The sequence below is a fragment of the Kribbella sp. NPDC026596 genome, from assembly GCF_040638415.1.
GTDB lineage: Bacteria > Actinomycetota > Actinomycetes > Propionibacteriales > Kribbellaceae > Kribbella.
In genome coordinates this window covers 57672-168869 of record NZ_JBEZYF010000010.1, presented here as the reverse complement: position 1 = coordinate 168869, position 111198 = coordinate 57672, and the positions used below count along the sequence as shown (strand labels likewise).

Here is a 111198-nt window from a genome sequence, read left to right as displayed (position 1 = left end):
ACGAAACGCTGGACTGTGCTGGTTGCCGTCGGTCTGCTGGCGGCAGCCGGATGTGCGGACCCACAGACGAATGCCTCATCTACTAGCGGTGATGCCTCTGTGGTCGCGTTCGATACTTCGGCGAAGCAGGAGCATGTCACGTCGCCGAAGGTGGACAGCATCGCGGCTGAGCTGCCGGCCGACGTACGGGATTCCGGGAAGCTGATCGTCGGCAACGGATCGGCGGGAGGCGGTTTGCCGCCGTTGGGGTTCACCGCCGATGACAACAAGACGCCGATCGGGGTGGAGGTCGACATCGCCTACCTGGTCGCGAGTGTGCTCGGGCTGAAGGCGGAGATCGACACCACCAGCTGGGAGAACCTGTTCCTCGGGCTGGACTCCGGGAAGTACCAGGTCGGGATCTCCAACATCGGGGTGTCCGAGCTGCGCAAGGAGAAGTACGACTTCGCGACGTACCGGCTCGGGTTGCATGCGTTCGAGGCGAAGAAGGGGTCGGGCCTGAAGATCACCGGCCCGGCAGACATCTCCGGCAAGACGATCGCGGTCAGCTCCGGCACGCTCCAGGAGGCGATCCTGGTCGACTGGAACAAGCAGAACGTCGCGGCCGGCCGCAAGCCTGCGAGCCTCAAGTACTACCAGCAGGCCTCGGACACCTACCTCGCGCTGGAGTCCGGCCGGATCGACCTCTACCTCGGCCCGAACCCGAACGCCTCGTACCACGTCGCGACGCAGGACAAGACCGAGATCGTCGGCACGGTGTCGTCCAGCTACCCGGTCCAGGGCCTGGTCGGCATCACCACGAAGAAGGACAACGGCCTGGTCAAGCCGCTCGCCGACGCGCTCAACGCCGCGATCGCGGACGGCAGTTACGCGAAGGTCCTGAAGAAGTGGGGTCTGGAGGCCGAGGCCGTGCCGAAGTCGCTCGTCAACCCGCCCGGTCTCCCCAAGGACAAACAGAAGTAGGAGGCGACATGGCAACGATCGCAACCATTTCGAGCAGTCCGTCCAGCCCGTCCCGTACGGACGCGGTGCTGGACTATGTCACCAAGCGCCTGATCAGCCACGGCCACGAGGTCACCCCGATCGTGTTGCGGGACCTTCCGGCCGAACCGTTGGTGCGCGGTCGCGCCGACGACCCCGAGATCGCCGCCGCGGCCGACGTGCTCGCGGCCGCTGACGCTGTCGTGGTCACGACGCCGGTCTACAAAGCGGCGTACTCCGGGCTGCTCAAGGTGTTCCTCGACCTGCTGCCGCAGTACGCGCTGAAGGGCAAGACGGTGTTGCCGTTGGCAACAGGCGGTACGCCGGCGCACGTGCTGGTGATCGACTACGCGCTGCGGCCGGTCTTGACCAGCCTCGGTGCGGGCGCGATCGGCCAGGGCTGGTTCGTACTGTCGTCGCACATCCGGCTGTACGACGGGGGCGGGCTGCTACTGGACCCCGTGGCGTCGGTGCCGCTCTATCAGGTGACAGAGGCCTTCCTTGCCACGGTCGAGGGCAGCCGGCCGGTGGAGGGTCCGCCGGTGCAGGCCGCCGCGGTCGAGGCGGTGCGCGCCCGCCCGGAGGACCCGGAGTCGGCGCCGCTGCTGGCGGATCTCGTGGTCGAGTACAGCACCCGCTACGGCCGGACGAACGAGAACACCCAGCTCACCGAGGTCCCGCCGTCCGACTTCCACGCTGAGCGTGGTGGCGCGTTCGTACTGCTGAGGTACGGCGGTCAGACCGTTGCCGGGGGCGCCATTCGTCGGTACGACGACGAGACCGCGGAGGTGAAGCGGATGTGGACGTCACATCTGCATCGGCGACAGGGGTTGGGGCGCCGGGTCCTGGCGGAGCTGGAGGCGGCTGCTCTTGATCTTGGCTACCGGCGGCTCTATCTGACCACCGGCCCGCGTCAACCGGAGGCGGCTGGGTTGTATCTGGCCGTTGGGTTCCAGCCGCAGTTCGACACCGAGGTGGATCCGGAGTCGATCGGGCCGCTGCCGTTCACGAAGGATCTCCAGGTCGCGCTGAAGGTCGCGTCATGAGCCGGCGATTGATCACGGCGATCGAGATCGATGGAGCCGGTGGGCATCCGGGTGCTTGGCGTGGAGCCGAGGTGGATCCGGCGGCGATCCTGACCGGTGAGCTGGCGCTGCAGGCGGTTCAGCGGGCCGAGGCGGCTGGGGTCGACCTGGCCACTTTCACGGATACGCTCGAGGCGCCGGCCGACATACCCGATCGGGTCAGTGTGTGGCTTGACGCGCTCGGCCTGGCTGCGCGGATCGCGCCTGCGACGGATCGCATCGGTCTGCTGCCGACCATCACGGTCACGCATACTGAGCCGTTCCACGTGCAGGCGGCTGTTGCCACGCTCGACTTCGTCTCGTCCGGCCGTGGCGGGTGGGTCGCCGACGTCTCGACCTCAGCGGAAGCCGCCGCGGTGATCGGCCGCCGCGACCCCGCCCCGGTCGCCGACACCTGGCGAGAGGCCCGGTACGTCGTCGACGTCAGCCGTCACCTGTGGGACTCGTGGGAAGACGACGCCATCATCCGGGACGCCTCCACGGGCCGCTTCATCGACCGAGACCGCATCCACTACGTCGACTACGAAAGCCCGACCTTCAGCATCAAGGGCCCATCAATCGTCCCCCGCCCACCCCAAGGCCACCCGATCACGGCGGTCAGGGTGAACACCCCAGAGGCACTGGAAGCAGCCGCCGAAGCCGACGTCGTCTTACTGCGAGGAACCACTGAGTTGGCTGAGCGGGTGGCCGCCGTACGTTCAGTTGGTTCCGCACGGGTGCTGGTTTCGGTGAGCGTGTTGCTGGACGAGGATCCGGCGGCTGCAGCCGTCAGGGCTGATGGGGCTAGCCACCTTGACCACATTGGTGGGGTTGAGCGGTTGGCTGACCTGATTGGGGACTGGAAGGTGGCCGGGGTGGATGGGGTGCATCTGCGGCCCGCCTCGCTCGAGGTCGACGTACCGGCGATTGCCGAGCGGCTACTGCCGTTGCTTCGGGCAAAGAAATTGGCTGGGCCGGCAGCCGACCGGGCGACGACTGTGCGGAATCGGCTCGGGTTGCGCCGGCCGGAGAACAGATACACGGGGAGTACGCGATGACCAAGCAGATTCATCTGGCGGCGCACTTTCCAGGGGTGAACAACACCACGGTGTGGTCGGACCCGGAGTCAGGCTCACAGATCGACTTCGCGTCGTTCAAGCATCTGGCGGCGACGGCCGAGCGCGGGACGTTCGACTTCTTCTTCCTGGCCGAAGGGCTACGGCTGCGCGAGGTCAAGGGAAAGATCCACGACCTGGACGTCGTCGGCCGGCCGGAGTCGTTGACGGTCTTGAGCGCGCTGGCCGCGGTCACCACGCACCTCGGCCTGGCGGCGACGGTGAACTCGACGTTCAACGAGCCGTACGAACTGGCTAAGCGACTCGCCACCCTCGACCACCTGTCGGGCGGCCGCGCAGCCTGGAACGTCGTCACCTCCTGGGACGCCTTCACCGGCGAGAACTTCCGGCGCGGCGGGTACCTGGACAAGGCCGACCGCTACGTCCGCGCGCAGGAGTCGCTGCGCATCGTGCGGAAACTCTGGGACTCCTGGAGCGAGGACGACCTGGTCCTCGCCCAGGCCGCGGGTGTTTTCGCCCGCGCAGGCGCTGGGGCCTTCGCGGACGAAGGCGCCCACTTCGACATCGGCGGCCGGTTCGGCCTGCCGCCGTCGCCGCAGGGCCGGCCGGTGGTCATCCAGGCCGGTGACAGCGACCAGGGCCGGGAGTTCGCGGCCGCGAGTGCGGACGTGATCTTCAGCCGGCACGGGACGTTCGAGGCCGGGCAGACCTTCTACAAGGATGTGAAGGCGCGGCTGGCCCGGTACGACCGGACCGAGGAGTCGCTGAAGATCATGCCCGCGGTGACGGTCGTGGTCGCCGACACCGATGCAGAGGCGATCGAGAAGGCCGCGCACATCCGCGAGCAACAGGTCTCCGGTCCGACGGCGCTCGTACTCGCGGAACTCCTCTGGGGTCGCGACCTCTCGTCGTACGAGCCGGACGGCCCGCTGCCCGCCGAAGATCCGGTGGTCGGATCAACCGTCACCCAAGGCCGCGTGGGCTACAACGATCCCGCTCCGATCGTCGCCGAGTGGCGAGCTCAAGCGGAGGCGAACGGGTGGTCGCTGCGCGAGACCGTCATCAACCAGCAGAACCGTCAAACCTTCATCGGCTCCCCGGCCACCGTCGCCGAAGCGCTCAACCACCACGTCCAGGAGGACGCCGCCGACGGCTTCGTCCTCGTCCCGCACCTCACGCCCGGCGGCCTGGACGACTTCGTCGACCGCGTAGTCCCGCTCCTCCGCGAGCGGGGCGTCTTCCGCCCCGAATACACCGGTACGACGCTCCGCGGCCACCTAGGACTGGACAGATGACTGTGCTTTTGGCCGGGCCTTCGGCGCCGGCAGGGTCATGGGGCCTTGACTCCCGGCCTTCCCTCGTCGCTCCAGTCGCTGCGCTCCCTCCGCTCCTCAGTCCAGGCCGGGAGGCCCCATGACCGTGTCCGAGATGCATCCCAGGAAGGAACCGCCCGCGTCGGTCGTGTTTGTCGGCGGCGGTCCTCGGACTGTCGGACTGTTGGAGCGGTTTGCGGCCAGTGCGGAGGAGTTGCTGGGTACGCGCGCGGTGGACATTCATGTGGTGGATCCGTACCCGGCGGGTGGTGGGCGGATCTGGCGGCGGGAGCAGTCGCGGTTGTTGTGGATGAACTCGATGACGTCGGACATCACCATCTTCACCGACGAGTCGGTGGAGTGTGAGGGCCCGATCGTGGCCGGGCCGGATCTGGCGACCTGGGTCGCGGGTGAAGGCGCGGTGATCCTGGAGAGGGCAGGCCTCGAGATTCCAGGCCCGATGGACTTTCCACCGCGGCTGGTCCAGGCGGAGTACCTGGCCTGGGTGTGGGAGCGGGTCGTACGAGACCTGCCCGCGACCGTCACCACGCACCTTGAGCGAGCCGTCGAGCTGACCGCGGACCACCGGGTGATCCTTGCCTCGGGCCAAGAGATCCGGGCCGACGTCGCGGTGTTTGCCCTCGGCTACCTGGATCGGTTGCCGACGGCATCGGAGGCGGCCTGGGCCGCCCAGGCGACAGACGCCGGCCTGACCTACCTCCCGCCCGGGTACACCGCCGACGTGGACCTCGACGAACTGTGGCCGGCCGAGAACGTCATCGTCCGCGGCTTCGGCCAGGCCTTCATCGACCTGATGGTGCTCCTCACTGAGGGCCGCGGCGGCTGGTACGACGAGTGCGACGGCGTACTCGCCTACCGCCCGTCCGGCGACGAGCCCACCTTGTACGTCGGCTCCCGCCGAGGCGTCCCGTATCACGCCAAACTCGGCTACACCGTCGCCGGAACGAAGCCGGTGCCGACCCGCTATCTGACGAAGGCAGCCCTCGACGAACTCGGCGACGGCGTACTCGATTTCGAGAGCCAGCTCGCCCCGCTGATCGACAAGGAACTGGCCTTCGCGCACTACCAGCAACTGTTCACCGCCCACCCGGAACGGACCCGGTGGTCGTGGGAGCACTTCGCCGACGCGCTCGACGAGTGGCCGGCGGGAGGAGCAGGCGCCGGCGCTGCCTTCGACGAAGCGGTGGCGGACGCTGTTCCCGATCCGGCCGACCGGTTCGTGCGGTCCGAGGTCGATCGCCCGCTCGCCGGCCGGCTGTTCCCGGACCGGGAGCGGTTCGAGCGGTTTCTGACCGAGTTGATCGAGACGGATCTGCTGCGCCGGGCGGATCCGTCGTACTCGGCCGATCTCGCGGTTTTCAACGCGTTGCTGAGCATCTACAGCGTGCTGTCGGTGGCGATCACCGAGGGACGGTTGTCCGACGAGGACCGCGTCCGCCGGGTCGAGACGGAGTGGCACGGCTTCTTCTCCTTCGTGGCCAGCGGCCCGCCGCCGCGCCGGCTGGAGGAACTGCTCGCGTTGCACCGCGCCGGGATCGTCCGGTTCGCCGGTCCCGACCTCGAAGTTGCTATCGACAACGACCGCTTCGTTGCCCGCAGCCCTGGTGTCGCGGGGGAGATCCACGCCCGGGCGTTCGTCGAGGCCCGCTTGCCGCGTCCCGACGTACTCGCCAGCACGGATCCGCTGCTGCAAGGACTGTTGGTGTCCGGCGTACTCGCGGCCGACGAACTGTTCGCCGCGGACGGGACCAGCCTCGGCGGCGGTCAGCTCAAGGCGGACTCGCACTGCCGGGCGATCCAGGCCGACGGCACCGTCCACCCGGCGCTGTTCCTGCTCGGGCCGTCGGTCTCCGGCTCGGCCGGGTCGTCCGGGTTCTCCCGCCCGCACTTCAACGGTCCCGGCTTCCGGCAGAACGACGCGGTCGCCCGGCACCTGCTCAGCCTGCTCGCACCCACCGTACGGAAGGAAGAACGTCATGCCAGTTGAGTTCCTGGGCATCGCCGGAACCAATCCGGCCAGCGAGGTGACGCCGCGAACCGGTGGCCCGCTGGACCTGGAGTACACGACGAAGCTCGCCCGCGCCCACGAGGACAACGGGTGGGACCGGATCCTGTTCGCCTACCACTCGGGTTCGCCCGACCCGGCCCAGGTCGCGGCGTACGTCGCCGGCCGGACCGAGCGGATCAACCTGGTGGTCGCGCACCGGCCGAACGTCGCCTACCCGACGCTGACCGCGAAGACCTTCGCGACCCTCGACCACATCAGCGGCGGCCGGTTCGAGGTGCACGTGATCACCGGCGGATCGACCGCCGACCAGGCCGCCGAGGGTGATTTCCTGGCCAAGGACGACCGGTACGGGCGCACCCGCGAGTTCATCCAGATCCTCAAACGGGCCTGGACGTCCGACGAGCGGTTCGACTTCGACGGCGAGCACTACAAGTTCGAGCAGTTCGTGGCCGACATCAAGCCGCTGCAGCAGCCACGGCCGCGGATCTCGTTCGGTGGCTCGTCGGCCGCGGCGTACGCGGTCGGAGCGGCGGAGGCGGACATCTTCGCGCTGTGGGGCGAGCCGCTGGCCGGAACCCGCGAGCAATTGTCAACAATCGACAGCGCAGCTGCCGCAGCTGGTCGGGCGGACCGGCCGACGATCCAGATCGCGTTCCGGCCGATCCTCGCGCCGACCGAAGAGCTGGCCTGGGAGAAGGCGGAGCGCATTCTCGGCCGGATCAAGGACGTGAAGGCGGGCGGCGTACCGCTGAACACGAGGCTCCGCTCGAAGACGCCCGAGAACGCGGGCTCCCAGCGGCTGCTCAAGGCGGTCGCGGAAGGCGAGCGGCACGACCGCGCGCTCTGGACCGCGCCGACCGGCCTGACCGGAGGCGGCGGGAACTCGACCGCCCTCGTCGGTACGCCGGACACCGTCGCGGCAGCGCTGCTCGACTACTACGACCTCGGCATCCGGATCTTCTCCGCCCGCGGCTACGACATCTACGACGACGCGATCGACTTCGGCCGGTACGTGATCCCGCTGGTCCGATCCGAAGTCGCCCACCGCGAGGAGCGAAAGGACTTGGCCTCATGAACGAGCGAAGCGAGTTCATCAGCAAACACAGCCCGCCTCGTGTCTCATCGGCGCCCGGAGCGAAGCGAGGACGTCGATGAGCATCGTCACCGATCTCGATCAGGACTGGGCAACCTGGCACGCCGCCCGCGAACGCGACCTGGACACCGACTACGGCTGGCTCTCCATCGTCGCCTTCGACTGGTTGCCTGCGGCCCCTACTGTCCTGCACGGACTGCCCGGCAAGTGGGAGGCCGACGAGGAACGCGCGTACGTCACGGCCGCCGGCGAGCTGACCCTCGGCGGCGAGCCGGTGTACGGCACCGTGTCGGCCAGCGTGCCGGAGGCCGGTTCCCTGAGCTGGCTGCTGTACGGCGATCGGTTGGCGGAGCTCGTGCTGCGCGGCGGACGGTACGCCGTACGCCAGCGCGATCCGCGGGCGACGACCCGGCGCGAGTTCAGCGGTGTCCCGGCGTACCCGTTGGACGACGAGTGGGTGGTCAAGGCGTACTACACGCCGTACGTGAAGCCGGAGCAGGTGGAGGTCTCGACCGCACGGGACGACTTACGTCAGCACGTGACTGCGGTCGGCACAGTCCACGTGGCGCTCGGCGGAGCGGCGTACGAGCTGGTGGCCACGGCTGCTGGTGGCGGGAGGCTGAATCTGTCGTTCCATGACAAGACGAACGGTGAAGAGACGGCTCCCTGGCGCACGGTGACGACCGGGGTGGTCGGGCGGGACGGGTCGGTGGCGATCGACTTCAACCGGACGGTCAACCTGCCGTTCGCGTTCACGGCGTACGGGACCTGCCCTGCGCCGGTCGCGGGGAATCGGCTCGGCCTGCCGGTGACGGCGGGCGAGAAGAAGGTCAGATGAAGTTCTGTACGTACACGCTGATCGACAACTCACCCGATCCGATCAGCGGGGTGCAGGTCACGCCGTACGAGCGCTTCCAGCACGTCGTACGCCAGGCGCAGTGGGCGGAGGAGCTGGGGTTCGACGCGTACGGCGTGGGGGAGCGGCACGCGCAGCGCTTGATCTCCTCATCCCCACCGGTGGTGGACGGGCAGTGGGACCGGAACCGGGAGAAGTACGAGCTGCTCCGGCGGTTGCTGCGGGAGACAGGAGTCTCACCCGGCGCCCGGCACAACCAGCTGCCGTTCCGGACGCTGGAGGAGTTCCTCGAGGGCGGTTCGGTGCTGGTGGGGTCGCCAGAGCAGGGTGATCGACAAGTTCGGCCGGTACCAGGAGGCGTTCGGGCACGAGCTGTCCGGCATCTCCCTGGAGGTCGCCGGGCTCTCGGAGGATGAGAACCGTGCCTCGGTGGAGACCTTCGTCACAGAGGGGATGCCGGCACTGCGCTCGACGTACCCGAGTCGAGTGTGGGCCTAGCCGTACGTCGGGTGTTGCGGCCAGCCCGCGGGGGAGTCCTCCCAGGCTTCCTGGCGTCCGTACGGCGCCAGGTCGAGGAGGTTGTTGACGAACAGGATGCGGTCGACGCCGCGCTGGCCGGTGGAGTAGGTGCGGTAGACCTCGTCGCCGTCCCGGATGAACAGGTTGAGGAGGAAGCCACCGCCCGCGCCGCAGTCCGCGGAGAACGTCGTACCTGCCGAGGACGCGAACGGCACCGTCCACTCCTTCTGCTTCCAGTAGCCGGCCATCTGGTCGAGCGGCATGTCCGACACGGTCGCCCAGGCGACGCCGCCCTGGGCCAGGCCGTCGAGGTCGGCCACCTGCTCGGTGAAGTACGTGCAGCCGGGGCAGAAGTGGTCCGGGCCGCTGTGCATGAACTGGTAGAGCGCGAGCTGCTGCTGCTCGCCGAACAGCTCCCGCAGCGTCACCGGCCCGTCGGTCGACGCGAACGTGTACTCCGCGAACCGCACCATCGGCAGCCGCCGCCGCTGCGCCGCGATCCGGTCCTGGGCCCGCGTGGCCTCCTTCTCGGCGGTCAGCAACTCGGCTCGCGCCTTCTCCCACTCCTCGGCCGACACGACCGGAGGCAGTGCTGTGTTGTCCGTCATTGGGTGTCCTCTCGTCTGGTCCTGAACGTACGACGAAGCCGATCACCCGTTCTCTACATCGAGGCGGAAAATTGGTCAGAAGCACTCCCGGGAACCGGTATGCTTTCCGGGACGGACTGAGGGGCCTGCAAGGTCTGCCCGGCTCGATTTCACATCGGGGCGGCGGACCGTGTAATCTCTCTCCTCGGCCCGCCCCTTTAGCTCAGTCGGCAGAGCGTCTCCATGGTAAGGAGAAGGTCTACGGTTCGATTCCGTAAAGGGGCTCTGAGCACGACATCTCATCCGGTCCGCCGGATGGGATGACGGACTCTCCCGGCGGGGTAGCTCAGGTGGTTAGAGCACACGGCTCATAATCGTGGTGTCGCGGGTTCGACTCCCGCCCCCGCTACCTAGCAAGGCAGTATTTCAGAGTGCGATCACCCAAGTTGCGCACTCCTGACAAGAAGAGGCAGCAGTGGCCAAGTCAACCGACATCCGCCCGAAGATCACGCTGGCGTGCACGGTCTGCAAGGAGCGCAACTACATCACCAAGAAGAACCGGCGTAACGACCCGGATCGTCTTGAGCTGAAGAAGTACTGCTTCCGCTGCAACGACCACACGGACCACCGCGAGACCCGCTGACCTTCAGCTTTCTTTCGCGAGGGCCGCTTCGGACACCCGGAGCGGCCCTTTCGCTATGCCGCTACACGGTCAGGATCGGCCGTCCGCCTTCGTAGGCGGTGAGACGCTCGTTACGCGGAGTGAGGCAGCACGAGCCGCAGAGCGTGGCGGTGCCGGCCTCGCTCGTGTAGTAGAGGCAGCACGTGTTGCGGAGGTAGACGAGCTTGCCGGCGGCGGTCTCGACGTCGCCGAGCCGGGCCAGGCCGCCGGGCGCCTCGGCGACGAACGTCTGCCAGCGCCCCAGCAGGTACGCCGGATCCACGGTGGTCTCCTCGCGGGTCGCCGCGCAGAACCCCATCGCACACCCGGCCGCTACCCCGCCGTACACCTGCCGGAGCCCGGCTCGCGTCCGCCGGTGCAGCTCCTCTGCCAGCGGGAGCAGGTGCTGTCGCAGCACCACGTCGTGCAGCGTCTGCAGCCCGCCGGGGAGGAAGACGGCAGAGCGTACGGCGACCGCCGCGACGCCGTGCCCCTCGTGCGGCCGGACCCACAGGTTCTCCGGCCGGATGTCGAGGACCCGGCCCTCCAGCGCCCAGAGCAGCAGCGCGGCGGCCGGTGCGCGCCCGGCGTAGAACGACATCATGCTGAGCGCGTTCGCGTGGGCCGTCCGGTGACAGCTCGCCTCGTCATCGCGCTTGAGCAGCTCGGTCAGCTCGGGACTCCCCGGCTCCAGGATCCGATCCACCCGCAACCACTCGGAGCCTTCCGGCTCCCCGATCTCCAGCGCGTACCTCGGTGCATATTTGGCCAGCTCAGCCACTGCCGTCACGTTCAACCTTCCCCAGTCGGATCATGGGTGGCGGCGTCCCGGGGTCCAGTCTGCCAGTAGGGTTAGCGGATATGACGATCGACGCCACGATGGTCGGCCGGAGCTACACGGCCGCCGAGTCCTACCAGGTCGGCCGGGAGAAGATCCGTGAGTTCGCCGACGCGATCGGTGACGGCAACCCGGCGTACCGGGGTGATGACGCGATCGCGCCGCCCACCTTCGCCTTCATGCTCGGCAGCCGCGCGCTCGAGCAGCTCCTGAACGACGAGGAGCTCGGCCTCCGGCTGGACCGGATCGTGCACGGCGCGCAGAAGTTCACCTACACCCGCCCGATCAAGGCCGGCGACGACATCGCCGCGACCGCGACCATCACCACCGTGCGCAAGGCCGGTGACGTCGAGGTGATCATGTACGAGACCGCCCTGACCACCGTCGACGGCGACCCGATCGCCACCTCGACCTCCACCATCTCGCACAACCGGGCGGACGCATGAAAACGGCGGCTCCGGGTTTTGAGCTACCCCCGCTGACTGTCACCTTCCGGCGCGAGGACCTCGTCCGGTACGCCGGTGCGAGCGGTGACTTCAACCCGATCCACTGGAGCGACCGGATGGCCGCCGCGCTCGGGCTGCCCGGCGTGATCGCGCACGGAATGCTCACGATGGCCTCCGCGGTCCGCGTGGTCACGGACTGGCTGGACGACCCGGCCGAGCTGGTGGAGTACGGCGTACGGTTCACCAAGCCGGTCGTCGTACCGGATGACGACAAGGGTGTGAGCGTGACGTTCTCGGCCAAGGTCGACAAGGTCGCGGACGGGCTGGCCGAGATCGACATCACCGCGATCGCCGGCGAGGAGAAGGTGCTCGGCCGGTCCAGGGCGGTCGTGCGCGTCCAGTGAGAACCCACGTACCCCTGGCCGACTTCACCACCCTGCGGATCGGCGGACTGGCCGACAAGCTCGTCGAGGTCAGTACTGAAGACGACCTGATCACCGCGGTCCGCGACGCCGACGCCGCCGGGGAGCCGGTGCTGCTGCTGTCCGGCGGCAGCAACGTCGTCATTGGCGACGACGGCTTCCGCGGCACCGTGATCAAGGTCGCGACCACCGGGATCCGGGTCGACGCGGACCTGTGCTCCGGGGCAATGGTCCACATTCAGGCCGGCGAGGACTGGGATGCCGTGGTCCAGCGCGCGATCGCCGAGGAGTGGAGTGGTTTCGAGTCGATGTCCGGCATTCCCGGGCTGACCGGATCCACGCCGGTCCAGAACGTCGGCGCCTACGGACACGAGGTCGCCGAGACGATCGCGTCCGTCCGGGTCTGGGACCGCGTCGACAACCAGGTCCGCACGATCTTCGCCGCCGACTGCGGGTTCAGCTACCGGAACTCCCGCTTCAAGGCCGACCCGTCCCGCTACGTCGTACTGGAGGTCGTCTTCCAGTTGAGCCTCGGCGACCTGTCCGCCCCGGTCGGGTACGCCGAACTCGCCCGCGTCCTCGACGTCGAACCAGGCTCGCGCGCCCCGATGACCGACGTCCGCGAAGCCGTCCTAGGCCTGCGCCGCAGCAAAGGCATGGTCCTGGACCCCGCCGACCACGACACCTGGAGCGCCGGCTCCTTCTTCACCAACCCCATCCTCGACACCCCCGCCGAGGTCCCTGCCGGCGCCCCCCAATGGCCCCAGCCCGACGGCCGCGTCAAAACCAGCGCCGCCTGGCTGATCGAACACGCCGGCATCTCCAAGGGCTTCACCATCGGCTCGGCAGCCGTCTCCACCAAACACACCCTCGCCCTCACCAACCGAGGCACCGCCACCGCCAAAGAACTCCTCTCCCTGGCAGCCCACGTCCGAACGCAAGTCCACCAGGCCTTCGGAATCACCCTCATCAACGAACCAGTCCTGGTGAACTGCACCCTCTGAGGCGTACCGAAGGACGGGTAGTGGTCCCGTTCCGGCCGGATGACAAGCGTCGGCTGGGCGTGCGCTGGGCGGTCAATCGTCACCACTACCCGTCCGTCGGTACCTGTGGATAACTTCGGCGGGGACTCGGCGCGGGCGGCCAGAATAATCGGGTGGCGTCCGTCGTGGAGGTGCTGGCCCGGCTGGGAGGCTGGGCCACGTCCGCCGAGCTTGTCACGGTGACTTCCCGACGGTCGCTGGCGGCGGCAGTTCGGTGCGGCGATGTCGAGCGGCTCACCCGCGGGATCTACGGGCTCCCAGGTCTCGCGACCGACCTGGCCACGGCCATCGCGCACGACGGCGTGCTGTCGCACACGAGTGCAGCCGCGGTCTGGCGATTGCCGCTGCTCACGACACCCGCGAAGCCCCACATCACTCTGCCGACGAACAGAAATGCCAAGCCCGGTCCGCCTGCAGTGTTGCACTGGGCGACCCTGCCGACTGCGGACCTGCGTGCGCGCCGGACCTCGCTGGTGCGGACGGTCCTCGACTGTGCCCGGATTCTTCCGTTCGGCGAGGCGTTGGCCGTGGCCGACGCGGCCCTCGCGACCGGCTGGCTGACCCACGACGAGTTGGTTGCAACCACGGCAGCGATGTCTGGGCTGGGTCGGCCGAATGCGATGCGGGTCGCGGCAGCTGCCACCGGGCGATCCGAGAGCTTCCTCGAGTCGATGCTGAGGAGTCTGCTGGTGACCGCCGGCATCGAGGGGTTCGAACCACAGGTGGTGGTGGAGACCGGGGAGTCGCGTGTGCGAGTGGACCTCGGGCATCGGCCCGCCCGCGTCGCTCTGGAGGCCGAGGGGTACGAGTTCCACGGCACGGCCGGAAAGTTCGCCGCCGACTGTCGTCGCTACGACGAACTGGTCGCGGCTGGCTGGCTCGTGCTCCGGTTCACCTATCAGCAGGTCATCGGGGATCCCCGATGGGTGGTCGCGACTGTCGAGAGCGCAGTTGCGCAGCGGATCGGTGTACCGAAGAACGGGTAGTGGTGGTGGTCGATCGCCCGGGCATGCGTGGACCGGAGCAGCAATGTCGGCGTTCGGGGTACCACTACCCGTCCGTCGGTACGCTGAAAAAGATTTGCAGTGGGGGTAGGCAAGAGAGATTGGAGTCGCTAATCTTTTGCGCAATCTGGTGGGAGGTGGGTAGTGAGGCGCAAAAGATTTTCGCGGCGGGATGTGCTCGCCGGGATCGGCGCGGCGGCTGCGGCGGCGGTGGTGCCGGGGTGTTCCGGTGGTGGGGGTGCGCGGTCGAGCGTGCTGCAGGTGTGGGGTGGGGTGCCGGCGGCGTCGGGGCCGGCGGATGTGGTGAAGGCGTTCCAGCAGAAGTATCCGCAGTACAAGGTGAACTACACCCGGTTCGTGAACGACGCCCGCGGCAACCTCAAGCTGGACACGGCGCTGCAGGGCGGGCTCGACATCGACGTGTACTTCACGTACTCGCAGGCATCGATGGCGTTGCGGGCCGGGTCCGGACTGGCGGCGGACTTGACCGATCGCGTCAGCGGGGACCCCGAGCTCAAGCCGTTCCTCGACTCCGTCGAACCTCGCGCGTACGCCGAGAACGGCAAGATCAAGGCCCTGGCCACGGCCCGCGAGCCGAACTTCGTCCTGTTCAACGAGAAACTCCGGCAGCAGGCCGGCGTCGACCTGCCACGGCAGTGGACGATCGACGACTTCCGTGCAACCGCCCGCAAGCTGACGACCGCGGACACCATCGGTGCGTACGCCGTCCCGGACGTCGCCCGGATCGCGCTCGGTCCGAACTACTGGTACGACGGCGATCATTCGAACTTCGGTGATCCGCACTTCGAGCAGGGCCTCCGGCTCGGCCGGGACATGATCGCGGAAGGGTCCGCGTTCCCGCAGACCGAGATCCTCGCCCGGCACCTGGACGCGTATCAACAGAACTCGTTCCTCGGTGAGGAGTTCCATCTCTGGTCGACCGCGCCCTTCAACCTGCGGTACCTCTACGACCCGAAGAAGTACCCGCACGACTTCAAGGTCTCGTTCGCCCCGCCGCCGACCGTCGACGGCAAGGACTGGAACGGCGGCAGTTACAGCAACTTCGTGATGGTCAACCCGAAGTCGCCGAAGCTCGAGGCGGCCTGGGCGTTCGTGAAGTTCTGGCTGACCGAGGGTTCCACGCCGATGCTCAAGGCCGGCAAGCTGCCCACCCTCGGCAACGTCACCGACGAGCAGGTGGTCACCGGCATGCTCGGCAAGGAGCCGGACAAGTACTTCGACGTCGAGTCGTTCCACCGCGTCGTCCTGGACGCGGAGCCCAAGCTCGCCACCGACACCCGGCTGACCGGATTCCCCGAGATCAGCCTCGCCGTGAAACAGCAGCGCGACCTGTGCCTGCTCGGCGAGAAGGACGCGAAAGCGGCGATCCGTGAGGTACGCCGGGTCGCCGACGCCGCGATCGCCCGCAACCAGAGGAGGCCCTGATGGCAACCGCAACCGTCGCCGCGGCCACGGCGGTCCGGACCGAGAAGGCCCCGGGAATCAAGCCACGGGGCTGGATCGGCTTCCTGTTCATCGCCCCCAACCTGCTCGGCGTGATCGCGTTCACCCTGATCCCGCTGATCAGCGTCATCGTGCTCGCCTTCACCGACTGGAACCTGGTGTCCGGCCTCGGCGGCATCACGTTCAACGGCCTGGACAACTTCGTCGCGATCGCCCGTGACCCCGGGTTCTGGCGGGCGGTCGGCCTGACCCTGGTGTACGTCGGGGTGTCCGTGCCGCTGACCGTCGTACTCGGACTCGCTCTCGGCATCGCGCTCAACCGGCCGCTCCCGGGGCGCGCCGTACTCCGGGCGATCTTCTTCCTGCCGTACATCGTCAACGTGGTCGCGATCGGCATGACCTGGTTGATGCTGATGAACCCGAAGGCCGGTCTGGTCAACCAGGTCCTGGACGCCTTCGGGATCCAGCCGGCCTGGTTCGCGTCCTCGCACTGGGCGCTGCCGGCGCTGATCGTGATGGCGGTGTGGGGCGGCGTCGGCTACTGCTCGCTGATCTACCTGTCCGCGCTGCAGGATGCGCCACGACAGTTGTATGAGGCCGCCGACATCGACGGTGCCTCGGCGTGGGCGAAGTTCCGCGTGATCACCTGGCCTTCGTTGCTGCCGACAACGATCTTCCTGCTGGTCACGCTGATCATCGGTGCGTCGCAGGGCTTCGGGTTGATCGCGTTGATCACCGCCGGCGGTCCGGGGGACGCGACCACGACGATCTCCTACTACATGTACCAGACGGGCTTCCAGTTCTACCGGTTCGGCTACGCGTCGGCGATCGGCCTGGTGACCTTCATCGGCGTACTCGCGCTGACCCTGGTGACCTGGCGGGCGCAACGAGGAAGGGCCCTCCATGACTAAGCGCAGCAAGTGGTACTGGGGGATCCCGTTGTGGATCCTCGCGATCGCCTTCCTCGCGCCGTTCGCGTGGATGATCTCGACCGCGCTGAAGCCGGACGTGGACGCCTACAAGATCCCGATGCAGTGGATCCCCGATCCGTTCCAGTGGGACAACTTCACCACCGTGCTGAGCGGCGCCACCTCGGTGCTGCCGGCGTTCGGGCGGTCCGTCCTCGTCGCCGTACTGCGGGTGGCCGGGGAACTGATCACCGCGACGATGGCCGGCTACGCGTTCGCGCGGATGTCGTTCAAGGGCCGGGACAAGTTGTTCCTACTGTATCTGGCGACCGCGATCATCCCGGCGCAGCTCTTGCTGGTGCCGCGGTTCATCTACTTCCAGAAGCTCGGGCTCTACGACACGCTGTGGGCGCTGATCCTGCCCGGCATGTTCACCGTGCTCGGGACCTTCCTGATGCGGCAGTTCTTCGTCAGCCAGCCGGCCGAGTTCGCCGAGGCGGCGCGGATGGACGGCGCGAACGAGTGGCGGGTGTTCACCCGAATCTACTTGCCGTTGGCAACACCGGTGATGAGCGCGCTCGGCATCCTGGCGTTCGTCTGGTCCTGGAACGACTACGAGACGCCGCTGGTGCTGATCAGCAACCCGGACCGCTACACGCTGCCGCTCAGCCTGACCAACTTCGTCGACGAGCAAGGGCAGATCGCTCCCGGCCTGACGATGGCCGCCTCGGTGATCTCGATCGTGCCCGTGCTGATCGTCTTCGTCGTCCTGCAACGCCGGTTCATCGCAGCCATGACCCACACAGGAATCAAATGATGCAGAACGTCTCAGGTATCTTCCCGCATCTCGCCCAGGTCGGTGACTTCGGTCCGCCGCGCAGCGAGCTCGGCGTCGGTTCGCTGATGCCGTGGAACGGGAAGCTCTACGTCCAGAACTACAACTCCCACAAGGCTCCGTCCGGTGCCGGCGTCAGCCTTCGCCGGATCGACGCCGATCTGTCGATGGAGATCGTCGCCGAAACGCTGGGTGTGGACGGCACCTACACCAACCGGTTCGTACATTTCCCGACCTCGCAGCTGGTCCTCGGGCCGCACGTCATCTCCGCCGACCACAAGATCGTCACGATCCCGGAGCTCCAGCCGCTCCGCGTCTGCGGTACGTCGCGACACCTGACCAAGCCGGACACGCATGTGTACGTGCTCGCGATGGAAGGTGAGCTGCTCGAGCTCGACCTCACGACGTACGAATGCACGCAGCTCTTCGACCTCAACGACGAGCTCGGCACCGACGGCGAGATGAAGGTCCACTACAAGGACTGCTACACGTCCTTCGGCCGGCTCGTGGTGTGTTCCAACGAGTACGCCGAACCCGAGTGGGCCGGCGTCCGATCGCGGGGCCGGTTGGCGGAGTACGACGGCAAGTCGTGGAAGGTACTGCGGGAGGATCCGTTCACCGCGATCGGTGGACGGCACGAGTTCGGCGGGACCATCTTCGCGACCGGGTGGGACCGGGCGTCGGCGATCCTCGAGGTGTTCACCGAGGCGGACCAGCAGTGGACGCGGTACCGGCTGCCGAAGGCGTCGCACTGCTTCGACCACAAGTGGCAGACCGAGTGGCCGCGGATCCGCGAGGTCGAGCACGAGCGGTTGCTGCTCGACCATCACGGCATGTTCTACGAGCTGTCGCCGTGGGCGTACGGGGGCAGGATCTGGGGCGTGCGGCCGATCTCGACGCACCTGTGGGTGCTCGGAGACTTCTGCTCGTGGCGCGGGATGCTCGTCGCCGGCGCGGACAACGCGTCGCCGAGTCACGGGCTGAATCCGACCACCGCGGAACCGCAGTCCGGGTTGTGGTTTGGCAAGACCGACGACCTGTGGAGCTTCGGCAAGCCCGCCGGCTGGGGTGGTCCGTGGTGGGAGACGTCAGTGGAGGCCGGCGTGCCGTCGGATCCGTACCTGATGACGGGCTTCGACGGGAAGTGCTTGCATCTGGAGAACTTCAGCGAGGACACCATGGTTGTGACGGTCGAGATCGACTTCCACGGGCACGGGCGGTTCGGGGCGGTCGAGCGGTTGACGGTGGAGCCGGGGCAGATCCGGACCCACGTGTTCCCGCCCGGGTTCAGCGCGCACTGGGTGCGAGTGGTGAGCGACACCGACGGTGTGGCGAGTGCCCAGTTCGTCTATACGTGACGATGACGGGATGGCAGACATGGAGAGAGCGGACAGTCCGAGCCCGCTGCAGCTGGTCAAGCGCGCGCAGCCGGAGCTGAACGGCGCGATGCAGCGGGTCGCTGAGCACATCCTGGCGAACCCGGACGAGGTCGCGCGCGGGTCGATTACCAAGCTGGCCGAGGCCGCGCAGACCTCGGCCGCGACGGTGACCCGGCTGTCCACGCACCTCGGGTTCGCCGGGTACCCCGCCTTGCGCGCGGCGCTGGCGATGGAGATCGGCCGCGGCATGGAGGCGGGCTGGGCGAGTGACATCGGCCTGGCGATCGGCCCGGCGGATCCGCCCGAGCAAGTGCTGAACGTACTGGCGTCCACCCAGGCGAACGCTCTGCGCAATGCCCTGGCCGCGATCGACCTGGCCGCGGCCACCCGCGTCGCCGATGCCGTCGCGGGCGCACGGCGTACGCATATCTATGGCGAGTGGGGAGACGCGATCCCGGCGCGCGAGCTCTACATCCGGTTGCTGCGGATCGGGATCCCCGTGTGGTTCTTCGACGGACCGCAGTCGTCGCAGATCGGCGCCGGGCTGCTCGGGGCCGGCGATGTTGCGTTGACGGTCACGCGGTCCGGAAACGACCCGACCTCGCTCGAGTTCATCCAGCGTTCGGCCGGCGAGGGCGCGCTGACGGTCGCGATCACCGGGGTCGTGGACTCGCCGATCGGGCGGGCCGCGGAGGTGGTGTTCGACACCGGTACGCCGAATGGGACGACGTGGACCGAGTTCTTCGCGGGCCGGGCCAGCGACGTACTCACGGCCGGACTGCTGTTCGTACTGGTCGCCCAGCGCGTGCCGGACCACCTCACCGCCAACCATCCGAACGGCCCGGGGCAGCCCGTCGTCCATCCGGACGCCGACCTCCGGCCGCCGACCGTCGTTCATCCAGACACCTGAGGGGTTCGTCTTCTATGCAGCAGTTCGACGTCGAGACCGATCTGACCGTCGTCGGCGGAGGCCTCGCCGGCATCTGCGCGGCGATCGGCGCCGCGCGGCAGGGGAGCACGGTGGCGCTGGTGCAGAACCGGCCGATGCTCGGCGGCAACTCCTCCAGTGAGGTGCGGGTGTGGGTGTGCGGGGCGACCGCGCACGGCGTTCAGCACTTCGCCCGGGAGACCGGGATCATGGGCGAGCTGTTCGTCGAGAACCAGTACCGGAACCCGCTCGGGAACCCGTACTACTGGGATCTCGTGCTGCTGGAAGCGGTACGCGCGGAGCCCCGGATCTCCCTGTACCTGAACACCGACGTGCGGACCGTGGATGCGTCCGAGGGTGTGATCCGGTCGGTGACCGGGTGGCAGATGGGGGCGGAGAAGGAGATCCGATTCGTCAGCCCGGTCTACGCCGACTGCTCGGGCGACGGGTTGGTCGGTCTGCTCGCGGGCGCGGAGTACCGGACCGGACGCGAGCCGCGGTCGGAGTACGACGAATCGTGGGCGCCCGAGGTCCCGGACGGGAACACGCTCGGGAGCACGATCCTGTTCTACTCCAAGGACGCCGGGGAGCCGGTGCGGTTCGAGCCGCCGTCGTTCGCCCGCGACATCACCGAAACGGCCATCCCCGATCGGCGGATCATCCGGACCGAGCTGAACGGGTGCGCCTATTGGTGGATCGAGTGGGGCGGTGAGCTGGACGTCGTCGACGACAACGAACGGATCCGGGACGAACTGCAGGCCGTGGTCTACGGGATCTGGGATTACATCAAGAACTCTGGACAGTTCGACGCGGAGAACCTGACCTTGGAGTGGGTCGGTTCGGTGCCGGGGAAGCGCGAGTACCGGCGTTTCCTCGGTGATCACGTGCTGACGCAGCACGACGTACTCGGGCAGGTCGAGTTCGAGGATCGGGTGGCCTTCGGCGGATGGTCGATCGACCTGCACCCGCCCGGTGGTGTCTACGCCGCCGAGCGCGGATCGAAGCACTGGCATCCGGATGGGAACTACCACATTCCGCTGCGGTCCCTGTACTCGCGGAACGTCGAGAACCTGTGGATGGCCGGGCGCAACATCAGCGCGAGTCACGTAGCCTTCGGTACGACGCGGGTGATGGCGACCTGCGCCGTCCTGGGGGAGGCCGTCGGGATCGGCGCTTCCGTTGCCCTGCGCAACGGTCTGACGCCGCGGGAGCTGGCCCGGGATCGCTTCGGCCTGATGCGTCGCGCGCTGCTGCGTGCCGACGCTTCAGTCCTGGGGGTCGTCGATGACGACCCGGCGAACCTGGCTCTGGCCGCGTCCGTCACCGCCTCGTCGACGCTGTCCCGGCCTGCCGTCGAGGTCTCCTCCGGAACGTTGCCGCTGACAACCGACATCGCCATGGTCGCCCCTTCGCTGGACGGCTTCGAACTGCTCGTCGACTCCACTGGCGGTTCGCTGACCGTCGAGCTACACGATCCGGGGAAGCCACAGAACTACCTCCCGGCGGCGCTCGTCGACTCGTGCACTGTGGAGGTCCCGCCCGGCGAGAAGCGCTGGGTCCACGTTCCGCTGAGCTGGCAGTCCGCGAACGGGATCGTCGTACTGCGGAAGACTCCGGCGATCTCGGTTCACACCACTGATGCCGCGCTCCCCGGCATGATGTTCCTGGCGCACCGCGAGCCGGCGCCGGACGAGCAGTGGACCGAGCAGTTCCGTCCGTGGAAACACATCCTCCCCCGCTCCGGTCTCTGCCTCCGCCTCGGTGAGACTGCGGCGTACGCGCCAACCAACGTTGTCGGCGGCTACGCCCGCCCGTACGGCGGCCCGAACCTCTGGTCCTCGGAAGACCTCGCTTGGGATCCGGCTCCCTGGATCGAGCTCACCTGGCCGACCCCGGTGGAGATCTCCGAGGTCGTCGTCGTCCTCGACGATGACGTCAACGAGGACCTGATCAACCTCCACCACCACCGCACCCCCTTCGAGACCCTCCCGACCCTTCTCGCCGACTACACCCTCGACGCCCGCAACGGCGCCTCCGACTGGCATCCCGTAGCCACCATCACCGCCAACCACCACCGCACGAACCGCCACTCTCTACCCACCCCCGTCCAGGCAACCCACCTCCGCCTGACAGCCCACGCCACCAACGGCGCGCCCCGAGCCCACGTGGTCTCGCTCCGCGCCTACTCGTGAACGCGCGGTCGACTGACGTCGTTCGCTGTACTGCGGCCGTCGGGGCCGGGTCAGTAGCGCCATTGGAGTTCGTGGGATTGCATCCAGGTCAGGAGGGGGTCGGCGGTGGTGGGGGATGGTGCCGCGCCGGTGAGGAGGTCGGTGAGGACCTGGGTGGGGGCTGCGAGGCGGAGACCGGTCGGTGTCTTGCGCGGGCGGGTGTAGACCACGTCGGTTGAGGGAGTCGCAAGTACGACGTCACCGGTGCTGGTGGGGATGAGGTTCCACGCATCGGCTGCCGCGTGTGGGTCGGGCGTGTAGATCGTCAGCGTGGTGGCTGGGGTCACCGGTGCCCAGAGGCGTGCCGCGAAGGTGCCGGTGACGGCGTACGGCAAGGTTGTCGGCGGGATGCGGTCGACCAGCGCGTCGAGTCCGCCGACCGCCTGCCACTGCGTAATGGTGCTTTCGCGGGTGAAGCGGAAGTCCTGGGCCCAGCGGTGCAGCAGAGCGATCCAATCGTGTACGGCGACGACCGCGCCGGCGGTCCGCGTGACGAGTTCCTCCCGCTCGAGGCAGCCGACGACGCGATGGATCGTCGGTGCGGGAACCCGGCTGAGGGCGACGAGGTCGTGGGTGGTCCAGACGCTGCGGAAGTCGAGCAGCGCCCGGATCACGCCGGCGGCCGAGCTGTCGGCCAGGGCCGGTGAAGCCTTCTCTGTCACGGACGTGTCTCCTGGTCAGATGTGACGTGGGACGCCCAGGCGCACGGTGGCATAGGTCGTCCACTCGTAGCAGTGGTGGTCCCGGTTGAGGTTGATCAGGCTGGCGTGGGTGATCTCGGTCTTCGCGACTCCGCCTCCCAGTGCGGCCAGGCGTTTCTTCAGCGGTGCGGCGTCAGCGGCCTGGTTCCAGTAGCCGAGGGAGATGTGTGGATCGAGCTCCGGCAGCGCGGGGACGGAGTCACGGCCCCAGACGTCGGTGATCGCGGCGCGGAGTTGGGCGCGGAGACGGCGCAGACGATCGACGGGCTGGGCCGGCAGTTGGAGACTTTCGGGGTCGACGACGGCGGGACCGATCCGGATCTCGAAGGGATGAACGGGCTCGAGTCGGCGCTGGGCGGCTTCGACGATCGGGTCCAGGTCCTCCTGGGTGAGCTTGTCCGCGAAACCGACGCCCTGCATGGTCAGATGCAGCCACTGCGCCGGAACCGGAGTCAGACCTGCTAGCGACCGGACCACCGGCTGGTACGCCGCATGCAGGTCGCTGAGCACGGCGTCGTTCTGGAAGGTGATGTGCCAGGTGTAGAACGAGCGGCCGGCACTCCAGCCGGGCCGCCAGTACCAGTGGTCGCGGACTTGATCGACCATGCAACTGCTCCTCTCAGTAGCGCGGCACCACATCAGCCCGCAGACCGAACCGCTTCAGGCCCGCGGACGTCGGGGCCGTTGGACTCGGGTCGGTGGGCATCGGGTCGCTGGGTATCGGGTCCGGGGGACTCGGCGCCGTGCGGGTCCGCGCGGGCGGGGACTTTGCGTTGGGTGTCGGGGCGGTGAGTTGTCGGCTGTCCGGGGTCGAGGTGTTCGGTGCCGGGCGAGGGATCGAGGGCCGGCGGGGGCGGTTCATCGGGCTGCTGCCGTTTCGGCTTGCGGCGGCGGGTGGAAGTTGGGCGGGCGGGGAGATCGGGATGCTGAGTGAAGTCGCGGATCCGCTCGCGGATCTGGCGGCCTTGCGGGCTGCGCGCGTACGGCGCTGTGAGGGCAGCGACCTCGCCGATCCGGTGGATCAACGGGCGAACCCGGTACTCCAGTGGTGTGCTGAGCACTGGCTCGAGCGTCTCGGCAGCACCGTCGAGCTGGCCGAGCACCAGCCGCGCCTTGGCCTGCTGCAGGCGGACCATCCGCTCGGAGCCGAAATTCCTGAGCAGGTGCGGCGCACCCTCGAACATCGCGACGGCGCGATCCGCGTGCCCGAGCGTGTGCCGGGCTTCTCCCAGCGCGAGGTACGCGTCCGACCAGATGCCTTCGGCGCGTTCCGGCGTACAGAGGAAGGGTCCGCCTGGTTCGGACTCCGCCGGAGTGACGGCCAAGCGTCGGGCCCTGCCGAGCGCGTCGCGGGCGTCGTCCAGACGTCCGGACCGGGCGAGATCGACCGCGGCGGCGCTGGCGAGGAACAGGGCCGACGTGCCGGCGGCGTACCGCAGGCCGTCCTGCGCGTAGGCGGCTGCGGCGTCGAAGTCGTCCTGCCAGAAGGCGGCGGTGTGCTGGGTGGCGCGGATCCAACCCCGCAGTACGTCGTGATCGGCGGCCTCGGCGCACGCCCAAGCCGTCCGGGTGTGCCGCTCGGCGACGTCCGGCCGGCCGAGGTCGACCGACATCCAAGCCAGCAGGGTGATCGACCAACCGGCTGCCGCGTAGATGTCGCGAGACTGCTTGGGCGACTGCCGGCCGGCCAGGAGCCGGAACGCGCGGTCGCGGATGGAGCGGCTGCGGACGAACAGCGGTCTGGTCGGCGTGCGGAGGTAGCTCTGGGCGATGCGCAGGATGTCGGCGTGCAGTTGCTCGACGGTGAGGTCGCCGACGTTGGACTCCTCGGCGAACGTGAGCAGCGCGATCGACTCGTCGCCGGCGTCCATCACGTCGTCGTCGAGCCCGACGGTCGACGGCAGCGTCAGGTCCGGCTCGGTCGCCACCACGCCGGGTGGCGGGCTGAAACCGAGATCGTTGTCTGAAGCAACATTCAGGACGTAGCGCAGACCGGATCGGTACGCGGCGCCCGGCCAGCGGACGGCGCCTCGTTCCAGCTTCGCGATGTAGTGGCCGTCCAGCTCGTACCTGACCTCGGTGGTGTCCCACAACCACGCACAGACCGCCTCGGCGAGCTCCGCCCGGGACAGGTGTTCACCCGGTGCGCGGCGCGACGGCGTGCGCTCCCGCGCGGCGCGCAACAACTCGTTGGCCTCTGACATGGCGGTAACTGTAGGTGTCCAACCACCCTCCGCGACCACGAAAATCGCCCCTGTGGACGAGCTGCCCCACGATGCCCCTAACTGCCCCGGGTTGCCCCCGATTTCCAACGCTGAAAGGGTTTTCAGGGGTCGGTCGACGGCTGTCGACGGGGTGTTGCGGCTCGATGGGCCGCGAGGGCTTCCTAGCTGAGCGTGATCGGTCGGGGCAAGGTGGGGCAGATGGGGGCAGGTCGGGGCAGGGCCGGGCAGATGAGGACCTGACCGGGGCGGACTAGGGTGTCCGCGTGCCCGAGGAAGCCATCACGACGCTGCGAGCCGAGCTGGATCGCTTCGAGCGAGCCGAAGAGGGATTCGCGTTGCTGGAGGTGTTTCTCGAGGTGGCGCGACCTCAGCTGGGCGCCGTCCTACTGGATCCGGTGGGTCTGCGGTTGCCGGAAGGCATGACGGATGACCGGGCCCTCGTGCAGGAGTTGCTCGAAGAGATCGAGCGGGAGCCCCGAGGCAGCGGACGTGTGGTCGAGCGGGCGTTCGACATGGACGACGAGCAGGCACGGTGGGACTACGTGCGACTCGCCTACAGCTCCAACCAGGCGACGGTGTGGAGCGCCCGGCACCGTACGACGTACTTCGAAGCGGCTGGACCGCACAAGGCGACGTACTGGTTGCCGGACAGTCTCAAGGCGGAGTAGTTCGGGGCGCTGACCGCTAGGGGATGGGCCGTTCCGCAGGACTGGCTCGAGGCCGTGGCGAAACGGCCCAAGCCGTGGTGGAAGCGCGGCGGGCGTTAGGCCGTATCGCCCCCTAGCTGAGCACCGGTAGGCGAGAGAGGGCCTGGGCCACGGCCGATTGGATGTCGGCGTCGTCCCAGGAGCGGTCGGTCATGTTGCCGGTGAGGTAGGCGTCGTAGGCGGCCAGGTCCAGGTGGCCATGGCCGCAGAGGGCGGTGAGGATGACCTTCTCCTCGCCGGATTCCTTGCAGCGCTGGGCTTCCTCGATCGCGGCGGCGAGGGCGTGGGTCGGCTCGGGCGCGGGCACGATGCCCTCGGTGCGGGCGAACTGGAGGCCGGCCGCGAAGCACTCGGACTGGGCCTTGGCGACCGCCTCGATCTCGCCGGTCTCGTAGAGGTGGCTGATCAAAGGGCTCATGCCGTGGTACCGCAGGCCGCCGGCGTGGATCGGGTCGGGAACGAAATCGTGGCCGAGGGTGTGCATCTTCATCAGCGGCGTCATCCCGATCGTGTCGCCGAAGTCGTACGCGTACGTCCCCTGGGTCAGCGACGGGCACGCGGCCGGCTCGACCGCCCGGACGACCGGAGCCATCCGCCCGGCCCAGCGCTCGCGCAGGAACGGGAACGCGAGGCCGCCGAAGTTCGATCCGCCGCCGGTGCAGCCGACCAGGAGGTCGGGCGTCTCGCCGGCCATGGCGAGCTGGATCAACGCTTCCTCGCCGATGATCGTCTGGTGCAGCAGCACGTGGTTGAGCACCGAGCCGAGCGCGTAGTGAATGTCGGGATCCTGGATGGCGGCCTCGACCGCCTCGCTGATCGCGATGCCGAGTGAGCCGGGGGAGTCCGGATCCCCGGCGAGGATCTTCCGCCCGGCCTCGGTCAGCTCCGACGGGCTCGGGTGCACGGTCGCGCCGAAGACCTCCATCATCGTCCGGCGGTACGGCTTCTGGTCGTACGACGCCCGCACCTGCCAAACCTCGCAGTCCAGGCCGAACTGCGCGCAGGCGAACGCGAGCGCCGTACCCCACTGGCCGGCGCCGGTCTCGGTGGTGAGCTTCCGGACGCCGGACTTCGCGTTGTAGTAGGCCTGCGGCACAGCAGTATTCGGTTTGTGCGAGCCCGCGGGCGAGACGCCTTCGTACTTGTAATAGATCCGCGCCGGAGTATCGAGCGCCTTCTCCAGCCGGTGCGCCCGGTAGAGCGGGCTCGGCCGCCACAACCGGTACACGTCGAGCACTTCGCCCGGGATATCGACGTACTGATCCTGCGAAACCTCTTGCATGATCAAGTCCATCGGGAACAACGGCGCGAGGTCGTCAGGCCCGATCGGCTGCCCGGTCCCAGGGTGCAGCACCGGCGGGGGCGGCGTCGGTAGATCGTGCAGCACGTTGTACCAACGGGTCGGCAGCTCGTCCTCTGGCAGCAGGATCTTCGTCGGCGTCATGCCTGAAAACTACGGCGCGCCCAGGTGCCCGGACAATGCCCTGCCCCGGAACCGAGCCGGCACTTATTCTGCCGCCGTCAGCCGATCGATCTCGCCACCGGAGCCGACTCGATAGACCACATCGGACGGTTGCCCGAGGTGTAGCGCATCCGCTACGCCCAGTTGCTTCAGCAGCATCCGGCCGATCATCTCGTGCGATACCAGCAAAGGCCGTCGCGCGCCCCGCCGAGCGATCTCCGCCAGCGCCCGCCCGGCTCGCACGTCGGCATCCGCGTAACTCTCGCCGCCAGGAAAGCGGAAGGCGTACTTGTCCTGCTCGCGCGCCGCCCGCATCCCCGGCCAGATACCGTCGATCTCCGCCGACGTGAGCCCGGACCACGCGCCGTGCGCGATCTCGGCCAAGTCGTTGAGCACCTCCACGGGCAAGGCTGGCGCCAAGATCTCCGCGGTTCGGCGGGATCGGGGGAGGGGACTGGTGAAGACGGCGTCGATCTGATGGTTGCCGAGGAGGTCGGCGTTGCGCTGGGCCTGCAGCAGGCCGTGGGGTGTCAGCGGTGAGTCCAGCCGGCCCTGGCGGCGGCCTTCGACGTTCCACTCCGTCTGGCCGTGGCGGGCCAGGTAGACGGTCTCGAAGGCCATTAGTACGCCGGGACTGGGGCGGGGGTGGAGGCGCCGAGCCAGTTGTTGATTTCTGCCAGGAGGGCCTTTTGGGTTTCGGGTGGGGCGGTGGAGGCCAGGACTGAGCCGCGGGCCAGGTCGGCGAGCTCTTCGTCGGAGAAGCCGTGGACCGTGCGGGCGGTTTCGTACTGCTCGGCCAGGCGGGACCCGAAGAGCAGGGGGTCGTCGGCGCCGAGGGCGATGCGCGCACCGGCCTCATAGAGCTGTCGGAGCGGCACGTCCTCCGGGCGGCGGTAGACGCCGAGGGAGACATTGGACGCTGGGCAGACCTCCAGTGCGACCTGTGCGTCGACCACTCGCTTCAACAGGTCCGGGTCCTCGACAGAGCGCACGCCATGGCCGATGCGACCGGCTTCCAGCTCGTCAAGGCAGGTCCGGACGGTCGCCGGGCCACACAGCTCACCACCGTGCGGTGTGGAGAGCAGTCCGGCGTGCCGTGCGATCCGGAAGGCCGGTGCGAACTCGGACGTCGTACCGCGGCGCTCGTCGTTCGACAGACCGAACCCGACCACACCACGACCGACGTACTGCGCTGCCAGCCGGGCCAGCGTCCGCGCGTCGAGGGGATGCCGAGTGCGGTTGGCCGCGATGATCACCTGGACGTCGATCCCGGTGCTGGCCGACGCGTCCCGGGCCGCATCCAGGACCAGATCGGTGAACTGGGTGATCCCGTGGAAGCGGTTCGCGTACCCGGACGGGTCGACCTGGATCTCCAGCCAGCGGGAGCCGTCGGCCCGGTCGTCCTCGGCCGCCTCGCGGACCAGCCGCCGTACGTCGTCCTCCGTGCGCAGCACCGACCGCGCGATGTCGTACAGCCGCTGGAACCGGAACCAGCCGCGCTCGTCGGCCGCCGACAACTCCGGCGGCCAGTCGGTGCGCAGCGCGTCAGGCAGCCGGACGCCGTGCTTGTCCGCCAGCTCGACCAAGGTCAGGTGCCGCATCGACCCGGAGAAGTGCAGATGCAGGTGTGTCTTCGGCAGCACCCGCAGATCCCGCTGCGTCATTACCGAAGGTTACCGACCACCCACCCGTCGGGAGAAATCAGCTCAGCAACTTGGCGATCCGGCCGACGCCTTCGGCCAGGTCGGCGTCGCCGAGCGCGTAGGACAGACGCAGGTAGCCGGGGGCGCCGAAAGCCTCGCCCGGCACCACTGCCACCTCGGCCTCGTCCAGGATGATCTCGGCCAGCTCCGCCGAGGTCGACGGCGTACGCCCACCGATCTCCCTGCCGAGCACGCCCTTGACCGACGGGTACGCGTAGAACGCGCCGGTCGGCTCGGGGCACTCGATGCCGGGGATCTCGTTCAACAGCCGGACCATGGTCTGCCGGCGCCGGTCGAACGCCAGCTTCATCTCGTCGACCGCGGACAGGTCGCCGGTCAGCGCGGCGATCGCGGCCCGCTGGGCGACGTTGCAGACGTTCGAGGTCTGGTGCGACTGCAGATTGGTCGCGGCCTTGATCACGTCCTTCGGACCGATCATCCAGCCGACCCGCCAGCCGGTCATCGCGTACGTCTTGGCGACGCCGTTGAGTACGACGGTCTTGTCGGCCAGCTCCGGCACCACCACCGGGATCGAGGTCGACGTCGCGTCGCCGTACGTCAGGTGCTCGTAGATCTCGTCGGTGATCACCCAGAGGTCGTGCTCGAGCGCCCAGCGGCCGATCTCCGCGATCGCCTCCGGGCTGTCCACCGCACCGGTCGGGTTGGACGGCGAGCAGAACAGCAGAGCCTTGGTCTTGTCGGTCCGGGCCGCCTCGAGCTGCTCGACGGTGACGCAGTAGTTCTGCGACTCGTCGGCGAGCACCTCGACCGGCACACCGCCGGCCAGCCGGATGGTCTCCGGGTACGTCGTCCAGTACGGCGCCGGCAGCAGCACCTCGTCACCCGGGTCGAGGAGGGTCGCGAACGTGTTGTAGACAGCGTGCTTGCCGCCGTTCGTGACCAGGACCTGGGCGGCCTCGATCTCGTAGCCGGAGTCGCGCCTGGTCTTGTCGACGATCGCTTGCTTGAGCTCCGGCAGACCGCCGGCCGGGCTGTAGCGGTGGTTCTTCGGGTCCCGGGCGGCCGCGACGGCCGCCTCGACGATGTAGTCGGGCGTCGGGAAGTCCGGTTCGCCGGCGCCGAACCCGATCACGGGGCGCCCGGCCGCCTTGAGCGCCTTGGCCTTGCTGTCCACCGCCAGCGTCGCCGATTCACTGATGGCGCCGATCCGCGCCGAGATCCTGGAACCCATGCGCCCATCCTGGCACCAGCCCGCCGCGCCCCGCAGCGCGGTATCACCAGGCGTACGCCGTACCGCCTCCGAAGATCCCGTGATCCCGGGAACACGCTGGGGGCGTGGTCCGTTGGGACCGGGTGAAGGCTGTATGGTTCTGGTCGCGGTACGGCGCCCGGTGAGGGGTCGTTCGGGTGGAGCCTCAGTTCGACCAGGTGGCTCGGACCCCGTACACTCTTCTAGTCCGGGCGTTGATGGCCCTGATCCGGCATGCCCGAGATCAGGTCCTGTGCGGCGTCCGGAGGATTGCAGAGGGCACTAGCTCAACTGGCAGAGCATCGGTCTCCAAAACCGAAGGTTGGGGGTTCAAGTCCCTCGTGCCCTGCAAATCCTGACCGGCGCAGGGCCGGTCAGGCCGCCGCTAGCGAAAGAGGTAGGTCGTGACGGAGACGCGCACCCCGGCACCGTCCGGCGCCGGCAAACCTGCGGAAGGCAAGCAGGGCAGGGGCCTGCTGCGCTTCTACCGCCAGGTGGTTGCCGAGCTCCGCAAGGTCGTCTGGCCGACTCGCAAGCAGCTGTCCACCTACTTCGTGGTCGTCCTGACCTTCGTGGTGTTCGTCATCGCGATCGTCTCGGTGCTCGACCTCGCCTTCGGCTGGGCGATGTTCAAGATCTTCGGCTGAGGTTCGCAGCCGCCCGCTGAACAGCCTTGCCGCAGGTCCCTGACCCGAAGCCAGAACAACACCCGATGCAGAGATGACGGAGTACAACGTGTCCGAGCGCGACGACGAGGTCCTCGAACTGGAGGACGAGTTCGACGTATCCGCTGACGCCGACGACGACGTCGACTTCGACGAGAACGCCACCGACGACGACCTGTTCGGTGACGACGACGATGACGACGACGACCCGTTCGCGGGCCTCGACGACGAGGCCGACGAGGTCGCTGCCGACGACGAGGACGAGGACGACGAGGAGTACTCCGCCGACGACGAGGCCGAAGAGCCGCCGGCCGACGAGGACGACTCCGACGACGAGCCGGTCGTGGTGGTCGCCGCCGCCGACGAGGCCGAGGCCCCCGAGGTGGTGACCGAGGCCGACGTCGAGGACGCGGCCGAGGAGCTGGCCGAAGAGACCGCCGAGACCGCGCCGGAGAGCACCGAGGAGGTGCCGGCCGTCGACGAACTGGTCTTCTCCAGCGACGACGACGGTACGACGCCGGATGCCGAGGACGAGGCCGACGACGACGACGCCGATGTGGACGCGCTCGCCGCGGCCTCCGCGGCGACCGAGGACGACGAGGCTGTCGTCGAGGAGGACGCCGAGCCGGAGGAGCCGGGCGACCCGCTCGAGGAGCTGCGCAGCCGGCTGCGTTCGCAGATCGGTGACTGGTACGTGGTGCACACGTACTCAGGGATGGAGAACCGGGTCAAGGGCAACCTTGAGAACCGGATCAACTCCCTGAACATGGAGGACTACATCTTCGAGATCATCGTGCCGACCGAAGAGGTCGCCGAGATCAAGAACGGGCAGCGCCGGATGGTCAAGCGCACCGTTCTCCCCGGCTACGTGCTGGTCCGGATGGATCTGACCGACGAGTCCTGGTCGACCGTGCGGCACACGCCGTCGGTGACCGGCTTCGTCGGGAACAGCCAGAAGCCGGTCCCGCTCAGCCTCGAAGAGGTGGAGAAGATGCTCGCTCCGGCCGTCGTGGCGGCGGCCGAGCAGGCGGCTGCCGAAGCCGGCGCCGCACCCGCCAAGACCGCGGCCAAGAAGAAGGTCGAGGTCGCCGACTTCGGTGTGGGCGACTCGGTCATGGTGGTCGACGGGCCGTTCGCGACCCTGCACGCCACAGTCACGGAGATCAATGCCGAGGCCCAGCGGATCAAGGCCCTGGTGGAGATCTTCGGCCGGGAGACCCCGGTGGAACTCAGCTTCAACCAGATCCAGAAAGTCTAAGGACCCGACAGAATGCCTCCCAAGAAGAAGATCGCTGCCCTGGTCAAGGTGCAGCTCCAGGCCGGTGCCGCGACGCCGGCACCGCCGGTCGGTACCGCGCTCGGTCCGCACGGCGTCAACATCATGGAGTTCTGCAAGGCGTACAACGCCCAGACAGAGTCCATGCGCGGCAACGTGATTCCGGTCGAGATCACCATTTACGAAGACCGTTCCTTCACCTTCGTCACCAAGACGCCGCCGGCGCCGGAGATGATCAAGAAGGCCGCCGGTCTGCAGAAGGGCTCGCCGGTCCCGCACAAGGAGAAGGTCGGCAAGATCACCAAGGACCAGGTCCGGGAGATCGCCACCACCAAGATGCCGGACCTGAACGCCCGCGACATCGACGCCGCGATGAAGATCATCGAGGGCACCGCGCGCTCGATGGGTGTCACCGTCGACGGCTGAGCCCGCTCATCGGTACGACGTGAGTCCGGCGGGCAGACCGCCGTACGAACGAGCAGTAGACGCACGCAGTTGTGGCAGGGCGAAGCGCCGCCCGGAGACCACACCCCAGAGAGGACATGCAATGGCACAGCGCAGTAAGGCTTACCGCGCGATCGCGGACAAGATCGACTTCGACCACTTGTACACGCCGCTCGAGGCGATCCGGTTGGCCAAGGAGGCCGCCGGCAGCAAGAAGTTCAACTCGACGATCGACGTCGCGATGCGCCTCGGGGTCGACCCCCGCAAGGCCGACCAGATGGTGCGCGGCACCGTCAACCTTCCGAACGGCACTGGCAAGACGGCACGGGTCCTCGTCTTCGCCACCGGTGAGAAGGCCGAGGCCGCGAAGGCCGCCGGCGCCGACTTCGTCGGCGACGACGACATGATCAAGAAGGTGACCGACGGCTGGCTCGACTTCGACGCCGTCGTCGCGACCCCTGACCTGATGGGCAAGGTCGGCCGGCTCGGCCGCGTCCTCGGCCCGCGTGGTCTGATGCCGAACCCGAAGACCGGCACGGTGACCCCGGACGTGGTCAAGGCCGTGACGGAGATCAAGGGCGGCAAGATCGAGTTCCGGGTCGACCGGCACGCGAACCTGCACTTCATCATCGGCAAGGCGTCGTTCGACGAGGCCCAGCTGGTGGAGAACTACAGCGCCGCGCTCGAGGAGATCCTCCGGCTGAAGCCGGCCAGCTCCAAGGGCCGCTACATCAAGAAGACGGTCGTCTCGACCACGATGGGACCGGGCGTCCAGGTTGACCCCAACCTGACGCGCAACCTGCTCGAGGAGCAGAGCGCGGACGCCTGAGCCACCTCAGCACCAGAAGGACCCCGGGATCTCCCGGGGTCCTTCTGTTTTGCGGGGGGTCAGCGGGTCAGTCGGAGGGGCAGGTCGCCGGTCTGCACGGTCCAACCGTCCTCGTGTTCCTCGAGGATCGTGCCCGCGGCCGCGCTGGACGGTGCTGGTACGACGTCCGTTCTGGTGATGACGTGGGTCGTGCCGGCGAGCTGGACCTTGGCTTGGGGTGAGGTCACGTTGAGGGCGGCGGACTTCCGTCGTACGACGTGAGACGATTCGGTCAGGTCGAGGAGCATCTCCTCCTCGGTGAAGAACGGCGCTTCACTGGCCGCGGCGGGATCTTGCCGCTCGCCCGGATCGCCGGCCACGAGCCGCGGAACCGCCTCGTCCAGACACCGGCCGAGCAGGTCGCCCCAGACCTGCATGATCCCGGTGCCGTTCAGGTCCTCGGGGAGCGGTGCGATGCGCTGGGCGAGGATCGCGCCGGTGTCGAACTCGGCGGCGGTCCGGTGCACCGTCGCGCCGATCCGCTCGTCGCCTTCGTAGATCAGCCGCTGTGGCGTCGGACCGCGCCCGGCCGGCAGCGGTGACGGGTGGCAGTTGATCGCGCCGTACTTCGGAATCTCCAGGATCTCCGCCGGAATCAGCCGGGGGAACGCAGCCGAGATGACTACATCCGGCCGCAGCGCGTCGATCACCGGCGCAGCCACGGTCCGCAGCTTGCGCGTGATCAGTACGTTCGTCTGATCCGGCAACTCCGTCACCATCGGCCGGCTCTCGCCGTACCGCCCGCTCTCCGGCAGCGTCACCACCAGCACGAGCTCATGCCCGCTCCGCTCCGCGAACTCGCGCACCAACCGGAACCCCGGCAGAAACGCATTCAACCCAACGATCCGCAGACTCACACCCTCTTGTACGTCCATCACACCCCCCACGGTTCCACGCCTCAGGTTCTTCCGCGCGAGCAAAACAAGCCATCGGCTGGCGTCATTTCTCTCTACGGTCGCCTCATGAGTGTTGTTACGCGCGAACAGGCCGTGTCCTACCGGCTTCGGGTGAACCGGCTGGTCGAGCGGCTTTCGGCCGGGTCATACGAAGAGGCGGCGTTCGTCGGTTTGCAGGACACGGCTCCGCGGGACGCGCTCCTGGGTCTGCACGCTCGAGTCACAGACTGCGAGCCTTCGGGGTGGGAGCACCCGAGTCTGATCCAGACCTACAGTCCACGCGATGCGGTGTATGTCCTGCCCCGGAAGGACTTCGGCGTCTTCACCCTCGGCAGACTTCCGCTGGCCGCGGAGGCTGTCCGTCGCATTGTCGAGGTTGCGGACAACGTGTGCCGGCTACTGGACGGGCGCGAGTTGCGCGGTGGGCTTCCGGGGCTGCGGGCTGCCTGTCCGAGCGGCCGGATCGCATTGCGCTGGACCACCAGTTCCTTGTGGGTGCGCGAAGTCCCGAGACCGGATGTCGATGTCGACGCGGCACGTGAGGAGTTGTGTCGCCGTCATGTTCACCGGTTCGGGCCAACCACTCCGAAAGCGTTTGCTTGGTGGGCGGGTTTGTCTCCTGCGGATGCTCGGCAGATCTGGGACGGGGTGTCGAGCGAACTGCTCGAGGTCGACTTCGACGGCACACCGGCCTGGATCCTGCGGACTGACGAGGCGGGCCTGCTGGAGGCGACGCGGCCGCGCGGCGTCCGGCTGCTCGTCGCTCCGGATCTGCGGCTGCTCGGGCGGGACCGCGATGGCCGCTTCATTGCCCCGGGTCTGCGGGCCCTGACCTCGGCGGCGGACTCGTTTCATCCCAACGGAGTTCTCGTCGACGGCAGGATCGTGGGTGCCTGGGGGCGGAAGGCCGGCAAGGTCGACGTCGTCCTGACCGAGCACCTCGAACCCCACCAGTACGACGAACTCGCCGCAGAGGTCTCGGCGTTCCCGATCCCCGGCGCTCACCTGGCTACGTGGTGATGAGGTCGGGGGTTAGGGCGGCGGGGGTGGTGTGGCCGGAGAGGCGGAGGGAGTGATCCAGCTCGGTGGCCAGGTCGGTCAGGAGGCGGGTGACGCCGGCGGAGGAGTCGACGGTGAGGGCCCAGAGGGCAGGGCGGCCGACGAAGACGGCGCGGGCGCCGAGGGCGAGGGCGGCGAGGATGTGTTCACCGCGGCGGATGCCGCCGTCGACGTACACCTCGGTGCCCGTACCGGCCAAGGCTTCGGCCACCTCGGGGAGTGCCTGGGCGGTCGGGATCGAGCCGTCGAGCTGGCGGCCGCCGTGGTTCGACACGATGACGCCGGCGGCGCCCGCGTCCGCACACCGCTTGGCGTCGTCGCCGCGGAGGACACCCTTCACCACCACTGGCAAACCGGAGCGCTCGGCCAGCCAGCCGATGACATCGGGGGTCAGGTCGTCTGCCTTGTCCAGATCGTCGTCGGTCCACTCACCCTCGGGAAGGTTCGCCAGCCACTGACCCGGCTGCACGAGATCCCAGATGGTCGGTCCGTCGTCCTCCTTCCGGCCGACGACAGGCGTGTCGACGGTCAGCACGACCGCTCGGGCGCCGCCCTCGACCGCGGCGTCGAGCATCCGCATGGTGATCTCGCGATTCCGCAGGACGTAGAGCTGCAGCCACCACGGCACTCCGGTCGCTCCGAAGTCGGCGAACGTCGTCCCGGCGTTGGTGGAGACGCCAAGCACCGAGTTTGCCGCGCCCACGCCACGCGCCATCGCGATCTCGCCGTCGGGGTCGACCATCCGCTGCAGGGTCGACGGTGCGACCAGGATCGGTGCGTCGACAGGCGTGCCGAGGACCGTCGTACTGAGGTCGATCGTCGAGACGTCGTTCAGCACGTGCGGACGGAAGCGGTACCCCGACCAGGCCGCGACGGCCTCACCGACGCTGATCCCGCCGGCTGAGCCCTGCCGGAAGTACCGATGTGCGGCTTCGGGCAGTTTCTCGGCGGCCGCGGCTTCAAGAGTGTCGATCCATCGCATGCGCTCCATCGTTGCACCGGTTTCGCCAGCACGGGGATAAACCGGGGGCGGTGGTTGAGGGTGGTCGGTAAAGTAGAGGTATGACGCGGTATGGGCGGCGATTTCCACGCCCCGGCCGGCACGACGGTGCCGACGGGGTGAGCTGCTGCTGCGCTCTCTCCTGAGGTGACCGCGGCCGACCGGGGTGGATCGATCCCCCGTCGAGACCGTCATTTGGAGAGAAAGCCATGTCCGTCCTCACTTCGGCAGAACTGCACGCTGCCCTCGCCCTGCGCGACCTCACTGATCCCGCCCAGGGGCCCCACGCCATTCAACTGATCGTCGACTCGTTGCGTACGGCGCTCAGCACATCCTGGCCGTACACGGAGGTCTGGATCCGCCACGACCATCCCGTGGTCCCACTGGCCGACAACTACGACAACCTCGGGTACGCCGGTGACGCGGTGACCAGGGACGCCCGCTACACGCGTTACGCCTCAGAGACCGAGGTACTGCGAAGTCACACCTCGGCGATGATCCCCCCGGCCCTGCGTGAGCTCGCGGCGTCCGATTCGTCCGACGTACTGATGATCTGTGCGGGCATCTGCTACCGCCGCGACTCGGTCGACTGGCAGCACACGGGTACGCCGCATCAGCTCGACCTGTGGCGGATCAGCCGCAACGTGACGCTCGGAGAACCCGAACTGGAAGACATGATCGCCCGTCTGGTCGACACCATCCTGCCGGGGCAGACGTACCGGACCGTTCCGGCGGTGCACCCGTACACGATCCATGGTCGGCAGATCGACGTCCTGCTGGGCGATGAGTGGATCGAGATCGGTGAATGCGGTGTCGCCGCACCCGATGTCCTCCGTCGGGCCGGTCTGGACGACAGCTGGACCGGACTGGCGTTGGGATCGGGACTCGACCGGCTTCTGATGCTCCGCAAGGGCATTCGCGACATCCGGTTGCTCAGGTCAACGGATCCGCGGGTGGCGGGTCAGCTGCTGGACCTCTCGCCGTACAAGTCCGTCTCGTCGATGCCGCCCGTACGCCGTGACCTCTCGGTCGTCGTCGGCGCGTCAACCGACGTGTCGGCGGAGGTGCTCGGTGACAAGGTCCGCGACGCGCTCGGAGCGGACGCCGATGCCGCGGAGTCACTGGAGGTGCTGGGCGAGACGTCGTACGACGATCTGCCGACGGGTGCCCGTGAGCGCCTCCAACTGACCCCAGGTCAGCGGAACCTCCTGGTCCGACTGGTCCTCAGACCGGTGGATCGCACGCTCACCGACACCGAGGCCAATCTCCTGCGGGACAAGGTCTACCAGGCACTGCACGAGGGTTCGGTCCTGGAACTGATCGGAGGCTAGCGTCTTCGCAGCTCCCGCGTGGCGACGACGAACGCGCATAAGGCGAGCGGTAGCTCCAGGAGGAGCGCCTCGGCCAGTGAAAGGCTGCGGTCGACCCCGGCCGCCGCGGTGCTGACGTCGAACCATGCGTCGGCGATCAGCAGCGTCCCGGCCGCCATCGCGGTCAAGGCGGCGTGCCTGTTGCGGGCATGCAGCAGGTACGCCGTCAGCCCGGCGGCGATCGCGGTCCCGCAGTCGAGGCCGATCCACGCGACCTTCCAATGGTCGGCCTGATAGGTGCTCGGCAGGGTGACCGCGAGGATCAGGCACCAGGGCAGCAGCACGGCCGCGACCCCCGCGGCAACCACGGTGGCCAAGCCGCCGGAGGAGCGGCGCGGGCGGATCCTGCCGTCCAGCCGTCCCTCGGCGATGTAGTCGTCCAGCGCGTCGGCCACGCGGTCGTCGATCGCGTCGCCGAAGGTGCCGTCTATGGTTGTGGCCGGCCTGCCGTCGAATGTCGTCGTCATACCGTCGAGCATTCCGGCGCCGGCCGTTCGGCACAGTCCGGCCAGCCCACGAACCGGGGTGGGGTTAACCCCCGGTGAGAACCGTGGGATATCCCGATGTCGGGCCCGGCAACGGCGACGTAGGTTGTGTCGTGCGACCGGAGCCGAGACGGGGAGGTGGTTCGGGTGACGGATATCGCGAGTCCGGTTCCCCGGACGCCGTGGCGGCTGTGGCGCTCGCCGTACTTGTGGTTGGCAACGATCCACCTGCTCGGCGACGCGATCGTCGTGCTCACGTCCGGCGTGCTGGTGCTGGCCTCGGTGATCGTCGCCATCCTGGCCTGGCCGCTCGCGTACGTCGGCATCCCGCTGACCGTCGGCGCGAACCGGCTCGTCTACGCGGTGGCCGGGTGGGAGCGGGCGCGGGCGCGGATCACCCGGGGGCAAGACGTTCCGCCACTGATACCACCACCGCCGGCCGGTTCGCGCGTGGCCGATGCCCGGGCGGCGCTGGCGGACCTGGGTCTATGGCGGCAGTTCCTCTACTACGTGCTGCTGTTGCCGATGGCAATGGTGTGGATCGGGGCGATCTTCTTCGCCTGGTCGGTGCCACCGGTGCTGATCGGGTTGCCGCTGTACTACACGCGGTTCGCCGCGTCGCAGGCACAGCTCGGGCCGTTCGTGATCGACACGATGACGAAGGCCTCGGTGGCGGCGGTGACCGGTGGAGTCTTCCTGCTCGTCGCGTCGCCGATGGTGATGCGGACGGCGTCCGCCCTGGACGGCCGGTTGGCGCGGGAGTTACTCGGCCGGTCCGAGACCGGTGCGCTGGCGGAGCGCGTAACCAAGCTGGTGGAGAGCCGGCAGCAGGTGGTCGACTCGGTCGAGGCCGAGCGGCGGCGGATGGAACGCGACCTGCACGACGGCGCTCAGCAGCGGCTGGTGTCGCTCGCGATGACGCTGGGGCGCGCGAAGAACCGGATGGGGGAAGGCGATCCGATCGTCCGTGGCCTGATCGAGGAGGCACACTCCGAGGCGATGCAGGCGATCGCCGAGATCCGCGATCTGACCCGAGGGCTGCATCCACCGGTGCTGACGGACCGTGGTCTCGACGCGGCGATCTCGGCGGTCGCTGCTCGGTCGCCGGTGCCGGTGCAGGTCCGGGTCGCCGTGGATCCGCGGCCGTCGCTGACCGTCGAGTCGATCGCGTACTTCGTCGTGACGGAAGCACTGACGAACGTCGCCAAGCACGCCGAGGCCGCGCAGGCCTGGGTCACGGTCGAACGCATCGCCGACTACCTCCGCATCGAGGTGCGCGACGACGGGAAGGGTGGTGCGAATGCGGAGACCGGCGGCGGGATCCGTGGACTGGGCGACCGGGTCGGGGGTGTCGATGGACTGATCACCCTCGTCAGCCCACGGGGTCGCGGGACCGTACTGATCGCCGAGGTGCCGTGTGGCTGAGGAGGCAGGAGGAATGCGGGTGGTGATCGCCGAGGACTCGGTGCTCCTGCGGGAGGGCATCGTGCGGTTGCTCGAGGAGGAGAACTGCACGGTGGTCGCGGCCGTCGGTGACGCGGACGCGTTGCTCAAAGCGGTGGACGAGCACCAGCCGGAGGTCTGCGTGGTCGACGTCCGGATGCCGCCGACGTTCACCGACGAGGGCTTGCGTGCGGCGCTCGTGATCCGCGAGCAGTTCCCGCAGATCGGCGTACTGGTCCTCTCGCAGTACGTCGAGGAGCGGTATGCCAGCGAACTGATCGGGGGCAACCCCGGCGGAGTCGGGTACCTGCTCAAGGACCGGGTCGCGGATGTGGATCAGTTCATCGACGGGCTGCGCCGGGTCGCCGGCGGTGGGGCCGCGCTCGACCCCGAGGTGATCTCACAACTGCTGGTGCGATCGCGGCACGTGGACCCGCTGGCCGTGCTGAGCCGGCGGGAACAGGACGTTCTCCGGGCGATGGCGGAGGGCAAGTCGAACGGCGGGATCGCGCAGGCCTTGGTGGTCGGCGAAGGGGCAGTGGAGAAGCACATCAGCAACATCTTCCTGAAGCTCGGACTCGCGCCGACGGACGGTGAGCATCGGCGGGTGCTCGCCGTACTCAAGTTCCTGGAGTCGTGATGACGACCGCGCAGCGCAGGATGCTGATCATCGGCCTCGTGCCGTTGTTGGTGCTTGTCGTCACCGGGGCGGCGGTGACGGTGTCGTTGATTCGCGGGAAGTTGCCCTACAGCTACTCGGCCTCGTTCGCTCCCGGGGCGCAGGGGGTGCGGGTCGTGTCGGAGGTGCCGGCGCAACTGCTGGCCAGTGTGGACGGGCAAGTGCATGTGACCGTTGACGGTTCGTATGCGGTGGCCAAGCCGGCGATCGACATCTCGACGGCCGGAGGTGTGCTGACCATCGACACCAGTTGCCCGGATGCCCATTGCCGGGTGGATCTGACCGTGGAGGTTCCGGCGGCGTCCGCGGTGCAGGCCAAGGTCGAGCAGGTCTCGCTCGATGTCGTCGGGGTCGCTTCACCGCTGACAGTGGATGCGAGCGACGGTTCGGTCGACATGACTCGGCTCCGGAGTACGCAGGTTTCAGTGGATGCGCGGCGCGGCTCGATCAGCCTGATGTTCGACGTCCCGCCTGATCAGGTGGGAGCCACCGCCAGCGAGGGGTCTCTCACTGTCCAGTTGCCGTCGACAGCGACGTACGCGGTCGATGCTGTCAGTGCCCAGGGCTCCAACCAACTCGACATCCCCAACGACCCGGCCTCGAGCCACCACCTCTATCTCCGGACGAGCTATGGCAGCATCACCGTGCAGTAGTCATAGGCGGGAGATCTGCGTTGGGCCGAGTCCCTCGTGAAGGCGGACTCCGTGGCCCGGGGTCGTGGGAAGGACGATCTCGTCGGCGGTCAACGATGGGTAGCCCTCGGCGAGGTCGGCGTACCAGGTGCGGATGAAGGAGCGGGCGGTCTCCTGCATCAGCCCGTTCGGCTGGCTGCAGACGAGGTGGGTGGCGACCGCCAGCGAGACCGGTCCGGTGCAATCGTGCGGCGCGATGGGGACGGAGTAAGTGTCGGCCAGCGAGGCGATCTTGACGGCCTCGGTGAGGCCGCCGGTCCAGCCGATGTCGAGGGTGGCGACGTCGGCCGCGCCGGCCTGGAAGAGCGGAAGGAAGCCGCGCCGGCCGACGCAGGTCTCGCCGGTCGCGATCGGTACGTCGATCTCCGCCCGCAACGCACCCAAGGCACTGACGGCATCCGGCCGCAGCGGGTCCTCGATCCAGTACGGACCGAACTCGGCCAGCGCCCGCGCGATCTTCGCGGCCGCGGTCCGGGTCCACAGGCCGTGCAACTCGATCATCAGATTCATCTCGAGGCCGACCTCCGACCGGATCGCCGCGACGATCTCGAGACCGGCGGCCAACTCCCGCGGCGTGATGTCCGTGCCGTTGCTCGCCTCGGCCGCCTCGTCGAACGGCCAGATCTTCATCCCGCGAATGCCTTCGTCCCACAGCTCACGGGCGAGCCGTGCCGGGTGATGCAGGAACGCGTAGAGGTCCTCGTACTGGCCATCCTCAGCCAGCCCCCAGTTCGACGAGTTCTGCCGGGTCGTCGTACTGACGTAGCGCACGCCGGCGCACGTGTTGTACGTCCCGATCCGGTCCCGGACAGGCCCGCCGAGCAGCCGCGCCAACGGCAACCCGGTGGCCTGACCCATCAGATCCCACAAGGCGACGTCGACCGCGCCCTTCCCCCGCAACTCGGCCCCGCCGCCCTGATAGCCGACGTACGGCGTGAGCAGGTTGGCCACGTGCTGCGGGGACGGATCGTCCATCCCGAGCAAGGCGGGAGCGACCGTCTCGTGGATGTGGGCCTCGACGGTGCGAGCGCCGAAGAACGACTCGCCCAGGCCGGTCAGTCCGGTGTCGGTGTGCACGCGGACGAAACACAGGTTGGACTGGACCTGTGGGCGGATGGTCTCAACCGCAGTCACCTTCACGGCGTCAGTCCAAGGCAGCGCAGAAGGTCTGGGCCTTGGTGGTGATCGTGTCCCAGTTGGCGGCGGCGACGTCAGCGGGGGAGACGACGTCGGTACCGGCGCTGACGGCGAGGGCGCCGGCCGCGAGGTAGTCGCGGGCGTTGCCGGCGTTGATACCGCCGGAGGGGATGAGGGGTACGCCGGGGAACGGGCCGTTGAGATCCTTGAAGTACTTCGGACCCAGTTGGTGGGCGGGGAAGATCTTCACGGCGTCGGAGCCGAGGGCCAGCGCCGTCATCACCTCGGACGGGGTGAAGGCGCCGAGGACGACGGGTATGCCGGCGGAACGTGCGGTCTCGGCGATGGCGGCGGCCTCCGGGCCCTGGCCGGGAGTGACGAGGAACTGCGCGCCCGCCTCGATCGCCTGCTTCGCCTGCGCGCCGGTCTGGACGGTGCCCGCACCGACGACCGCGCCGGTCTCGGCGGCTGTGGAAGCGGCGCGCTCGAGGTGCCGGGGGAGGTCGGGCGTGGTGTAGGTCAACTCCACGACATGGATGCCGCCGGCAACCAAGGCCGCGCACAGGTCGCGGGCGTCGGAGATCTCCGGCGCCCGGACGACGGTCAGCACGCGATCCGCGCGCAGCAGATCCAGGGTGGTGCTCATGCAACTTCCTCTCGGACAGGAGTACGGCGGACCGCGCGGCCAGGCAGCGCGTCGGTGCGATGGCCGTCGTCGATGACGGGGACGCCGTTGACGAGGACGTACGGGATGCCGGTGGCTTGCCGGCGGGGAGTGTCGAAGGTGGCGGTGTCCTGGACGGTCTCCGGGTCGAACAGGACCAGGTCGGCCTGATAGCCGACCCGGACGAGCCCGCGATCCGTGAGCCGGAGCCGTCGGGCCGGGCGGCCGGTGAGGTGATGGATGCAGTCGGCCAACTCCAATACGCCGAGTTCGCGGACGTACCGGGCCAGATAGCGTGGGAACGTCCCCCACGACCGCGGATGCGGTTTCCCGCCGACCAGGATCGCATCCGACCCGCCGGTGTGGCTCGGGTGCCGCATGATCGTCCGCACGTTTTCCTCGTGGCCGACGTGCTGCAGGATCGAGGTCGCCAAGTCATCGGCGATCAGCAGGTCGAAGAACACATCCGCCGGCGGCCGGCCGGCCGAGGTGGCGAGCGCGGCGATGGTGTGGCCGACGGCGTCGTTCATCGCCGGGTTCCGAACGCCGCCGATCTCGATGGAGTCCCACTCGATCACGCAACCGTGGCAGCCGTCCGAGCCGACCTGCTCCATCTCGTAAGCGATCCGGTCCCGGGCGGCCGGGTCCCGGAGCCGGGCCAGCAGGGCGTCCGGGCCACCCTCGGCGGTCCAGCTGGGCAGCGTCGCCGCCAGAGTGGTTGCCCCAGGCAAATAAGGGTAGGTGTCGGTGGTGACGTCGACGCCCGCGGCGAGGGCCTTGTCGATCATCGCGACCAGCTCGGCGCCGCGGCCCCGGTTCGGTGCGAAGTTCATCACCGCGTGTGTCAGGTGCAGCGGGCACCCGGAACGCCGGGCGATCTCGACCATCTCGCCGTACGCGTCCAGTGCGCCCTCGCCGTACGAGCGCTGGTGCGGGCCGTAGTACCCGCCGTACTGCGCGACGATCTCGCAGAGCTCGACCAGTTCGTCGGTGGTCGCGAACATGCCGGGGATGTAGGTGAGGCCGCTGCTCATCCCGACCGCGCCCTGCTGCAGCCCTTCGGCGAGCAGTCGCTTCATCTCGTCCAGCTCGGCGCGCGAGGCCGTGCGGTTCGAGGTGCCGACGACCATCATCCGCAGCGTGCCCTGCGGGACCAGGTACGCCGCGTTGCAAGCGATGCCCTGGTCGAGCCGGTCGAGGTATCCGCCGACCGTGGACCAGCTGAAGTCGAAGTCGTCGGGCTCGCCGTTCCAGCCGGCGATCTGGCGGCGTACCGCGGTCCGGGTCGGGTCGTCGATCGGCGCGAACGACAGGCCGTCCTGGCCGAGCACCTCCAGCGTGACGCCCTGGCTGACCTTCGCGGTGTGGTCCGGGTTCGCCAGGATCTGCAGGTCGGAGTGTGCGTGCATGTCGATGAACCCGGGCGCCAGCACCAGCCCGTCCGCGTCGATCGTCCGCCGCGCCGCCGGCAGGTCGTTGCCAATAGCCACAATCCGGCCGTCGTCGATCGCCGCGTCGGCCCGTACGCCGGGAGCGCCGGAACCGTCCAGCACCAACGCACCGGTGATCAGCAGCTCGGCCATGTCAGAAGAACGTCCGGACCAGGTCGACGACGACCGGGTCGGCCGCGTCCGGGTCGTCCACGACCGGGATCAGTCCCCACTTGTCGAACGCCGTACAGGGATGGGACAGGCCGACCCGGAGCTCGTCGCCGATCACCACCGGGACGTCGCCGAAAAGCAGGAAGCCGTGCTGGTCGTTGAGGTTGCTGACCGTCATCCCGGTGGCCGCGAGGACCGGCGAACCCTCGTCCCGCGGCCGGATCAGCTGCGGCTCGGGCAGGTCCTGGTCGAACGGCAGGTCGCGTCGGCCCGCGTCGAAGATTGCGAGTCCGGGCTCGGGCTGGGAGGTGATCCGGACCCACGCGTGCATCGCCGGGACCAGTTGGTCGCCGTCCGTACGGGGCGTCTCGCCGAGCGGCGACATCCGGCGGTACATCCCGTCGTCGTGGGCGATGTACGCTCCCGACCGCAGCACCACCCGGGCGCCTTCGCCGGCGAGCGACGCGAGCACCTTCGCCACCTGCTCGAAGTACTGGCTTCCGCCCGCACTGACGATCGGTACGACGTCCTCGCCGTACCGGTCCCGCAGTCGATGGTGGACCTCTGCCAGGTCGCGCAGGTACGCACGGACTTCCTCGAGGTCGGCCTCGTCCACGCCGTGCCCGATCGCGCCCTCGTACCCGGCGACGCCGGCCAGCCGCAGCGTGCTCGCGTCCGCAATCGCCGCGCCGACAGCCACCGCGGTCTCGGCGTCCCGCGCGCCGGTCCGGCCGCCGATGCCGCCGACCTCGACCAGTACGTCGAGCGGTCGCGCATCCGGACCGACGTGCGCCGATCGCGCCGCCTCCATGATCTCGACGGTCCGGACCGAGTCGGCCCAGACCAGCACCTCGAACTCCGGATCGGCCGCGAGCTCGTCGGCGATCCAGCGCAGCTGGAGCGGGGAGATCACCGCGTTCGCGATCAGCACCCGGCGGACGCCGTACGCGCGGGCGACGCCGAGCTGGAAGACGTTGGCCAGGGTGATCGCCCAGGAACCGGCGTCGAGCTGCATGGCCCAGAGCGCCGGCGCCATCGTCGTCTTGCCGTGCGGCGCGAGCTCGACGCCGTGGCGGGTGCACCAGCGCGCGAGAGTGTCCACGTTGTGCCGCAGGCCGGGGGCGGACAGCGTCATCAGCGGAGTGGGCAGCTGGGAGAGCTTGGGCTTGTCGGCCAGCACCTCCGCGACGGTTCGGCCCCAGAACGCGGGCGGGAGCGCTTTGTCCTGCCAGCTCACCTGCTGGTCGGCGAGAGCGGCGACGGCGTCGGCATCGTAAGCAGGCATCTGTTCCCCTGGTAGCTGGAATTGCAGCATGTGCAACGCACGTTGCGCACACTGACTCCACGGTTGTAGCATCGCGCCCAAAGTTGCGTCAATGACGGGTGTTTCACACCTATCCCATCACCTCGCACCCGTGGAGTGCCGATGCGCGAACCGCTCCCTGAGACGCCCGCCGCGATCTGCATCGGCGAGGCGATGGTCATGCTCGCCGGGGAGACCGGGGTGCCGCTGGCGGACGTGGAGACGTTCAGGCGGTCGGTCGGTGGCGCCGAGTGCAACGCGGCGGGTGGACTGGCCGCGCTGGGGATCGCGACCGGCTGGATCTCGCGGCTCGGTGACGACGGGTTCGGTGAGCACGTACTGCGTGATCTGCGGACGCGAGGTGTCGAGGTCGGTGGTGTTGAGCTGGACGCCACCCGGCCGACCGCGCTGTACGTGAAGGAGACCCAGGACGGGCGCTCCCGGATGCACTACTACCGGTCTGGTTCGGCTGCCTCGGCGATGGATCCCGAGTTCCTGGATCGGCCGGCGGTGCGCGATCGGCTGGCGCGTGCCGAGCTCGTGCACACCACCGGCATCACTGCGGCGATCTCGAGCACTGCGGCGGAGATGCTGGACCGGTTGGCCCAAGAGCCCCGCAGCTTCATCTTGAGCGTCGACCTGAACTGGCGGCCCGCACTCTGGCGGGACAAGGACCCGGAACCACTCTGGCGGGTGCTCCGCGCGGCTGACGTCGTACTGATCGGTGCCGACGAGGCTCTGGTGTTCGCGGGGACCAGTGACCCCGCTGAGCTGCACGAACGCCTCGGCCGGCGGTGCACGCTGGTGGTGAAGAACGATGCGCACACTGCGCTGGTCCTGGAGCCGGATGGGCGTCGGACCGAGGTTCCGGCACTCACGGTCGCGGTGGTCGAGCCGGTGGGTGCGGGAGACGCGTTCGCGGCCGGTTTCCTGGCTGGGACATTGCAGGGGTTGCCGATGAAGCAGCGGCTGCGGCTCGGACACCTGAACGCGGCCGCGGTGCTTGTCGCGCCCGAGGACCACGCAGTGCCGTTGGAGCTCGCCGTCCGGGAGCGGCTGTTGACCTGCTCCGACGAAGAGTGGGCCACGACGAAGATCGGCGCGGCATGAGCCAGAGTCTTGGGAGAGCACTGCAGATCCTCGTGAGCCTCGGGGAGGGCGAGCGATCGCTGGATCAGCTGGCGACCGAGCTGGGTGTCCACAAGACCACAGTGCTCCGGCTGCTGCGCACCATGGAGGCGGAGCGGTTCGTACGACGTGACGAGGCGCATCGCTACCGGTTGGGCTCACGGCTGTTCGCCTTGGCCGATGTGGCTCGGGAGCAACACGTCGTACGGGACGTCGCGGCCCCGCATCTGAGGCAGCTGAACCAGAAGACCGGACAGACAGTGCATCTGGCTGCCTGGGAGAACGGTGAGGTCGTCTACATCGACAAGCTCGACAGCGTGCGGTCGGTGCGGATGTACTCCCAGGTCGGCGTACCGGCGGCGCTGCACTGCACCGCGGTCGGGAAGGTGCTGCTGGCCGCGCAGCCCAAGCGGCAGCGGGAGGCGTTGCTGGCGTCGATGGACTACCGCGCGTACACGCCGAACACGATCACCGATGCAGACCACCTGCGGGACGAGCTGGCAATCACATCGGAGCGCGGCTGGGCGCAGGACAAGGCCGAGCACGAGTCGTTCATCAACTGCATCGGCGCCCCGGTGAAGGACCACGACGGGCGGATCGTCGGGGCCGTGTCGGTGTCGGTGCCCGACGTACTGCTGAACTATGACCAGGTGCTCGAGCTGCTGCCTGACCTGCTCGCCACCACCAAGGCGATCACCGCCGACTACAACTGAGAGGTGTCAGACCTGATGTCCGACAAGACCGTCATCTCCACCAGCGACGCGCCCGCCCCGATGCCGGTGTTCTCGCAGGGAGTGCGCAAGGGCAACATCCTGCAGGTGTCCGGCCAGGGATCGGTCGATCCGGCCAGCGGTGAGTTCGTCTTCACCGGCGACGTGAAGAGCCAGACCACCCGCGTCCTGCAGAACATCGAGGCGATCCTCAAGGCCGGCGGCGCGAGCATCGACGACGTGCTGATGCTGCGCGTCTACCTGACCACCCGCGACGACTTCGCCGCCATGAACGAGGCGTACGCCGAGTTCATGTCCACCCGCACCCCGAGCGGCGTCCTGCCGTCCCGCACCACCGTCTTCACCGGCCTCCCCCTCCCCGACATGCTGGTCGAGATCGACGCACTCGCCGTCCTCAGCTGACCCCTCGGAAACACGAGGTCTGTTCCCGCATTGTGGGATACGATGCCGCAATGCAGGAACAGGCCGAGCGGCGTGGGTCGGTGCAGTCGATCGACCGGGCGGTAGCGATCCTGCGGTGCTTCGACGTCCGTACGTCCGATCTGGGGATCAGTGACCTGGCTCGAGCGACCGGTCTGTCCACAAGCACCGTGCATCGGCTGCTGCTGGCGATGCAGGAGAACGGATTGGTTCGCCAGACCGCCCACCGCAGGTATGCGATCGGGCCGCTGGTCGTTCAGCTGGCCCACAGCGGTGGGATCCCGGCCGGCCTGCGGGACGCCGCGATGCCCGTGCTGCGGGTACTCCGTGACGACACCGGAGAAACCGCGGCCGTGCACGAGTTGCTGCCGTCCGGGCAGCGCGTCGTCCTCGACCAAGTCGAGAGCCATCACCAGTTGCGCCGTACCTACACGGAGTTCGGCATCCCGGTCGCCTTGCCGCTCGGAGCGCCCGGGAAGGCACTGCTCGCCTTCTTGCCGCTGGAGCGGCAGCAAGAGGTCCTCGCCGGTCGCCTGGAGCAGGTGCTGCCGCGGACCATCACCGATCCGGTCATTCTGGCTGCCCAGTTCGCAGAGATCCGTGCACGGGGCTTCTCCATGTCCGTGGAGGAACGCACTCCGGGGATCCGCAGTGTGGCGGCGCCGGTCTTCGGCTACTCCGGTCAGGTGGCCGGCTGTCTGAGTGTTTCCGGTCCCGAGATGCGGATGCCGGTGGAGCGGATGGAGGAGTTCGGGATGAGGATCGTCGGCGCCGCGTGGTCGGTGTCCGAGCTGCTCGGTGCCACGCCGGTTGCTCGGGATCGCAGTACGGCGCTGGCCGGCGGCCGGTGATGTCCCAGGCCAAAGATCTGTGGAAGATCGCACCCGCGGTCTATCTGCCCGCATTGCTCTACGGCATCGGGCAGGGCGCGATCGCACCGGTCGTCGCACTGTCGGCCACGCATCTCGGTGCCTCGGTAGCCGTGGCTGGACTGGTGGTCGCGGCCGCCGGACTCGGTCAGGTGATCGGTGACATCCCCGCCGGTGCTCTGACCAACCGCATCGGTGAACGACGGGCGATGCTGGGCGCAACAGTCCTGGTCGCACTAGCGTTAGCCGCCTGTCTGGTGGTGCCGACAGCCTGGGGCCTGGCGATCGCGATCGGCTGCACCGGACTGGCCGGTGCGGTCTGGGGCCTGGCCCGCCAGGCCTACCTGAGCGAAGCGGTCCCGATCGAGCTACGGGCGCGCGCACTGTCCACTCTTGGTGGCGTCCAGCGCATCGGCTCGTTCATCGGCCCGTTCCTCGGTGCCGGCGCGATGAAGTTCCTTGGCACCGACGGCGCCTACTGGGTGCACCTCATCGCCGCGCTTCTCGCCTGCGTGGTCCTGCTGAGCCTGCCCGACGTCGAGTCAGTACGTCGTACGCGCGGAAGCCGGCCGGTCGCCGCCCAGTCGACCTGGGTCGTGATCCGCGACCACCTGCCCGTGTTGCGGACCCTTGGCGTCGGTGCGCTGCTGGTCGGCGCGGTCCGGGCGTCGCGACAGGTGGTGATCCCGCTGTGGGCGCTGCACATCGGACTGGATGCGCAGACCACCAGCATCATCTTCGGCCTGTCCGGAGCGGTGGACATGCTGCTGTTCTATCCAGCCGGTTCGGTGATGGACCGCCTCGGTCGCAAGTGGGTCGCCGTACCGTCGATGTTCGTGCTGGGGTTCGCGCATCTGTTGCTGCCACTGACGCACTCCACCGTGACGCTGACCGCGGTCGCGTTGCTGATGGGTGTTGGCAACGGGCTCGGCGCCGGCGTGATCATGACGCTGGGCGCCGACGCATCTCCACCGGTCGGCAGAGCCCAGTTCCTGGGGGCGTTCAGGTTGTTCGCGGACACCGGGAACGGCGCCGGCCCACTGTTGCTCGCGGGTGCCACCGCCCTGCTCGGGCTAGGCCCCGCGATCGTGATCATGGCCGGGACCGGCTGGGCCGCCGCCACCGCGATGCATCGGTGGATCCCACCGCATCCGGTGAGCGAGCAACCAGGCTGACTGGAACCGATTTGGTTCCAGACTGTGGGTCAGGCACAATGAATGTTGCCGAAGACCGCTGGTTGTCACTTTCGAGTGACTGAAGGTCCCACTCAGGTGGGCGGCCCGCGTAGGTGACTTGGATAGTGTGACAGCTCGTATGTTCACGCCCTTGCGCCTGCGCAGGGGCGTTTCTCCTTTTCAGGGGTCCGAGGCGTGGAAGCCAAGAGAAGGAGACCCCATGGCGAGGCCGGACAAGGCAGCCGCTGTCGCAGAGCTCACGGACGAGTTCCGTAGCTCGAACGGCGCCGTGCTGACCGAGTACCGCGGACTCACCGTGGCGCAACTGCGGGAACTGCGCACTGCGCTCGGTGACAACGTGAACTACGCCGTGGTGAAGAACACGCTGACCAAGATCGCGGCCAAGGACGCGGGTGTCGAGTCGTTCGACTCGCTGCTCGAGGGTCCGTCGGCCATCGCCTTCATCAAGGGCGACCCGGTGGTTGCGGCCAAGAGCCTGCGTGACTTCGCCAAGGCGCATCCCCTGCTCGTCATCAAGGCTGGAGTGCTGGAAGGCAAGGCACTCGGTACTGACGAGATCAACAAACTCGCTGACCTGGAGTCGCGTGAGGTTCTCCTCGCGAAGCTCGCAGGTGCGATGAAGGCGGCTCCGCAGCAAGCGGTGTCGCTGTTCGCTGCTCCGCTGTCGCAGGCCGCGCGCCTGTTCGCGGCGCTGCAGGACAAGCTGCCGGCCGCGGACGCCACAGCCGTGGCGGACGAGGCACCGGCTGTGCAGGACACAGTCGAGGCACCTGCCGAGGCGAGCACCGAGGAGACCGCGCCGGCCGAGAGCTGACGCTTCCCCCTCACGCAACACCCCCATCAGTGATCACCCAGCAACACGTTTACGGAAGGACCGCCACCATGGCGAAGCTCAGCACCGAAGAGCTCCTCGGCCAGTTCAAGGAACTGACCCTGCTGGAGCTGTCGGAGTTCGTTAAGGCGTTCGAGGAGGAGTTCGGCGTCACCGCCGCCGCCCCGGTCGCCGTGGCCGCCGCCCCGGGCGCCCCGGCCGCCGCTGCCGAAGAGGCCGCGGAGCAGGACGAGTTCGACGTCGTTCTCGAGAGCGCCGGCGACAAGAAGATCCAGGTCATCAAGGAGGTGCGCGGTCTCACCAGCCTTGGTCTGAAGGAGGCCAAGGACCTGGTCGAGTCGGCCCCGAAGGCCATCCTGGAGAAGGTCGACAAGGCTGCCGCGGAGAAGGCCAAGGAGGCCCTCGAGGGCGCCGGCGCCACCGTCACCCTGAAGTGACCCGTGCGGCGCGAGCCGCACATCCAGCAGTACGCCGAAGGGCGGTCCTACCCAGGGCCGCCCTTCGTCATGTTGTGCACGAAGCCGATCCAGGCGAAGGCCCACAGCCAACCGGCCACCAAGTCGGACGGGTAGTGCAGTCCGAGCACCAGCTGGGACAGCCCGACGATGACGAGTACCACGGCGCCGACGGCCAGCCAGATCACCTGCCGACGCCGGACGCGCAGAAGCAGCACCACGATGGCGACCACGGCCGCGGTGTCGGCGGCATGACCGGCCGGGAAGCCGTACTGCGAGACCGTCTCCGGCAATGGCCACAGGTCGGGTCGCGACCGGCCGACGATCTCCTTCAGCAGCGGGTTGACCGCCCAGACGACACCGACTCCCACCACGAAGACCGCGGCATCCACCCACCGGCGCAGGGCGAGCACGACAGTAAGCAACACGCCCGTGAGCGCTGCGAGCGGAGCCAGATCGGTGATGTCGTTCGTGAGCTGGGCGAGCCGTTCGACCGTCGTGCCGCCGGCGTCGTGGAACCAGATCAGCACCCGCTGCTCGCCGGGTACCGGTCCCACTTCGGCAATCCAGACCGCGAGCACCGCGACGATGCCGGCCGACAACGTCGCGAGGCTCAATCCGGACGATCTGCGCACCCCTGCGCCGAGACGGTCAGACGCCGATCCGGTGCCAGGGACCCCAGATCGCGAACGTCATGCCGCGACTCGCCTGGATGTTGACGAACAGCGTGTGCCCGTCCGGGCTGAAGGTGGAGCCGGCGAACTCGTCGCCGAACCGCGGGGCTCCGTTGCTGCCGACGAGCCGGTTCAGAGCGATGTCCCACAGCTGACCACCGCGGGACAGGCCGCGCAGGTAGTTGTCCTCGGTGTTGTCCTCGCAGAGCACCAGGGTTCCCCGCGGGCTGCTGGTGACGTTGTCCGGGAAGTCGAGCGTCGCCCGGTTCGGCGACTGATAGATCAGCTGCAGCTTCTGCGCCCGGGTGTGATATGCCCAAATCTGGCCGAAACCGTTGCCGTAGCCACCGACCGGATCCGGGCCGGTCTCGGCCACGCCACCACCCTGTGTCGAGCAGAAGTACACGACGTTGTCGTCGTACACCTGTCCTTCGAGCCGGGAGAAGTACGCCGCACCTTGCGCACGACCCTGGTCACCGACGTACACGAGTGCCTGGTCGTTCGTGGTCGGCGCGGTCTGACCCGGTGTGTACGGGAACGTCGGTGCCGGGTCGTCGATGTCGACCCACTGCACGTCGTACGTCGCCCGCCGCGGCTGCTCGGCGGCCAGGTTCAGGTTCGGGCGGCCCTTGACGGCCAGCATCTGCAACCGGCCACCGTCCTCCAGCCGCCCATGGGTCACCGGATTCCGGCGCGGGAGATAGCGGTAGAAGCCGGACGGGAACGCGAAGTTGTCCTCGGTCAGGTAGAGAATCCCCGTCCTGGGGTCGAACGAGACGGCCTCGTGCGCGAACCGGCCGGCGTGGGTGATCGGCTGCCGGTCCGCCTGCCCGCCGGCCGGGACCTCGAAGACGAAGCCGTGCGGCTTGGTCAGCGGCACGTTCGACGCCCCGGTGAAGTCCGGTCCGACGTCCGGCCCGTTCACCGTCTCCTCGCAGGTGATCCAGCTGCCCCACGGCATGATCCCGCCGCTGCAGTTCATCATCGTGCCGTTCAGGCTGGTGTAGGCGTCGACCACGACACCGAAGCGCGTCACCTCGACGGTCGTCGTACCACCCTGCGCCATGGCGTCGTACGGCGTACCCGGTCCGAACGGTGCGCCCGGATTGTTCAGCTCGTGGTTGCGGACGAGCAGCACGTTGCCGTTGCGGCGCTGGAACGCACCCATGCCGTCGTGCCGTCCGGGCAGGTTCGTGCCGTCACCCAGCACGACCGGGAACTCGGTGTCGTGGAACGACCGGTAGGCGAATCCTTCCGGCAGATGGAGCCGGACAGCGCCGTCGCGCTGGTCCGGGATCGCACGCAGCGTCCGGAACGACGGGTTGTCCGTCTCGTCGGCGACTGCCTCCCGGGCCACGAATCCCTGGAACGGCCCGCCCGCGAGCACACCGCCCGCAAGGGCCGCGCTTCCCCTCAGGAATGTTCGTCGTTCGATGCTCATCCGTGGATCCCCTCCTCGGTCGTGCCAAACCCTTGCGTCGAAGCTATCTTTCGGCCGGAATCCCGGACAGATCTCGCACCCGTGATCGCGTTGTATGTCGACCCGATTGCGCTGCGATACCAGTTTCACCGGTGGTCCCGGAGGGGTCCGGCGTACCGGGACCTCGGCAGTCGCTAGGATCACCCGCAGCCGCGTGTCACGTGCTATGAGCACAGCGTGATCGACGTGACCAGAGCGTGACGCCTTGTCAATCGCTTGACATGCGGGGGTTACGCAAAACCGTACTCGCGCGTAACCTAGGCGACCGTGCCTCGTTGGACCGGGCAGAAACTCGTCGGTTCGGGGCCAGACAGACTTTCCCGTGAGGAGGACCGGTGGGCGTAGAAGTCCGCGTCGAAGGTCTCACCAAGTCCTTCGGAAGCCAGCTGATCTGGGGCGACGTGTCCCTGACTCTGCCGGCCGGTGAGATCTGCGTGATGCTCGGCCCGTCCGGCACCGGCAAGTCTGTCTTCCTCAAGACGCTGATCGGTCTGCTCAAGCCCGACAAGGGCCACGTGTTCATCGAGGGCACCGACATCGCCACCTGCTCCGAGCGCGAGCTCTACGAGATCAGGCGGCTGTTCGGCGTGCTGTTCCAGGACGGCGCGATGTTCGGCTCGATGAACCTCTACGACAACGTCGCCTTCCCGCTCCGCGAGCACACCAAGAAGTCCGAGTCCGACATCTTCTCCATCGTGATGGAGAAGATGGAGATGGTCGGACTGGTCGGCGCGGAGAAGAAGCTGCCGGGCGAAATCTCCGGCGGGATGCGCAAGCGGGCCGGGCTGGCCCGGGCGCTCGTGCTCGACCCCGAGATCCTGCTCGTCGACGAACCCGACTCCGGTCTGGACCCCGTGCGTACGTCGTTCCTGAACCAGGTGATGATCGACCTCAACGAGGCGTTCGGCCCGACCTTCCTGATCGTCACCCACGACGTGAACACCGCGCGGACGGTGCCGGACAACATCGGCATGCTGTACCACAAGCACCTGGCGATGTTCGGCCCGCGCGAGATGCTGCTGTCCAGCGAGGAGCCGGTGGTCCGGCAGTTCCTCAATGCGCAGATGATCGGCCCGATCGGCATGTCCGAGGAGAAGGACGCCGACGAGCTCGCCGCCGAGGCCGGCCAGGAACTGCCCCCGCTGCCGCCGATCCCGATCCAGCAGCTGCCCAGCAGCGGCATGCTCCGGCCGACCCAGCGCCCGCCGGGCGAGTGGTGCCGCGAGAACGGCGTCACCCCGCCGCCAGGATCCTTCGCGGACACGACGGTGGGAGTCACGTGACCGTTTCTGCCACCGCCCCGCTGAAGCATGCCGGCAATCTGTTCGCTTTCGCTCTCGACACCGCCCGGGCCTCGGTCCGGCGTCCGTTCCAGCTGCGGGAGTTCCTGCAGCAGGCCTGGTTCGTCGCCAGCGTGACGATCATCCCGACCGCGCTGGTCGCCATCCCGTTCGGCGCGGTGATCGCGCTGCAGGTCGGCGGCCTGATCAAGCAGTTCGGCGCGCAGGCGTTCACCGGTTCAGCCGCGGTCCTGGCTGTCGTCAGGGAGGCCTCGCCGATCGCGACCGCACTGCTGATCGCCGGCGCCGGCGGCTCCGCGATCTGCGCCGACCTGGGCTCGCGCAAGATCCGCGAGGAGCTCGACGCGATGATGGTGCTCGGCATCGACCCGATCCAGCGGCTGGTGGTGCCGCGGGTGCTGGCGACGATGCTGGTCGCCTTCTTCCTGAACGGTTTCGTCAGCGTGGTCGGCGTGATGGGCGGCTACGTCTTCAACGTCGTCCTGCAGGACGGCACTCCCGGTAGCTACATCGCCTCGTTCACCGCGCTCGCGCACCTGCCCGACCTGTGGCAGGGCCAGGCGAAGGCCCTGGTGTTCGGATTCATCGCGGCGGTGGTCGCGTCGTACAAGGGTGTCAACGCGGGCGGCGGCCCGAAGGGTGTCGGCGACGCGGTGAACCAGTCCGTCGTCATCACCTTCATGCTGCTGTTCGTCGCGAACTTCTCGATGACGGCGATCTACTTCCAGCTCGTCCCGCCGAAGGGGGCCTGACATGTCGGCCTTGGTGGACACGCTGGTAAAGAAGCCGCTCAACTCACTCGACCGGCTGGGCGAGCAGTTGGCCTTCTACATCAAGGCTCTGGCCTGGTCCGGCAAGTCGATCACCCGGTATCGCAAGGAGATCTTCCGGCTGCTGGCCGAGGTCACGCTGGGCACCGGAGCGCTCGCGGTGATCGGCGGCACGGTCGGCGTGATCACCTTCCTGGCCTTCTTCACCGGCACCGAGGTCGGCCTGCAGGGCTACTCGGCGCTGAACCAGATCGGTACGTCGGCCTTCGCCGGCTTCGTCAGCGCCTACATCAACACCCGCGAGATCGGCCCGCTGATCGCCGGGATCGCGCTGGCCGCGACGGTCGGCTGCGGGTTCACCGCGCAGCTCGGCGCGATGCGGATCAGCGAGGAGATCGACGCCCTCGAGGTGATGGCGATCCCGTCACTGCCGTTCCTGGTCACCACCCGGATCATCGCCGGCCTGATCGCGGTCATCCCGCTGTACGTCGTCGGCCTGCTGTCGTCGTACTTCGCCACCAGACTCACCGTGACCACGTTCTACGGGCAGAGCACCGGCACGTACGACCATTACTTCCATCTGTTCCTGCCACCCGGTGACGTGCTCTGGTCGTTCGGGAAGGTGCTCGTCTTCTCCGTGCTGGTGATCCTGGTGCACTGCTACCACGGCTACCACGCGACCGGCGGTCCGGCCGGAGTGGGCGTCGCCGTCGGCCGCGCCGTACGGACGTCCATCGTCGTCATCAACGTCGTCGACCTGCTGCTGTCGATGGCGATCTGGGGTACGACGACCACTGTCAGGCTGGCCGGGTGACGCCATGACTGTATTGATGCCACGCCTCCGGCGTGGGTGGTCACGGGGCTCTGCCTCCCGTCCTTCCCTCCTCGCTCCGGTCGCTTCGCTCCTCAGTCCACGACGGGAGGCCCCGTGACCAAACTGATCTCGCACAAGATCCTGGGCGTCGCCTTCATCGGCGTGGTCTGCTTCCTGCTCTGGCTGACCTACGCCTTCTACGCCAAGGTCTTCACCAAGACCGTCGACGTGGAACTGAAGACCAGCCACATCGGCCTGCAACTCAACGAGCACGCCGATGTGAAGCTGCGCGGCATCATCGTCGGCGAGGTCCGCGGGGTCTCCACCGACGGCGACGAGGCGACCGTGCAGTTGGCGCTCAAGCCTGATCAGGTGAGCGAGATCTCCAGCGCGGTCAGCGCCCGGATCCTGCCCAAGACGCTGTTCGGCGAGAAGTACGTCGCCCTGGTCCCGCCGAGCGGACCGGAAGGCCAGCACATCAAGGCCGGCGACGTGATCTCCCGGGACAAGACCGCGGTCGGCATCGAGATCGAGAAGGTGCTGAACGACGCGCTCCCGCTGCTGCAGGCGGTCGACCCGGCGGACCTGAACGCCACCCTGAACACGCTGGCCACCGCACTGGAAGGCCGCGGCGCCGAGATCGCGGGCACGCTGACCCAGCTCGATGCGTACCTGAAGAAGCTGAACCCGAACGTCCCGAAGCTGATGGACGCCTTGACCAAGCTCACCCAGGTCGCCCAGTTGTACGGCGACGCGACACCGGACCTCGTCCGCGCGCTGCGCAACCTGACCATCACCGGCAACACCGTGGTGGAGAAGCAGGTGCAGTTGCAGAAGTTCTTCGTCGACGTGCAGACGCTGTCCACGACCGGCAACACGTTCCTGAAGGCGAACGAGGACCGGGTGATCCGGCTCGGCGAGGTCAGCCGGCCGGTGCTGGACCTGCTGGAGAAGTACTCACCCGAGGTGCCGTGCTTCCTCAAGGTGATGACCGACACGGCCCCGATCCTGAACGACACGTTCCGGAACGGCCGGCTGAACATCAACCTCGAGCTGATCACCAACCAGCCGACGCCGTACGAGCCGAACGAGCTTCCGGCGTACAAGGACCACCGTGGGCCGACCTGCGTCGGGAGGAACTACAGCCACCCCGGCTCGAAGCCCGGCCCGTACACGCAGGAGAACCCGGCGCCGTACATCACCGGTGACGACGGCGTGATCGGCGACCACAACAAGAACCAGCGCTTCCCGCTGAACCTGCAGCTCAATCGTGCGATGCCGGGCTTCGACATGGACACCCAAGGCGTCGGTACGCCGGCCGAGCAGAAGGTGATCGACTCGGTCGTGGCCCCGGAGATGGGCATCCCGGCGACCGACGTACCCGATCTGACCACCCTGATGGTCGGGCCCCTCCTCCGCGGAGGGCAGGTGAATCTGAAGTGAAGATCCTCGACAAGAAGACCTCGCTCGACACCGTCAGGCTGGCGATCTTCGTGGTTGTCACCACGGTCGCGACCGCGCTGCTGGCGGTGACGATCGGGAACATCAGCTTCAATCCGACGACGAAGTACCGGGCCGTGTTCACGGACGCGGTCGGGCTGAACAAGGGTGACGACATCCGGATCGCCGGCGTGAAGGTCGGCCAGGTCGACAAGATCGCGCTCTATCAGGACACCTTGGCGATGGTGACGTTCAGCGTCGACTCCGACCAGGTCCTCGACGCCTCCACGCACGCCACGCTGCGGTACCGGAACCTGGTCGGCAACCGGTACGTCGCGCTGACCGACGGCGTCGGCGGTGGTGATCGGCTGAAGAAGAACGCCGTCATCCCGAAGGAACGTACGTCGCCGGCGCTCGACCTGTCGGTGTTGTTCAACGGGTTCAAGCCGCTGTTCACCGCGCTCACCCCGGCGGACGTGAACCAGTTCGCCTTCGAGGTGATCAAGGTGCTGCAGGGTGAGGGCGGCACGATCGAGTCGCTGCTGGCCAAGACCGCGTCGTTGACCACCACGCTGGCCGACGCGGACCAGGTGATCGGCGACCTGATCACGAATCTGACCGCCACCCTGCAGATCGTCTCCCAGCGACAGCAGAACTTCTCCCAGTTGCTGGTGAACCTCCAGCAGTTCATCACCGGGCTCAGCCAGGACATCAACCCCATCCTGAACAGCCTCGGTTCGATCAACTCGCTGAACACCAAGACGGCCGGCCTGCTGCAGCAGACCCGGGTGCCGATCAAGGCGGACCTGGACCGGCTCCGCACCGTCGCGACCACCCTGGACGACACCCAGGGGATCTGGGTGAAGACGCTGCAGAACATGCCGGAGAAGCTGAACACGATGACCCGGACCGCGTCGTACGGCTCCTGGTTCAACTTCTACCTGTGCAACTTCGACGGCAACGTCACGCTGCCCATCGGCACCCGCATCCCGGTCGCCTACGACAACAACTCGGCGAGGTGCAAGAAGCCGTGAAACCCTTCCGGGAACAGAACCAGGTGACCATCGGCGTCGTCGGCCTGACGGTGATCGGCTTGATCATGCTGGCCGCGTTCAAGGCTCAGGACCTGCCGTTGATCGGTGGCGGGACGAAGTACTCGGCGCAGTTCTCCGAGGCCGGCGGGCTGAAGCCGAACGACGAGATCCGGGTGGCTGGCGTACGGGTCGGGCAGGTCCGCAAGGTCGAGCTCGAAGGTACGCACGTCCGGGTCGACTTCGTGGTCGACAAGGGCGTGAAGCTCGGCGACCAGACCGGCGCCGAGATGAAGATCAAGACGCTGCTCGGCCAGAAGTACCTGAAGCTGAACCCGGCCGGCGGCGGTTCGCTCAAGCCCGGGTCGGAGATCCCGCTGGCCCGGACGGTCTCGGCGTACGACGTGGTGGACGCCTTCTCGGATCTCGCCAACACAACCGAGCGGATCGACTCCGCGCAGCTGGCCAAGGCGCTGGACACGCTGTCGGCGACCTTCAAGAACACCCCGGAAGAGGTGCAGGCGTCGCTGACCGGCCTGTCCCGGCTGTCCCGGAACGTGGCCAAGCGTGACGAGCAGCTCAAGCTGCTGCTGCAGCACTCGAACGTGGTCACCAAGGTGCTTGCCGACCGCAACCAGCAGCTGATCAAGCTGATGAAGGACGGCAACACCGTCTTCCAGGCGGTCCAGGCCCGCCGGGCGCTGATCCACCAGTTGCTGGTGTCGACGCAGAAGCTGTCCGCGCAGATCACCGCGCTGGTCCGGGAGAACCGCAAGGATCTCGGCCCGACGCTGACGAAGGTGAACGCCGTACTCGCGGTCCTGCTGAAGAACCAGAACGACCTGGACGCGAGCATCCGCGGGCTGGCGCCGTTCGTCCGGCTCTTCACCAACACCCTCGGCACCGGCCCGTGGTTCGACACCTACGTGCAGAACCTGGTCCCGGTCCCGGAGATCCCGGCGCCGAGCATCCCGATTCCCGGCCTGCCCCCGGTCCTGGGAGGTGGTGGCTGATGCGGATCGCTTCCCTGTCCCGGTTGATCGCGATCGCGGTGGTCCTGGTGATCCTCGCGGTCAGCGTGGTGACGCTGTGGCCGCATCCCGATCGCGTCACGGCGACGGCGTACTTCCCGCGCGCGGTCTCGGTCTACCCGGGCTCCGACGTCCGGATCCTCGGGATCAAGGTCGGCGAGGTGGAGAGCGTCACCCCGGCCGGGCGGACCGTCCGGGTGAAGTTCTGGTGGGAGGCCAAGCACAAGGTGCCGGCCACCGCCAAGGCAGTCATCGCGGCGCCGTCCATCGTGGCCGACCGGTACGTCCAGCTGACGCCGGCGTACTCCAAGGGCGACGTGATGGCCGACGGTGCCGAGATCCCGCTCGCGCGGACCGCCGTACCGCTGGAGCTGGACCAGATCTACCAGAGCCTGAACGACCTGTCCGTCGCCCTCGGCCCGAAGGGCGCGAACGACCAGGGCGCGCTGTCGCGGCTGCTGGACGTCTCGGCGAAGAACCTGAACGGTCAGGGCGCCAAGCTGAACCAGACCATCACCGACGTGTCCAAGCTGACCGGCACGCTCGCGGGCAACTCGCAGAGCCTGTTCAGCACGATCCGGCAGTTGCAGATGTTCGTGTCCGCGTTGGCCGCGAACGACCAGCTGGTCCGGCAGTTCAACAACAACTTCGCCGCCACCTCGACCACGCTGGCCGGGGAACGCAAGGACCTCTCGGCCGCGCTGTCGCTGCTGGCGACCGCGCTCGGCGAGGTCGCGACGTTCGTCAAGGACAACCGGACGCTGGTGAAGACCACGGTCTCCAGCGCCGCCGATCTGTCGGCGATCCTGGTCAAGGAGAAGGCCGCGATCGCCGAGGTGCTCGACACGGCGCCGCTCGGCCTGGGCAACCTGGCCCGCATCTACAACCCGCAGTACGGGACGCTGGACCAGCGGATCAACCTGGCTCAGCTGGATGATCCGGCGAACTTCATCTGCTTCCTGCTCCGGCAGGCGAACCAGCCACTGTCGACCTGCTCGGCGCTGAAGCCGGTCCTTGACGCCCTGCCGAAGCTGCCGCTGCTGAGCCAGCTGACCGGCAGCGCTCCCGCCAGCGGCGGCCCCGCCGGTACGCCGTGGGCCCCGCTGCCCAAGGCGCCGTTGAACAGCCCGGACCCGGTCGACCCGACGCTCGGGGGGCTGGTCAAGTGAAACCCAGAATCCAACGCCGTACGTCGATAGTCGCCGGAGTGCTCGGGTTGGTGCTGTTGCTGACCGGATGTGATTTCAGTGTGTACTCGCTGCCGCTGCCCGGTGGCGCGAAGATCAAAGGACCGTCGTACACGGTCACGGTCGAGTTCGCCGACGTCCTGGACCTCGTGCCGAAGTCGTCGGTGAAGGTCGACGACGTCACCGTCGGCACGGTCCAGAAGGTCTGGCTGGACGGGTACGTCGCCAAGGTCCGGATCAAGCTGCCGAAGAGCCTCGACCTGCCGGACAACACGCACGCGACGATCCGCCAGACCAGCCTGCTGGGCGAGAAGTTCGTGTCGCTCGCGCGGCCGACCGGGACGGAGCAGCCGCGCGGCAAGCTCGACAACGGCGAGGTCATCCCGCTGTCCCGGACCACCAGCAACGTCGAGGTCGAGGAAGTCCTGTCGGCGCTCTCGCTGCTGCTGAACGGCGGCGGCGTGGCCCAGCTGCAGATCATCACCCAGGAGCTGAACAAGGCGCTGACCGGCAACGAGCCGGCCATCCGCAGCGTGCTGACCCAGCTGAACACGTTCGTCGGCACCCTGGACCAGAACAAGCAGCGGATCGTCACCGCGATCACCGCGGTCGACGCGCTGGCCAAGAAGCTGAACGCGCAGAAGGCGACGCTGGCGACCGCGATCGACTCGCTGCCGAAGTCGATCGCCACCCTGGACAAGCAGCGCGCGGCTCTGGTCAACACGCTGCAGGCGCTGGCGACGCTGGGCAACACCGCGACCCGGGTGATCACGTCGGCCCAGAAGGACCTGGTCGCGAACCTGCAGTCGCTCTACCCGATCCTGACCAAACTGGCCGAGGCGGGGGAGAACCTGCCGAAGTCGCTGGAGCTGCTGCTCACCTACCCGTTCCCGGACCAGGCCGCGAAGGCGGTCGGCGGTGACTTCACCAACCTGGGCATCACGCTCGACGTGAACACCCAGAAGGCCCTGCAGGGCATCCTCGGGCTCAAGCTGCCCACGGCCGGCCCGTCGTCCATCCCGGTTCCGCGGCTGAGCATCCCGCTGCACAATCCGACGAGCGGCGGCCTGCCGTCGCTGCCGGTGCCGACGAGTACGGCGACGACCTGCATCACCCTGCTCGGGCTGCCGGTCTGTACGCAGAAGCTCAACCGGTCCGGGTTCGATCCCGACCTGGCCCGGGCCCTGATGCCGGGGGTGGCCAAGTGATCACCAGAACGGTCCGGATCCAGCTGATGGTGTTCCTGCTGATCACCGTCGTCGGCGTGGCCTTCGTGGGCGCGAAGTACGCCCAGGTTGACAAGCTGTTCTTCGACGAGGACTACACGGTCAGCGCCAGCTTCGCCGAGTCCGGCGGCATCTTCACCGGTGCCGAGGTCACGTACCGCGGCCAGCCGGTCGGCCGGGTCGGCCAGCTCAAGCTGCTGCCCGACGGCGTCGAGGTGAACCTCGACATCGACAAGAAGACGAAGATCCCGAACGACCTGCTCGCGGTGGTCGCGAACCGGTCCGCGATCGGCGAGCAGTACGTCGACCTGCAGCCCCGCCGGGACGACGGTCCGTACCTGCAGAACAACTCCAAGATCGCCCGCGACGACACCGCGATCCCGATCGACACCACCGAGCTGCTGCTGAACCTCGACCAGCTGGTCAACTCCGTCGACAAACAGAGTCTGCAGACCACGGTGCGCGAGCTCGGCGCCGCGCTGAAGGGCCGGGGCACCGACCTGCAGCGGATCATCGACAGTTCCGGCACGCTGATCGACGACGCCGACGCGAACGTCCTGCAGACGATCAAGCTGATCAACGACGGCGACACCGTGCTCGCCACTCAGGTGGCCAGCGGCGACGCGATCAAGACCTGGGCGAAGAACCTCGCGCTGCTGTCGGACACCCTGGTCAGCTCGGACGCGAACCTGCGCCAGGTGATCGACCAGGGCTCGGCCGCCTCGGAGCAGGTGACCGGCCTGATCACGGACAACCGTGCGGACATCGCGGTGCTGCTGGGTAACCTGCTGACGGTGAACGAGATCACCGCGGTCCGGCTGGACGCCGTCGAGCAGCTGTTCGTGGTGTATCCGGCGGTCGCGATGGGCGGGTACGTCGTCCCCGCGAAGAACGCCGACGGGCACTACGACGCGCACTTCGGCCTGGTGCTCGGCTTCACCCCGCCCGCCTGCCGGCCCGGGTACGGCGGGACCGACAAGCGGATCCCGCAGGACCTGTCGAACACGGCGGCCAACAACAAGGCGAGCTGTACCGCGAGCCCGACCACAGGCGTGAACGTCCGCGGCGCGCAGAACAAGCCGAGCCCGTCGTCGCGCGACCTGAACCGCACCGGATACGGCCTCGGCTACGACCCGGCCACCGGTGACGCCGGCGGATCCGCGGGCACGCCGGACATGGTCCTCGGCTCGACCGGCGGCCAGGCCGATCTGCTCGGCAGCGACTCCTGGAAAGCCCTCATCCTCGGACCGGTGACCAGCAAGTGACCTCCAAGCGTGGCCCTCTGATTCTGGCGTGGGCGCTCAGCGTCCTGCTCGTCATCGCACTGGCCGGAGCGACGATCGCTGTCGTCGCCCTGCGCAAGCAGAGTGCGCAGGACTCCCAGCGTGAGGGCGCGATGAAGGCAGGGCGGCAGCTGGCGCTCGACTTCACGACGTACGACTACAACACCTGGGACGCTGACTCGAAGCGGGTGATCGACGATTCCACCGGGCAGTTCAAGCAGGAGTTCCAGGCCGGCATCGACTCGGTGAAGGCCGACGTACTCGCGAACAAGGCGACCTCCAAGGGCGACGTGAAGGAGGCCGCGGTGGTCTCGAACGACAAGGACTCCGCCGAGGTGCTGGTGATCGTGAACGCGGTGGTGACGAACACGGCCTCGGCCGACGGGGTCGAGCGCCGCTACCGGATCAAGCTGGACATGGTCCGGGAGAAGGACCGCTGGCTGACCGCCGACCTCCAGGTGGTGGGCTGATGCCTGATCGCTCCCGCAACCGTCCCCGGATCGCCGGCCAGCGCCGTACGGCGGTCGATGTGACAACGAATGACATCGAAACGGCACCGGAGGTATCCGAAGAGATTCCGGAGACCCCTGCGGAGGATGTGACCCCAGCCACACCGGAGGCTCCTGAGGCTCCCGGCGAGGAGGTTTCGGAGGCGCCGGCGATTACGCACGGTGACGCGAAACCCGGTCTGGGGCGGCTGCTGACCGCTGCGCTCGGGGTCGCCGTGGTGCTGGTGCTGACCGTCGCGGTGGTGCTCGGGGTCAAGGCGTGGCAGGGCAAGCAGGCCGAGGACGCCCGCGACCAGGCCGCGGCGGCCGGACGGAAGGCGGCCGAGACCGCGCTCAGCTACGACTACCGGACCCTCGACAAGAGCTTCGCCGCGGCGCGGGCGACGATGACCCCGGAGTTCGCCGGCAAGTTCGACGAGACCGCGAAGGTGGCCGGCGAGCTGGCCACGAAGACCAAGGCGACGGTCAAGGCCGACGTCCGCGAGGTCGGGGTCCGCGACGGCGACGCCGACCGGGTCACGCTGATCATCTTCGTGAACCAGACCACCACCAGCACGATCACGCAGGGTAAACCCCGCGTGGATCTCAACCGGACCCGGTTCACGATGGTCCGAAAGGACGGCCAATGGCTGGTCCAGGAGATCGCCGGACTGTAGTCTCTTTGTGACTCCGCACCAGGAGGGCGCCGGGAGGCTCGCGGGTGATCTACTCGCTGGAGACACCGGGTCGGTCCTTGACGGAGAGGGTGGTCCGAAGGCAAACTATCGGACCCCATTGGACAGGCTTGCCTGTATCGGGTAGCCTATTGCTTTGCGCTGCCTTTACTCCCACCTCGGCTTGAGTCTCGACTTGACTGGGGTGGCTTGGCCTGCGCTCCCAGCACCGAAGTGATTCTTTGCGAGCCCGTGGAAGGACGCCCCTTGGTCGCCTCGCGCAACCCCCAGTCCGACAGCATTTCCGACGTTTCCGGCTCCCGCCGCATCTCCTTCGCCAAGATTTCCGAGCCTCTCGAGGTTCCGGATCTGCTTGCGCTGCAGGTGGACAGTTTCGACTGGCTGGTCGGCAACGAAACGTGGCAGGCCCGTGTGGCCGCCGCCGAGGCCGAGGGGCGGACCGAACTGTCCGGCCCGTCCGGCCTGGAAGAGATTTTCGAGGAGATCTCCCCGATCGAGGACTTCAGCGGCACCATGTCGCTGTCGTTCCGCGACCACCGCTTCGAGCCTCCGAAGAACACGGTCGACGAGTGCAAGGAGCGGGACGTCACCTACTCCGCGCCGCTGTTCGTCACGGCCGAGTTCATGAACAACGAGACCGGCGAGATCAAGAGCCAGACCGTCTTCATGGGTGACTTCCCGTTGATGACGCGCAAGGGCACCTTCGTCATCAACGGCACCGAGCGCGTCGTGGTGTCCCAGCTCGTCCGCTCGCCCGGTGTGTACTTCGAGCGCACCCCGGACAAGACGTCGGACAAGGACATCTTCACCGCCAAGATCATCCCGTCGCGCGGCGCGTGGCTGGAGTTCGAGGTGGACAAGCGCGACATGGTCGGCGTCCGCCTCGACCGCAAGCGCAAGCAGAACGTCACCGTGCTGCTGAAGGCGCTCGGCTGGACCGACGCGCAGATCCTGGAGGAGTTCGGCGACTACGAGTCGATCCGGCTGACCCTGGAGAAGGACCACACCTCCGGGCAGGACGACGCGCTGCTGGACATCTACCGCAAGCTGCGCCCGGGCGAACCGCCGACGCGCGAGGCCGCGCAGGCGCTGCTGGACAACTACTACTTCAACGGCAAGCGCTACGACCTGGCCAAGGTCGGCCGCTACAAGATCAACAAGAAGCTCGGCCGCGACGAGGCGCACGACACCGCGGTGCTGACGATCGACGACATCGTCGCCACGATCAAGTACCTGGTGGCCCTGCACGAAGGCAAGACCGAGCTGCCCGCACCGACCGGTGAGGTCGTGGTCGAGGAAGACGACATCGACCACTTCGGCAACCGCCGGCTGCGGACCGTCGGCGAGCTGATCCAGAACCAGCTGCGCACCGGCCTGGCCCGGATGGAGCGTGTGGTCCGGGAGCGGATGACGACCCAGGACGTCGAGGCGATCACGCCGCAGACCCTGATCAACATCCGTCCGGTGGTGGCGGCGCTGAAGGAGTTCTTCGGCACCTCCCAGCTGTCGCAGTTCATGGACCAGACCAACCCGATCGCGGGTCTGACCCACAAGCGCCGCCTGTCGGCTCTTGGCCCGGGTGGTCTGTCCCGGGAGCGGGCCGGCTTCGAGGTCCGCGACGTGCACCCGTCCCACTACGGCCGGATGTGCCCGATCGAGACCCCGGAAGGCCCGAACATCGGCCTGATCGGCTCGCTCGCGACGTACGGCCGGGTGAACCCGTTCGGCTTCGTCGAGACGCCGTACCGCAAGGTCGTCGACGGCCAGGTCACCGACCAGGTGGACTACCTGACCGCGGACGAGGAGGACCGGTTCGTCATCGCGCAGGCCAACGCGGCGCTGACCGACGACGACAAGTTCGCCGAGGACCGGGTGCTGGTTCGCCGGCGCCACGGTGAGGTCGAGCTCGTGCTGGTCGACGACGTGGACTACATGGACGTCTCGCCGCGCCAGATGGTGTCGGTCGCGACGGCGATGATCCCGTTCCTCGAGCACGACGACGCCAACCGCGCCCTGATGGGCTCCAACATGCAGCGCCAGGCCGTTCCGCTGATCACCGCGGACGCCCCCCTGGTCGGTACCGGCATGGAGTTCCGCGGTGCGGTCGACGCCGGTGACGTGGTGGTGGCCGACAAGGCCGGCGTCATCAAGGAGGTGTCGGCCGACCTGATCGAGGTCGCCGCCGACGACGGCACGTACCAGACCTACCGGCTGGCGAAGTTCCGCCGCTCGAACCAGGGCACCTGCATCAACCAGCGTCCGCTGGTCGACGCCGGTCAGCGGGTCGAGATCGGATCGCCGCTCGCCGACGGTCCGTGCACCGACGAGGGCGAGATGGCGCTCGGCCGCAACATGCTGGTCGCCTTCATGCCGTGGGAAGGCCACAACTACGAGGACGCGATCATCCTCTCCCAGCGCGTCGTGCAGCAGGACCTGCTGACCTCGATCCACATCGAAGAGCACGAGGTCGACGCTCGCGACACCAAGCTGGGTCCGGAGGAGATCACCCGGGACATCCCGAACGTCTCCGACGAGATGCTGGCCGACCTCGACGAGCGGGGCATCATCCGGATCGGCGCCGAGGTCACCACCGGTGACATCCTGGTCGGCAAGGTCACTCCCAAGGGCGAGACCGAGCTGACCCCGGAGGAGCGGCTGCTGCGCGCGATCTTCGGTGAGAAGGCCCGTGAGGTCCGCGACACCTCGCTGAAGGTCCCGCACGGCGAGGAGGGCACCGTCATCGGTGTCCGCGTCTTCGACCGCGACAACGGCGACGAACTGCCGCCGGGCGTGAACCAGCTGGTCCGCGTGTACGTCGCCCAGAAGCGCAAGATCTCGGTCGGCGACAAGCTGGCCGGGCGCCACGGCAACAAGGGCGTCATCTCGAAGATCCTGCCGGTCGAGGACATGCCGTTCCTCGAGGACGGCACCCAGGTCGACATCATCCTGAACCCGCTGGGCGTGCCCGGCCGGATGAACGTCGGCCAGGTGCTGGAGACGCACCTCGGGTGGATCGCCAGCCGCGGCTGGAAGGTCGACCCGGACAACACCGAAGAGTGGGCCCAGCGACTCATCAAGATCGGCGCCGGCGAGGCCGAGCCGTTCACGAACGTCGCCACCCCGGTCTTCGACGGCGCCAAGGAGGAGGAGGTCACCGGCCTGCTCTCCTCGACGCTGCCGAACCGTGACGGTGTCCGGATGGTCGACGGCTCGGGCAAGGCCCGGCTGTTCGACGGCCGTTCGGGTGAGCCGTTCCCGGAGCCGGTCGGTGTCGGCTACATGTACATGCTGAAGCTGCACCACCTGGTCGACGACAAGATCCACGCACGCTCGACCGGTCCGTACTCGATGATCACGCAGCAGCCGCTGGGCGGTAAGGCCCAGTTCGGCGGCCAGCGGTTCGGAGAGATGGAGGTGTGGGCCCTCGAGGCCTACGGTGCCGCCTTCGCGTTGCAGGAGCTGCTGACCATCAAGTCCGACGATGTCGTCGGGCGGGTCAAGGTGTACGAGGCGATCGTCAAGGGCGAGAACATTCCGGAGCCGGGTATCCCGGAGTCCTTCAAGGTTCTGGTCAAGGAAATGCAGTCCCTGTGTCTGAACGTGGAAGTGCTCTCGTCCGACGGAAGCCGGGTCGAGATGCGCGACAGCGAGGAGGACGTCTTCCGTGCAGCGGAGGAACTGGGCATCGATCTGTCCCGGCGTGAGCCGAACAGCGTCGAGGAGGTCTGAGCGGGTTGCCGCTTGAGATCAACAACCAACTCACTCAGACCATTTTTAGCAACGGGAGATAACACATCGTGCTCGACGTGAACTTCTTCGACGAGCTTCGGATCGGCCTGGCGACCGCGGATGAGATCCGCCAGTGGTCGCACGGCGAGGTCAAGAAGCCCGAGACGATCAACTACCGGACGCTCAAGCCCGAGCGTGACGGTCTCTTCTGCGAGAAGATCTTCGGTCCCACCCGGGACTGGGAGTGCTACTGCGGTAAGTACAAGCGCGTTCGCTTCAAGGGCATCATCTGCGAGCGGTGTGGCGTCGAGGTCACCCGTTCCAAGGTCCGCCGCGAGCGGATGGGCCACATCGAGCTGGCCGCGCCGGTCACCCACATCTGGTACTTCAAGGGTGTCCCGTCGCGACTCGGCTACCTGCTCGACCTCGCCCCGAAGGACCTGGAGAAGGTCATCTACTTCGCGGCGTACATGATCACCGACGTCGACGACGAGGCGCGGCACCGCGACCTCTCGTCGTTGGAGGGCCGGACCGACGTCGAGCGCAAGCAGCTCGAGAACCGGCGCGACAACGACATCGAGACCCGGATGAAGAAGCTCGAGGAGGACCTGGCGCAGCTCGAGGCCGAGGGCGCCAAGGCCGACGTTCGCCGCAAGGTGAAGGAAGGCGCCGAGCGTGAGGTCAAGCAGCTGCGCGACCGTGCGCAGCGCGAGATCGACCGCCTCGACGAGGTCTGGACCCGGTTCAAGAACCTGAAGGTCCAGGACCTCGAGGGCGACGAGATCCTCTACCGCGCCATGAAGGAGCGGTTCGGCAAGTACTTCGAGGGCGCCATGGGTGCCGCCGCGATCCAGCGCCGGCTGGAGACCTTCGACCTGAAGGCCGAGGCGGACAACCTGCGCGAGACGATCAAGACCGGTAAGGGCCAGCGCAAGACCCGCGCCCTGAAGCGGCTCAAGGTCGTCACCGCGTTCCTGGCGACCAACAACAGCCCGATGGGCATGGTGCTCGACTGCGTCCCGGTGATCCCGCCGGACCTGCGGCCGATGGTTCAGCTCGACGGTGGCCGGTTCGCCACCTCGGACCTGAACGACCTGTACCGCCGGGTGATCAACCGGAACAACCGGCTCAAGCGACTGCTCGACCTGGGCGCGCCGGAGATCATCGTCAACAACGAGAAGCGGATGCTGCAGGAGGCCGTCGACGCGCTGTTCGACAACGGCCGTCGTGGCCGTCCGGTCACCGGCCCGGGCAACCGGCCGCTGAAGTCGCTGTCCGACATGCTCAAGGGCAAGCAGGGCCGGTTCCGTCAGAACCTGCTCGGCAAGCGCGTCGACTACTCCGGTCGTTCGGTGATCGTGGTCGGCCCGCAGCTGAAGCTGCACCAGTGCGGTCTGCCGAAGGCGATGGCGCTGGAGCTGTTCAAGCCGTTCGTGATGAAGCGGCTGGTCGACCTCAACCACGCGCAGAACATCAAGTCCGCCAAGCGGATGGTCGAGCGTCAGCGCGCCCAGGTCTGGGACGTGCTGGAAGAGGTCATCACCGAGCACCCGGTCCTGCTCAACCGTGCACCAACCCTGCACCGGCTGGGCATCCAGGCGTTCGAGCCGCAGCTGATCGAGGGCAAGGCGATCCAGATCCACCCGCTCGTCTGCTCCGCGTTCAACGCGGACTTCGACGGTGACCAGATGGCGGTGCACCTGCCGCTGTCGGCCGAGGCGCAGGCCGAGGCCCGGATCCTGATGCTGTCGACGAACAACATCCTGAAGCCGGCCGACGGCCGTCCGGTCACGATGCCGACGCAGGACATGATCATCGGCATCTACTTCCTGACCATGCTGAAGGAAGGCGTGCTGGGCGAGGGCCGGGCCTTCAGCTCGGTGGCCGAGGCGCTGATGGCCTTCGACCGCAAGGAACTGTCGCTGCAGGCCAAGGTCACGCTGCGTCTGGACGAGTCCGGCGTACCGGCTGGTGCCACCGAGCTGCCCGGTGGCGGGTTCTCGCTGGAGACCACGCTGGGCCGGGCGCTGTTCAACGAGGCGCTGCCGACGGACTACCCGTTCGTCGACGTCGAGGTCGGCAAGAAGCAGCTGGGCGGGATCGTCAACGACCTGGCCGAGCGGTACTCCAAGGTCGAGGTCGCCAACGCCCTCGACGCGCTGAAGGACCTCGGTTTCCGCTGGGCCACCCGGTCCGGTGTGACCGTGTCGATCGACGACTTCAGCACGCCGCCGTCCAAGCCGGAGATCATGGCCCGGTACGAGTCGCAGGCCGAGAAGGTCCAGAAGCAGTTCGAGCGAGGTCTGATCACCTCGTCCGAGCGGCGCCAGGAGCTGATCGAGATCTGGACCGGCGCCAACGCCGAGGTCGGCAAGGCGATGGAGGAGAACTTCGAGAAGGCCAACCCGATCTGGATGATGGTCCACTCGGGTGCCCGAGGCAACATGATGCAGATCCGGCAGATCGCCGGTATGCGTGGGCTGGTGGCCAACCCGAAGGGTGAGATCATCGCCCGGCCGATCAAGTCCAACTTCCGTGAGGGTCTGTCGGTGGTCGAGTACTTCATCGCCACCCACGGTGCCCGGAAGGGTCTGGCCGACACCGCGCTGCGGACCGCCGACTCGGGGTACCTGACCCGTCGTCTGGTGGACGTCTCGCAGGACGTGATCATCCGCGAGGAGGACTGCGGTACCGAGCGGGGCCTGCCGAAGAAGATCGGCGAGCCCGGTCCGGACGGCAAGGTCGTGCACGCCGAGAACGTCGAGACCAGCGCGTACGCACGGACGCTGGCCACCGACGTGGCCGGTGCCGACGGCACCGTCGTCCTGACGGCCGGCAGCGACCTGGGCGACGTCTCGATCGCGAAGCTGGTCGAGGCCGGGGTCGAGGAGGTCAAGGTCCGCTCCGTGCTGACCTGCGACGCCAAGACCGGGACCTGCGCGAAGTGCTACGGGCGTTCGCTGGCGACCGGCAAGCCGGTCGACATCGGCGAGGCGGTCGGCATCATCGCGGCCCAGTCCATCGGTGAGCCGGGAACGCAGCTGACGATGCGGACCTTCCACACCGGTGGTGTCGCGGGTGATGACATCACCCACGGTCTGCCGCGTGTGGTCGAGCTCTTCGAGGCCCGCCAGCCCAAGGGCAAGGCGCCGATCTCGGAGGCCGCGGGCCGGATCTCGATCGAGGACACGGACAAGACCCGGAAGCTGGTGCTCACCCCGGACGACGGTTCCGAGGAGGTCGCCTACCCGGTGTCCAAGCGTGGCCGCCTGCTGATCGAAGAGGGTCAGCACGTCGAGGTCGGTCAGCAGCTGACGCAGGGTACGCCGGACCCGCAGGAGGTACTGCGGATCCTCGGCGTACGCAAGGCGCAGGAGCACCTGGTGGACGAGGTCCAGGAGGTGTACCGGTCGCAGGGTGTGGCCATCCACGACAAGCACATCGAGATCATCGTCCGGCAGATGCTGCGCCGGGTCACGGTGATCGAGTCGGGCGACGCCCAGTTGCTGCCCGGTGAGCTCGCGGACCGGATCATGTTCGAGGCGGAGAACCGTCGCGTCGTGGCCGAGAGCGGTACGCCGGCCTCGGGTCGTCCGGTGCTGATGGGCATCACCAAGGCCTCGCTGGCCACCGAGTCGTGGCTGTCGGCCGCCTCCTTCCAGGAGACGACCCGCGTCCTCACCGAGGCCGCGATCCACGGCAAGTCCGACTCGCTGGTCGGTCTGAAGGAGAACGTCATCATCGGCAAGCTGATCCCGGCCGGTACGGGCATGGACCGGTACCGCAACATCCGGGTGGAGCCCACCGAGGAGGCGAAGGCCGCGATGTACTCGATGGTCGGCTACGAGTCGTACGACTACGACTTCGGCCCGTCCACCGGTCAGTCGGTCCCGCTCGACGACTTCGACCTCGGTTCCTACCAGAACTGAGCCGAGTCACCCCCCTGACCGGGGCGGTGGGGCGGGGAAAGAAGCACTACCGAGGGCGGCACTCCCCATCAAAGGGGGGTGCCGCCCTCGCGGTATTTGCGGGTGGCTCAAACGCTTGGCAGAGATGGAAATCCGGCGTTTCGGATCCGTTCCGGACGCCGTCCGGGCACGACACTCGGGGTGGCGGCTGAAAGTGTCCGGCTGATGCGCCAAGATTGGCCCATGACGGATCTCCCGGCCTACCTGCGGCCTTTCGTCCTGGGCGTTCTGGACGGACCTGACGTGCGGGTGGACCGGCTCGGGGAGATCGACTTCTACCGCCCGGCCGGGACTGCCCGGACCGGTGCGGTTCTGTTCGTGCACGGGGGTCCAGGGCCGGCCGGCCTCGAGGTGATGCCTCGGGAGTGGCCGGTGTACCGGGGCTACGCGACGGCTGCCGCCAGGCGGGGCCTGGTGGCCGCTGTCGTCGACCACAGCCTGATCCACGGCTTCGACCACCTGGTCACCGCCGCGGACGAGGTGGAGGCCGCTGTCGGCGTACTGCGGTCCGATCCGCGCGTCGACCCCGATCGGGTCGGCCTGTGGTTCTTCTCCGGCGCAGGCCTGCTGGCGGGGGAGTGGCTGGACAGCCGCCCCGACTGGCTGCGCTGGGTCGCTCTGACCTACCCCCTGCTCGCCACCCCGCCCGGTGTCGACGATTTGGTCAACGCTGCCGAAGTGATCGGCAAACACAAGGACCTGCCGGTGCTGCTGACCCGGGCCGGGCTCGAGCACGAGGAGCTCGCCGGCCCGGTTGCGGAGTTCGTCTCCGCCGGTGGCGCCGCGCTGGACATCATCGACGTACCGAAAGGGCACCACGGGTTCGACATGCTCGACCACACCGAAGAATCACGCGCCGCCGTCACCAAGGCCCTGGACTGGGCGATCGCCCACCTGGGCGAGGACCCGGACGGCCAGGAACAACTCCTCGTCCCCCCACCCAAAGCCAAGACCACCAGGCGTACGCCGGCCGCCGCGAAGCCGGCTGTAGCCGTCAGGCAGCCCAAGGCACCCGCTGAACCCGCCAGCCTGCCGGCGCCCGCCACCCCGGCCCCGACTCCCACGCTGCCGACTCCCACCCTGCCGACCCCCGCCCCTGCCGTGACGCCGGCGCCGCTGGCCGACCTGGGAGCCGCCACGGTGGCCGCGGACACCCCGGCCGCGCGCGTGATCGGCCGGGAGCACGCCGCCTACGCCGCGCACGACCTGGAGGCGTTCCTGGCGATGTACTCGCCGACCGCGCGGATCCTGCTCGCGGATGGCACCGAAGGGAAGGGCCGCCGGTTCCTGCGGGAGTACTACCGGCCGCGGTTCGACGCCGGGCGCTGCAAGACCGAGGTGGTGCAGAAGCTGATGCTCGGCGAGTGGGTGGTCGAGCACATGCTCGCCTACGACACCGGTGAGCCGGCTGCGCAGCTCGCGCTGTACCGGGCCGCCGACGGGCTGATCACCGAGGTCGAGTTCCGGGCCTGATCGGCCGGGTTCGAGCGCACGGCCGCGGCCAAGTGGTCTTACCGTCGTACCTGCACAGGGTGACTCCAGCGACCCTGTAGACTGGATCAGCGGAGAGACCTCAGCCGCGGTCGGTTACTCATTTTGACCGTGCCTGAGCCAGCCGCTAGTCTTAACGATCGTGCCCGGGTCATCCTGGGCCGTCATGCGTGCCCCTCGTCATTCCGGGTCTGCGCGCGTGGCATGGGACTCCTGCCGACAGTCTGGAAGATTACGGCTCCGGTACTCCCGTGCGCACGCGACACACCCGACCGCGGGGGTCAGGCAAGCAACAGCAGAGAGATAGCCGGACGACAGAAAGAGACCTACGCGGTGCCCACCATTCAGCAGCTGGTCCGCAAGGGCCGCCAGGACAAGGTGTCCAAGAACAAGACGCCCGCCCTGAAGGGTTCCCCTCAGCGTCGCGGTGTGTGCACGCGCGTTTACACGACCACGCCGAAGAAGCCGAACTCGGCCCTTCGCAAGGTCGCGCGTGTCCGCCTGACCAGCGGCATCGAGGTCACCGCGTACATTCCCGGCGTCGGCCACAACCTGCAGGAGCACTCGATCGTGCTCGTGCGTGGCGGTCGTGTGAAGGACCTCCCGGGTGTCCGGTACAAGATCATCCGCGGTTCGCTCGACACCCAGGGTGTGAAGAACCGTAAGCAGGCCCGCAGCCACTACGGCGCGAAGAAGGAGAAGAGCTAATGCCGCGCAAGGGCCCGGCCCCGAAGCGCCCGGTCATCATCGACCCGGTCTACAGTTCGCCGCTCGTCACCCAGTTGATCTCCAAGATCCTGGTCGACGGCAAGAAGCAGATCGCGCAGAGCATCGTCTACAACGCGCTCGAGGGCACTCGCACCAAGACCGGCACCGACCCGGTGATCACGCTGAAGCGTGCGCTGGACAACGTGAAGCCGAGCATCGAGGTGAAGAGCCGCCGCGTCGGTGGTGCCACCTACCAGGTGCCGATCGAGGTCAAGCCCGGTCGCTCGACCACGCTGGCCCTGCGCTGGCTGACGTCGTACTCCCGTGCGCGTCGCGAGAAGACCATGTCCGAGCGCCTGATGAACGAGATCCTGGACGCGTCCAACGGTCTCGGTGCGTCGGTGAAGCGCCGCGAGGACACGCACAAGATGGCCGAAGCCAACAAGGCTTTCGCCCACTACCGCTGGTGATCCGGGGTCCGATCCGGACCCCAGCACTCACCCCTTTGACGCAGTACAGAATCGAGAGGTAGACCACCGAGGTGGCCGTACAAATCACCACCGACCTGGCGATGGTCCGCAACATCGGGATCATGGCCCACATCGACGCCGGTAAGACGACGACGACCGAGCGGATCCTCTTCTACACCGGTATCACGTACAAGATCGGTGAGGTCCACGACGGCGCCGCCACGATGGACTGGATGGAGCAGGAGCAGGAGCGCGGCATCACCATCACGTCCGCCGCGACGACCTGCACCTGGAAAGACCACACCATCAACATCATCGACACCCCGGGCCACGTCGACTTCACCGTCGAGGTGGAGCGCTCGCTGCGCGTCCTCGACGGTGCCGTCGCGGTGTTCGACGGTGTCGCCGGCGTGGAGCCGCAGTCGGAGACCGTATGGCGCCAGGCGGACCGGTACGGCGTACCGCGGATCTGCTTCGTGAACAAGCTGGACCGGACCGGCGCGGAGTTCATGCGCTGCGTCGACATGATCGTCGACCGGCTGGCCGCGGTGCCGCTGGTGCTGCAGCTGCCGATCGGCTCCGAGTCCGACTTCATCGGCGTCGTCGACCTGGTCGGGATGCGTGCGCTGACGTGGCGCGGCGAGACCACGATGGGTGAGGACTACACCGTCGAGGAGATCCCGGCCACCCACACCGAGATCGCCGCCGAGTGGCGCGACAAGCTGATCGAGACGCTGGCCGAGGCCGACGACGAGATCATGGAGATGTACCTGGAGGGCGACGAGCCCACCCAGGAGCAGATCGTCGCGGCCATCCGCCGGGCGACCATCGCCAGCAAGCTCACCCCGGTGCTGACCGGTACGGCGTTCAAGAACAAGGGCGTCCAGCCGCTGCTCGACGCGATCAACGCCTTCCTGCCGAGCCCGCTCGACGTGCCCGACATCGAGGGCCACGACGTCAAGGACAGCGACAAGGTCGTCCTGCGCAAGCCGGACGACAGCGAGCCGTTCTCGGCGCTGGCGTTCAAGATCGCGGCTGACCCGCACCTGGGCAAGCTGACCTTCATCCGGGTGTACTCCGGCAAGCTGGAGACCGGCACCCAGGTCCTGAACCCCACCAAGGGGCGCAAGGAGCGGATCGGCAAGATCTACCGGATGCACGCGAACAAGCGTGAGGAGATCGCGTCGATCGGCGCCGGCCACATCGTCGCCGTGATGGGTCTGAAGGACACCACCACCGGCGAGACCCTGTCCGACCCGTCGAACCCGGTCGTGCTGGAGTCGATGCAGTTCCCGGCCCCGGTCATCTCGGTCGCCATCGAGCCCAAGTCGAAGGGCGACCAGGAGAAGCTGGGCGTCGCGATCCAGCGGCTGGCCGAAGAGGACCCGACCTTCCAGGTCCGGACCGACGAGGACACCGGCCAGACGATCATCGCCGGCATGGGCGAGCTGCACCTCGAGGTGCTGGTCGACCGGATGAAGCGCGAGTTCCGCGTCGAGGCGAACGTCGGCAAGCCGCAGGTCGCCTACCGCGAGACCATCAAGAAGAAGGTCGAGAAGGTCGACTACACGCACAAGAAGCAGACCGGCGGTTCGGGTCAGTTCGCGCGTGTGATCATCAACATCGAGCCGACTTCGGTCGAGGCCGGTGGCGAGGGCGGCTACGAGTTCGTCAACGCCGTCACCGGTGGCCGCATCCCCCGGGAGTACATCCCGTCGGTGGACGAGGGCGCCCAGGAGGCGATGGAGTTCGGCGTACTGGCCGGCTACCCGATGGTCGACGTCAAGGTGACGCTGACCGACGGTGCCTACCACGATGTCGACTCCTCCGAGCTCGCCTTCAAGATCGCCGGTTCGATGGCCTTCAAGGACGCCGCCCGCCGGGCGACCCCGGTCATCCTGGAGCCGATGTTCGCGGTCGAGGTCATCACGCCCGAGGACTACATGGGTGAAGTGATCGGCGACCTCAACTCACGCCGCGGCCAGATCCAGTCGATGGACGAGGGCCCTGGTGGCAGCCGGGCGATCAAGGCCCTGGTGCCGTTGTCCGAGATGTTCGGGTATGTCGGTGACCTGCGTTCCAAGACGCAGGGCCGCGCGTCCTACTCGATGCAGTTCGATTCCTACGCCGAGGTTCCGAAGAACGTGGCGGAAGAGATCATCAAGAAGGCCCGGGGCGAGTAGTTTCTCGTTCTGGACCAACCAACCCACAGCGCGTCGGCGTACGGCGTAGTCAACATTTACTAGGAGGGCCCCAGTGGCGAAGGCGAAGTTCGAGCGGACTAAGCCGCACGTCAACATCGGCACCATCGGTCACATCGACCACGGTAAGACCACTCTTACCGCGGCGATCACCAAGGTGCTGCACGACAAGTACCCGACGCTCAACGAGGCATCGGCCTTCGATCAGATCGACAAGGCGCCGGAAGAGCGTCAGCGCGGTATCACCATCTCCATCGCGCACGTCGAGTACCAGACCGAGGCCCGGCACTACGCCCACGTCGACTGCCCGGGTCACGCGGACTACATCAAGAACATGATCACCGGTGCGGCCCAGATGGACGGTGCGATCCTGGTCGTCGCCGCCACCGACGGCCCGATGCCGCAGACGCGTGAGCACGTGCTGCTCGCCCGCCAGGTCGGCGTGCCTGCCATGGTGGTCGCGCTGAACAAGTGCGACATGGTCGACGACGAGGAGATCCTGGAGCTCGTCGAGCTCGAGGTCCGCGAGCTGCTCTCCGAGCAGGAGTTCGACGGCGACAACGCCCCGGTCATCAAGGTCGCGGCGCACCCGGCTCTCCAGGGTGACGCCAAGTGGAGCGAGTCGATCATCGAGCTGATGGACGCGGTCGACGCCTACATCCCGCAGCCGGTCCGCGAGATCGACAAGCCGTTCCTGATGCCGGTGGAGGATGTCTTCACCATCACGGGTCGCGGCACGGTCATCACCGGCCGGATCGAGCGCGGTGTCGTCAAGATCAACGAGACCGTCGACATCGTCGGCATCCGTCCGGAGAAGCAGACCACCACGGTTACCGGTATCGAGATGTTCCGCAAGCTGCTCGACGAGGGCCAGGCCGGTGAGAACGTCGGTCTGCTGCTGCGTGGCACCAAGCGCGAGGACGTCGAGCGCGGCATGGTCGTCATCAAGCCGGGCACCACGACCCCGCACACCAACTTCGACGCTTCGGTCTACATCCTGTCGAAGGAGGAGGGCGGCCGGCACACGCCGTTCTTCCAGAACTACCGACCCCAGTTCTACTTCCGCACCACGGACGTCACCGGCGTCGTCACGCTGCCCGAGGGCACCGAGATGGTCATGCCGGGCGACAACACCGACATGTCGGTCGAGCTGATCCAGCCGATCGCCATGGAAGAGGGCCTGAAGTTCGCGATCCGTGAAGGTGGCCGCACCGTCGGCGCCGGCCGGGTCACCAAGATCCTCAAGTGATCTCACGAGGTCCGCGAGGGCTCGACATCTGAGCCCCGCGGACCTCTGCTTTGTTGCCCGATCCGGGGCCAGGTGGTCCGGATCGGGCGTGAAGCCACCCGATTGGCGTTTCGGCGCCGATCTCTGGCACAATATTCAGGTTGCTCAGGCGAGGCCGCCGGGGCGCGCCCCAGACCATTTTTCGGTCTGGCTGGTGCGCCGGACCGGAGACCATGCCGAGGTTCCGGTCCGAGACCGGGCCCCGATCGCCAATCCAGGTCGATGAAGCGGTGAGTCACGCGCGTTTCCAAGTGCGCGACACACCCGACCTCGGGGGTCGGAGCAACGAACGCGAAGACGATAGAGAAGGACGAAGCGAAGCGATGGCGGGACAAAAGATCCGCATCCGGCTGAAGGCCTACGACCACGAGGTCATCGACAGCTCGGCGCGCAAGATTGTCGACACGGTGACGCGTACTGGTGCGAAGGTTGCTGGCCCGGTGCCGTTGCCGACGGAAAAGAACGTGTTCTGCGTCATCCGCTCGCCGCACAAGTACAAGGACAGCCGCGAGCACTTCGAGATGCGCACCCACAAGCGGCTCATCGACATCATCGACCCCACGCCGAAGACCGTCGACTCGCTGATGCGGCTCGACCTGCCGGCCGGTGTCGACATCGAGATCAAGCTCTGAGGGACGCGAACAACCAATGAGCCCCGTAATGAAGACTTCCAAGAACACGCGCGGTCTGCTGGGCACCAAGCTCGGCATGACCCAGACCTGGGACGAGAACAATCGCGTCGTCCCCGTCACCGTGATCCAGGCCGGCCCGTGCGTCGTGACCGAGGTGCGTACCTCGGACAGCCACGGGTACGACGGTGTCCAGATCGCCTTCGGGGACATCGACCCCCGCAAGGTGACCAAGCCGATGCGCGGACACTTCGACAAGGCCGGCGTGACGCCGCGGCGCCACCTGGTGGAGCTGCGCACCGCCGACGCCAGCGAGTACACCCTGGGCCAGGAGATCAAGGCCGAGGCCTTCGAGGCCGGTGAGCGGGTCGACGTTTCCGCCACCAGCAAGGGCAAGGGTTTCGCCGGTGTGATGAAGCGGCACGGCTTCCACGGCCTGCGCGCCACCCACGGTGTCCACAAGAAGCACCGCTCGCCGGGTTCCATCGGCGGCTGCGCCACCCCGGGCCGGGTCTTCAAGGGCCTGCGGATGGCGGGCCGGATGGGCGCGGAGCAGATCACCACGCAGAACATCAGCGTGCACGCCATCGACACCGAGCGCGGCCTGATCCTGCTCAAGGGTGCCGTTCCCGGTCCGAAGGGCGGCCTCGTGCTGATCCGCAACGCCGCGAAGGGAGCTGCGAAGTGAGCACCGTCGACGTCGTCGTCGTGAAGGGCGACAAGGTCAGCAAGAAGGGTTCCGCCGAGCTTCCGGCCGAGCTGTTCGACGTCCAGGTCAACATCCCGCTGATCCACCAGGTCGTGGTGGCCCAGCTGGCGGCCGCCCGGCAGGGCACGGCCAAGGCGAAGACCCGGGGCGAGGTATCCGGTGGTGGCGCCAAGCCGTACCGCCAGAAGGGCACCGGTCGCGCCCGTCAAGGCTCGACCCGCGCGCCGCAGTTCACCGGTGGTGGCGTCGTCCACGGCCCGGTGCCGCGCGACTACAGCCAGCGGACCCCGAAGAAGATGATCGCCGCCGCGCTCCGCGGTGCGCTGTCGGACCGGGCCCGCGACGGCCGTGTGCACGTGGTGGAGAAGTTCGTCGACGGCGACACGCCGTCCACCAAGGCCGCGCTGAACGTGCTGGCCGAGACCGCCGAGCCGGGCAAGGTCCTGGTCGTCCTCGAGCGTGCCGACGACCTCACCTGGCTGAGCCTGCGCAACGTGCAGCACGTCCACCTGATCGCCGCCGACCAGCTGAACGCGTACGACGTTCTGGTCAGTGACGCGGTCGTGTTCACCAAGGGTGCCCTCGACAGCTTCGTCGCCGGCGCGCCCAAGGGTAAGTCCGTGAAGGCTGTCGCGACGTCGACCGAAGCCGAGGAGGTAGAAGCATGAGCCACGGAGTCAACAAGGACCCGCGCGACGTGCTGCTGCGGCCGGTCGTGAGCGAGAAGAGCTACGGCCTGCTGGACGAGCAGAAGTACACGTTCGAGGTCGCCCCGGAATCCAACAAGACCGAGATCAAGCTCGCGGTCGAGAAGGTCTTCAAGGTCAAGGTCAGCGACGTCAACACCATCAACCGCAAGGGCAAGCGCCGCCGGACGCGTACCGGCTGGGGCAAGCGCCCGGACACCAAGCGGGCGATCGTGACCCTCAAGGGTGACGACCGCATCGACATCTTCGGAGGCCAGTCGTAATGGGAATCCGCAAGTACAAGCCGACGACGCCGGGCCGCCGTGGCTCGAGCGTGGCCGACTTCGTCGAGCTCACCCGTTCGACCCCCGAGAAGTCGCTGCTGCGTCCGCTGCCGAAGAAGGGTGGCCGGAACAACTCCGGCAAGATCACCACTCGGCACCAGGGCGGCGGTCACAAGCGCGCGTACCGGCTGATCGACTTCAAGCGGTACGACAAGGACGGCGTGCCGGCCAAGGTCGCCGAGATCGAGTACGACCCGAACCGCACCGCGCGGATCGCGCTGCTGCACTACGTCGACGGCGAGAAGCGCTACATCCTCGCCCCGTCGAACCTGAAGCAGGGCACGATCGTCGAGAACGGCCCGGCCGCCGACATCAAGGTGGGCAACAACCTGCCGCTGCGCAACATCCCGGTCGGCTCCACGGTGCACGCCGTCGAGCTGCGTCCGGGTGGCGGCGCGAAGATGGGCCGCTCGGCCGGTGCCAGCATCCAGCTGGTCGCGAAGGAGGGCCGGATGGCCACCCTGCGGATGCCGTCCGGCGAGGTCCGGATGGTCGACGTGCGCTGCCGCGCCACCCTCGGTGAGGTCGGCAACGGCGAGCAGTCGAACATCAACTGGGGCAAGGCGGGCCGGATGCGCTGGAAGGGCAAGCGCCCGACCGTCCGCGGTGTCGCGATGAACCCGGTCGACCACCCGCACGGTGGTGGTGAGGGTAAGACCTCGGGTGGTCGCCACCCGGTGTCCCCGTGGGGCAAGCCCGAGGGCCGTACCCGTACCCGCAAGGAAAGCGACCGCATGATCGTCCGGCGCCGCAAGGCCGGCAAGAAGCGCTGATAGGAGCCGGCCAGATGCCACGCAGTTTGAAGAAGGGCCCGTTCGTCGACCACCACCTGATGAAGAAGGTGGAGGTGCAGAACGAGAAGGGCACCAAGAACGTCATCAAGACCTGGTCCCGCCGATCGATGATCGTGCCGGACATGATCGGCCACACGCTCGCGGTGCACGACGGCCGCAAGCACGTGCCGGTGTTCGTGACGGACGCGATGGTCGGGCACAAGCTCGGCGAGTTCGCTCCGACCCGGACGTTCAAGGGTCACGAGAAGGACGACCGGAAGTCACGGCGTCGCTGACCCATGGTCAGTGACGAAGCGAAAGCAACCTACGGAGAGATTCGAACATCATGAGCGTTCAAGAGCGTAGGGCGGTCAGCGCCCGTCGCGAGAGCCTGCTGGGCGACGAGCCCGGGGCCTTCGCGGTCGCGCGCTTCGTCCGCGTGACGCCGATGAAGGCGCGCCGCGTGGGTGACCTGGTGCGCGGTCTGGGCGTCGACGACGCACTCGCCACTCTGAAGTTCGCCCCGCAGGCCGCTGCCGCGACCGTGTACAAGGTCGTCGACAGCGCTGCGGCGAACGCCGAGGGCACCGAGCACCTGAGCCGGACCGAGCTGATCGTGGCGAAGGTCCTCGTGGACGAGGGCCCGACGCTGAAGCGTCACCGCCCGCGCGCCCAGGGCCGGGCCACCCGGATCGACAAGCGGACCAGCCACATCACCGTCGTGGTGACGCCGCGGGTCCAGGACGAGCCGGTCGAGAAGGCCCCCGCCAAGAAGTCGGCCAAGAAGGCCGACGCGGCCAAGAAGGCGCCGGCGAAGAAGGCCGCGGCCGACCAGGCCGAGACCGCCGAGAAGCCGGCCAAGAAGGCGACCGCGAAGACGACGGCTGCCAAGAAGACCGCTGAGAAGAAGGAGTCCTGACGTGGGCCAGAAGGTAAACCCGCACGGGTTCCGTCTCGGCATCAGCACCGATCACAAGAGCCGTTGGTACGCCGACAAGCTGTACAAGGACTACGTGGGCGAGGACGTCAAGATCCGTCGCCTGCTGAGCAAGGGCATGGAGCGCGCCGGCATCTCCCGTGTGGAGATCGAGCGCACCCGTGACCGGGTCCGGGTCGACATCCACACCGCTCGTCCGGGCATCGTCATCGGTCGCCGTGGCGCCGAGGCGGACCGGATTCGGGGCAGCCTGGAGGAGCTCACCGGCAAGCAGGTGCAGCTGAACATCCTCGAGGTGAAGAACGCCGAGGTCGACGCTCAGCTGGTCGCCCAGGGTGTGGCCGAGCAGCTGTCCGGCCGCGTGGCGTTCCGCCGCGCGATGCGCAAGGCGATGCAGACCACCATGCGTGGCGGCGCCCTGGGCATCCGGATCCAGTGCTCCGGTCGTCTGGGTGGCGCGGAGATGTCGCGGTCGGAGTTCTACCGTGAGGGCCGGGTGCCGCTGCACACGCTCCGCGCGGACATCGACTACGGCTTCTACGAGGCCCGCACGACCTTCGGCCGGATCGGCGTGAAGGTCTGGATCTACAAGGGTGACGTGGCCGGCTCCCGGGCCGAGCGTGAAGCGCAGGCCGCGGCCCGCGCCGCGACTCAGCAGCGTCGGCCGGCCCGTCGCGACGACCGCGGTGGCCGAGGTGGCGACCGTGACCGTGGTGACCGCGGTGGCCGTCGTGACGACCGTCGGGACAACGCCCGCTCCGCGGCTCCGGCCGCCGAGGCGAGCGCGCCGGCGGCCGACAAGCCCGCCGAGACGACCGGAACGGAGAGCTGACCGATGCTCATCCCCCGCAAGGTCAAGCACCGCAAGCAGCACCACCCGGGGCGCTCCGGCGCTGCCAAGGGTGGTACGACGCTGGCCTTCGGTGACTTCGGCATCCAGGCGCTGGAGAACCACTACGTCACCAACCGGCAGATCGAGGCCGCGCGTATCGCGATGACGCGGCACATCAAGCGTGGCGGCAAGGTGTGGATCAACATCTACCCCGACCGCCCGCTGACCAAGAAGCCTGCTGAGACCCGGATGGGTTCCGGTAAGGGTTCGCCGGAGTGGTGGATCGCCAACGTCAAGGCCGGCCGGGTGCTGTTCGAGCTGTCCGGCGTGCCGGAGGACATCGCTCGCGAGGCCCTGCGCCGCGCGATCCACAAGTTGCCGATGAAGTGCCGCTTCATCTCCCGAGAGGCAGGTGAGAACTGATGGCTACCACCGTGACCGCCGCCGAACTGCGCAACCTCGGCAAGGACGAGCTGATGAGCAAGCTCGGTGAGGCCAAGGAGGAGCTGTTCAACCTCCGGTTCCAGGCTGCTACGGGTCAGCTGGAGTCCCACGGCCGGCTGCGCGCCGTCCGCAAGGACATCGCCCGCATCTACACGGTGCTGACCGAGCGGGCGCTCGGCATCACCGATGAGGTCGAGGAGTCGGCCGCGACCGAGGAGGTCGTCGCTGACGACGCCGACACCGCGGACGACAGCGACAAGGCTGGGAGCAAGGCATGACCGAGAACGTGAAGGACGAGACCGTGAGCACGACCGCGCAGACGCGAGGCCGCCGTAAGACCAAAGAGGGTCTGGTGCTGAGCGACAAGATGGACAAGACCGTCACCGTCGAGGTCGAGGACCGGGTCAAGCACAAGCTCTACGGCAAGGTCATCCGGCGCACCAGCAAGCTCAAGGCGCACGACGAGCAGAACGCCGCCGGTATCGGCGACCGTGTCCTCCTGATGGAGACCCGGCCGCTGTCGGCGACCAAGCGCTGGCGCGTCGTCGAGATCCTCGAGAAGGCCAAGTAGTTACCGGTGCTGCCGGCAACTAATCGAATTTATTCGTTCCGCAAGGCTCACGGACGTGAGAACCAGCGAGACAACCAGGAGATCAACAGATGATCCAGCAGGAGTCGCGACTGAAGGTCGCCGACAACACGGGTGCCAAGGAGATCTTGTGCATCCGCGTTCTCGGTGGCTCCGGTCGGCGCTACGCCGGTGTCGGTGACACGATCGTCGCCACCGTCAAGGATGCGATCCCGGGCGGCGGTGTGAAGAAGGGTGACGTCGTCAAGGCGGTCGTCGTGCGGACCGTGAAGGAGCGCCGGCGTCCGGACGGCTCCTACATCCGCTTCGACGAGAACGCCGCGGTGATCCTGAAGGCCGACGGCGAGCCCCGTGGCACCCGTATCTTCGGGCCGGTCGGCCGGGAGTTGCGCGAGAAGCGCTTCATGAAGATCATCTCGCTCGCCCCGGAGGTGCTCTGATATGTCGCAGCGGAAATTGCACGTGAAGAAGGGCGATCAGGTCCGCGTGATCGCCGGTAAGTCCAAGGGCCTCGAGGGCAAGATCATCCAGGTCATGCCCGACGCCGAGAAGGTCATCGTCGAGGGCGTGAACCGGGTCAAGAAGCACACCAAGGTGCAGCAGGCCCAGCGCGGCGGCACCACCGGTGGCATCGTCACCCAGGAAGCCCCGATCCACGTCTCGAACGTGATGCTTCTGGTCGAGGTCGACAAGGACGGCAAGAAGCAGAAGGTGACCACCCGCGTCGGTTACAACCGCGTCGAGGTGCAGAAGCGGCGCCCCGACGGCTCGACGTACACCGGTTTCCGGAGCGTCCGGATCGCGCGGCGTACCGGCGAGGAGATCTGATGACTGCGACGGCTACCGAGAACACCAAGGTTCAGCCGCGGCTGAAGACGAAGTACCGCGAAGAGATCGTCGGCAAGCTGCAGGAGCAGTTCCAGTTCGACAACGTCATGCAGGTGCCCGGCCTCACCAAGATCGTGGTGAACATGGGCGTCGGCGAGGCGGCTCGCGACTCCAAGCTGATCGACGGCGCGGTGAAGGACCTGGCCGCGATCACCGGCCAGAAGCCGCAGGTGACCAAGGCCCGCAAGTCGATCGCGCAGTTCAAGCTGCGCGAGGGCATGCCGATCGGCGCCCACGTGACGCTGCGCGGCGACCGGATGTGGGAGTTCCTGGACCGGCTGCTGGCGCTCGCGCTGCCCCGGATCCGCGACTTCCGCGGCCTGTCCCCGAAGCAGTTCGACGGCACCGGGAACTACACCTTCGGTCTGACCGAGCAGGTGATGTTCCACGAGATCAACCAGGACCGCATCGACCGGGTCCGGGGTATGGACATCACCGTGGTGACCACCGCGAAGAACGACGACGAGGGCCGGGCCCTGCTGCGGCAGCTCGGTTTCCCGTTCAAGGAGAACTGACGTGGCGAAGACAGCACTCAAGGTCAAGCAGGCCCGGAAGCCGAAGTTCGCGGTGCGCGGTTACACCCGCTGCCAGCGCTGCGGCCGGCCGAAGGCGGTCTTCCGCAAGTTCGGCCTGTGCCGGATCTGCCTGCGGGAGATGGCGCACCGGGGCGAGCTGCCCGGCGTGACCAAGTCCAGCTGGTGACCGTCTCCACCCTTGATCTTTTCTCCATTCACCATCTAGTCACCGTAGGTCGCCGGCCGGCGAAACCACGGCGGGAAAGAGGCCCCAGGCCATGACGATGACCGACCCGATCGCAGACATGCTGACGCGTCTGCGCAACGCCAACCAGGCGTACCACGAGTCGACCTCAATGCCGTACAGCAAGATCAAGCAGGGCATCGCCGACATCCTCCAGCAGGAGGGCTACATCTCCTCCTACCAGGTGGAGGAGCCCAAGGAGGGCGCCGTCGGCAAGACCCTGGTCGTCGACCTCAAGTTCGGCCCGAGCCGGGAGCGCTCCATCGCGGGCGTGCGCCGGATCAGCAAGCCGGGCCTGCGGGTCTACGCGAAGTCGACCAACCTGCCCAAGGTCCTCGGTGGCCTGGGCGTCGCGATCATCTCGACGTCCCAGGGACTGCTGACCGACCGTCAGGCCAAGAACAAGGGCGTCGGCGGGGAAGTCCTCGCCTACGTCTGGTGACGAAGAACCGGAAGGAGGACCACTCTCATGTCTCGCATCGGTAAACTCCCGGTCACGGTCCCGTCCGGCGTCGACGTCACGATCGACGGCCAGACGGTCACCGTGAAGGGTCCGAAGGGTCAGCTGTCGCACGTCGTGGCTGAGCCGATCGCGGTCAATCGGGACGAGGACGGCACGATCGCCGTGACCCGCCCCGACGACCAGCGCAGGAGCAAGGAACTGCACGGCCTGTCCCGCACCCTGATCGCCAACCTGGTGACCGGAGTGACGGAGGGCTACGAGAAGAAGCTCGAGATCGTCGGCGTCGGGTACCGCGTCCTGGCCAAGGGACCGACCCAGCTGGAGTTCTCGCTCGGGTACAGCCACACCATCACCGTCGATGCCCCCGAGGGCATCAGCTTCGTGGTGGAGGCGCCGACCCGCTTCTCGGTGCAGGGCATCGACAAGCAGTCGGTCGGCGAGGTCGCCGCCAACATCCGCAAGCTGCGCAAGCCCGAGCCGTACAAGGGCAAGGGTGTGCGGTACGCCGGCGAGCAGGTGCGCCGCAAGGTCGGAAAGGCTGGTAAGTAACCATGGCGATCGGACTGCGTCCGCACAAGCACTCCGCCAAGAAGACGGCGTCGCGGCTGCGTCGCCAGATTCGGGTCCGGAAGAAGATCAACGGCACGGCCGACCGGCCGCGACTGGTGGTCACCAAGTCCTCGAAGCACCTGTTCGTACAGGTCATCGACGACGTGGCCGGCACGACGCTGGTCTCCGCCTCCACCATGGAGGCCGACCTGCGTGGCGCGGACACGAACAAGACCGACAAGGCCAAGACCGTCGGCGGCCTGATCGCCGACCGGGCCAAGGCTGCCGGCATCGACTCGGTCGTCTTCGACCGGGCCGGGAACAAGTACCACGGCCGCATCGCGGCACTGGCCGACGCCGCCCGTGAGGGCGGCCTCGGCTTCTGACGGCGACACAACACAGGAAGAGGTAGTTCGAATGAGCGGAGGCCAGCAGCGTCGCGGAGGCGGCGCCGGTGGTGAGCGCCGTAACCGCGACGGTGGTCGTGGTGCGGCAGCCGACAAGACCGCCTACATCGAGCGCGTGGTAGCCATCAACCGTGTCGCCAAGGTCGTGAAGGGTGGTCGTCGCTTCAGCTTCACCGCCCTCGTGGTCGTCGGCGACGGTGAAGGCACCGTCGGTGTGGGTTACGGCAAGGCCAAGGAGGTGCCCGCGGCGATCGCCAAGGGTGTCGAGGAGGCCAAGAAGTCTTTCTTCAAGGTGCCGAGGATCCAGGGCACCATCCCGCACCCGGTCCAGGGCGAGAAGGCCGCAGGCGTTGTCATGCTGCGTCCGGCCGCTCCCGGTACCGGTGTGATCGCGGGTGGCTCGGCGCGCGCCGTACTGGAGTGCGCCGGGATCCACGACATCCTCAGCAAGTCGCTGGGCTCGTCCAACGCCATCAACGTGGTGCACGCCACCGTTGCGGCGCTGCGCAGCCTGGAGACCCCGGAGGCCGTGGCCGCGCGTCGTGGCCTGCCGGTCGAGCACGTCGCCCCGGCGGCGCTGCTGAAGGCGCGGGCGGAGGTGTCGTCCTGATGGCACGCCTGAAGGTGACCCAGACCCGTTCCGGCATCGGTGGCAAGCAGAACCAGCGCGACACGCTGCGCACCCTGGGCGTCAAGCGGATCGGCGACGTCGCCGTCCACGACGACCGTCCCGAGGTCCGCGGCATGGTGCGTACGGTTCGCCACCTCATCACCGTCGAGGAGGTCGACTGACATGGCGCTGAAGGTTCACCACCTGCGTCCGGCGCCCGGTGCCAAGACCGCCAAGACCCGCGTGGGTCGCGGTGAGGGCAGCAAGGGCAAGACGGCCGGCCGCGGTACGAAGGGCAGCAAGGCCCGCAACAACATCCCCGAGTGGTTCGAGGGTGGCCAGATGCCGCTGCACATGCGGCTTCCGAAGCTGAAGGGCTTCAAGAGCAGGAACCGGGTGGAGTTCCAGGTCGTTAACCTGGACAAGCTCGGACAACTGTTCCCCGAGGGTGGCGAGGTCGGCGTGGCCGAACTGGTCGCCAAGGGTGCGGTTCGTAGCGGTCAGCCGGTGAAGGTGCTGGGTGACGGCGAACTGACCGTGGCACTGCAGGTTTCGGTGCACAAGTTCTCCAAGTCCGCCCAGGAGAAGATCCAGGCGGCCGGGGGAACCTTCACCGAGGTGTGACGAGGTCCAGGGCTCGACCGGTACGGCGCTTGATATCCTGCGCCGGTCGGACGAGCCCTGGTTCGTCTCTTGCCCAGCAGCTTTGCTAGGCCCCTGCCCTGCCCGGGGCAGAGGAAACATGTGGGAGGACAGGGTGTTAGGCGCCTTTGCCAACGCGTTCAAGACTCCGGACCTGCGCCGGAAGATCTTGTTCGTGCTCTTCATCGTCGTGATCTTCCGGATCGGCTCGGTCGTGCCGGCCCCGGGCGTGAACGTTCAGTCGCTGCACACCTGTATCAAGATCTCGCAGGGTGGCGCGAACGCGAACCTCTACAACCTGATCAACCTGTTCTCCGGCGGTGCGCTGCTGCAGCTCGCGATCTTCGCGCTCGGCATCATGCCGTACATCACCGCCAGCATCATCCTGCAGCTACTCACCGTGGTGATCCCGCGGCTGGAGTCGCTGAAGAAGGAGGGCCAGGCGGGACAGGCCAAGATCACCCAGTACACCCGGTTCCTGACCGTCGGGCTGGCGATCCTGCAGTCCACCGCGTTCGTCGCACTGGCCCGGACACCGGGCCGCCTGTTCCAGGGCTGCCAGGAGCCCCTGCTGTACAAGGACGACTGGTTCACGATCAGCGTGATCGTGCTCACCATGACCGCCGGCACCGGCGTGATCATGTGGCTGGGCGAGCTGATCACCGACCGTGGCGTCGGTAACGGCATGTCGATCCTGATCTTCACCCAGATCGTGGCGACCTTCCCGACCCAGCTGTGGAACATCCGCAAGGAGAAGGGCATCCCCACCTTCGTGGTGGTGGTCGCGATCGGTTTGGTGATCATGGCCGCGGTCATCTTCATCGAGCAGGCGCAGCGCCGGATCCCGGTGCAGTACGCCAAGCGGATGGTCGGCCGCAAGATGTTCGGCGGCACCTCGACGTACATCCCGCTGAAGGTCAACCAGGCCGGTGTGATCCCGGTCATCTTCGCTTCCAGCCTGCTCTACCTGCCGGTGCTGATCAGTCAGTTCCAGCAGGGCAAGCCGTGGGCGAACTGGATCCAGGGCAACCTGGTCAAGGGTGACCACCCGATCTACATGGTGACGTACGTCGCCCTGATCATCTTCTTCACGTACTTCTACGTCTCGATTACCTTCAATCCGAAGGAAGTTGCAGACAACATGAAGAAGTACGGCGGCTTCATCCCCGGGATCCGGGCGGGACGGCCGACCGAGGAGTACCTGGGCTACGTGCTGTCCCGCATCACGCTGCCAGGCGCGATCTACCTCGCGGCGATCTCGATGATCCCGCTGGTCGCGCTCGTCCTGCTGAACGCGAACCAGAACTTCCCGTTCGGTGGTACGTCGATCCTGATCATGGTCGGCGTCGGACTGGACACGGTGAAGCAGATCGAGAGTCAGCTGCAGCAGCGAAACTACGAAGGGTTCCTGCGCTGATGAGAATGTTGCTGATGGGTCCGCCCGGGGCGGGCAAGGGCACGCAGGCAAAGGTGCTTGCGGAACGCCTGAATATCCCGGCCGTGTCCACCGGTGACATCTTCCGTGCAAACGTCAAGGACGAGACGCCGCTCGGGCTCGAAGCGAAGCGCTACATGGACGCCGGTGACTACGTCCCGGACGAGGTCACCAACGCAATGGTGCGGGACCGGCTGTCCGAGGCCGACGCGGGCGAGGGTTTCCTCCTCGACGGCTACCCCCGGACGGTCGCCCAGGTGGGCACGCTGGACGCCATCGTGGCTGACCACGGCCACCAGCTGGACGCGGTGGTGGCGCTGGTCGCCGACACCGACGTGCTGGTCGGCCGGATGCTCAAGCGGGCCCAGACCGACGGCCGGACGGACGACTCCGAAGAGGTCATCCGGCACCGGCAGGACGTCTACACCGCCGAGACCAAGCCGCTGCTGCGGGTGTACGCCCAGCGCGGCCTGCTGGTCGAGGTGGACGGTGTCGGCGAGATCGACGAGGTGAGCGAACGTGTTCTCGCCGCCTTGAAGACGATCACGCAGTGACGTCAGCGGATGATGTGCAGTGATCTTTAAGGACCGCGGGATCGAGATCAAGACCCGCGAACAGATCCTTTCCATGCGTGCGGCCGGCCTGGTCGTCGGCCGCACGCTGGAGCTGCTCCGCGGCGAGGTCCGGGCCGGCATGACGACCGGCGAGCTGGACGCGATCGCCGAGGACAACATCCGTTCCTCCGGCGCGACGCCGTCGTTCAAGGGCTACCACGGCTTCACCGGCTCGATCTGCGCTTCGGTGAACGACGAGATCGTGCACGGCATCCCCGGTGACCGGGTGCTGGCCGACGGCGATCTGATCTCGATCGACTGCGGTGCGATCGTGGACGGCTGGCACGGCGACGCCGCGATCACGGTGCCGGTCGGCGAGGTCGGTGCCGAGCTGCTCGAGTTGGCCCGGGTCTGTGAAGAGTCGATGTGGCGTGGGTTCGCCGCCGCGAGGCTCGGTGGCCGGCTCACCGACATCTCCGCCGCCGTCGAGGCCCACGTTCGTACGACGTCGTCGTACGGGATCGTCGAGGACTTCGTCGGGCACGGGATCGGGTCGGCGATGCACCAGCCGCCGAACGTGCCGAACTTCGGCCGCCCGGGCCGCGGCCCCAAGCTCGTCGAGGGGCTGGCGCTGGCGGTCGAGCCGATGCTCACGCTCGGCAAGCAGGACAACCACACGCTCGAGGACGACTGGACGGTCGTCACCGACGACGGCCAGGTCGCCGCGCACACCGAGCACACCTTCACGCTCACCCCGCAGGGGCCGTGGGTGCTCACCGCCCTCGACGGCGGCGAGGCCAAGCTGGCCGAGCTCGGTATCGAGTTCGGGGCCCTGGCCGATTGACGGACCCGGTGGGTCAACCCATCGGGGGACGCCATGCGAACCGGGGCTGAGGCACACTTGAGCCATGCCTCAGTACCAGCCGCACCAGCGTTTCACCGAAGCCGACCGGGACAAGATCGCCGGGCGGCTGCGGGACGCGTTCGCGGACGGCCGGCTGGATCAGCCCGAGTTCTCCTCCCGCCTGGACCAGCTCTACACCGTCCAGACCTACGGCGAGCTCGAGCCGCTGGTGCGTGACCTGCCGCCGGTACGGACGTACCAGACACCTGAGGTGGTCCAGGACACCAAGCCGGCGCCGGCGCCGGGCGACTTCCCGGAGCGCAAGAAGCACAGCGGTCGGCACGGGCTGGCTGCGCTGGGCGGCGGGTTCACCGGGGTCGTCGTCATCAACGTGGTGATCTGGTTCGTGATCGGCCTCGGCAACGGTGGGCACTGGCCGCATTTCTGGCCGGTCTGGCTGCTGATCCCGTGGGCGTTCATCGCCCTGGGCAACCTCGGGAAGCGCCGTTGACAGCGGCCCCGGTCAGTCGCCGCGTGGTCGGTCCGCGTCTGCGGCCGGATGTGGCGTGGCAGCTGCGTCAGGGGTCCGCCCTGGTTTACCTCATCTGGTTCGCCATCGCCGTACCGCTGGTGCTCGTGGGTCTGCTGCTGGAGCCGCGCTGGGTGGGCTGGTTCGTGCTGGGCTGGTTCCTGGTGCTGGTGATCTTCACGCTCGCGATGCGGATGGCCGACGGCCGGCAGCGCAAGTCCTGGGCTGACGCGGCCGGACAACTGGGCTGGCGGACCAACGCCTCCGGTTCGGAGTTGCTGGAGCGCTGGCCCTTCCCGCCGTTCAACACCGACCCGGGCGCGACGGTGGTCGACGTGACCACCGGGCGGCATCGGGGCCGGGAGTTCTGGACCGGGCGCTTCCGGCACAAGGTACGGCGTCGTGAGCTCGGCTTCGACTTCCTCGATCTGCAGGTGGACCGGCCCTTGCCGCCCTTGCAGGTGCTGCCCGCATCGCTGGCCCCGGTGGCGGCCGCGAGCCTGCTGCCGATCCCGATGGAGGTCGACGGGCTGCCGGCGCACTACCGGCTGTTCAACGGTCGCGAGGACCACGCACAGGCAGTCCTGCACCCGCGGGCGGTCGAGGCGCTGGCGCAGGTGCCGCCGTTCGGCTTCAGCTGCGAGGGCCGGCGGTTCGTCGCGATCCTCCCGGCGTACCGCGATTCCACTACAGCGCTCGCTCAGTTGGATGCGGTCTGTGATCTCGTGGACCTGATGCCGCAGCAGATCTGGCGCGAAGGGGAGCAGTGGGCCGCCACCAATTCGTGACGCAGGGGCTCGATTGGGTTTCGGGTAGGTGAGTGGCGTACACTCTTTCCTTGGCTCTTTGTAGCCTCTGTCTCGTTGTGCCCGCGGCTGCCTGACCTCGTGTCAGGAGGGCATCAGAGCCTGGGCCGAGCCAGTAGTACCCACCTTTTCAGTACGTCGTCTACAGAAGTGCGAGGACATGCCCAAAAAAGAGGGAGTCATCGAACTCGAGGGCACCATCGTTGAGGCCCTGCCGAACGCGATGTTCCGTGTTGAGCTGTCCAACGGGCACAAGGTGCTCGCGCACATCAGCGGCAAGATGAGGCAGCACTACATCCGGATCCTCCCCGAGGACCGGGTCGTCGTGGAGCTGTCGCCGTACGACCTCACCCGGGGTCGCATCGTCTATCGGTACAAGTAGGACCACACCAACACCTGTCGAAGAAAGAAGCTCGATGAAGGTCAATCCGAGCGTCAAGAAGATCTGCGACAAGTGCAAGGTGATCCGCCGTCACGGCCGGGTCATGGTGATCTGCGAGAACCCGCGGCACAAGCAGCGGCAGGGCTGACCAAGCTCTTCGAGCAGTACACGGCACTTTCGCACCACAGCGCGCACGCTCAGCCGGCACTTTCGCAGTGCCGGCTGTCGCCCCCGGAACAGAGGCCGGGGCCTTGCCGGTGATCAGCAAACTCACCGAGGCGGGCAAGGACGCGGCGCGCCACCACACCTCTGCCGACGAAAGGAACACCGCCACATGGCACGCCTCGTAGGAGTCGACCTGCCGCGCGACAAGCGCATCGAGGTCGCTCTGACCTACATCTTCGGTGTAGGCCGTACTCGCGCCCTGAAGACGCTCGAGGCCACCGGGATCTCCGGTGACAAGCGCGTCCACGAACTGGGCGACGAGGAGCTGGTGAAGCTCCGGGACTGGATCGAAGGCAACTACAAGATCGAAGGTGACCTCCGTCGCGAGGTGACCGCGGACATCCGCCGCAAGATCGAGATCGGGTCGTACCAGGGTCGCCGGCACCGCAGCGGTCTGCCGGTACGTGGTCAGCGCACGCGGACCAACGCCCGCAGCCGCAAGGGTCGTCGTAAGGCGATCGCCGGCAAGAAGAAGAAGTGATGACCCGGATGACCGTCGACCACCCCAGGAGCAACTGACCTATGCCTCCCAAGAGCCGCACCGCGGCCGGCGCGAAGAAGGTGCGCCGCAAGGAGAAGAAGAACGTGGCCGCCGGCCACGCGCACATCAAGAGCACGTTCAACAACACGATCGTGACGATCACCGACCCGACCGGCGCGGTCATCTCGTGGGCTTCCGCGGGCACCGTCGGCTTCAAGGGCTCGCGCAAGTCCACCCCGTTCGCCGCGCAGATGGCCGCCGAGGCCGCCGGACGCCGGGCGATGGAGCACGGCATGCGCAAGATCGACGTGTTCGTGAAGGGTCCCGGCTCCGGCCGTGAGACCGCGATCCGTTCGCTGGGTGCCGTCGGCCTCGAGGTCGGCACCATCCAGGACGTCACCCCGACCGCCCACAACGGCTGCCGCCCTCCCAAGCGGCGCCGGGTCTGACCCAGGAAAGGTAGGCAGCGAAAATGGCCCGTTACACCGGACCCATGACCAAGAAGTCGCGCCGTCTCGGGGTCGACCTCGTCGGTGGCGACAAGGCGTTCGAGCGTCGTCCGTACCCGCCGGGTATGCACGGCCGCGGTCGCCCGAAGGAGAGCGAGTACCTGCTCCAGCTCCGTGAGAAGCAGAAGGCCCGCTTCTCGTACGGCGTTCTGGAGAAGCAGTTCCGCCGGTACTACGAGGAGGCCTCGCGGCGCTCCGGCAAGACCGGTGACAACCTGCTGATCATCCTCGAGTCCCGGCTGGACAACGTGGTTTACCGCGCCGGCCTGGCCCGGACCCGTCGGCAGGCCCGTCAGCTCGTCGTGCACGGTCACTTCACCGTGAACGGCGTCAAGGTGAACATCCCGTCGTACCGGGTGGCCGCGCACGACATCATCGATGTCAAGGCGAAGTCGGTCGAGACGACCCCGTTCATCATCGCCCGGGAGACGCACTCCGAGCGCGTCGTCCCGGCCTGGCTCGAGGTGATGCCCGAGCGGCTTCGCATCCTCGTCCACCAGCTGCCGACCCGGCAGCAGATCGACACCCAGGTCGCCGAGCACCTGATCGTCGAGCTCTACTCGAAGAACTGATCCTGCTCCGGCCGGTGGCCTTCGGGCCGCCGGCCGGACTGGTCGGTACTTCATCCCTCGCGACCTCAAATAGTGGTCGTCGCGACAGAGAAGGAACACGAAGTTGCTAATCGCACAGCGCCCCACCCTGACCGAAGAGGTCGTCGACGAGCACCGCTCGCGGTTCGTGATCGAGCCGCTCGAGCCGGGCTTCGGCTACACCCTCGGCAACTCGATCCGCCGGACCCTGCTGTCCTCCATCCCCGGTGCCGCCGTGACCAGCATCAAGGTCGACGGCGTCCTGCACGAGTTCTCGACCGTTGCCGGGGTCAAGGAAGACGCCACCCAGCTGATCCTGAACCTGAAGGACCTGGTCGTCTCCTCCGAGCACGACGAGCCGGTCACCATGTACCTGCGCAAGCAGGGCCCCGGTGACGTCACCGCCGCCGACATCGCGCCGCCGGCCGGTGTCGAGGTGCACAACCCGGACCTGAAGATCGCCACCCTGAACGAGAAGGGCCGGCTCGAGATGGAGCTGGTCGTCGAGCGGGGCCGTGGTTACGTGTCCGCGATCCAGAACAAGTCCGCGGACGCCGAGATCGGCCGGATGCCGGTCGACTCGATCTACTCCCCGGTCCTCAAGGTCACCTACAAGGTCGAGGCGACCCGTGTCGAGCAGCGCACCGACTTCGACCGCCTCGTGGTCGACGTCGAGACCAAGCCGTCGATGCTGCCCCGCGACGCCGTCGCGTCGGCCGGTAAGACGCTGGTCGAGCTGTTCGGCCTGGCCCGCGAGCTGAACGTCGAGGCCGAGGGCATCGACATCGGCCCGTCGCCGGTGGACGAGCAGATGGCGGCCGACCTGGCCCTGCCGGTCGAGGACCTGCAGCTGACCGTCCGGTCGTACAACTGCCTCAAGCGCGAGGGCATCCACACCGTGGGTGAGCTGATCTCGCGCAGCGAGCAGGACCTGCTGGACATCCGCAACTTCGGCTCCAAGTCGATCGACGAGGTCAAGCTGAAGCTGGCCGAGATGGGCCTGTCGCTGAAGGACTCGCCCCCCGGCTTCGACCTGCGCGCGGCCGCCGAGGCCTACGGCACCGAGTCCGAGGACGACGACGAGAGCTTCGCCGAGACCGAGCAGTACTGAACCCCCGGGCCGCTGGCCTGAAATCCTTTCTGGAGTAAGAGATGCCTACCCCCACCAAGGGTGCCCGGCTGGGCGGCAGCCCGGCGCACGAGAAGCTGATCCTCAGCAACCTCGCGACGTCGCTGTTCGAGCACGGCGCCATCACCACCACCGCGGCCAAGGCCAAGCGCCTGCAGCCGCTGGCGGAGTCGATGATCACCAAGGCGAAGCGTGGTGACCTGAACTCCCGCCGCCAGGTGATGAAGCGGATCAAGGACAAGAGCGTCGTGCACGTGCTCTTCACCGAGATCGGCGAGCGGTACGCCGACCGTCCGGGCGGCTACACCCGGATCACCAAGCTCGGCCCGCGCAAGGGCGACAACGCCCCGATGGTGAAGATCGAGCTGGTCGAGGCGCTGGCGGACTCGCCGAAGGCCAAGAAGACCGCGGCGAAGAAGGCTCCGGCCAAGAAGGCTGCCGCGGAGAAGCCGGTTGCCGAGGACGAGGCCAAGGTCGACGACGCCAAGGTCGAGGACGAGGCCAAGGTCGAGGACGTCGTGACCGAGGACGTCCAGGACGTCGTCGAGGACGCCAAGACCGAAGACAAGTAAACGAGCTGTTCGGCAGCGCCCCCTCACCTCACGGTGCGGGGGCGCTGTTGCGTTAGATTGCCGTGTGCGCTGGCGGATCGACCTGAGGTACGACGGAACGGGCTTCCACGGCTGGGCTCGTCAGGAGGGCCTCCGGACCGTGCAGGGCGTCCTGGAGGAGACCCTCCGCGTTGTACTGCGGCTGCCCGAGCCGCTGACCGTCACATGCGCCGGCCGGACCGACACCGGCGTACATGCCCGTGGCCAGGTCACCCATGTGGACGTCGAAGGCGCTGTAGAGCCACTCAGGCTGCTCAGAAGCCTGAACGGCGTCCTACCAGCGGATGTAGCTGTCACGGCCGTCAGCGCGGCTCCAGAGGGTTTTGACGCCCGTTTCTCCGCCCTGGCCCGTCGGTACGTCTACCGCTTGTGTGACGATGCGATCGGTTGGGACCCGCTCACCCGCGGTTACGTACTGCGAGTGGGCCGCCCTCTGGATGTGGATCGGATGAATGCTGCCGCTGCTGGACTGCTGGGTGAACACGACTTCGCGGCGTTCTGCAAGAAACGAGAGGGCGCCAGCACTGTGCGCGCACTGCTGGAGTACTCCTGGCAGCGGACGGCTCCCGGGCAGCTGGAGGGCACGGTGATCGCGGATGCCTTCTGTCACTCGATGGTCCGGGCCTTGGTGGGCTCGATGATCCCTGTCGGAGACGGACGGCGTGACGTCGACTGGCCGGCCGCCGTACTGGCCGGGAAGGTGCGGGACTCTGCTGTGTCGGTGCTGCCCGCGCACGGCCTCACACTGGAGGAAGTGCGCTACCCGGCCGATGACGAGCTGGCCGCTCGGGCTCTCCAGGCCCGTCAGGTCAGGGGAGAGGTGCACCAGCGTGGCTGACCACTACTTCTCGGCGGAGCCCGGCTCCGCGGATCTACGCCGTACCGTCGAGGCCCGGATCTGGGGACGCGAGTACACGTTCACGACTGCGACCGGAGTGTTCTCCCGGGACCGGTTGGACATCGGTACGGCGGTGTTGCTGCGCGAGGTGGACCCGCCGACCGGCTCCGGCACCTTCCTCGACCTGGGGACGGGCTACGGGCCGATTGCGTGCGCACTGGCCGTGGAGGCTCCGCAGGCAACCGTTTGGGCGGTCGACGTGAACACCCGGGCGCTGGAGCTCACCGGGGAGAACGCGCGGACCGCCGGGGTGGCTGACCGCGTGCACCCGGTGCTGCCGGACGGCGTACCGGCGGAGGTGGTGTTCGACCAGATCTGGTCGAACCCGGCGATCCACATCGGCAAGCCCGAGCTGCACAAGATGCTGCTGCACTGGCTGGCTCGCCTTGCCCCCGGTGGCGTGGCATGGTTCGTCGTCGGCAAGAACCTCGGCGGTGACTCGCTGCAGCGCTGGATGACCGAGCAGGGCTACCCCTGCGTGCGGGTCGGCAGCGCGAAGGGGTTCCGGGTCCTGCGTGCAACGAACGCGGGGCCAGCGCCGTCCTGAGGGTATGGAGGCAGCCTTGGCGGCAGCAGAGGCACGGACTGGCTCGCTCGACTTCGAGCTGTGGGTGACCGCGAAGGCGGACGCCCTGCTGCGGTTCGCCTACGTCCTCACAGGCGACGCGAACCTGGCCGAAGACGCCGTCCAGGATGCCCTGACGACGGCCTGTGCCCGCTGGAGCCGGGTGAGCCGCGCCGACGACCCCGAGGCGTACGTGAAACGGATGGTGGTGAACGCGCACATCTCCTGGTGGCGGCGGTTCCGCCGGCGCGAGGCGCCGTCGGACGATCCCGTGAGGACAGCCCTGGCCGCTCCGGACGGGGCAGCCGCACGGGCGGAGTCGGACGCCGTCTGGGCGCTGTGCGCGACGTTGCCGGACAAGCAGCGGGCAGCCGTCGTACTGCGCTTCTACGAGGAGCTCTCGTACGCCGAGATCGGTGAGCTGCTGCACTGCGCGGAGGCGACCGCCCGGTCGCACGTCCATCGAGCACTCGCGGCGCTGAAGACCACGCTGAGCAAGGAAGGAGCCGAGGATGCCTGAGCACGACCCTGAGCAGGAGCTCGGCCCCAAGATCACTTCGGCGTTCCAGAGCCAGGCCGATGCCGCTGGTGACCTGCGCGGCCGGGGGATGGCGTCAGAGGCGCGCCGGCGCGTCCGCAAGCGGCGGCAGACGCTGAGCATGGCCGCGGCGGCATTCGTGGTGGCGGTCGCCATCGGCGGCGTGTGGAACCTGGCGAGTGGTGAGTCACCGGTCGCCTCGAACGCCAGTGACAGCAGCGGCCAGAGCGAGGGGGCGGCGTCCAGCGGTGACAAGTCGTCGCAGGGGTTGGTTCCTCCGAAGGCCGCGGTGAGCTGCCCTGCCGATCACCCGATTCTCAAGGCCGAGGGGCCGCACGACGTACCGGCAGGGCTCGACCTGAACACCCCGGTGCTCGGGCTCCAGGCGTGCCGCTACCAGCTCACCACGGGTGCGCTGCTCGGACAGCAGGGCTTCACTGCGGAGGTCGCACAGCAAGTGGTCGACGCGATCAAGGTGCTGCCGGAACGCAACCCGGCTCTCCCCGTGTTCAAGTGCGCGCCGCAGACCGCACAGCCGTCGGAAGCGATCGTGCTGCGGTTCGACACGGCGGCCGGCATCCGTGAGATCTGGGTCGAGTACGACGGCTGTGACTCGGCCGGCTTCTTCACCGGCACCCACACCTACGGCCTGTACGCCGCCCCGCTCAAACTCTTCATGACCGGGACGGTCCGTCCGCCGGGCGGAACCTATCTAAACGCCTTGAAAGACTGGTGACCGGTGCAGCGGCCGCGGCCCCTCCGGCGGCCGCGGCCGCACCTCGCGCGCCGGCACCTGCCACAGTGCCTCCTGGGCTTTGCAGGAACTTCTGCAGATGTGCGGATTCCGGATCCACCGCGCGACGGTAGTCGGACTCGATCCACTCCAGCTCCCGCCCGACGTTCCGGATGGCCCGGGCCGAGAACTCCCGGCCGAGACCGTCGAGTTTCTTCGGGTCGCCGTTCGGAGCCTCGTACCTCGTCAGCGCCCCAAGTTCATACCGCAGCGGCCCGGCCAGCTTGGCACGCACCTCGGAGCGGTGCTCCGGTGGCATCAGACCGTCCAGTCGGCTGTCGATGAGCAGATCGGCCATCTTGTTGTACCGCTGCAGCCGGGGCGTGCGCTCGATCGCCACTCTGACCTCGTCCGGCGGCAGACCGGTGAGCTTGTGCAGGCCGTGGATCACGCCGTTGACGCCGGCGTTGTAGCCCGGGTACGTCGTACGCGCGCAGGACGGGGTCGGTGATGTTCGGCCGGCTGACCGTCATCGCTCCGTCGCCACGTGCGGTGGCGAGGAGCATGGTGTGCGGCTCCTCGTACAGCCGCCGGTTCCACCGGGACGGTACGCCGCTGCGTCGCTCGGCCGCCTCCACGATGCTCGCCACCCAGGCGTACTCGCGGGTGCCGCGGGGGATCTCGAGGCCGAGGGGGAAGGGATCGATCACTCGACGCCGCGGCCCGGAGTGCGCCGTGTGTCGAGCTTGTGCACATTGTCGGAGGTTTCGGCGGCAGTTGCGGGGCGGGCCGGAGCGGTTGATCCGGTGTGGGACCACAGGAATCGCTGCAGGTCCTTGATCTCCTGCTGCTGCGCGGACGGGTACGACTGCTCGGGGAGCGTCGCGTTGTCCTCGTACCCCTGCACCGGCTCCTGCGCCGGCCAGCCCCGGTCGGCCCAGACCTGCCGCACCTCTTCCTGCCGGTCGCCGAAGGTGTCGTGCAGTTCCGCCGGCATCCTGGGCGGCTCGGTGCCGGGATGCTGCTCGTTCCAGCCGCGGTAGTGCGACTCGATGTCCTCGAGATTCGCGCTGAGCTCGGTCATCGCCCACTCGGCGGACTCGTGGCCCCAGGAGAGTTTGGTGCCCGGATGAGCGTGCTGGCTGAGCTCCGTCATCGTCAGCCCGCGGAGCTCGCGCCGTACCGGCCCGGAGAGCGCCTCGCGGACCTCTGCGCGGTGCTCGTCCGGTACGAGGTCGCCCAGTTTGTTGTCGATCATCTGGTCGGCGATCGCGGTGAAGCGCTGCGCGCGACCGGTCTTCTCGATCGTCGCCCGCAGCTCGCTCACCGGTACGCCGCTCTGGCCGGACAGCGTGTACATCATCGTGTCCGTGGCTGTGGTGTAGGCAGGTGAGCTCGCGCTCACGTTCGTGCTCACACCCTGATCCCAGCCGATCCCGATGTCCTCGAGCATCGCCTCGTCGGAGTGGTGGTGCGCCCACCGGTCGGCGAGCGCCTGCTCGAGTGCCATGTCCTCGAGTGAGCCCAGCTTGGTGGCACCGGGGAGGCTCTCGTCACCAGGTGTCGACAGGGAGAGCCGGGCCAGCTGCAACCCGTGTACGGCGGCCCTGCCAGCGGCGTACCCGCGTCGGGTGCGAGCCGTTGGTCGGTGGTGTCGGCGACTCGGGCCGGCTCCAGTACGGCGGCTCGATTGACCGTGATGCTGCCATCGCTGTCCACCCGGCCCGCGACCGGCAACGGCTCCTCGTACAGTCTTCCGTTCCAGTTCGACAACCGGCCGGCGCGCTGCTCGACCGCACGGACCACGCGCGTCATCCACTCGTGCTCCCACGTGCCAGGGAGGATCTCCGGTCCGCGCTGCAGATCGTTCACCGCGTCTCCTCCGACAGCACGCCGATCAGCTCGACGAGCGTGCTGTTCAGCATCAGTACGGCGCCTGCCTCGGCGGGAGGCGCTTGCGCGGCCAGACCGCCAATGCGCTCCACAGTGCGCTGCAGTGCGGAGATGCGGTCGCTGGGTGACGCCGTTGACATGACTGCCTCGGCGTACAGCCGCTGCGCCTCCAGATAGGGCGCACTGGTTCCTGGCGGCGGACCTGCCAGCAGCCTGGGCAGGTGCTCCGCCCGGGCGATGGCGCGCCGCCGCCACTCCGCGTTCTCCACCTGCTCGGCCATCGCACGCAGCCGGCTCCGCTCCGCGTCGACGGTCAACGAGTCCGCGCCGTACAGCAGGTCCAACTGCCGCTGGAGCTCTGCCTCGAAGGCCTCGTACTGAGCGTCGGTCCGCATCCGCACCCTCTCCTCACCTCAGGACAGCGCAGATCATTCCGGCCCGGAGGGTCTCTTCCCCGCGATAACTGTTCGCCTGGTGGGGGCCGGGCCGTCAGACTGGTGGGATGGGTCACGTGGATGTCGCCGGGGTTGGCTACGAGCTGCCGGACGGGCGGGTGTTGCTGGACGACATCACGTTCCGGGTCGGGGACGGGGCCAAGGTCGCGCTGGTCGGCGCGAACGGGTCCGGCAAGACCACGCTGACCAGGATCATCGCGGGCGACCTGAAACCGCACAGCGGCAGCATCTCGCGCTCCGGCGGACTCGGCGTGATGCGCCAGTTCGTCGGCTCGGTCCGGGACTCGTCGACCGTGCGCGACCTGCTGCTCAGGGTTGCGCCGGACGCCATCCGGGAGGCCGCGGCCAAGCTGGACAAGGCCGAACTGGCGATGATGGAGGCCGAGGACGAGAAGACCCAGCTCAAGTACGCCCAAGCGGTGGCGGACTGGGGCGAGGTCGGCGGGTACGACGCCGAGGTCCTCTGGGACGTGTGTACGACGGCCGCTCTCGGCGTACCGTTCGACCGCTGTCGCTGGCGCGAGGTGAAGACGCTGTCCGGCGGTGAGCAGAAACGCCTGGTGCTGGAGGCCCTACTGCGTGGCCCGGACGAGGTCCTGATGCTCGACGAGCCGGACAACTACCTCGACGTACCGGGGAAGCGGTGGCTGGAGGACCAGCTGCGTAGCACTGACAAGACCGTGCTCTACATCAGCCACGACCGGGAGCTGCTGGCCAACACCGCGACCCGGATCGTCACCGTGGAACTAGGTGCAGCAGGCAACAATGCCTGGACGCACGGCGGTGGCTTCAAGACGTACCACGAGGCGCGGCAGCACCGGTTCGAGCGGTTCGAGGAGCTGCGGAAACGCTGGGACGAGGAGCACGCGAAGCTCCGGGCCCAGATGCTGATGTACAAGCAGAAGGCGGCGTACAACTCCGACATGGCGTCGCGCTACCGGGCCTCGCAGACCCGGCTGCGCAAGTTCGAGGAGGCGGGCCCGCCGCAGGCGCTGCCGCGCGAGCAGAAGGTCAGCATGCGGCTGACCGGGGGCCGCACCGGCAAGCGGGCGGTCGTTTGCACGCGCCTGGAGCTGACCGGCCTGATGAAGCCCTTCGACCTGGAGGTCTGGTACGGCGAACGCGTCGCCGTACTCGGCTCGAACGGCTCGGGGAAGTCGCACTTCCTGAGGCTGCTCGCCAACGGTGGGTCGGATCCGGACGTGGAGCACCAGCCGGTCGGCGACGTGGAGATCGCGCCGGTCGCGCACACCGGTAAAGCCAAGCTGGGAGCGCGCGTCCGGCCGGGCTGGTTCGCACAGACCCACGAGCACCCGGAGTTGGTCGGCCGAACGCTGCTGGAGATCCTGCACCGGGGCGACGACCATCGGGAGGGCATGGGCCGCGAGCTGGCGTCGCGGAAGCTGGACCGCTACGAGCTGGCCCACGCGGCCGAGCAGAGCTTCGACAGTCTGTCCGGCGGGCAGCAGGCCCGGTTCCAGATCCTCCTGCTCGAGTTGTCCGGCGCCACGCTGCTCCTGCTCGACGAGCCCACCGACAACCTCGACGTCGAGTCGGCCGAGGCCCTGGAGGAAGGCCTCGACTCCTTCGACGGCACCGTCCTGGCTGTCACCCACGACCGCTGGTTCGCCCGCGGCTTCGACCGTCACCTGGTCTTCGGGGCCGATGGCTCCGTCTACGAATCCAACGAACCAGTCTGGGACGAAGGCCGCGTCGAGCGGGCACGCTGACCATTAAGGTTCTCCCACAGCAGCGAGGGGGGAACCTGGATGACAGCTGAGCTGGCTGCCCGCTGGGCCGGCACCGTCGTACCCAGCTGGCTCTACCGGTGGCTCATGCCGGTCGGATGGGTCGCGGCGCTCGTGGTGTCGATCGCGTCGGACGATCGGCCGTGCTCGGTCACGGATCCGACGGTCTGCGGCCCGGATCGGACGTTCTCGCTGGCGATGATCGCCTGCTTCGCGTCCCTGGTGCTGTGGTGGTGGCGGCCCCGCCTGGCTGCGACCGCCGGTCTGCTGTTCCTCGTCCTGGAGTTGCGGTACGACGATGTGGCCGGGGCTCGGACCGCATGGACCGTGTACGCCGCCGGTTGCGCGGTCCTGCTGATCTGGCTGGTCCTCGGCCACCGCCGGCAGCGAGCTCTGACCGCGGAGCTGCCGAGGAGACCGGTGATGGTTCCGGGCGCGCGGCCGCCCGGCTTCACCGGCCGGCTCGGCGTCGCCGCCGTACTGGTGCTCGTGGGAGCGGCCGCTTGGGGAGTCATGAACTGGCAGACCCAGCGGGAGGAAGCGCACATCTGGCGGGCAATCGAGCAGACGGCCGTGGCCGACGGCCACACCGACGACGGCGATCTGCGTCTCAAGCTGCCGGACGGCAGCACCAGCACCGCCACTGTCATCGACGACTACCCACCCGGGACGCGGGTCCCGGTGCTGATCGATCCCGTCGACCGCGACTGGATCCGGCTGCAGGCCGAGCCCTCGGACTACACCCCGTGGTACACGGTCGCCGGCGGTGCGTGGGCGCTGGCGATCCTCCTGGTGCTCCGCGACCTCGGGCGCCGCCGGGCTCGTCCGCGCCAGGCCTGGAGAGCGGAGGCGTTGCCGATCCGGATCGCCCCGGACGCCTCGGGGCTCTTTGCTATCAGCTCCACCGACGGCGTACTCCTGGGCTTCGTGAACCTCGAGCTGGACGACGAGGAGGCGGACGAGCGATTGTTCGCCGCGATCGACGGTCTGGACGACGAGGACGACGCTCCGGCAGCGGTCCGCCAGGAGTGGACCCACACGCTGCGGCGCTACCGCGGTGACGCCCTGCTGGTCGGTGACCTCGCCGAGGGCAGTTGGCCGACGGTCCTGATCGGCGACGTTCCACTCCGGCCGATCGCGCCGCTGCGTGGACCGCGCCGTACGCCGTGGAGCCGGGAGTCCGTCGACAGCATCGACCTCGGCGCCGACGACAGCAGCAGCGGACCTCCTCCCGCGACGGGGGCCAGGCTGGTGGATCCGGCCCGGGAGATTCCCGAGCTGCCCTGGTCCCTGCCGCTGGAGCCGGCCGCCTGGTGGCACCGGCCGGCCTTGGCCGGTGTCCTGCTGGCCGCGCCGATCGCTGTGCCCACGCCACCGGGCCGACGTCGGGCCACGCCTTTCCTCGCGACTGAGGGTCTGCACACTGTGGTCTGCGTAGTACTGCTGCTGGTCATCTGGAACCCGTTCTAGGGGGCGGCGCACCAGCCGTCGCGGTACGCCGCCCAGTGGTCCGGGGTGGCCGTGAAGTCGACGTACATGGCCAGACCGAAGTTCTGCCGGCTCGAGGTGCCCAGTCCCAGGCGAGCGCCTCTTACCGCGGCCTGGACGGTTTCCGCGTGGCCCCAGTGGGACGGATTGCTCTCCCAGTACGCCGGGAGTCCCATCAGGAGGTCTGTGGATGGGGGAGTGACCTCGAGTGCCAGCTTGGTCTGCTTGGCGACATAGCCGCCGTACAAGGACTCCAGAGGCATGGCGGTGTCGTAGGACATCACGGCGATCTGCTCGACCCGGCGGGCGACCTCACCGAAGTAGTCCTGTGACCACCACTTGCCCAAGGTATTCAAATGCCAGAGTGGGTCGATCTGGGCCGCTGCAACCGACAGTGGTACGCCGCGGGCAGCTGTGAGCACATGTGTTTCGTCCAGCACGGCGAGGAAGCCCTTCGACCCGGAGTGCACCGGCTCGAAGTCGAAGTGGATACCTTGGAAGCCCTGGTCGAGTACGGCGGCCGACGACGCCACCACTCGTTTCCGGACGGCCGGGTCGTCCAGATCCATGCCAGGGTTCTTCACCGGCTGAACGACGTCACCCAACCACGCCTGCACGCGGACGTCGGGAGCCGCAGCGCGCACAGCTGCCACGAACCACGCGGCCCGCGGCGAAACCTTTGCCAATGGCAACGACCCGTCGTGCTCCAACGGCCCCGTGTGCACGTACAGGTCCCGGATCCCCGTGCCGTCCAGCCGCTTGGCCAGCGCAGTGACGTCAGCCGCCGTCTTCCGTCCGTCCACCCACGCATGCCCTAGCCACAACGCGTCGTGGTTGCGCGTCCGTGCCTCCGCCGAGGGCTCACCGGCGTACGCCACCCGCAGGGAGATCGGGTACGCCGAGACCAGGAGGACGATGGCGAGCGCGACCACCAGCACGACCCGGTGCCGACGAGACCAGCGCCGCCTCACGAACGCGGCTTCAGGCCGTCGTAGATCAACGCCAGCATCCGATCCCGGATGTCTGGCTCGAGCCCGGTCGCGGTCGCGCCCCGCGAGGCGCCGATCAGCAGGGCGTAAACCTCGGGAAACTCGGCATCCTTCCGTACGGCGCCCGCCCGCTGAGCCCGCGTGAGCAGCCCGTCGAACGCCTCCCGCAGACCGCTGCCCGCCTGCCGTGCGTCCGCTCCGGCCACCGAGCCGGCCGCGCCGAGCGCCTCGGCGATCGCCAGCTTCGACGCGGACTCCGACACGACCTGCGTGAAGAATCCGAAGAACGCCGTACCCGGATCATCGCTGTCCGCCAGCTCCAGCGCCCGGTCGCGCAGCCGTTCCAGCCGCAGCGTGAGCACGGCCTCGAGCAGTTCGGTCTTGGTCGGGAAGTGCCGGAACACGGTCGCGATCCCCACGCCGGCCAGCCGCGCCACGTCGTCGGTGGACGCGCTCGGCGACCGCCCGAAGACCTCGTCCGCCGCGGTCATGATCCGGGCCCGGTTGTCCCGCGCGTCTGCTCGCACCCTGCTCCCCTTCGTCGCCCTCAGCCTAGGAGACGCGCCAGACCGCGCCCGGGTTGTAAACGAAGTCACCACTCCGTATATTCGGAGTCGTCACTCCATTTAACCTTGTGAGGAACCCCGATGACTCCCGAAGAGGTCTTCCTGAAGCTGGTCCACGGCGTCGCCGACCGCGACTTCGCGGTGCTCCCCGAGTTGTACGCCGAACAGACCGACGTACGGCATCCGATGAATCCGTACGGCGACCACCCGCTGCTGTCCCGCGACGCGCTCCGGGAGCACTTCGGCGCGAACGGTCCACGGGTCACCGAGGTGGTGCGGTTCCAGCCGGAGAACATCCGGGTCCATCAGTCCACCGACCCCGAGGTGGTCGTCGCCGAGTTCGAGTACGCCGGGACCGTGATCGCGACCGGTGAGCCGTTCACCGTGCCGGCCATCTTCGTCCTGCGGGTCCGCGACGGCCTGATCGTCGAGTCCCGCGACTACATCGACCACCTGGCGATGATCCGGGCCCGTGGCCAGGTCGACCAGCTCGTCGCGAAACTCCGGGAACCGGCCGGCGCCCCGGCCGCGTCGTAGTCGGCAGAGGCGCCGGATGGCCCCGGACCGAGGCACCAAGCCCGCCCGGGGCCATCTCCAATCACTGCACATCACCCAGGGTCGGTGAAGGCGTACTCCTCGGCGAGCCCGGCGGTACTGACGACCTGGCCGGTGTGGCGGGTGACGTCAGGGTCGGCGGCCAGGGCTGCTACTGCTCGGCCGACGAACAACGGGGACTCCGAGTCGGACAGGTCGATGTACTCGGCTGCTCGTAGGACTGACTCGGTGCGGACCAGGCCTGGGTACAACGACACCGCGGTCACGCCGTGGTCGCGGAGTTCATGGGCCATGCAGGCGACCAGGTGGTCGGTGGCCGCCTTCGCCGCGCCGTAGGCGACGCCGGTGTCGGTCTTCACGGCGCCCTCCGAGGACACGTTGACGATCAAGCCCGATCCCTGGGTGACCATCGTCGGAGCCGCCGCCACGGTGGTCACGTAGTGGGCGCGCACCCCGGCCTGGAAGGCCGAGTCCCAGCGCTCGATCGGCTGGGTCCAGAAGCCGGCCTCCTCCCAGAACGGCGTGCCGTCCCAGAAGTACTCGTAGCCGCCCCAAACGTTGTTCACCAGTACGTCGAGCCGCCCGGCCTCGTCCACCACCTGCCGGACGGCCCTCCTGGTCTGCTCATCGTCGCGATGGTCGCAGGCGATCGCCACCCCACGCCCACCCAGCGCCGTCACCTCCGCGGCCGTCTCCTGCACCGTGCCCGGCAACGGCGTCGGCTGCGCCCCGCCGGTCTCCGTCCGCCCCGTCACATACACAGTCGCCCCCTGCTCCCCAAGCCCGAGCGCGATCCCCTTCCCCACCCCCCGACTGGCCCCCGTAACCAGCCCAACCTTCCCCTCCAACATGCCCATCCCCCGAAGCTAACCGCTCCCACCACTTAACGCAGCCGTTCTTTCTGCGGATACGAGAAACGGCCCCTCCGTAAGGGAGGGGCCGTTCTTGTGTGTGGGGTCAGCGGTCGCCCATGGGGACGTACTGGACGCCTCGGGCGCCGGTGTAGATCTGCTTGGGGCGGGCGATCTTCTGGTCGCCGTCGCCGAGCATCTCCAGCCATTGGGCCAGCCAGCCCGAGGTGCGCGGGATGGCGAACAGCACGGTGAACATCTCCGGCGGGAACGACAACGCCTCGTAGATCAGGCCGGAGTAGAAGTCGACGTTCGGGTAGAGCTTGCGGGAGACGAAGTACTCGTCCTCCAGCGCGATCTTCTCCAGCTCGACGGCGATCTTCAGCAACGGGTTGATCCCGGTCACCTCGAACACGTCGTCGGCGGCCTTCTTGATGATCTTGGCCCGCGGGTCGTAGTTCTTGTAGACCCGGTGGCCGAAGCCCATCAGCCGCTCCTCGCCGGCCTTCACGCCCTCGATGAACGACGGCACATGGTCGACCGAGCCGATCCGGCGGAGCATCTTCAGCACCGCCTCGTTGGCGCCACCGTGCAGCGGGCCGTAGAGCGCGCCGATGCCGCCGGCAACCGCCGTGTACGGGTCGACCTGGGTGGAGCCGATCGCTCGGACCGCGTTGGTGGAGGCGTTCTGCTCATGGTCGGCGTGCAGGATGAACAGGATCTCCAGCGCCCGCACCAGGCGATCGTCGGAGGCGTACTTGGGCTCGCTCATCTTGAACAGCATCGACAGGAAGTTCGCCGTGTAGCTGAGCTCGTTGTCCGGGTACACGTACGGCTTGCCCTGGGCGTGCCGGAACGCGAACGCGCCGAGCGTCGGCATCTTCGCGATCAGCCGCCGGATCTGCAGTGCCCGGGACTCCTCGTCGAAGACGTTGCGCGACTCGGGGTAGAACGTGGACAGCGCCCCGACCGACGCGAGCAGCATCCCCATCGGGTGCGCGTCGTAGCGGAAGCCCTGCATGAAGGTCTTCAGGTTCTCGTGCACGAACGTGTGATACGTCACGTCGTGTGCCCAGGCCTCGTACTCCGCCTTGTTCGGCAGGGTGCCGTTGACCAGCAGGTAGGCCACTTCGAGGTAGTTCGACTGCTCGGCGAGCTGCTCGATCGGGTAACCGCGGTACTCCAGGATGCCCTTGTCGCCGTCGATGAAGGTGACGGAGGAACGGCACGAGGCCGTGTTGACGAAGCCGGGGTCGTAGGTGGCGAGCCCGCCGTCGTCGTCGGATGCGCTGATCTGCTTGAGGTCGGCGGCACGGATGGTGCCATCGGTGATGGCAAGGTCGAAGTCCTTGCCGGTCCGGTTGTCCCGGACGGTGAGCGACTGTTCGGTCACAATGCCCTCTTCGGAAGCTGGCGTCATCGCCTGGATGAATGAGGGTAAGTCAGCCGGCGGGACGCGGGTTCGGACTGCAATCTTCACCGCTAAACTAGTGCTGTCCTCAGCTGCTTCCAAGCCGGGGGCTCCTGAGCGCCTGGGCTCGCTTTGACCCCGGGGCGCCGTCGCCGGTATTCTGGGCTGCTGTTGTGCGTTCCAGGTCCGTTACCTGCACACAGCCACGTCGGCGGACCGCTCGCCGACGTACCAGTTTTGTCAACCTCTGAGAAACGAAGGTCAACGACCGTGCGCACGTACAGCCCGAAGCCTGCTGACGTCACCCGTGAGTGGCACGTGATCGACGCCACCGACGTCACGCTCGGTCGGCTTGCCGTCCAGATCGCCACCCTGCTGCGTGGCAAGCACAAGCCGACGTTCGCGCCGCACGTGGACGGCGGTGACTTCGTCGTCGTCATCAACGCCTCCAAGATCGCCCTGTCCGGCACCAAGCGGACGGACAAGCTGGCGTACCGCCACTCGGGTCACCCGGGTGGTCTGACGGCCACGCCGATCGGCGAGATCCTCGACAAGGACCCGCGTAAGGCCGTCGAGAAGGCTGTCTGGGGCATGCTGCCGAAGAACCGCCTGAGCCGGAAGCTGCTCACCAAGCTGAAGGTGTACGCCGGTCCGGAGCACCCGCACTCGGCCCAGCAGCCGAAGCCGTTCGAGATCACCCAGATCGCCCAGTAGAGCGATCGACGAGCCAGGTAAACGAGGATTCACAGCGTGAGCGACATCACCACCGATACCGCAGAACTCGACCCCGAGGTCCCCATCGACAGCGAGGGCCCGGTCGCCTACACCTCCGAGACGAACCCGACTCCGGAGCAGCGCGCCGAGACGGGTCGGGTCGCGGTGATCAACCCGGCCGGCGCCACCGGTCGCCGCAAGGAGGCCGTGGCGCGTGTGCGTCTCGTCCCCGGCACGGGTAACTGGACCGTCAACGGCAAGCCGCTGGACGTCTACTTCCCGAACAAGGTGCACCAGCAGCACGTGAACGAGCCGTTCGTCGTCGCGGGCCTCGAGGGTTCGTACGACGTGATTGCCCGGATCAACGGCGGTGGCATCACCGGCCAGGCCGGTGCGCTGCAGCTCGGTGTGGCCCGTTGCCTGAACGCCGCCGACGAGGAGGCGAACCGCCCGGGTCTGAAGAAGGCCGGTCTGCTCACCCGTGACGCGCGGATCAAGGAGCGGAAGAAGGCTGGTCTCAAGAAGGCCCGCAAGGCGCCGCAGTACAGCAAGCGCTGATTATCTGATGGGTCGTTTGTTCGGCACGGACGGAGTCCGTGGCCTGGCGAACGTGGACCTGACCGCGGAGCTGGCGCTCGACCTCTCGGTCGCGGCAGCTCACGTACTCGGCGAGGCCGGTGCCTTCGAAGGGCATCGGCCACGCGCCGTTGTGGGGCGGGATCCGCGTGCCAGTGGTGAGTTCCTGGAAGCCGCCGTGGTGGCCGGTCTGGCCAGCGCAGGCGTCGACGTGGTCCGGCTCGGCGTGCTGCCGACGCCGGCCGTGGCGTACCTGACCGGCTCGACCGGTTCCGATCTCGGTGTGATGCTGTCCGCCAGCCACAACCCGATGCCGGACAACGGCATCAAGTTCCTGGCGCGCGGTGGCATCAAGCTGGACGACGTGATCGAGGACGCGATCGAGGCCCGGATGGGCGAGGAGTGGCAGCGCCCGACCGGCGCGGCCGTGGGTCGCGTGTTCGACGACGGGCAGGGCTTCGAGACCTATGTCTCGCACCTGGTCCGCTCCGCGCCGAACCGGTTCGACGGCCTGAAGGTCGTGATCGACTGCGCCAACGGCGCCGCGTCCCAGACCGCGCCCGAGGCCCTGCGCCGGCTGGGTGCCGAGGTGATCACGTACGCCGCCGCACCCGACGGACTGAACATCAACCTGAACTGTGGCTCCACGCACCTGGAGGGCCTGCAGCGCGAGGTGATCGGTCACCGGG

General features: G+C 67.9%; 121 protein-coding genes, 3 tRNA genes and 1 pseudogene (2 of these 125 running past the window's edge). 100 read left to right on the top strand and 25 right to left on the bottom strand.

What is annotated here, in order from left to right:
- The 8 genes from AB0E63_RS11290 to AB0E63_RS11255 form a co-directional block, all read left to right on the top strand.
- Positions 1 to 963, top strand: partial view of an ABC transporter substrate-binding protein gene (locus AB0E63_RS11290; RefSeq protein WP_360364250.1) — the 3' portion only. The gene continues 3 nt to the left of window position 1, outside the view; the window shows 963 of its 966 coding nt (coding positions 4-966); its start codon lies beyond the left edge, outside the window; it ends in the stop codon at positions 961 to 963.
- 8 nt (positions 964 to 971) lie between these two features.
- Entirely contained in the window at positions 972 to 2027 is a 1056-nt protein-coding gene (ssuE, locus tag AB0E63_RS11285; RefSeq protein WP_360364248.1) for an NADPH-dependent FMN reductase, read from the top strand.
- Positions 2024 to 3103: an LLM class flavin-dependent oxidoreductase gene (locus AB0E63_RS11280; protein ID WP_360364246.1), complete on the top strand. Its 1080-nt coding sequence runs from the start codon at positions 2024 to 2026 to the stop codon at positions 3101 to 3103. Before ssuE ends, AB0E63_RS11280 begins: the two co-directional genes overlap by 4 nt.
- On the top strand, positions 3100 to 4416 hold the full coding sequence (locus AB0E63_RS11275; RefSeq protein ID WP_360364244.1) for an NtaA/DmoA family FMN-dependent monooxygenase: 1317 nt from the start codon (positions 3100 to 3102) through the stop codon (positions 4414 to 4416). Before AB0E63_RS11280 ends, AB0E63_RS11275 begins: the two co-directional genes overlap by 4 nt.
- Before the next feature lie 118 nt (positions 4417 to 4534).
- The gene (locus AB0E63_RS11270) at positions 4535 to 6442 is read left to right on the top strand and encodes an FAD/NAD(P)-binding protein (RefSeq protein WP_360364242.1); all 1908 of its coding nucleotides are present in this window, start codon (positions 4535 to 4537) and stop codon (positions 6440 to 6442) included.
- Positions 6432 to 7538: an LLM class flavin-dependent oxidoreductase gene (locus tag AB0E63_RS11265; protein WP_360364240.1), complete on the top strand. Its 1107-nt coding sequence runs from the start codon at positions 6432 to 6434 to the stop codon at positions 7536 to 7538. The genes AB0E63_RS11270 and AB0E63_RS11265 overlap by 11 nt, the downstream gene beginning before the upstream one ends.
- A 76-nt stretch (positions 7539 to 7614) precedes the next feature.
- Positions 7615 to 8394 carry a DUF1684 domain-containing protein gene (locus tag AB0E63_RS11260; protein WP_360364238.1) on the top strand — a complete coding sequence of 260 codons (780 nt, stop codon included), beginning with the start codon at positions 7615 to 7617 and terminating at the stop codon, positions 8392 to 8394.
- Entirely contained in the window at positions 8391 to 8828 is a 438-nt protein-coding gene (locus AB0E63_RS11255) for an LLM class flavin-dependent oxidoreductase (protein ID WP_360364236.1), read from the top strand. The genes AB0E63_RS11260 and AB0E63_RS11255 overlap by 4 nt, the downstream gene beginning before the upstream one ends.
- A gap of 78 nt (positions 8829 to 8906) precedes the next feature.
- Here AB0E63_RS11255 and AB0E63_RS11250 read toward each other — a convergent pair whose 3' ends face one another.
- Positions 8907 to 9539: a DUF899 family protein gene (locus AB0E63_RS11250; protein ID WP_360364234.1), complete on the bottom strand. Its 633-nt coding sequence runs from the start codon at positions 9537 to 9539 to the stop codon at positions 8907 to 8909.
- Between the two features lie 191 nt (positions 9540 to 9730).
- On the opposite strand from AB0E63_RS11250, the gene AB0E63_RS11245 reads away from it, so the two are divergent.
- The 3 genes from AB0E63_RS11245 to rpmG all read left to right on the top strand — a co-directional run bounded on the left by AB0E63_RS11245 (position 9731) and on the right by rpmG (position 10161).
- Positions 9731 to 9803, top strand: a tRNA-Thr gene (locus tag AB0E63_RS11245).
- A gap of 50 nt (positions 9804 to 9853) precedes the next feature.
- Positions 9854 to 9927 (top strand) — tRNA-Met (locus AB0E63_RS11240).
- Between the two features lie 66 nt (positions 9928 to 9993).
- Positions 9994 to 10161, top strand: coding sequence for a 50S ribosomal protein L33 (rpmG, locus tag AB0E63_RS11235; protein ID WP_360364232.1), 168 nt, complete (start codon positions 9994 to 9996; stop codon positions 10159 to 10161).
- A gap of 61 nt (positions 10162 to 10222) precedes the next feature.
- Here the strand turns inward: rpmG and AB0E63_RS11230 are convergent, their stop codons facing one another.
- On the bottom strand, positions 10223 to 10969 hold the full coding sequence (locus AB0E63_RS11230; RefSeq protein ID WP_360364230.1) for a hypothetical protein: 747 nt from the start codon (positions 10967 to 10969) through the stop codon (positions 10223 to 10225).
- Between the two features lie 71 nt (positions 10970 to 11040).
- On the opposite strand from AB0E63_RS11230, the gene AB0E63_RS11225 reads away from it, so the two are divergent.
- The 10 genes from AB0E63_RS11225 to AB0E63_RS11180 all read left to right on the top strand — a co-directional run bounded on the left by AB0E63_RS11225 (position 11041) and on the right by AB0E63_RS11180 (position 21638).
- On the top strand, positions 11041 to 11463 hold the full coding sequence (locus AB0E63_RS11225) for a MaoC family dehydratase N-terminal domain-containing protein (protein WP_360364228.1): 423 nt from the start codon (positions 11041 to 11043) through the stop codon (positions 11461 to 11463).
- Positions 11460 to 11867 (top strand): MaoC/PaaZ C-terminal domain-containing protein, encoded by a 408-nt coding sequence (locus AB0E63_RS11220; protein ID WP_360364226.1) that lies wholly within the window; start codon positions 11460 to 11462, stop codon positions 11865 to 11867. Before AB0E63_RS11225 ends, AB0E63_RS11220 begins: the two co-directional genes overlap by 4 nt.
- Positions 11864 to 12889, top strand: coding sequence for a UDP-N-acetylmuramate dehydrogenase (locus tag AB0E63_RS11215; protein WP_360364224.1), 1026 nt, complete (start codon positions 11864 to 11866; stop codon positions 12887 to 12889). Before AB0E63_RS11220 ends, AB0E63_RS11215 begins: the two co-directional genes overlap by 4 nt.
- Positions 12890 to 13041: 152 nt before the next feature.
- Entirely contained in the window at positions 13042 to 13914 is an 873-nt protein-coding gene (locus AB0E63_RS11210) for a DUF559 domain-containing protein (RefSeq protein WP_360364223.1), read from the top strand.
- Between the two features lie 162 nt (positions 13915 to 14076).
- Complete coding sequence (locus AB0E63_RS11205) at positions 14077 to 15378, top strand: ABC transporter substrate-binding protein (protein ID WP_360364221.1); 1302 nt, start codon at positions 14077 to 14079, stop codon at positions 15376 to 15378.
- Positions 15378 to 16307, top strand: a complete 930-nt coding sequence (locus AB0E63_RS11200) for a sugar ABC transporter permease (RefSeq protein WP_360364219.1) — start codon at positions 15378 to 15380, stop codon at positions 16305 to 16307. The genes AB0E63_RS11205 and AB0E63_RS11200 overlap by 1 nt, the downstream gene beginning before the upstream one ends.
- Positions 16300 to 17121, top strand: a complete 822-nt coding sequence (locus tag AB0E63_RS11195; protein ID WP_360364218.1) for a carbohydrate ABC transporter permease — start codon at positions 16300 to 16302, stop codon at positions 17119 to 17121. Before AB0E63_RS11200 ends, AB0E63_RS11195 begins: the two co-directional genes overlap by 8 nt.
- Positions 17118 to 18497, top strand: a complete 1380-nt coding sequence (locus AB0E63_RS11190; RefSeq protein WP_360364216.1) for a hypothetical protein — start codon at positions 17118 to 17120, stop codon at positions 18495 to 18497. The genes AB0E63_RS11195 and AB0E63_RS11190 overlap by 4 nt, the downstream gene beginning before the upstream one ends.
- A gap of 10 nt (positions 18498 to 18507) precedes the next feature.
- Positions 18508 to 19428 carry a MurR/RpiR family transcriptional regulator gene (locus tag AB0E63_RS11185; RefSeq protein ID WP_360364214.1) on the top strand — a complete coding sequence of 307 codons (921 nt, stop codon included), beginning with the start codon at positions 18508 to 18510 and terminating at the stop codon, positions 19426 to 19428.
- 14 nt (positions 19429 to 19442) lie between these two features.
- Positions 19443 to 21638: an FAD-dependent oxidoreductase gene (locus AB0E63_RS11180; RefSeq protein ID WP_360364212.1), complete on the top strand. Its 2196-nt coding sequence runs from the start codon at positions 19443 to 19445 to the stop codon at positions 21636 to 21638.
- 50 nt (positions 21639 to 21688) lie between these two features.
- On the opposite strand, the gene AB0E63_RS11175 is transcribed toward AB0E63_RS11180, so the two are convergent.
- Genes AB0E63_RS11175 through AB0E63_RS11165 form a run of 3 tightly spaced genes read right to left on the bottom strand, consistent with a single transcriptional unit; the run spans position 21689 to position 24582 of the window.
- Positions 21689 to 22339 (bottom strand): hypothetical protein, encoded by a 651-nt coding sequence (locus tag AB0E63_RS11175; RefSeq protein ID WP_360364210.1) that lies wholly within the window; start codon positions 22337 to 22339, stop codon positions 21689 to 21691.
- 15 nt (positions 22340 to 22354) lie between these two features.
- The gene (locus tag AB0E63_RS11170; protein WP_360364208.1) at positions 22355 to 22984 is read right to left on the bottom strand and encodes a 2'-5' RNA ligase family protein; all 630 of its coding nucleotides are present in this window, start codon (positions 22982 to 22984) and stop codon (positions 22355 to 22357) included.
- Positions 22985 to 23016: 32 nt separating this feature from the next.
- On the bottom strand, positions 23017 to 24582 hold the full coding sequence (locus AB0E63_RS11165) for a hypothetical protein (protein ID WP_360364207.1): 1566 nt from the start codon (positions 24580 to 24582) through the stop codon (positions 23017 to 23019).
- 284 nt (positions 24583 to 24866) lie between these two features.
- Here AB0E63_RS11165 and AB0E63_RS11160 point away from each other — a divergent pair, with 284 nt between their 5' ends.
- The gene (locus AB0E63_RS11160; protein WP_360364205.1) at positions 24867 to 25271 is read left to right on the top strand and encodes a hypothetical protein; all 405 of its coding nucleotides are present in this window, start codon (positions 24867 to 24869) and stop codon (positions 25269 to 25271) included.
- Positions 25272 to 25383: 112 nt separating this feature from the next.
- Here AB0E63_RS11160 and AB0E63_RS11155 read toward each other — a convergent pair whose 3' ends face one another.
- The 4 genes from AB0E63_RS11155 to AB0E63_RS11140 all read right to left on the bottom strand — a co-directional run bounded on the left by AB0E63_RS11155 (position 25384) and on the right by AB0E63_RS11140 (position 29667).
- Entirely contained in the window at positions 25384 to 26754 is a 1371-nt protein-coding gene (locus AB0E63_RS11155; protein ID WP_360364203.1) for a TrpB-like pyridoxal phosphate-dependent enzyme, read from the bottom strand.
- Positions 26755 to 26817: 63 nt separating this feature from the next.
- Positions 26818 to 27393: a histidine phosphatase family protein gene (locus AB0E63_RS11150; protein ID WP_360364201.1), complete on the bottom strand. Its 576-nt coding sequence runs from the start codon at positions 27391 to 27393 to the stop codon at positions 26818 to 26820.
- Positions 27393 to 28436, bottom strand: coding sequence for an adenosine deaminase (locus tag AB0E63_RS11145; protein ID WP_360364200.1), 1044 nt, complete (start codon positions 28434 to 28436; stop codon positions 27393 to 27395). Before AB0E63_RS11145 ends, AB0E63_RS11150 begins: the two co-directional genes overlap by 1 nt.
- A 37-nt stretch (positions 28437 to 28473) precedes the next feature.
- Entirely contained in the window at positions 28474 to 29667 is a 1194-nt protein-coding gene (locus AB0E63_RS11140) for a pyridoxal phosphate-dependent aminotransferase (RefSeq protein ID WP_360364198.1), read from the bottom strand.
- Positions 29668 to 29961: 294 nt separating this feature from the next.
- Here AB0E63_RS11140 and AB0E63_RS11135 point away from each other — a divergent pair.
- The 5 genes from AB0E63_RS11135 to rplA all read left to right on the top strand — a co-directional run bounded on the left by AB0E63_RS11135 (position 29962) and on the right by rplA (position 32899).
- Positions 29962 to 30034, top strand: a tRNA-Trp gene (locus AB0E63_RS11135).
- 55 nt (positions 30035 to 30089) lie between these two features.
- A complete protein-coding gene (secE, locus tag AB0E63_RS11130; protein ID WP_130384685.1) occupies positions 30090 to 30332 on the top strand; it encodes a preprotein translocase subunit SecE in 243 nt (80 codons plus the stop codon).
- A 502-nt stretch (positions 30333 to 30834) separates the two neighbouring features.
- Positions 30835 to 31608 (top strand): transcription termination/antitermination protein NusG, encoded by a 774-nt coding sequence (nusG, locus tag AB0E63_RS11125; protein ID WP_360364281.1) that lies wholly within the window; start codon positions 30835 to 30837, stop codon positions 31606 to 31608.
- Positions 31609 to 31620: 12 nt separating this feature from the next.
- Positions 31621 to 32052 (top strand): 50S ribosomal protein L11, encoded by a 432-nt coding sequence (gene rplK, locus AB0E63_RS11120; protein WP_360364196.1) that lies wholly within the window; start codon positions 31621 to 31623, stop codon positions 32050 to 32052.
- Between the two features lie 121 nt (positions 32053 to 32173).
- Entirely contained in the window at positions 32174 to 32899 is a 726-nt protein-coding gene (gene rplA, locus AB0E63_RS11115; RefSeq protein ID WP_360364194.1) for a 50S ribosomal protein L1, read from the top strand.
- A 59-nt stretch (positions 32900 to 32958) separates the two neighbouring features.
- Here the strand turns inward: rplA and AB0E63_RS11110 are convergent, their stop codons facing one another.
- A complete protein-coding gene (locus AB0E63_RS11110) occupies positions 32959 to 33813 on the bottom strand; it encodes a formyltransferase family protein (RefSeq protein ID WP_360364192.1) in 855 nt (284 codons plus the stop codon).
- An 87-nt stretch (positions 33814 to 33900) separates the two neighbouring features.
- Between AB0E63_RS11110 and AB0E63_RS11105 the strand changes: the two genes are divergently transcribed.
- The gene (locus tag AB0E63_RS11105; RefSeq protein WP_360364190.1) at positions 33901 to 34854 is read left to right on the top strand and encodes a crosslink repair DNA glycosylase YcaQ family protein; all 954 of its coding nucleotides are present in this window, start codon (positions 33901 to 33903) and stop codon (positions 34852 to 34854) included.
- On the opposite strand, the gene AB0E63_RS11100 is transcribed toward AB0E63_RS11105, so the two are convergent.
- Positions 34844 to 35875 carry an alpha-hydroxy acid oxidase gene (locus AB0E63_RS11100; protein WP_360364189.1) on the bottom strand — a complete coding sequence of 344 codons (1032 nt, stop codon included), beginning with the start codon at positions 35873 to 35875 and terminating at the stop codon, positions 34844 to 34846. The genes AB0E63_RS11105 and AB0E63_RS11100 overlap by 11 nt on opposite strands.
- 227 nt (positions 35876 to 36102) lie before the next feature.
- Here AB0E63_RS11100 and AB0E63_RS11095 point away from each other — a divergent pair, with 227 nt between their 5' ends.
- The gene (locus AB0E63_RS11095; RefSeq protein ID WP_360364187.1) at positions 36103 to 37224 is read left to right on the top strand and encodes a hypothetical protein; all 1122 of its coding nucleotides are present in this window, start codon (positions 36103 to 36105) and stop codon (positions 37222 to 37224) included.
- Here AB0E63_RS11095 and AB0E63_RS11090 read toward each other — a convergent pair.
- The gene (locus AB0E63_RS11090) at positions 37221 to 37730 is read right to left on the bottom strand and encodes a hypothetical protein (RefSeq protein WP_360364185.1); all 510 of its coding nucleotides are present in this window, start codon (positions 37728 to 37730) and stop codon (positions 37221 to 37223) included. The two genes, AB0E63_RS11095 and AB0E63_RS11090, sit on opposite strands and share 4 nt — an antisense overlap.
- A gap of 165 nt (positions 37731 to 37895) precedes the next feature.
- Between AB0E63_RS11090 and AB0E63_RS11085 the strand changes: the two genes are divergently transcribed.
- From AB0E63_RS11085 to AB0E63_RS11075, 3 genes are read left to right on the top strand one after another with little or no spacing between them, the layout of a single operon-like run.
- Positions 37896 to 39173, top strand: a complete 1278-nt coding sequence (locus AB0E63_RS11085; RefSeq protein WP_360364183.1) for a sensor domain-containing protein — start codon at positions 37896 to 37898, stop codon at positions 39171 to 39173.
- A 13-nt stretch (positions 39174 to 39186) separates the two neighbouring features.
- Positions 39187 to 39831: a response regulator transcription factor gene (locus AB0E63_RS11080; RefSeq protein ID WP_360364181.1), complete on the top strand. Its 645-nt coding sequence runs from the start codon at positions 39187 to 39189 to the stop codon at positions 39829 to 39831.
- Positions 39831 to 40523 (top strand): DUF4097 family beta strand repeat-containing protein, encoded by a 693-nt coding sequence (locus tag AB0E63_RS11075; protein WP_360364179.1) that lies wholly within the window; start codon positions 39831 to 39833, stop codon positions 40521 to 40523. Before AB0E63_RS11080 ends, AB0E63_RS11075 begins: the two co-directional genes overlap by 1 nt.
- Here AB0E63_RS11075 and AB0E63_RS11070 read toward each other — a convergent pair whose 3' ends face one another.
- The 4 genes from AB0E63_RS11070 to AB0E63_RS11055 are packed head-to-tail and all read right to left on the bottom strand — an operon-like array spanning position 40524 to position 45249.
- Entirely contained in the window at positions 40524 to 41702 is a 1179-nt protein-coding gene (locus tag AB0E63_RS11070) for a mandelate racemase/muconate lactonizing enzyme family protein (RefSeq protein ID WP_360364177.1), read from the bottom strand.
- 4 nt (positions 41703 to 41706) lie between these two features.
- Complete coding sequence (locus AB0E63_RS11065; RefSeq protein ID WP_360364175.1) at positions 41707 to 42345, bottom strand: bifunctional 4-hydroxy-2-oxoglutarate aldolase/2-dehydro-3-deoxy-phosphogluconate aldolase; 639 nt, start codon at positions 42343 to 42345, stop codon at positions 41707 to 41709.
- A complete protein-coding gene (locus AB0E63_RS11060; RefSeq protein ID WP_360364173.1) occupies positions 42342 to 43946 on the bottom strand; it encodes a D-aminoacylase in 1605 nt (534 codons plus the stop codon). Before AB0E63_RS11060 ends, AB0E63_RS11065 begins: the two co-directional genes overlap by 4 nt.
- Position 43947: 1 nt before the next feature.
- Entirely contained in the window at positions 43948 to 45249 is a 1302-nt protein-coding gene (locus AB0E63_RS11055; RefSeq protein WP_360364171.1) for an amino acid deaminase, read from the bottom strand.
- Between the two features lie 141 nt (positions 45250 to 45390).
- Here AB0E63_RS11055 and AB0E63_RS11050 point away from each other — a divergent pair, with 141 nt between their 5' ends.
- The 7 genes from AB0E63_RS11050 (at position 45391) to rplL (ending at position 50880) form a co-directional block, all read left to right on the top strand.
- Positions 45391 to 46377 carry a sugar kinase gene (locus AB0E63_RS11050; protein WP_360364169.1) on the top strand — a complete coding sequence of 329 codons (987 nt, stop codon included), beginning with the start codon at positions 45391 to 45393 and terminating at the stop codon, positions 46375 to 46377.
- The gene (locus tag AB0E63_RS11045) at positions 46374 to 47108 is read left to right on the top strand and encodes an IclR family transcriptional regulator (RefSeq protein WP_360364167.1); all 735 of its coding nucleotides are present in this window, start codon (positions 46374 to 46376) and stop codon (positions 47106 to 47108) included. Before AB0E63_RS11050 ends, AB0E63_RS11045 begins: the two co-directional genes overlap by 4 nt.
- A 15-nt stretch (positions 47109 to 47123) precedes the next feature.
- Positions 47124 to 47528 carry a RidA family protein gene (locus AB0E63_RS11040; RefSeq protein WP_360364165.1) on the top strand — a complete coding sequence of 135 codons (405 nt, stop codon included), beginning with the start codon at positions 47124 to 47126 and terminating at the stop codon, positions 47526 to 47528.
- A gap of 50 nt (positions 47529 to 47578) precedes the next feature.
- On the top strand, positions 47579 to 48397 hold the full coding sequence (locus AB0E63_RS11035; protein WP_360364163.1) for an IclR family transcriptional regulator: 819 nt from the start codon (positions 47579 to 47581) through the stop codon (positions 48395 to 48397).
- A complete protein-coding gene (locus tag AB0E63_RS11030) occupies positions 48397 to 49590 on the top strand; it encodes an MFS transporter (protein ID WP_360364161.1) in 1194 nt (397 codons plus the stop codon). Before AB0E63_RS11035 ends, AB0E63_RS11030 begins: the two co-directional genes overlap by 1 nt.
- A gap of 220 nt (positions 49591 to 49810) precedes the next feature.
- Complete coding sequence (gene rplJ / locus AB0E63_RS11025) at positions 49811 to 50425, top strand: 50S ribosomal protein L10 (protein WP_360364159.1); 615 nt, start codon at positions 49811 to 49813, stop codon at positions 50423 to 50425.
- Between the two features lie 68 nt (positions 50426 to 50493).
- Positions 50494 to 50880 carry a 50S ribosomal protein L7/L12 gene (gene rplL, locus AB0E63_RS11020; RefSeq protein WP_133789427.1) on the top strand — a complete coding sequence of 129 codons (387 nt, stop codon included), beginning with the start codon at positions 50494 to 50496 and terminating at the stop codon, positions 50878 to 50880.
- Positions 50881 to 50927: 47 nt separating this feature from the next.
- Here the strand turns inward: rplL and AB0E63_RS11015 are convergent, their stop codons facing one another.
- Together AB0E63_RS11015 and AB0E63_RS11010 are read right to left on the bottom strand one after the other, a co-directional pair.
- The gene (locus tag AB0E63_RS11015) at positions 50928 to 51533 is read right to left on the bottom strand and encodes a phosphatase PAP2 family protein (protein ID WP_360364157.1); all 606 of its coding nucleotides are present in this window, start codon (positions 51531 to 51533) and stop codon (positions 50928 to 50930) included.
- Between the two features lie 16 nt (positions 51534 to 51549).
- Positions 51550 to 53013: an alkaline phosphatase PhoX gene (locus AB0E63_RS11010; RefSeq protein WP_360364155.1), complete on the bottom strand. Its 1464-nt coding sequence runs from the start codon at positions 53011 to 53013 to the stop codon at positions 51550 to 51552.
- Positions 53014 to 53387: 374 nt separating this feature from the next.
- Here AB0E63_RS11010 and AB0E63_RS11005 point away from each other — a divergent pair, with 374 nt between their 5' ends.
- The 55 genes and pseudogenes from AB0E63_RS11005 (at position 53388) to AB0E63_RS10735 (ending at position 99266) form a co-directional block, all read left to right on the top strand.
- Positions 53388 to 54335 carry an ABC transporter ATP-binding protein gene (locus AB0E63_RS11005; protein WP_360364153.1) on the top strand — a complete coding sequence of 316 codons (948 nt, stop codon included), beginning with the start codon at positions 53388 to 53390 and terminating at the stop codon, positions 54333 to 54335.
- Positions 54332 to 55105, top strand: a complete 774-nt coding sequence (locus AB0E63_RS11000; RefSeq protein ID WP_360364151.1) for an ABC transporter permease — start codon at positions 54332 to 54334, stop codon at positions 55103 to 55105. The genes AB0E63_RS11005 and AB0E63_RS11000 overlap by 4 nt, the downstream gene beginning before the upstream one ends.
- A 1-nt stretch (position 55106) precedes the next feature.
- A complete protein-coding gene (locus AB0E63_RS10995; protein ID WP_360364149.1) occupies positions 55107 to 55937 on the top strand; it encodes an ABC transporter permease in 831 nt (276 codons plus the stop codon).
- A 114-nt stretch (positions 55938 to 56051) separates the two neighbouring features.
- Positions 56052 to 57380: an MCE family protein gene (locus tag AB0E63_RS10990; RefSeq protein WP_360364147.1), complete on the top strand. Its 1329-nt coding sequence runs from the start codon at positions 56052 to 56054 to the stop codon at positions 57378 to 57380.
- Positions 57377 to 58411, top strand: coding sequence for an MCE family protein (locus tag AB0E63_RS10985; protein ID WP_360364145.1), 1035 nt, complete (start codon positions 57377 to 57379; stop codon positions 58409 to 58411). Before AB0E63_RS10990 ends, AB0E63_RS10985 begins: the two co-directional genes overlap by 4 nt.
- A complete protein-coding gene (locus AB0E63_RS10980) occupies positions 58408 to 59421 on the top strand; it encodes an MCE family protein (protein ID WP_360364143.1) in 1014 nt (337 codons plus the stop codon). Before AB0E63_RS10985 ends, AB0E63_RS10980 begins: the two co-directional genes overlap by 4 nt.
- Entirely contained in the window at positions 59421 to 60608 is a 1188-nt protein-coding gene (locus tag AB0E63_RS10975; RefSeq protein ID WP_360364142.1) for an MCE family protein, read from the top strand. Before AB0E63_RS10980 ends, AB0E63_RS10975 begins: the two co-directional genes overlap by 1 nt.
- Positions 60605 to 61834, top strand: a complete 1230-nt coding sequence (locus tag AB0E63_RS10970) for an MCE family protein (RefSeq protein ID WP_360364140.1) — start codon at positions 60605 to 60607, stop codon at positions 61832 to 61834. Before AB0E63_RS10975 ends, AB0E63_RS10970 begins: the two co-directional genes overlap by 4 nt.
- On the top strand, positions 61831 to 63117 hold the full coding sequence (locus tag AB0E63_RS10965; RefSeq protein ID WP_360364139.1) for an MlaD family protein: 1287 nt from the start codon (positions 61831 to 61833) through the stop codon (positions 63115 to 63117). The genes AB0E63_RS10970 and AB0E63_RS10965 overlap by 4 nt, the downstream gene beginning before the upstream one ends.
- Positions 63114 to 63605: a hypothetical protein gene (locus tag AB0E63_RS10960; RefSeq protein ID WP_360364137.1), complete on the top strand. Its 492-nt coding sequence runs from the start codon at positions 63114 to 63116 to the stop codon at positions 63603 to 63605. The genes AB0E63_RS10965 and AB0E63_RS10960 overlap by 4 nt, the downstream gene beginning before the upstream one ends.
- Positions 63605 to 64300 carry a hypothetical protein gene (locus AB0E63_RS10955; RefSeq protein WP_360364135.1) on the top strand — a complete coding sequence of 232 codons (696 nt, stop codon included), beginning with the start codon at positions 63605 to 63607 and terminating at the stop codon, positions 64298 to 64300. Before AB0E63_RS10960 ends, AB0E63_RS10955 begins: the two co-directional genes overlap by 1 nt.
- Positions 64301 to 64564: 264 nt before the next feature.
- Complete coding sequence (gene rpoB, locus AB0E63_RS10950) at positions 64565 to 68047, top strand: DNA-directed RNA polymerase subunit beta (RefSeq protein WP_360364133.1); 3483 nt, start codon at positions 64565 to 64567, stop codon at positions 68045 to 68047.
- A 68-nt stretch (positions 68048 to 68115) separates the two neighbouring features.
- Positions 68116 to 71976: a DNA-directed RNA polymerase subunit beta' gene (locus AB0E63_RS10945; RefSeq protein WP_360364132.1), complete on the top strand. Its 3861-nt coding sequence runs from the start codon at positions 68116 to 68118 to the stop codon at positions 71974 to 71976.
- Between the two features lie 222 nt (positions 71977 to 72198).
- The gene (locus AB0E63_RS10940) at positions 72199 to 73488 is read left to right on the top strand and encodes a nuclear transport factor 2 family protein (protein ID WP_360364130.1); all 1290 of its coding nucleotides are present in this window, start codon (positions 72199 to 72201) and stop codon (positions 73486 to 73488) included.
- 351 nt (positions 73489 to 73839) lie between these two features.
- Entirely contained in the window at positions 73840 to 74214 is a 375-nt protein-coding gene (gene rpsL / locus AB0E63_RS10935; RefSeq protein ID WP_328526112.1) for a 30S ribosomal protein S12, read from the top strand.
- Positions 74214 to 74684, top strand: coding sequence for a 30S ribosomal protein S7 (gene rpsG, locus AB0E63_RS10930; protein WP_130384648.1), 471 nt, complete (start codon positions 74214 to 74216; stop codon positions 74682 to 74684). Before rpsL ends, rpsG begins: the two co-directional genes overlap by 1 nt.
- A 71-nt stretch (positions 74685 to 74755) precedes the next feature.
- Positions 74756 to 76867: an elongation factor G gene (fusA, locus tag AB0E63_RS10925; RefSeq protein ID WP_360364128.1), complete on the top strand. Its 2112-nt coding sequence runs from the start codon at positions 74756 to 74758 to the stop codon at positions 76865 to 76867.
- A gap of 73 nt (positions 76868 to 76940) precedes the next feature.
- On the top strand, positions 76941 to 78134 hold the full coding sequence (gene tuf / locus AB0E63_RS10920) for an elongation factor Tu (protein WP_360364126.1): 1194 nt from the start codon (positions 76941 to 76943) through the stop codon (positions 78132 to 78134).
- A 362-nt stretch (positions 78135 to 78496) separates the two neighbouring features.
- On the top strand, positions 78497 to 78805 hold the full coding sequence (gene rpsJ, locus AB0E63_RS10915) for a 30S ribosomal protein S10 (protein ID WP_012923688.1): 309 nt from the start codon (positions 78497 to 78499) through the stop codon (positions 78803 to 78805).
- Between the two features lie 28 nt (positions 78806 to 78833).
- Positions 78834 to 79490 (top strand): 50S ribosomal protein L3, encoded by a 657-nt coding sequence (gene rplC / locus AB0E63_RS10910; protein ID WP_360364124.1) that lies wholly within the window; start codon positions 78834 to 78836, stop codon positions 79488 to 79490.
- Complete coding sequence (rplD, locus tag AB0E63_RS10905; RefSeq protein WP_360364122.1) at positions 79487 to 80179, top strand: 50S ribosomal protein L4; 693 nt, start codon at positions 79487 to 79489, stop codon at positions 80177 to 80179. Before rplC ends, rplD begins: the two co-directional genes overlap by 4 nt.
- Complete coding sequence (gene rplW, locus AB0E63_RS10900; RefSeq protein ID WP_360364120.1) at positions 80176 to 80481, top strand: 50S ribosomal protein L23; 306 nt, start codon at positions 80176 to 80178, stop codon at positions 80479 to 80481. Before rplD ends, rplW begins: the two co-directional genes overlap by 4 nt.
- Positions 80481 to 81314 carry a 50S ribosomal protein L2 gene (gene rplB, locus AB0E63_RS10895; protein ID WP_360364118.1) on the top strand — a complete coding sequence of 278 codons (834 nt, stop codon included), beginning with the start codon at positions 80481 to 80483 and terminating at the stop codon, positions 81312 to 81314. The genes rplW and rplB overlap by 1 nt, the downstream gene beginning before the upstream one ends.
- Before the next feature lie 14 nt (positions 81315 to 81328).
- The gene (gene rpsS, locus AB0E63_RS10890) at positions 81329 to 81610 is read left to right on the top strand and encodes a 30S ribosomal protein S19 (protein ID WP_131361012.1); all 282 of its coding nucleotides are present in this window, start codon (positions 81329 to 81331) and stop codon (positions 81608 to 81610) included.
- A gap of 50 nt (positions 81611 to 81660) precedes the next feature.
- A pseudogene (gene rplV, locus AB0E63_RS10885) lies at positions 81661 to 82116 on the top strand (50S ribosomal protein L22); the annotation flags it as partial.
- A 118-nt stretch (positions 82117 to 82234) separates the two neighbouring features.
- Positions 82235 to 83083, top strand: coding sequence for a 30S ribosomal protein S3 (rpsC, locus tag AB0E63_RS10880; RefSeq protein WP_360364116.1), 849 nt, complete (start codon positions 82235 to 82237; stop codon positions 83081 to 83083).
- Positions 83084 to 83086: 3 nt separating this feature from the next.
- Positions 83087 to 83506 carry a 50S ribosomal protein L16 gene (rplP, locus tag AB0E63_RS10875; protein WP_360364114.1) on the top strand — a complete coding sequence of 140 codons (420 nt, stop codon included), beginning with the start codon at positions 83087 to 83089 and terminating at the stop codon, positions 83504 to 83506.
- Complete coding sequence (rpmC, locus tag AB0E63_RS10870) at positions 83506 to 83805, top strand: 50S ribosomal protein L29 (RefSeq protein ID WP_360364113.1); 300 nt, start codon at positions 83506 to 83508, stop codon at positions 83803 to 83805. Before rplP ends, rpmC begins: the two co-directional genes overlap by 1 nt.
- Positions 83802 to 84098, top strand: a complete 297-nt coding sequence (gene rpsQ / locus AB0E63_RS10865) for a 30S ribosomal protein S17 (protein WP_360364111.1) — start codon at positions 83802 to 83804, stop codon at positions 84096 to 84098. Before rpmC ends, rpsQ begins: the two co-directional genes overlap by 4 nt.
- An 89-nt stretch (positions 84099 to 84187) precedes the next feature.
- Entirely contained in the window at positions 84188 to 84556 is a 369-nt protein-coding gene (gene rplN, locus AB0E63_RS10860; protein WP_012923677.1) for a 50S ribosomal protein L14, read from the top strand.
- Between the two features lies 1 nt (position 84557).
- Positions 84558 to 84944 (top strand): 50S ribosomal protein L24, encoded by a 387-nt coding sequence (rplX, locus tag AB0E63_RS10855; RefSeq protein WP_360364109.1) that lies wholly within the window; start codon positions 84558 to 84560, stop codon positions 84942 to 84944.
- On the top strand, positions 84944 to 85519 hold the full coding sequence (rplE, locus tag AB0E63_RS10850; protein ID WP_360364107.1) for a 50S ribosomal protein L5: 576 nt from the start codon (positions 84944 to 84946) through the stop codon (positions 85517 to 85519). The genes rplX and rplE overlap by 1 nt, the downstream gene beginning before the upstream one ends.
- Before the next feature lies 1 nt (position 85520).
- Complete coding sequence (locus AB0E63_RS10845; RefSeq protein ID WP_012923674.1) at positions 85521 to 85706, top strand: type Z 30S ribosomal protein S14; 186 nt, start codon at positions 85521 to 85523, stop codon at positions 85704 to 85706.
- A 91-nt stretch (positions 85707 to 85797) separates the two neighbouring features.
- Positions 85798 to 86205, top strand: coding sequence for a 30S ribosomal protein S8 (gene rpsH / locus AB0E63_RS10840; protein ID WP_360364105.1), 408 nt, complete (start codon positions 85798 to 85800; stop codon positions 86203 to 86205).
- Positions 86206 to 86232: 27 nt separating this feature from the next.
- Positions 86233 to 86775: a 50S ribosomal protein L6 gene (rplF, locus tag AB0E63_RS10835; RefSeq protein WP_360364103.1), complete on the top strand. Its 543-nt coding sequence runs from the start codon at positions 86233 to 86235 to the stop codon at positions 86773 to 86775.
- 2 nt (positions 86776 to 86777) lie between these two features.
- Positions 86778 to 87161 (top strand): 50S ribosomal protein L18, encoded by a 384-nt coding sequence (gene rplR, locus AB0E63_RS10830; RefSeq protein WP_360364101.1) that lies wholly within the window; start codon positions 86778 to 86780, stop codon positions 87159 to 87161.
- A gap of 31 nt (positions 87162 to 87192) precedes the next feature.
- The gene (rpsE, locus tag AB0E63_RS10825; RefSeq protein ID WP_360364099.1) at positions 87193 to 87792 is read left to right on the top strand and encodes a 30S ribosomal protein S5; all 600 of its coding nucleotides are present in this window, start codon (positions 87193 to 87195) and stop codon (positions 87790 to 87792) included.
- Positions 87792 to 87974 (top strand): 50S ribosomal protein L30, encoded by a 183-nt coding sequence (rpmD, locus tag AB0E63_RS10820; protein WP_360364097.1) that lies wholly within the window; start codon positions 87792 to 87794, stop codon positions 87972 to 87974. The genes rpsE and rpmD overlap by 1 nt, the downstream gene beginning before the upstream one ends.
- 1 nt (position 87975) lies before the next feature.
- Positions 87976 to 88416: a 50S ribosomal protein L15 gene (gene rplO / locus AB0E63_RS10815; protein WP_360364095.1), complete on the top strand. Its 441-nt coding sequence runs from the start codon at positions 87976 to 87978 to the stop codon at positions 88414 to 88416.
- Between the two features lie 133 nt (positions 88417 to 88549).
- The gene (gene secY, locus AB0E63_RS10810) at positions 88550 to 89851 is read left to right on the top strand and encodes a preprotein translocase subunit SecY (RefSeq protein ID WP_360364093.1); all 1302 of its coding nucleotides are present in this window, start codon (positions 88550 to 88552) and stop codon (positions 89849 to 89851) included.
- Positions 89851 to 90423 (top strand): adenylate kinase, encoded by a 573-nt coding sequence (locus tag AB0E63_RS10805; RefSeq protein ID WP_360364091.1) that lies wholly within the window; start codon positions 89851 to 89853, stop codon positions 90421 to 90423. Before secY ends, AB0E63_RS10805 begins: the two co-directional genes overlap by 1 nt.
- Positions 90424 to 90442: 19 nt before the next feature.
- Positions 90443 to 91267: a type I methionyl aminopeptidase gene (gene map, locus AB0E63_RS10800; protein WP_360364089.1), complete on the top strand. Its 825-nt coding sequence runs from the start codon at positions 90443 to 90445 to the stop codon at positions 91265 to 91267.
- 64 nt (positions 91268 to 91331) lie between these two features.
- The gene (locus AB0E63_RS10795) at positions 91332 to 91778 is read left to right on the top strand and encodes a DUF1707 domain-containing protein (protein ID WP_360364087.1); all 447 of its coding nucleotides are present in this window, start codon (positions 91332 to 91334) and stop codon (positions 91776 to 91778) included.
- Between the two features lie 23 nt (positions 91779 to 91801).
- Complete coding sequence (locus tag AB0E63_RS10790; protein WP_360364085.1) at positions 91802 to 92584, top strand: hypothetical protein; 783 nt, start codon at positions 91802 to 91804, stop codon at positions 92582 to 92584.
- Between the two features lie 178 nt (positions 92585 to 92762).
- Positions 92763 to 92984 carry a translation initiation factor IF-1 gene (gene infA / locus AB0E63_RS10785; RefSeq protein WP_012923661.1) on the top strand — a complete coding sequence of 74 codons (222 nt, stop codon included), beginning with the start codon at positions 92763 to 92765 and terminating at the stop codon, positions 92982 to 92984.
- Positions 92985 to 93018: 34 nt separating this feature from the next.
- Positions 93019 to 93132, top strand: a complete 114-nt coding sequence (gene rpmJ / locus AB0E63_RS10780) for a 50S ribosomal protein L36 (protein WP_008361054.1) — start codon at positions 93019 to 93021, stop codon at positions 93130 to 93132.
- Positions 93133 to 93318: 186 nt separating this feature from the next.
- Positions 93319 to 93690: a 30S ribosomal protein S13 gene (gene rpsM / locus AB0E63_RS10775; protein WP_012923660.1), complete on the top strand. Its 372-nt coding sequence runs from the start codon at positions 93319 to 93321 to the stop codon at positions 93688 to 93690.
- Between the two features lie 41 nt (positions 93691 to 93731).
- Entirely contained in the window at positions 93732 to 94139 is a 408-nt protein-coding gene (rpsK, locus tag AB0E63_RS10770) for a 30S ribosomal protein S11 (protein ID WP_012923659.1), read from the top strand.
- A 23-nt stretch (positions 94140 to 94162) separates the two neighbouring features.
- Entirely contained in the window at positions 94163 to 94771 is a 609-nt protein-coding gene (rpsD, locus tag AB0E63_RS10765) for a 30S ribosomal protein S4 (protein ID WP_360364083.1), read from the top strand.
- A 103-nt stretch (positions 94772 to 94874) separates the two neighbouring features.
- Positions 94875 to 95900, top strand: coding sequence for a DNA-directed RNA polymerase subunit alpha (locus AB0E63_RS10760; protein ID WP_132402598.1), 1026 nt, complete (start codon positions 94875 to 94877; stop codon positions 95898 to 95900).
- 41 nt (positions 95901 to 95941) lie between these two features.
- The gene (rplQ, locus tag AB0E63_RS10755; protein ID WP_360364080.1) at positions 95942 to 96490 is read left to right on the top strand and encodes a 50S ribosomal protein L17; all 549 of its coding nucleotides are present in this window, start codon (positions 95942 to 95944) and stop codon (positions 96488 to 96490) included.
- 64 nt (positions 96491 to 96554) lie between these two features.
- Positions 96555 to 97367: a tRNA pseudouridine(38-40) synthase TruA gene (truA, locus tag AB0E63_RS10750; protein ID WP_360364078.1), complete on the top strand. Its 813-nt coding sequence runs from the start codon at positions 96555 to 96557 to the stop codon at positions 97365 to 97367.
- Positions 97360 to 97974, top strand: coding sequence for a methyltransferase (locus AB0E63_RS10745; RefSeq protein WP_360364076.1), 615 nt, complete (start codon positions 97360 to 97362; stop codon positions 97972 to 97974). Before truA ends, AB0E63_RS10745 begins: the two co-directional genes overlap by 8 nt.
- A 16-nt stretch (positions 97975 to 97990) precedes the next feature.
- Complete coding sequence (locus AB0E63_RS10740; protein ID WP_360364074.1) at positions 97991 to 98512, top strand: SigE family RNA polymerase sigma factor; 522 nt, start codon at positions 97991 to 97993, stop codon at positions 98510 to 98512.
- The gene (locus AB0E63_RS10735) at positions 98505 to 99266 is read left to right on the top strand and encodes a hypothetical protein (RefSeq protein WP_360364072.1); all 762 of its coding nucleotides are present in this window, start codon (positions 98505 to 98507) and stop codon (positions 99264 to 99266) included. Before AB0E63_RS10740 ends, AB0E63_RS10735 begins: the two co-directional genes overlap by 8 nt.
- Here AB0E63_RS10735 and AB0E63_RS10730 read toward each other — a convergent pair.
- From AB0E63_RS10730 to AB0E63_RS10720, 3 genes are all read right to left on the bottom strand, one after another.
- Positions 99205 to 99714 carry a hypothetical protein gene (locus AB0E63_RS10730; protein ID WP_360364071.1) on the bottom strand — a complete coding sequence of 170 codons (510 nt, stop codon included), beginning with the start codon at positions 99712 to 99714 and terminating at the stop codon, positions 99205 to 99207. The two genes, AB0E63_RS10735 and AB0E63_RS10730, sit on opposite strands and share 62 nt — an antisense overlap.
- Before the next feature lie 255 nt (positions 99715 to 99969).
- Positions 99970 to 100773, bottom strand: coding sequence for a hypothetical protein (locus AB0E63_RS10725; RefSeq protein WP_360364069.1), 804 nt, complete (start codon positions 100771 to 100773; stop codon positions 99970 to 99972).
- Between the two features lie 358 nt (positions 100774 to 101131).
- The gene (locus tag AB0E63_RS10720) at positions 101132 to 101551 is read right to left on the bottom strand and encodes a hypothetical protein (RefSeq protein WP_360364067.1); all 420 of its coding nucleotides are present in this window, start codon (positions 101549 to 101551) and stop codon (positions 101132 to 101134) included.
- A gap of 107 nt (positions 101552 to 101658) precedes the next feature.
- Here AB0E63_RS10720 and AB0E63_RS10715 point away from each other — a divergent pair, with 107 nt between their 5' ends.
- Positions 101659 to 103341: an ATP-binding cassette domain-containing protein gene (locus tag AB0E63_RS10715; protein WP_360364065.1), complete on the top strand. Its 1683-nt coding sequence runs from the start codon at positions 101659 to 101661 to the stop codon at positions 103339 to 103341.
- 39 nt (positions 103342 to 103380) lie between these two features.
- A complete protein-coding gene (locus AB0E63_RS10710) occupies positions 103381 to 104829 on the top strand; it encodes a hypothetical protein (protein ID WP_360364063.1) in 1449 nt (482 codons plus the stop codon).
- On the opposite strand, the gene AB0E63_RS10705 is transcribed toward AB0E63_RS10710, so the two are convergent.
- Positions 104826 to 105818 (bottom strand): hypothetical protein, encoded by a 993-nt coding sequence (locus AB0E63_RS10705; RefSeq protein ID WP_360364061.1) that lies wholly within the window; start codon positions 105816 to 105818, stop codon positions 104826 to 104828. The genes AB0E63_RS10710 and AB0E63_RS10705 overlap by 4 nt on opposite strands.
- A complete protein-coding gene (locus tag AB0E63_RS10700) occupies positions 105815 to 106363 on the bottom strand; it encodes a TetR/AcrR family transcriptional regulator (protein WP_360364059.1) in 549 nt (182 codons plus the stop codon). The genes AB0E63_RS10705 and AB0E63_RS10700 overlap by 4 nt, the downstream gene beginning before the upstream one ends.
- A 120-nt stretch (positions 106364 to 106483) precedes the next feature.
- On the opposite strand from AB0E63_RS10700, the gene AB0E63_RS10695 reads away from it, so the two are divergent.
- Positions 106484 to 106939, top strand: coding sequence for a nuclear transport factor 2 family protein (locus AB0E63_RS10695; protein WP_360364057.1), 456 nt, complete (start codon positions 106484 to 106486; stop codon positions 106937 to 106939).
- Between the two features lie 71 nt (positions 106940 to 107010).
- On the opposite strand, the gene AB0E63_RS10690 is transcribed toward AB0E63_RS10695, so the two are convergent.
- Entirely contained in the window at positions 107011 to 107808 is a 798-nt protein-coding gene (locus tag AB0E63_RS10690) for an SDR family NAD(P)-dependent oxidoreductase (RefSeq protein WP_360364279.1), read from the bottom strand.
- A gap of 106 nt (positions 107809 to 107914) precedes the next feature.
- A complete protein-coding gene (locus tag AB0E63_RS10685) occupies positions 107915 to 109201 on the bottom strand; it encodes a citrate synthase (RefSeq protein ID WP_360364055.1) in 1287 nt (428 codons plus the stop codon).
- A gap of 288 nt (positions 109202 to 109489) precedes the next feature.
- Here AB0E63_RS10685 and rplM point away from each other — a divergent pair, with 288 nt between their 5' ends.
- The 3 genes in view from rplM to glmM are tightly spaced (at most 45 nt apart) and all read left to right on the top strand, a layout consistent with a single transcriptional unit that may run on beyond the window.
- The gene (gene rplM / locus AB0E63_RS10680; RefSeq protein ID WP_360364053.1) at positions 109490 to 109933 is read left to right on the top strand and encodes a 50S ribosomal protein L13; all 444 of its coding nucleotides are present in this window, start codon (positions 109490 to 109492) and stop codon (positions 109931 to 109933) included.
- 45 nt (positions 109934 to 109978) lie between these two features.
- Entirely contained in the window at positions 109979 to 110491 is a 513-nt protein-coding gene (gene rpsI, locus AB0E63_RS10675) for a 30S ribosomal protein S9 (protein ID WP_360364277.1), read from the top strand.
- A 7-nt stretch (positions 110492 to 110498) separates the two neighbouring features.
- A protein-coding gene (gene glmM / locus AB0E63_RS10670) for a phosphoglucosamine mutase (protein WP_360364051.1) crosses the window boundary here: on the top strand, positions 110499 to 111198 show its 5' portion. 647 nt of this gene lie beyond the right edge of the window; 700 of the gene's 1347 nt are visible here — the first part of the coding sequence; the start codon lies at positions 110499 to 110501; its stop codon lies beyond the right edge, outside the window.

Excerpts from the sequence above, each read along its gene's own strand:
- AB0E63_RS11225 (WP_360364228.1), top strand. The coding sequence starts at position 11,041 with ATGACGATCGACGCCACGATGGTCGGCCGGAGCTACACGGCCGCCGAG.
- rpsQ (WP_360364111.1), top strand. The coding sequence starts at position 83,802 with ATGACCGAGAACGTGAAGGACGAGACCGTGAGCACGACCGCGCAGACG.
- AB0E63_RS11095 (WP_360364187.1), top strand. The coding sequence starts at position 36,103 with ATGTCCGTCCTCACTTCGGCAGAACTGCACGCTGCCCTCGCCCTGCGC.
- AB0E63_RS11090 (WP_360364185.1), bottom strand. The coding sequence starts at position 37,730 with ATGACGACGACATTCGACGGCAGGCCGGCCACAACCATAGACGGCACC.
- rplL (WP_133789427.1), top strand. The coding sequence starts at position 50,494 with ATGGCGAAGCTCAGCACCGAAGAGCTCCTCGGCCAGTTCAAGGAACTG.
- rplB (WP_360364118.1), top strand. The coding sequence starts at position 80,481 with ATGGGAATCCGCAAGTACAAGCCGACGACGCCGGGCCGCCGTGGCTCG.
- rpsM (WP_012923660.1), top strand. The coding sequence starts at position 93,319 with ATGGCACGCCTCGTAGGAGTCGACCTGCCGCGCGACAAGCGCATCGAG.
- AB0E63_RS11045 (WP_360364167.1), top strand. The coding sequence starts at position 46,374 with ATGAGCCAGAGTCTTGGGAGAGCACTGCAGATCCTCGTGAGCCTCGGG.
- AB0E63_RS11060 (WP_360364173.1), bottom strand. The coding sequence starts at position 43,946 with ATGGCCGAGCTGCTGATCACCGGTGCGTTGGTGCTGGACGGTTCCGGC.
- AB0E63_RS11080 (WP_360364181.1), top strand. The coding sequence starts at position 39,187 with ATGCGGGTGGTGATCGCCGAGGACTCGGTGCTCCTGCGGGAGGGCATC.
- AB0E63_RS10690 (WP_360364279.1), bottom strand. The coding sequence starts at position 107,808 with ATGTTGGAGGGGAAGGTTGGGCTGGTTACGGGGGCCAGTCGGGGGGTG.
- AB0E63_RS11270 (WP_360364242.1), top strand. The coding sequence starts at position 4,535 with ATGACCGTGTCCGAGATGCATCCCAGGAAGGAACCGCCCGCGTCGGTC.
- AB0E63_RS11250 (WP_360364234.1), bottom strand. The coding sequence starts at position 9,539 with ATGACGGACAACACAGCACTGCCTCCGGTCGTGTCGGCCGAGGAGTGG.
- AB0E63_RS11275 (WP_360364244.1), top strand. The coding sequence starts at position 3,100 with ATGACCAAGCAGATTCATCTGGCGGCGCACTTTCCAGGGGTGAACAAC.
- AB0E63_RS11200 (WP_360364219.1), top strand. The coding sequence starts at position 15,378 with ATGGCAACCGCAACCGTCGCCGCGGCCACGGCGGTCCGGACCGAGAAG.
- AB0E63_RS11100 (WP_360364189.1), bottom strand. The coding sequence starts at position 35,875 with ATGCGATGGATCGACACTCTTGAAGCCGCGGCCGCCGAGAAACTGCCC.
- AB0E63_RS11170 (WP_360364208.1), bottom strand. The coding sequence starts at position 22,984 with ATGGTCGATCAAGTCCGCGACCACTGGTACTGGCGGCCCGGCTGGAGT.
- AB0E63_RS11220 (WP_360364226.1), top strand. The coding sequence starts at position 11,460 with ATGAAAACGGCGGCTCCGGGTTTTGAGCTACCCCCGCTGACTGTCACC.
- rpsG (WP_130384648.1), top strand. The coding sequence starts at position 74,214 with ATGCCGCGCAAGGGCCCGGCCCCGAAGCGCCCGGTCATCATCGACCCG.
- AB0E63_RS11150 (WP_360364201.1), bottom strand. The coding sequence starts at position 27,393 with ATGGCCTTCGAGACCGTCTACCTGGCCCGCCACGGCCAGACGGAGTGG.
- AB0E63_RS11195 (WP_360364218.1), top strand. The coding sequence starts at position 16,300 with ATGACTAAGCGCAGCAAGTGGTACTGGGGGATCCCGTTGTGGATCCTC.
- AB0E63_RS11010 (WP_360364155.1), bottom strand. The coding sequence starts at position 53,013 with ATGAGCATCGAACGACGAACATTCCTGAGGGGAAGCGCGGCCCTTGCG.
- rpsH (WP_360364105.1), top strand. The coding sequence starts at position 85,798 with ATGACGATGACCGACCCGATCGCAGACATGCTGACGCGTCTGCGCAAC.
- rpmJ (WP_008361054.1), top strand. The coding sequence starts at position 93,019 with ATGAAGGTCAATCCGAGCGTCAAGAAGATCTGCGACAAGTGCAAGGTG.
- rplN (WP_012923677.1), top strand. The coding sequence starts at position 84,188 with ATGATCCAGCAGGAGTCGCGACTGAAGGTCGCCGACAACACGGGTGCC.
- rplR (WP_360364101.1), top strand. The coding sequence starts at position 86,778 with ATGGCGATCGGACTGCGTCCGCACAAGCACTCCGCCAAGAAGACGGCG.
- rplC (WP_360364124.1), top strand. The coding sequence starts at position 78,834 with ATGAAGACTTCCAAGAACACGCGCGGTCTGCTGGGCACCAAGCTCGGC.
- rplF (WP_360364103.1), top strand. The coding sequence starts at position 86,233 with ATGTCTCGCATCGGTAAACTCCCGGTCACGGTCCCGTCCGGCGTCGAC.
- AB0E63_RS11050 (WP_360364169.1), top strand. The coding sequence starts at position 45,391 with ATGCGCGAACCGCTCCCTGAGACGCCCGCCGCGATCTGCATCGGCGAG.
- AB0E63_RS10735 (WP_360364072.1), top strand. The coding sequence starts at position 98,505 with ATGCCTGAGCACGACCCTGAGCAGGAGCTCGGCCCCAAGATCACTTCG.
- AB0E63_RS11035 (WP_360364163.1), top strand. The coding sequence starts at position 47,579 with ATGCAGGAACAGGCCGAGCGGCGTGGGTCGGTGCAGTCGATCGACCGG.
- AB0E63_RS10955 (WP_360364135.1), top strand. The coding sequence starts at position 63,605 with ATGCCTGATCGCTCCCGCAACCGTCCCCGGATCGCCGGCCAGCGCCGT.
- AB0E63_RS11075 (WP_360364179.1), top strand. The coding sequence starts at position 39,831 with ATGACGACCGCGCAGCGCAGGATGCTGATCATCGGCCTCGTGCCGTTG.
- AB0E63_RS11165 (WP_360364207.1), bottom strand. The coding sequence starts at position 24,582 with ATGTCAGAGGCCAACGAGTTGTTGCGCGCCGCGCGGGAGCGCACGCCG.
- AB0E63_RS11190 (WP_360364216.1), top strand. The coding sequence starts at position 17,118 with ATGATGCAGAACGTCTCAGGTATCTTCCCGCATCTCGCCCAGGTCGGT.
- rplA (WP_360364194.1), top strand. The coding sequence starts at position 32,174 with ATGGCACAGCGCAGTAAGGCTTACCGCGCGATCGCGGACAAGATCGAC.
- AB0E63_RS11110 (WP_360364192.1), bottom strand. The coding sequence starts at position 33,813 with ATGGACGTACAAGAGGGTGTGAGTCTGCGGATCGTTGGGTTGAATGCG.
- infA (WP_012923661.1), top strand. The coding sequence starts at position 92,763 with ATGCCCAAAAAAGAGGGAGTCATCGAACTCGAGGGCACCATCGTTGAG.
- AB0E63_RS10975 (WP_360364142.1), top strand. The coding sequence starts at position 59,421 with ATGCGGATCGCTTCCCTGTCCCGGTTGATCGCGATCGCGGTGGTCCTG.
- rplX (WP_360364109.1), top strand. The coding sequence starts at position 84,558 with ATGTCGCAGCGGAAATTGCACGTGAAGAAGGGCGATCAGGTCCGCGTG.
- AB0E63_RS11260 (WP_360364238.1), top strand. The coding sequence starts at position 7,615 with ATGAGCATCGTCACCGATCTCGATCAGGACTGGGCAACCTGGCACGCC.
- AB0E63_RS10805 (WP_360364091.1), top strand. The coding sequence starts at position 89,851 with ATGAGAATGTTGCTGATGGGTCCGCCCGGGGCGGGCAAGGGCACGCAG.
- rplQ (WP_360364080.1), top strand. The coding sequence starts at position 95,942 with ATGCCTACCCCCACCAAGGGTGCCCGGCTGGGCGGCAGCCCGGCGCAC.
- AB0E63_RS11040 (WP_360364165.1), top strand. The coding sequence starts at position 47,124 with ATGTCCGACAAGACCGTCATCTCCACCAGCGACGCGCCCGCCCCGATG.
- AB0E63_RS11180 (WP_360364212.1), top strand. The coding sequence starts at position 19,443 with ATGCAGCAGTTCGACGTCGAGACCGATCTGACCGTCGTCGGCGGAGGC.
- AB0E63_RS11265 (WP_360364240.1), top strand. The coding sequence starts at position 6,432 with ATGCCAGTTGAGTTCCTGGGCATCGCCGGAACCAATCCGGCCAGCGAG.
- rplO (WP_360364095.1), top strand. The coding sequence starts at position 87,976 with ATGGCGCTGAAGGTTCACCACCTGCGTCCGGCGCCCGGTGCCAAGACC.
- AB0E63_RS11105 (WP_360364190.1), top strand. The coding sequence starts at position 33,901 with ATGAGTGTTGTTACGCGCGAACAGGCCGTGTCCTACCGGCTTCGGGTG.
- rplP (WP_360364114.1), top strand. The coding sequence starts at position 83,087 with ATGCTCATCCCCCGCAAGGTCAAGCACCGCAAGCAGCACCACCCGGGG.
- AB0E63_RS11030 (WP_360364161.1), top strand. The coding sequence starts at position 48,397 with ATGTCCCAGGCCAAAGATCTGTGGAAGATCGCACCCGCGGTCTATCTG.
- AB0E63_RS10795 (WP_360364087.1), top strand. The coding sequence starts at position 91,332 with ATGCCTCAGTACCAGCCGCACCAGCGTTTCACCGAAGCCGACCGGGAC.
- rpsS (WP_131361012.1), top strand. The coding sequence starts at position 81,329 with ATGCCACGCAGTTTGAAGAAGGGCCCGTTCGTCGACCACCACCTGATG.
- rplK (WP_360364196.1), top strand. The coding sequence starts at position 31,621 with ATGCCTCCCAAGAAGAAGATCGCTGCCCTGGTCAAGGTGCAGCTCCAG.
- AB0E63_RS10725 (WP_360364069.1), bottom strand. The coding sequence starts at position 100,773 with ATGGCACTCGAGCAGGCGCTCGCCGACCGGTGGGCGCACCACCACTCC.
- AB0E63_RS11065 (WP_360364175.1), bottom strand. The coding sequence starts at position 42,345 with ATGAGCACCACCCTGGATCTGCTGCGCGCGGATCGCGTGCTGACCGTC.
- rpsE (WP_360364099.1), top strand. The coding sequence starts at position 87,193 with ATGAGCGGAGGCCAGCAGCGTCGCGGAGGCGGCGCCGGTGGTGAGCGC.
- AB0E63_RS11140 (WP_360364198.1), bottom strand. The coding sequence starts at position 29,667 with ATGGGTTCCAGGATCTCGGCGCGGATCGGCGCCATCAGTGAATCGGCG.
- AB0E63_RS11185 (WP_360364214.1), top strand. The coding sequence starts at position 18,508 with ATGGCAGACATGGAGAGAGCGGACAGTCCGAGCCCGCTGCAGCTGGTC.
- AB0E63_RS11255 (WP_360364236.1), top strand. The coding sequence starts at position 8,391 with ATGAAGTTCTGTACGTACACGCTGATCGACAACTCACCCGATCCGATC.
- ssuE (WP_360364248.1), top strand. The coding sequence starts at position 972 with ATGGCAACGATCGCAACCATTTCGAGCAGTCCGTCCAGCCCGTCCCGT.
- AB0E63_RS10715 (WP_360364065.1), top strand. The coding sequence starts at position 101,659 with ATGGGTCACGTGGATGTCGCCGGGGTTGGCTACGAGCTGCCGGACGGG.
- AB0E63_RS11145 (WP_360364200.1), bottom strand. The coding sequence starts at position 28,436 with ATGACGCAGCGGGATCTGCGGGTGCTGCCGAAGACACACCTGCATCTG.
- AB0E63_RS11055 (WP_360364171.1), bottom strand. The coding sequence starts at position 45,249 with ATGCCTGCTTACGATGCCGACGCCGTCGCCGCTCTCGCCGACCAGCAG.
- rplJ (WP_360364159.1), top strand. The coding sequence starts at position 49,811 with ATGGCGAGGCCGGACAAGGCAGCCGCTGTCGCAGAGCTCACGGACGAG.
- rpmC (WP_360364113.1), top strand. The coding sequence starts at position 83,506 with ATGGCTACCACCGTGACCGCCGCCGAACTGCGCAACCTCGGCAAGGAC.
- AB0E63_RS10940 (WP_360364130.1), top strand. The coding sequence starts at position 72,199 with ATGACGGATCTCCCGGCCTACCTGCGGCCTTTCGTCCTGGGCGTTCTG.
- AB0E63_RS10710 (WP_360364063.1), top strand. The coding sequence starts at position 103,381 with ATGACAGCTGAGCTGGCTGCCCGCTGGGCCGGCACCGTCGTACCCAGC.
- rpsJ (WP_012923688.1), top strand. The coding sequence starts at position 78,497 with ATGGCGGGACAAAAGATCCGCATCCGGCTGAAGGCCTACGACCACGAG.
- AB0E63_RS11155 (WP_360364203.1), bottom strand. The coding sequence starts at position 26,754 with ATGACGCCGACGAAGATCCTGCTGCCAGAGGACGAGCTGCCGACCCGT.
- rpsK (WP_012923659.1), top strand. The coding sequence starts at position 93,732 with ATGCCTCCCAAGAGCCGCACCGCGGCCGGCGCGAAGAAGGTGCGCCGC.
- rplE (WP_360364107.1), top strand. The coding sequence starts at position 84,944 with ATGACTGCGACGGCTACCGAGAACACCAAGGTTCAGCCGCGGCTGAAG.
- AB0E63_RS11280 (WP_360364246.1), top strand. The coding sequence starts at position 2,024 with ATGAGCCGGCGATTGATCACGGCGATCGAGATCGATGGAGCCGGTGGG.
- rpmD (WP_360364097.1), top strand. The coding sequence starts at position 87,792 with ATGGCACGCCTGAAGGTGACCCAGACCCGTTCCGGCATCGGTGGCAAG.
- rpsD (WP_360364083.1), top strand. The coding sequence starts at position 94,163 with ATGGCCCGTTACACCGGACCCATGACCAAGAAGTCGCGCCGTCTCGGG.
- rplW (WP_360364120.1), top strand. The coding sequence starts at position 80,176 with ATGAGCCACGGAGTCAACAAGGACCCGCGCGACGTGCTGCTGCGGCCG.
- AB0E63_RS10720 (WP_360364067.1), bottom strand. The coding sequence starts at position 101,551 with ATGCGGACCGACGCTCAGTACGAGGCCTTCGAGGCAGAGCTCCAGCGG.
- AB0E63_RS10995 (WP_360364149.1), top strand. The coding sequence starts at position 55,107 with ATGTCGGCCTTGGTGGACACGCTGGTAAAGAAGCCGCTCAACTCACTC.
- AB0E63_RS10695 (WP_360364057.1), top strand. The coding sequence starts at position 106,484 with ATGACTCCCGAAGAGGTCTTCCTGAAGCTGGTCCACGGCGTCGCCGAC.